Genomic DNA, 115343 nt, shown 5'->3' with positions numbered 1-115343 from the left:
CGCGAAGACCGCCTGGTCGCCTTAGTACGCCAGCGCCTGGGGATCCCCGGCGGCTGCTGCAACTTTGATCTGCCGACGCTCTATCTGTGGCTGAGCCAAGATCAGGCCACGCGCGATCGTCAGATCGACGTCTGGATAGCCTCGTTGGCACCGCTGACGGACAGCCTGACGCTGGTGCTGGATCTGCTGCGAAAGGCCGCCGCCTTTAAGCCGATGACCAGCCTACACGGCTTCTATCAAGATAATGCCGACGGCGCCGACATGCTGCGTATTCAGCTGGCGCTGGAGTTGCAAATCTATCCGCAGGTTTCCGGCCATAAAAGCCGCTTTGCCATTCGCTTTCTGCCGTTGGACAGCGAGCAGGGCGTGGTGCCGGATCGCCTGTCGTTCAATCTGGCCTGCTGCTAAGCGGCGGCCTTAGGGAGTTAGCAATGGAAAACGAGATCATCACCGTCGCCTGCCCAACCTGCGGCAGCGCGGTTATCTGGGGAGAGCGGAGTCCTTACCGTCCGTTCTGCAGCAAACGCTGCCAGCTTATCGATCTGGGCGAATGGGCCAACGAAGAGAAGCGCATCGCCAGCGACGCGGCCCACTCCGACAGCGAAGAGTGGAGTGAGGGCGACGAGCGCTGAGGCTTCGGCCCCTCGCCCATCGCAAAAAAGGCGCCTGAGAGGCGCCTTTTTTGTACGCTATCCCTGCGCGCGCAGGGCGTCGATAATAGCCCGGTTCGGCGCCGGAAAATCGTCGGCGCACAGCGAGGCTACCGCGGCCCAGCGGGTCTCCTGCCCTTCTCGGCCACAGGGATCCCCCTGCCAGGCGCTGACCAAAAAGAAGTGCAGCACCACCCGCCGATCGCTGAAGGTATGCTCGATACGCCGCAGCAGCTGCGCTGACGCCGGTGCTACCGCGATCCCCACCTCCTCTTGCAGCTCACGCGCCAGCGCCTGCTGGGCGTGCTCTCCCGGCTCAATTTTACCGCCGGGAAACTCCCACAGACCGGCCAGGTGGCTGCCGGACTGACGCCGGGCAATAAAGATCTCCCGCCGCGCGTTGCGAATAATCCCGACGGCAATCTGCAGCGTCGGCACCGACTGGGTCATATCTACCTCTCCTTGGGCGCGGGATACCCATAAGATAAAAAAACAGGGAGGCGCACTGCGCTTCCCTGTCGATGATTACCTGATGCTCAAGCTATCAGGCGTTGAGGCGGCCATGGCACTGCTTATACTTCTTGCCGGAGCCGCACGGGCAGGGATCGTTGCGCCCGATCTTGCGTTCGCCGGTCTGAGACGCCATCTCCTGCGCCGCCGCACTCTGATCGTCCAAATGGCTCAGCTGCTGCTGACGGGCCAGACGCTCGGCGTCCTCGCGGCGCTGGCGCTCCAGCGCCTCGACCTCTTCCGGCATCCGCACCTGCACCTTGCTCAGCACGCTGATCACCTCATACTTAAGGGACTCCAGCATCGCCGCAAACATGGCAAAGGACTCGCGCTTGTACTCCTGCTTGGGATCCTTCTGCGCATAGCCACGCAGGTGGATACCCTGACGCAGGTAGTCCATCGCCGCCAGATGCTCTTTCCACAGGGAGTCCAGGGTCTGCAGCATGATGCCTTTTTCAAAGCTGCGCATCATTTCGCTGCCGACCACCTCTTCCTTGCTCTGATAGCGCTCTATCGCCATCGTCAGGATACGCTCGCGCAGCGTCTCCTCATGCAGCTCCGGCTCTTTATCCAGCCACTCCGTAATCGGCAGCTCCAGATCGAAATCGTTACGCAGACGCTCTTCCAACCCAGCGACGTCCCACATTTCCTCCAGGGACTGCGGCGGGATATAGCTGTCGATCACCACCTTAAAGACATCCTCACGGATGCTGTTGATGGTATCCAGCACATCGCCGCCGTCCAGCAGTTCGTTACGCTGAGCATAGATGGCGCGACGCTGATCGTTGGCAACGTCATCGTACTCCAGCAGCTGTTTACGGATATCGAAGTTACGGCTCTCCACTTTACGCTGCGCATTGGCGATCGCCTTGGTCACCCACGGGTGCTCAATGGCCTCGCCCGGCTTCATCCCCAGCTTACGCATCATGTTGGCCACGCGGTCAGAGGCGAAGATACGCATCAGGGAGTCTTCCAGCGACAGATAGAAACGGGAAGAGCCCGCATCGCCCTGACGACCGGAGCGGCCGCGCAGCTGGTTATCGATACGGCGCGACTCATGGCGCTCGGTGCCGATAATGTGCAGGCCGCCGGCGGCCAGCACCGCGTCGTGACGCGTTTGCCACTCCGCTTTAATCGCCTCGATCTGCGCTGGGGTCGGTGACTCCAGCTGCGCGATCTCCGCCTGCCAGCTGCCGCCCAGCACGATATCGGTACCGCGGCCGGCCATGTTGGTGGCGATGGTGACCGCGCCCGGCTGACCGGCCTGAGCAACAATATCGGCCTCTTTGGCGTGGAACTTGGCATTCAGCACGCTGTGGGCGATACCGGCCTTCGTCAGCTCATGAGAGACCGTTTCAGATTTTTCGATGGAGACCGTACCCACCAGCACCGGCTGCCCTTTGGCCGTACGCTCGCGGATATCTTCAATGATCGCCGCGATCTTGTCCTGCTCGGTCATGTACACCAGATCCGGTAAATCCTTACGGATCATCGGACGGTTGGTCGGCACCACGATGGTATCCAGCTTATAGATCGAGCTGAATTCGAAGGCTTCGGTATCGGCGGTACCGGTCATCCCGGCCAGCTTCTCATACAGTCGGAAGTAGTTCTGGAAGGTAATAGAGGCCAGCGTCTGGTTTTCGTTCTGGATCTGAACCCCTTCCTTAGCCTCCACCGCCTGATGCAGACCGTCTGACCAGCGGCGCCCCTGCATGGTACGACCGGTGTGCTCATCGACGATGATGACCTCGCCCTCTTTCACGATGTAGTCCACATCGCGGGTAAACAGCGCGTGGGCGCGCAGCGCCGCGGTCACGTGGTGCATCAGCATGATGTTGGCCGGGGAGTACAGGGATTCGCCCTCATCCATAATGCCGGCGCCGGCCAGCAGCTCTTCAATCAGCACCAGGCCGCGCTCCGTCAGGTTAACCTGGCGGGTCTTTTCATCGAGGGAGTAGTGTCCATCGCCCTGGAACGTATCGGAATCCTCTTTCTCCTGACGCTTCAGGTGCGGGATCAGCTTGTCGACCTTGATGTACAGCTCAGAGCTATCCTCTGCCGGACCGGAGATGATCAGCGGCGTACGCGCCTCATCGATCAGGATGGAGTCCACCTCATCCACCAGCGCATAGTGCAGCTTACGCTGAACGCGCTCTTCCGGGCTGAACGCCATATTGTCGCGCAGGTAGTCAAAACCGTATTCGTTGTTGGTACCGTAGGTGATGTCGGCCGCATAGGCAGCGCGCTTCGCCGGCGCCGCCATGCCCGGCAGGTTGATGCCGACGCTCAGGCCGAGGAACTCAAACAGCGGGCGGTTGTTTTCGGCGTCACGCTGGGCCAAATAGTCGTTGACGGTCACCACGTGTACCCCTTTACCGGTCAGGGCATTCAGGTAGGCCGGCAGGGTCGCCGTCAGGGTTTTACCCTCACCGGTGCGCATCTCTGCGATGCAGCGCTCGTTCAGCACCATGCCGCCCAGCAGCTGCACGTCAAAGTGACGCATGCCAAACACGCGCTTGCTGGCCTCACGGACGGTGGCAAACGCCTCCGGCAGCAGGCTGTCCAACGCGGCGCCCTGCGCCAGGCGCTCACGAAACTCGACGGTCTTCGCCTTCAGCTGCTCATCGCTGAGCTGCTCCATCTCCGGCTCCATGCGGTTAATCTGCTCAACCACTTTACGCATGCGGCGCAGGGTACGATCGTTACGGCTGCCAAAAACCTTGGTCAATAATTTAATTAACATAGTTATACAATCTCTCATGGGTGGCCCAAACCACCCGGATCAAAACGCGGACAAAAAGGGAAACGGTAAACTCAGGCGGCGACAGCGGGACCGGCGCGGATCCCCTGAACCCGGGCCAGCCATAGCGCAGGGAGGTGGCCATGGGACGACGGCACGCAGCGCGACGGCCGCGAGTACAGCGGCGTAACATAGAGCGTAGGCTGACGCGTCAGCAGTGAACTGAGCGAGCTGAGCAGCACCAGATGCTGGCGCTGCTGCTCTGCAGATAGGCGATATTGGGCGTGCGACGGCGCCAGGTGGCTGCTCAGCTGACGGATAGCGATCCGCAGCGCGTACTGATGCCAGTAGTCCACCCCCTGTCCCCGGCGCTTGCCGGACAGCAGTTGCAGGGAGACATGGCTGTGATGTGCGGCGATCAGCCGCTGCAGGGTAATGGTCTGCGCAGAGGGGCGCGGCTGCTCAGCGTTGGCCAGCGACGGAACGCCAAGCGTCGCCGCCACCATCCCCCACAGGAGATGCGGCCAAAAATAACGTCTGCCAAACTGTCGCCAACGCTTTAGAATACCAATCACATGCCGTACCGAATCAATAGCCCTAATAGCCGCGGAGCCGTATTTATGCGTGATAGTCGCCCACAATCCCTGGATACCCTGCTGGATGACAACGCCGCCGTTGACGGCATTCTCAAAAACGTTCAGCAACGCGCAGTGGCATTACTCCGACTCGATCGGGCAGTACAGGCCCTGCTGCCAGCGCCGCTGAAACCGTTTTGCCGCGTCGCCAACTTTCGTCAGGGCATTCTGGTGCTGGAAGTCGCCAACGCCAGTTGGCTGATGCGCCTGCGCTATGAGCAGAGCAGTCTACTTTCCGCACTCAGGGGAGAGATTTTACCATCATTGTCATCGATCGACACCAGGATTAATCCCGCCCTGATGTCTCAGTGTGGGAAAAATGCGCAGTCGTTCGCACAGGCAAGGCAGGAAGAGGCGCAGGCGGAGACGGTAATGCGCACGCTGAGCGTAGAAAGCGCACAGCAGCTACGCTGGCTAGCCAGTCAAAGTCCGGAGGGATTACGCAAAAAACTAGAACGACTGGCTGCGCTGGCCGGAGAGAGTACCGACACAGCCAGTCGTGATAAGAAGCGACGCTCCTGAGCCCGTGGATTAGGCCAGAACGGTCGACGGTGCGCGGAATGCCAGCGGCATCTCCTCACCGTCTTCAAAGGTCACCAACTCCCACGCTTCCTGCTTCGCCAACACGGTCTGCAGCAGACGGTTGTTCAACGCATGGCCGGATTTGAACGCGGTAAAGGCGCCGATGATATTGTGCCCGCACATGAACAGGTCACCGATAGCATCCAGCATCTTGTGGCGCACAAACTCATCCTCAAAACGCAGGCCGTCTTCGTTCAGCACGCGGTAGTCATCCACGACAATGGCGCAGTCAAAGCTGCCGCCCAGGCACAGGCCACGGGACTGCAGGTACTCAATGTCGCGCATGAAGCCAAAGGTACGCGCACGGCTAATCTGACGTACGAACGCATCGGCAGAGAAGTCCAGGCTGTAGCGCTGCGTACTGGCGTCGATAGCCGGATGGTTGAAGTCGATGGTGAAGTCCAGGCTAAAGCCGTTATACGGCGCCAGCTCGGCCCACTTATCACCGTCCTCGACCCGTACGGCCTCTTTGAGGCGCAGGAATTTCTTGGCGCAGTTCAGCTCGTCGATTCCGGCATCCAGCAGCAGGAAGACAAACGGCGCGGCGCTGCCGTCCATGATCGGAATTTCAGCCGCGTCGACCTCGATAACCAGGTTATCGATCCCTAACCCCGCCAGGGCGGCGTTCAGGTGCTCTACGGTAGAAATACGCACATCATGCTCATTAACCAGGCAAGTACAGAGCATGGTGTCACGCACCGATTTGGCATCAGCCGGGAAATCGACCGGAGGATTCAAGTCAGTGCGACGATAGATGATCCCGGTGTTTGCCGCAGCCGGGCGCATGGTCAGCGTGACTTTCTTGCCGGTATGCAGCCCGACACCCGTCGCCTGAACGATACGTTTTATGGTCCGTTGTTTGATCATCGTGTTATCTCGCAGTGTTTATCCGTCCAACCACCTCTAAATGATAATTACTATACATTAAAGGCGGCAAGACAGTTTAGCACAAAGAGCGGAGATCCCCAATACTCAGTCGGCCTGCTTACGCAGGAAGGCCGGAATATCCAGGTAGTCGTCAGACTCTTTTCCGCTCGGCACGCTCTGATCGTTAACCACTTTGGCCACGGCCGGCTTGCTCTCCTGCGGCAGCGGCGACAGGCCGTGCTGCTGGTAGCGCTGGTCGATCACCGGCTGCTGCCCCTGCTTATTGGACACCAGGGTGATCTCCGGACGCTTGTCCATGCCAATGCCGGTGGCCACGACGGTTACGCGCAGCTCATCGTTCATATCCGGGTCGAGAGAGGTACCGATAACCACCGTCGCGTTGTCAGAGGCGAAGGCGCGAATGGTGTTACCGACGGTCTCAAACTCGTCCAGACGCAGGTCAAAGCCCGCGGTGATGTTAACCAGTACGCCGCGGGCGCCGGACAGATCGATGTCCTCCAGCAGCGGAGAAGAGATCGCCATTTCGGCCGCTTCTTCCGCGCGGTCTTCCCCGCTGGCCATGCCGGAGCCCATCATGGCGTAGCCCATTTCAGACATCACGGTACGTACGTCGGCAAAGTCGACGTTCATCAGGCCCGGACGGGTGATCAGTTCGGCAATACCCTGTACCGCCCCCTTCAACACGTCGTTGGCCGCGCCGAAGGCATCCAGCAGGGAGATACCGCGACCCAGCACCTTAAGCAGCTTATCGTTGGGGATGGTGATCAGCGAATCGACGTGCTTGGACAGCTCGGCGATCCCCTGCTCGGCAAACGCCATACGACGCTTACCTTCAAAGTTAAACGGCTTGGTGACCACGGCAACGGTTAGGATGCCCAGCTCTTTTGCCACTTCCGCCACGACCGGCGCCGCGCCGGTGCCGGTGCCACCGCCCATGCCGGCAGCGATAAAGACCATATCGGCGCCATCCAGCGCAGAGCGCAGCGCTTCGCGATCTTCTTCCGCCGCATTGCGTCCGACCTCCGGATTAGCGCCCGCGCCCAGCCCTTTAGTAATGCCGCTGCCGATCTGTATCGTCTGGCCAACGGCCGTCTTACGCAGGGCCTGTGCGTCGGTGTTCACCGCAAAAAACTCAACGCCTTCAATGCGTTCACGCACCATGTGCTCAACGGCGTTGCCGCCGCCGCCGCCGACGCCGATGACTTTAATCACCGCGTCATTGGTTAATTCCATTGGTTCAAACATAGTTTCTCTCCGTCTTGTGCCTGTCGCTACGGAATCATTAACGCGTAGAATGATCCCTTTTTTCAAACATTAAAACTCTTTTCTCAGCCAGCCATTGATTTTCTTAAACCAATTGCCAACTGAGGCACGTTTTTCGACTTCGGCCTCACCGCTCAGGTGTGACTCTTTGCCGTAATGCAACAGCCCAACCGCCGTGGAATAGTACGGCGCCTGGGCATAATCCGTCAGGCCGGTGATGTTCAGCGGCTGCCCGATGCGCACCTGGGTATGGAACACGCGCTGGGCGCAGGCGGCAAGCCCCTCGATCTGCGCCGCACCGCCGGTCAGGACAATGCCTGCCGCCAGGTGGTGCTTCACGCCCTGCTGACGCAGCTGCTCCTGCAGCTGCAGCAGCTCATCGTTGACCAGGTTCAGCAGCTCGGCGTAGCGCGGCTCGATCACCTCGGCCAGGGTTTGACGCTGCAGGCTGCGCGGCGGGCGTCCCCCCACGCTCGGCACCTCAACGCTTTCATCCTTGCTGACCAGCGAACCCAGCGCGCAGCCGTAGCGCACTTTAATCGCTTCGGCGTCCGTCGGCGGGGTGCCGAAGGCGTAGGCGATATCGCTGGTCACCACGTTGCCCGCGTAGGGGATCACCTTGGTATGACGCAGCGCACCGCCGGTATAGACAGCCATGTCCATGGTGCCGCCGCCGATATCCACCACGCAAACGCCCAGCTCACGCTCATCTTCCGTCAGCACCGCATAGCTGGAGGCCAGACCGGCAAAAATCAGCTGATCCACCTTCAGACCACAGCGCTCCACCGCCTTCACAATATTCTTCGCCATATCATTATGACAGGTGATCAGGTGAACCTTGGCCTGCATCCGCACGCCGGACAGTCCCACCGGATTTTTAATCCCTTCCTGATAATCAATGGCATATTCTTGAGGAATCACATGTAAAACCCGGTGCTCATCGCGAACGCGCACCGATTTTGCGGTATGCACCACATTTTCCACGTCTTCCTGGGTCACTTCTTCCTCCGAGATCGGCACCATCCCGATCTCGTTCTGGCAGCTGATATGCTTGCCGGACAGCGCCAGATACACGGACGATATCTGACAGTCCGCCATCAGCTCCGCCTGATCGATGGCGCGCTGCACGCATTTCACCACCGACTCCAAATCGTTAACGCCGCCCTTGTCCATGCCGCGCGACGGGCAGCTGCCCACGCCGATAATATTGACCATGCCATCGGGCAGAACCTCCCCTACCAGCGCAGCGACTTTTGCCGTACCGATCTCCAGCCCAACTACCAGTTTTCTGTCCGTCGACTTGATCATTGTTGTTTAGCCTGTGCCTGATTCTGTTGCTGATTCTGTTGCTGATTCGCGCCAGCCGGCGGCGTATCGATATACGCCGGCGCCCAGCCTACCGCAGCGCCACTGTCATAACGCAGATCCACATAACTAACACGCTGATGCGTGGCCTGGGCCTGCTGCTGTAGCGCAGGATAGAGTTCGTCAAAGCGGGCCAGCCGCCCGGCGACATCCTCGCGCCCCAGCTCCAGGCGGATATCGTTATCCAGCCCCAGCTGCCATGAGTGACGGGCACTCATTGAGACCATCTTCAGCGTAAAGTTATCCTTCGCCAGCGTCTTGCTCATCGCGCGATAACCTTCCAGGACATCCATTTCACTGCCCTCCGGCCCATACAGCAGCGGCAACGGCTGTTTGCCGGTTCTGTCGGCCGGAACGCTAAACGACTTGCCGTCGCTGTCTACCAAACGCAAATCGTTCCAGCGCGCCACGGGGACATACTCCACCACGTGGATCTTCAGCTCATTCGGCCACTGCTTACGCACGCTGGCCTGCTTAATCCACGGCAAACGCTCTATCTGCTGCTGGATCACATCCACATTCTGGGTCATAAAGGTCCCCGGCGGACCCAGCGCCAGGATCGCCTGGCGAATATCGTCGTTGCGCGTAAAGTGGCGCTCTCCGGTCACAACCAGCTTGGACATCGGCATCCGGCTGGCGTCCTTCATCCAGTTGACGACCACCCAGCCACCCCAGCCGATACCGGCCAGCACCAACAGCAGAAACAACATCCCTGCCAGACGCATCCCGTTGCTGCGCCGCAGACGGATGCGGCTACGGGGTGAACCGCTCGGTTCCCGCGAGTTCAGGGCTGCCTGAGACATATCAATCCGCTAACTCCAAAATCCGCACCACCAGCTGTGAAAAACGCATTCCGGCCTGACGGGCGGCCATCGGAACCAGGCTGTGGCTGGTCATCCCCGGCGCCGTGTTCACCTCCAGCAGGCAGAACTCACCGGCGGCATCCTGCATCACATCCACCCGCCCCCAGCCGCTGCATCCCAACGCCTTATAGGCTCGGCGTACCAGCGCCGCCAGCGCCTGCTCCTGCTCATCGCTCAGGCCGCTGGGGCAGAAGTACTCGGTCTTATCCGATAAGTACTTGGCCTCATAATCATAGAACGCGCCGGCCGCCTGGATACGGATCGACGGCAAAATTTCATCGCCGATAAAGGCCACGGTGTATTCTGGACCGGCGAGCCATTTCTCGATCAGGATCTCGTCATCATGGCGCAGCGCCTCAACCAGCGCCGGATCGAACTCGCACGGCTCGCTGACCTTACTCATGCCGACGCTGGAGCCCTCGCGGCTGGGCTTCACGATCAGCGGCAGGCCGAGATCGTTAATCTCGCGCAGCGTATCCATGGTCAACCCTTCGTCAAACTGCTCGCGACTGATGGCAACGTAGGGCGCCACCGGCAGCCCGGCGGCCTGCCACACCTGCTTGGAGCGCAACTTATCCATGGTCAGCGCCGATGCCATCACCCCGCTGCCGGTATAGGGCAGCTGCAGAAACTCCAGCACCCCCTGCAGGGTGCCATCCTCGCCGCCGCGACCGTGCAGGGCGATAAATACCCGCTCAAAGCCGGCTTCCCGTAATTGTGTTGCAGGAAACCGCATTGTATCAACCGGATAAGCATCGATACCGGCCTCTTTCAGACCATTCAGTACCGCCTGCCCCGACAGCAGGGAGACGTCGCGCTCGGCAGAGGTGCCGCCCAGCAATACCGCTACTTTTTCTGCCATCGTCGTTTACTCCGTTACCGCGGACGGCTGCAGGCGGCATTCCGCCAGCACCCGCGCCACTCGGCCAATATTACCGGCGCCCTGAGTCAGAATCAGGTCGCCCTCTTGCAGGAACTGCGCCAGCGTCTGCGCCAGCGTCGCCGGCTCCGACACCAGCACCGGATCCAGCTTGCCGCGCCCGCGAATGGTTCGGCACAGCGAGCGGCTGTCTGCGCCGGGGATCGGATGCTCGCCGGCAGGATACACATCCAACATCAGCAGTACATCCACCTGCGACAGCACATTGGCAAAGTCATCATACAGATCGCGGGTGCGGGTAAAGCGGTGCGGCTGGAAAACCATCACCAGGCGGCGATCCGGCCAGCCCGCGCGGGCGGCCTTAATGGTGGCATCCACCTCCGTCGGATGATGACCGTAGTCATCCACCAGCATCACCTTGCCCGGCTTATTGTTGACGTGCTGCAGGCTAAACTCGCCCAGGAAGTCAAAGCGACGCCCGGTGCCCTGAAACCCGCCCAGCGCGCGCAGAATAGCCTCATCGTCGATCCCCTCTTCGCTGGCTACCGCCGCAGCGGCGGCCGCATTCAGGGCATTGTGGCGCCCCGGCGCATTCAGGGTCACCGCCAGACGCGGACGATCCTGGCGGCACAGGAAGAAGGTCCCCTGGGCGCCGCACTGGCGGTACTCCTCAATGCGGACATCGGCATCCTGGCTAAAGCCATAGGTGGTCACCTGGCGCCCGACGCGCGGCAGCAGCTCGCGGATCACCGGATCGTCGATGCACAGCACCGCCCGACCATAGAACGGCAGGTTGTGCAGAAAGTTAATAAAGGTCTGCTTCAGGTTTTCGAAGTCGCCGTGATAGGTATCCATATGGTCGGCTTCGATATTGGTAACGATCGCCACCATCGGCTGCAGGTGCAGGAACGAGGCATCGCTCTCATCGGCCTCGGCGATCAGATAGCGACTGGAGCCTAGGCGAGCGTGCGTGCCGGCCGCCTTCACCAGACCACCGTTGACAAAGGTCGGGTCCAGCCCGGCCTCTGCATAAATACTGGAGACCATCGCCGTGGTGGTGGTCTTACCGTGGGTTCCAGCAATAGCGATACCGTGGCGGAAACGCATCAGCTCCGCCAGCATCTCCGCGCGGCGGATCACCGGAATCCGCGCCTCGCGGGCGGCGATAATCTCCGGATTATCGGCGGCGATCGCGGTGGAGACGACCACGACGCTGGCATCGCGCACGTTTTCCGGGCGATGGTTAAAATAGATCTGCGCGCCCAGCTCACTCAGCTGCTGGGTCACCGCGTTGGGTGCCAGATCGGAGCCGCTGATCTGATACCCCTCGTTGGCCAGCACCTCTGCAATACCGCCCATGCCAGCGCCGCCGATGCCGACAAAGTGAATGTGCCGGACACGGCGCATCTCCGGCACCATGGTACGCAGTTTAGCGAGCTGTTGAGTATTCACTGTCTTGTTCACTTTAATCCGTTTTCACTGTCCGGGTCGGTCGCCCCACCCGGGTTGATATTAACGCGCTACGTCGCAGATCGCCTCGGCGACCCGCTGGGTCGCATCGGTGATCGCCGCCGCCCGGGCCTTTTCCGCCATCAGTAGCAGCGTAGGGCGATCCCAACCCGCCAGCGTCTCTACCACCGCATCGACGCTAAAATCGGGCTGTTCAATAATTCTGGCGGCGCCGGTACGTGCCAGCGCCGCCGCGTTCCAGTACTGCTGACGATCCTTGTGCATAAAGGGCACAAACAGCGCCGGGAGACCGGCGGCGGCGATCTCGCTGACCGTCAATGCGCCGGATCGGCATACGACGACGTCGGCCCAGGCATAGGCCGCCGCCATATCGTCAATAAACTCGGTCACCCGATGCTCCGACAGCCCCAGGCGCTGATACTCCGCCTCGACCGACGACTGGGCCCCTTTCCCGGTCTGATGCCACAGGGTCACCCGCTCCCCGAGACGCGCCGCCACCGCGGGCAGCGTCTGGTTCAGGATCCGGGCGCCCTGGCTGCCGCCGACCACCAGCACCCGAACGGGGCCGGTGCGTCCGGCCATACGCTGCGCCGGCGCTGGCAGCGCCAGCACATCTTCACGCACCGGATTTCCCACTACCGGAGCATGGGGAAAGGCGCCGGGAAACGCCTGCAGTACCCGCTTAGCGATCTTGGACAGCCAGCGATTGGTCAAACCGGCGATCCCGTTCTGCTCGTGCAGTACCACCGGAACGCCGCACAGCCAGGCGGCCAGGCCGCCCGGACCGGAGACATAGCCCCCCATCCCCAGCACCGCATCGGGACGATAGGCCTTGATAATTCGCCGCGCCTGCAGCACCGCGCGCGCGATGCGGAACGGGGCGCCGAGCAGCGCCTTAAGCCCTTTGCCGCGCAGGCCCGAAATCTGAATAAAGTCGATCTCGATGCCGTGCTGTGGAACCAGCTGCGCCTCCATGCGATCCGCGGTACCCAACCAGCGGATCTGCCATCCCTGCGCCTGCAGATAGTGCGCCACCGCCAGCCCTGGGAACACGTGTCCCCCGGTGCCGCCGGCCATGACCATCAGCCGTTTGTTTCCTTGATGATTCGCCGCGCCGCTCATCGTGACCCCTTAACCACCGCCTGGGCGTTCGCCTGACGGGTTTCATAATCAATGCGCAGCAAAAATACCAGCGCCGTAGACATAATAATCAGGCTGGAGCCGCCGTAGCTTATCAGCGGCAGCGTCAGCCCTTTGGTCGGCAGCATGCCGGCCGCCGCGCCGACGTTAACCAACGCCTGAAAGCTGAACCAGACGCCGATGGCACAGGCCAGAAAACCGGAAAAACGCTGATCGGCCTCCAGCGCGCGCCGCCCGATAGACATCGCGCGAAAAGCGACGAAGAATACCATTAACAGCGTAAGAACCACACCGAAATAGCCCAGCTCTTCGCCGAGGATGGAGAAAATAAAGTCAGTGTGCGCCTCCGGCAAATACTCCAGCTTCTGAACCGAGTTTCCCAGCCCCTGCCCCCAAAACTCGCCGCGGCCAAACGCCATCAGCGACTGGGTCAGCTGGTAGCCGCTGCCGAACGGATCGGCCCACGGATTCCAGAACGACGTTACGCGTCGCATACGGTAGGGCTCGGCGATAATCAGCAGGATCACCGCGAAGATCCCCGACCCGATGATCGCCAGGAACTGCCACAGCTTCGCCCCCGCCAGGAACAGCAGCCCCAGCGTCGTCACAAACAGCACCACCACGGTTCCCAGATCCGGCTGCGCCAGCAGCAGCACCGCCAGCACCACCATCACCCCCATCGGCTTGCAGAAGCCCCAGAAGTTATTACGCACCTCATCGACCTTGCGCACCAGATAGCTGGCGAGATAGCAAAACAGCGACAGCTTAGAGAACTCCGCCGGCTGAATGCGCAGCGGTCCCAACGCGATCCAGCGCGAGGCGCCGTTAACCGAGCTGCCGACCACCAGCACCACGAGCAGCATCGCGACCGACAGCAGCAGCATCGCATTGCTCCAGCGCTGCCAAAACTCCATCGGAATGCGCAGGGTCACCATGGCGAGGCCGAAGGCCAGCGTCAGGTAAAGCGCGTCGCGCTTGGCAAACAGAAAGGGATCGTCCGCCAGACGCTGTCCAATAGGCATCGACGCCGAGGTCACCATGATAAAGCCCATCGCCGCGAGCCCAAAGGTCAGCCACAGCAGCGTCCGGTCATACAGAACCACCCCGGCGCTGTCGGCTTCGCCGGCGCCCATCACCCAGTCGCGCAGGCGCAGCGCGCCCCCCATCAGCGGCAGGGAAAAACGCGGCAGACGCAGGTGCGGCAGACGGGGGCGAGGCAGCGCGAGACGCAAACGCATCAGCCGAACTCCCGCGCCAGGCGGGCAAACTCATCACCGCGCTGTTCGAAGTTTTTAAACTGATCCAGGCTGGCGCAGGCCGGTGAAAGCAGCACCATATCTCCCCCACGCGTCAGCGGCGCCAGAGCGCGTATCGCCTGCTCCAGGGTATCAAAGCGTCGGGACACCTCCGGTCGCAGCCGCATCAGCGGCTCGGCGTCGCGGCCAAAGCAGTACAGGCGGATACGATCGCCCTGCAGATAAGGCAGCAGCGGCGTAAAGTCCGCATCCTTACCATCGCCGCCCAGCAGCAGGTGCAGCGTGCCATCCAGATGAAGCCCCTTCAGCGCCGCCTCGGTGCTGCCGACGTTGGTCGCCTTAGAATCGTTAATCCAGCGTACGCCGATGTGCTCCAGCACCAGCTGGAAACGGTGCGCCAAGCCGCGGAACGTCGTCAGCGCCCGCAGGCTGGACGCACGCGGCAGGCCGACGGCGTCCGCCAGCGCCAGCGCCGCCAGGGCATTGGTGTAATTATGCATGCCGGTAAGCTGCATCTCTTTGGTATTCAAAATCTTTTCACCGCGAACGCGCAGCCAGATCTCGCCCTGCTGGCGGTTGAGATGGTAATCGCCCACGTCGACGCCAAAGCTGACGCAGCGCGTATCGGCGCCGTGGATCGGCATGGTCAGCGCATCGTCCGCGTTGACCACGCAGGTCCGCGCGTTTTCATAGATGCGCAGCTTGGCCGCCCGATACTGCTGCAGCCCCAGCGGGTAGCGGTTCATGTGATCTTCGCTGACGTTCAGGATGGTCGCTGCCGCCGCCCTTAGGCTCGACGTGGTCTCCAGCTGAAAGCTGGAGAGCTCCAGGACATACAGGCGGCACTCATGCTTCAGCAGCGACAGGGCGGGCACCCCGATATTACCGCCGACCCCGACCTGCCAGCCTGCGGCACGGGCCATCTCGCCAACCAGCGTCGTCACGGTGCTTTTACCGTTAGAGCCGGTGATCGCCACGATCGGCGCCTGCGCCTCGCGGCAAAACAGCTCGATATCGCCGACGATCTCCACACCCGCCTGCGCCGCCCGATCCAGCGCCGGCGACGAGAGGGGGATCCCTGGGCTGGCGACGATCAGATCGGCGTCCATCAGCCATGACTGCTCAATGCTGCCCAGATGACACTCGACGCTCGCCGGCAGCTTATCCAGCCCCGGCGGCGTTGCGCGGGTATCAATCACCCGCGGTACCACGCCGCGATCTATAAAGAAATCGACGCAGGAGAGGCCCGTCAGCCCCAGCCCGATGATTACGACCCTCTTCCCCTGATAGTCAGCCATATTAACGTACCTTCAAGGTTGCCAGTCCGATAAGCACCAGCATCAACGAAATGATCCAGAAGCGCACGATCACCCGCGGCTCCGGCCAGCCCTTCAGCTCGTAGTGGTGATGGATGGGCGCCATGCGGAAAATGCGCTGACCGCGCAGCTTAAAGCTCCCCACCTGCAGGATCACCGACAGGGTCTCCATCACGAACACACCGCCCATGATCACCAGCAGGAACTCCTGGCGCAGCAGCACGGCGATAGTGCCCAGCGCGCCGCCCAGCGCCAGGGAACCGACGTCGCCCATAAAGACCTGCGCCGGATAGGTGTTAAACCACAGAAATCCCAACCCGGCGCCGACGATCGCGGTACAGACGATCACCAGCTCACCGGCGTGACGAATGTAGGGGATATGCAGGTAGGCGGCGAAGTTGACGTTACCGGTCGCCCAGGCCACCAGGCCCATTCCCGCGGCCACAAACACCGTGGGCATAATCGCCAGGCCATCCAGGCCGTCCGTCAGGTTGACGGCGTTGCTGGTGCCGACGATCACGAAATAGCTCAGCAGGATGTACAGCAGCCCCAGCTGCGGCATGATGTCCTTAAAGAACGGAACCACCAGCTGGGTAGCTGGCGTATCCTTACCGATGCTGTACATGGTGAACGCCACCACCAGCGCGATCACGGACTGCCAGAAGTATTTCCAGCGGGCGATCAGCCCATCGGTATTCTTGCGTACCACCTTACGGTAGTCATCGACAAAGCCCACGACGCCGTAGCCCAGCAGCACGAACAGCACGCACCAGACATAGGGGTTGGAGGGATAGGCCCACATCAGAACCGAAATGGTAATCGATGTCAGGATCATCAGACCGCCCATGGTCGGCGTGCCGCGCTTGCTAAAGTGCGACTCCGGCCCATCATTACGCACTACCTGGCCAATCTGCAGCTTCTGCAGCCAGGCGATCAGGTGCGGCCCCATCCACAGGGAGATAAACAGGGCGGTCAGCAAGCTGACGATGGCGCGAAACGTCAGATAGGAGAAGACGTTAAAGCCAGAAAAGTATTTGACCAAATGTTCGGCCAGCCAGACTAACATGATTGATTCTCCTGCATTTCCTGCACAGATACGCCTCGTACTACCTGCTCCATTGCGGCACTACGTGAGCCTTTTACTAGAATGGTGATCGCCGCATGTTCGCATAACAGGTGTTTCAGGCGCTCAATCAGCGCTGCTTTATCCATGAAATGTTCGCCACAACCACTGGCCTCGCCGATCAGTCGGCTTAGTCCGCCGACGCTCAGCACCTTATCGATCCCCGCCGCGCGGGCCGCCTGGCCGACGCGGCGATGGCACACCTCTGCCTCCGCGCCCAGCTCGGCCATGTCCCCGACCACCATCACCCGATAACCGGGCATATGGCCCAGCACCTCGGCGGCGGCGCTCATTGAGCCGACGTTGGCATTGTAGCTGTCATCCAGCAGCAGCTGGTGTTCACCCAGACGGATGGGAAACAGCCGTCCCGGTACCGCCTGTAGCCCGGCCAGCCCTTGCTGTACCTGCGTCAACGTGGCGCCAACCGACATGGTCAGCGCCGCGGCCGCCAGGGCATTGGCGATGTTATGGCGGCCTGGCAGCGGCAGCAGCACATCACACTGCCCCGCGGGGGTATGCAGGGTAAAGTGGGTTCCCGCCGCATCACTGCGCACGGCGCTGGCGTAGAAGTCTACCCCCGCGCCCGCCTGCGGGGAAAAACGCCACACGCGCTGCTCTGTCAGCGCATGTTGCCAGTTTTCCCAATCGTTACTATCGGCGTTCACGATCGCCGTTCCCTGCGGCGGCAGACCGGCAAAAATCTCGCCTTTGGCCTGGGCGACCCCGGACAATGAGCCGAACCCTTCGAGGTGCGCCGCCGCCAGATTATTGACCAGCGCGCTGTGCGGACGCGTCAGCGCTACGCTGTAGGCGATTTCGCCGACGTGATTGGCACCCAGCTCGATCACCGCAAAGTCATGCTGCGGCTCAAGGCGCAGCAGGGTCAGCGGCACGCCGATGTCGTTATTCAAGTTACCGGCGGTGTACAGCACGTTGCCACACAGGGCGAGGATCGCCGCGCTCATCTCTTTTACCGAGGTTTTGCCCGACGATCCGGTCAGCGCCACCACCCGGGCTGGAACCTGACGACGCACCCATGCGCCCAGCTGTCCCAGCGCCAAACGGGTGTCCGCCACCAACAGCTGCGGGACATCCAGCGCCAGACGGCGGTTAACCAGCAGCGCGCCGGCGCCCCCTTCCCGCGCCTGGGCAGCAAAGTCATGTCCGTCAAAGTTGTCGCCCTGCAGCGCGACAAACAGGCACCCCGGCGTTAGCTTACGGGTATCGGTTGTCACCGCCGTCACGGGGCTGTCTGCGCCGATCAGCGTCGCGCCGATGGCGTCGGCGAGGGTCTGCAGCGTCGTGGCGATCATGCTACCACCCCCAGCAGACGGGCTACCGTCACCCGATCGGAGTAGTCCAGACGGCGGTTGCCGACCAGCTGATAATCCTCATGCCCCTTGCCGGCCACCAGGATCACATCCTGCGGCGCCGCCTGCATCACGGCGGCGGTCACCGCCTCGGCACGCCCGGGGATAGCCATCGCCAGTCCCGGATCCAGCATACCGCTGAGAATTTCGTTGATGATCGCCCGCGGCTCTTCACTGCGCGGGTTATCGTCTGTCACCACCACCCGATCGGCATACTGTTCGGCAATCGCCCCCATCAGCGGACGTTTGCCCGTGTCGCGATCCCCGCCGCAGCCGAACAGGCACCACAGCTGCCCCTGGCAGTGCAGACGCGCAGCCAGCAGCGCTTTCTCCAGCGCGTCTGGGGTATGGGCATAGTCGACCACCACCGTAGGCTTACCGGGCGCCTGGAAGACCTCCATTCGCCCACAGACCGGCTGCAGCTGGCCAGACGCGGCGCACAGCGCCGCCAACGGATAGCCGAGCGCCAGCAGCGTCGCCAGCGCCACTAACAGGTTACTGACGTTAAATTCGCCCATTAGGCGACTGTTCAGCGTGCCCGCCCCCCAGCAGGAGTCGAACGCGATCGTCGCGCCGCCGTCGTGATACGCCACAGAGCGCGCGGCCAACCAGCGCCCCGCCCAACCTGCGGGCAGCGCGCCGCTGACGGTCACCGCCACCGCATCCGGTAGCTTATCCAGCCAGCGTCGCCCCGTTTCATCGTCAGCGTTGATGATCTTCTCACCGCTGTGATGGGTCGAGAACAGGCGCCATTTCGCCTGGGCGTAGTGCTCCATATCACCATGATAATCCAGGTGATCGCGGCTCAGGTTGGTAAAGGCCGACGCGGCAAACGGCAGCGCCAGCACGCGATTTTGCACCAGACCGTGCGAAGAGACCTCCATCGCGACCAGGGTTGCGCCGTCATCGGCCAGCGTGCGCAGCATGTGCTGTACGTCGACGGCCGAGCCGGTGGTGTTTTCGCTGGGATAGACATGCCCCAGCAGGCCGTTGCCGACGGTGCCCATCACGGCGCCGGTTTCGCCCAGCAGCTGAGCCCACTGCGCCAGCAGCTGGGTGGTCGTCGTTTTACCGTTGGTCCCGGTCACGCCCACCAGACGCAGATCGGCGCCCGGCTGACCGTAGAAACGCCCCGCCAGCGCGGAAAGACGCTCGTTGAGATGGCTGAGATACACGACCGGCACGCCGTGCAGCTCGCGTACGCTGCCGTCCTCGGCCTCGCCCTCGGCCTCAGCGATAACGGCGGCGACGCCCTGCGCAATGGCCTGCGGAATAAAACGGCGTCCGTCCGCCGCGTGGCCAACGACGGCCACGAACAGATCGCCTGCAGCCGCCACGCGGCTGTCCAATGTCATGTCCCGCAAAGCGCGCTCCGGGGCCTGTGCAACCCAAGGAGCCAAAAGCGCGCGCAAATTACGATCTGCCACCTGAACCCTCTTTTTTATTGTTCACCAATTCGCTCTTATCACCCGTGGGCAACGCATCCGGCTCAACGTTCATGGTGCGCAGTACGCCGCCCATGATGGCGCCAAAGACCGGTGCAGATACCGCACCACCGTAATATTTCCCCGCCTGTGGATCGTTAATCACCACAACCAGGGCAAATCGGGGATTGCTGGCCGGTGCAATACCGGCCGTGTAGGCGATGTATTTATTCACATAGCGCCCGTCGGGCCCAACTTTCTTGGCCGTACCGGTCTTAACGGCGACCCGGTAACCTTTTACTGCCGCTTTGACACCGCCGCCTCCGGGCAGCGCCACGCTTTCCATCATGTGTACCACGCTACGCACCAGCGCGACGGGGAATACCCGCTCGCCGGGCACCGGCGGATCCACCTTGGTAATCGACAGCGGGCGATAAATCCCCATGCTGCCGATGGTTGCATAGACACGCGCTAACTGTAACGGCGTTACCATTAGCCCATATCCGAAAGAGAAGGTGGCCCTCTCAATGTCGGACCACCGTTGTTTTTTTGGGTATATGCCACTGCTTTCCCCGACCAGCCCCAAATTGGTCGGTTTTCCGAACCCGAAGCCGGAGTAAGTCTCCACCAGCGCCGAGGACGGCATCGCCAACGCCAGCTTGGAAACGCCGACGTTACTCGACTTCTGTAAAATACCGGTAATGGACAGCTCGGCGTAGCGCGCCACGTCCTTAATCTCATGCCCGTTGACATAGTAAGGCAGCGTATTCAGCACGCTGTTTTCCCGCACGATACCGCGCTGCAGGGCGGTCATCACCACCATGGGCTTCACGGTCGATCCCGGCTCAAAGATATCGGTGATAGCGCGGTTACGCATCGCTTCCTGAGGCGTATCGGTCAGGTTGTTCGGGTTATAGGAGGGGCTATTGGCCATCGCCAGCACTTCACCGGTGTTAACGTCCACTAACACCGCGGTGCCTGATTCGGCCTTGTTGAACGCCACCGCATTGGTAAGCTCGCGATATACCAACGCCTGCAGGCGCTCATCGATGCTCAGCGACAGGTTGTGGGCCGCCAGGCTATCGATCGAGGAGATATCCTCGATGACCCGCCCAAAGCGATCCTTGCGCACGGTACGCTCGCCGGGTTGCCCGGTCAGCCAGCGATCGAAACTCTTTTCAACCCCTTCGATCCCCTGACCGTCGATATTGGTCACGCCGATGATGTGAGCGGTCACTTGCCCCGCAGGGTAGTAGCGCCGCGATTCCTGCTTCAGGTAGATCCCCGGCAGACGAAGCTTGTGAATGTACTCGCCCATCGCCGGATTCACCTGACGGGCCAGATAGACAAAGCGCCCGCGCGGGTTGGCGTTAATCCGCGCGGCCATTTTATCCAGCGGGGTTTCCAGCGCATCGGCCAGCGCCTGCCAGCGCGTGTCCAGCGTGATGCCACCGTGCTCGTTCACCTCTTTCGGGTCGGCCCAGATGGCATTCACCGGCACGCTGACCGCCAGCGGACGCCCGGCGCGATCCTTGATCATGCCGCGCGCGGTCGGGATCGCTTGCGTACGCAGGGAGCGGGCATCCCCCTCGCGCACCAGGTGTTCAGGACTGATCACCTGCAGGTAAGCGGCGCGCGCCAGCAGCCCAAGCAGCGCCAATAGGATACAGCCGCACAGCAACGCAAAACGCCAGCTGACAAAGCTGGCCTGTTCTTCTTGACGCCGTATCTTCCCCGATCGCACTGCTTTCATTGATTCCTTGATTACCTGCTCGTCATCGGTCAGTTATCTTACTGTTGGACCACAATATTTTCCTGAGAGGGATCCACGTGCTGCATCTGTAGCTTTTCCGTCGCGATGCGCTCAACGCGGCTGTGATCGCCCAGCGCATTCTCCTCTAGGATCAGGTTGCGCCACTCGATATCCAGCGCATCCCGCTCCAGAACCAGCTGTTCGCGCTCTGCGGTCAGCAGGCGCGTTTTATGGGTCGTCGTCACCACCGACAGCGCGGAGAGCAGCACGGCGATAAACAGCAGCACCGGCAATTTACCATGACGCAGCAGATCGCCACCGATGATGGAAATCAGCGAGTGGCGCTCATTGCCAATCATCTCGCAATCCTTTCCGCCACCCGCAGCACCGAGCTACGCGCCCGCGGGTTATCGGCCACTTCGCGCTCATCCGGCATCCGTTTCCCCAGCGCCTTCAGCTGCGGACCGCCCTGCGCCTGCAGCTGCGCCTCTGTCAGCGGCAGCCCTTTGGGTACCTGCGGCCCACGGCTGTACTGGCGCATAAAGCGTTTAACCAGGCGATCCTCCAGTGAGTGGAAGCTGATCACCGACAGGCGCCCCTGGGGCGCCAGCGCAACCAGCGCGCCCTCCAGCGCCCGCTCAATCTCGTCCAGTTCGCTGTTGATGTAAATGCGAATGGCCTGAAAACTGCGCGTTGCCGGATGCTTATGTTTCTCTTTAAACGGGCTGGCTTCGCTAATCAGCGCCGCCAGCTCACGGGTACGGGTCAGCGGCTCCGTGCGGTTTCGCTCCACGATGGCGCGGGCGATACGCTTGGCGAAGCGCTCCTCACCGAAGGTCTTCAACACCCAGGCGATATCCTCTTCTTCCGCCTGCATCAGCCACTGTGCCGCGGAGAGGCCGCGCGACGGATCCATCCGCATATCCAGCGGCCCATCGCGCATAAAGGAGAATCCCCGCTCGGGATCGTCGAGCTGGGGCGAGGAGACCCCCAGATCGAGCAGTATGCCGTCAATTCTGCCGCTCAGCCCCATCTCCTGCACGTAGTCTGCCAGCGCTGAAAACGGGCCGTGAACGATGGAGAAGCGCGGATCGTCAATCTGCGCAGCGGCGGCGATGGCCTGCGGATCGCGATCGATGGCAATAAGGCGTCCCTCCGCCCCCAGCTGGGAGAGAATGAGACGGGAATGACCACCGCGACCAAAGGTGCCATCAATGTAAATACCGTCACTGCGCAGATTAAGGCCTGCTACCGCCTCATCAAGCAACACGGTTTTGTGTTGAAAATTTTCCGACATGACTATAACGACAAATCCTGTAAGCGCTCGGAGAGGATCTCCGTTGCGGACTGTTCAGCCTCAATATCTTCCCTGACCTGTTGATACCAGGTCTCTTCATCCCACAGCTCAAACTTATTGAACTGGCCCACCAGCATCACTTGTTTGTGGAGTCCCGCATGCTGCCGCAGCGTCGCGGCAATCAGCAGGCGTCCGGCGCCGTCCATCTGACATTCGCTGGCGTGACCCAGCAGCAGACGCTGCACCCGACGCTCGGCAGGATTCATACTCGACAGACGGGATAATTTCTGTTCGATCACTTCCCACTGTGACAGAGGATAAAGCAGCAGACAGGGGTGATGGAGATCGATGGTGCATACCATGTGACCTTGCGCTTCCTCAATCAATAAGTCCCGGTAGCGGATAGGTACCGCCAGACGTCCCTTACTGTCGAGATTGATGGTTGTTGCGCCTCGAAACATGCTGGAGTGACTCCCTGATGCCCCATATCACCACTTTATCCCACAAATTCCCACGCTAAGAAGTTTACGGAGGGGAGGAAAACCTTGTCAAGCCAGAGCGGGCGCGGTTTGGCAATATTTTTATCAACGCGGGGTTTTAACAAAATAGGCAAGAAAATTCCGAGCACTAAAAACGGAAATTAACACCATGATAAATTAGAGGAAATTTAAATCCGTCATACCAAATAACAGAAAAAACTCCGACATAACCAAACGTTAAACTTTGCTCATTTTTTGCAATACAGCTCTCATTTTAACCAACGCGAACACAAATAAATCACCTGTAAACGGCTATAACAGCAGAACAATCTGACTAAAAACTCAGCGCAAGATAATTAAAAATTTTCACAAATTTCAATATGTTAATTTCTTATTATGGCTTGGCGATCTTATTGATGTACATTTTATCTTACTTTATACGGAATAATAATCGCTTTCTCGGTCAAATATTTTGCTGAATTTTTCAGGCCTCTTTTTCTCCGTTGATTAATAACATAACGTCGTGATATCGCCTTCGCTAGCGATACATTCCTCGTCTTGGCTTACACCGTTTTACTAAAAGCAGAATTTACCTAAAAAACGCATTAGCTCTACTTTTGAGCAAGAGTGCTACTTTTTAAGACTATTCCTGAAATATCCTGAAAAATAAGATAATCCTCGTTATCCGCACGGCGGCGCTTGGCGCTAAGAGGCGCGGATACCGGGCAAATCGCCTTAAGTTACCGCCAAATTCAACACCATAGAATAGCAGAAGCCAAGTGATATAGCCTATGATCGGCGAAAAATGCAGCAATAAAAACCACAACCAACATATAAAGCAGGTACTTTCACTACCAATGCAATGTTAAAACAATGCCTGATCCTTTACGCCAAGCCAGGCTACGCCACGTATCTAAAGATAAAAAAACCGGGTTTCCCCGGTTTTTTATCTTGTTTACTGACGGTTTAGACGCCCGCGCTGCAGCAAAATTCGCCGCATCCGACTTAACCCCGGCTTCGGCTTTCTCGGCTCATCCAGGCTGGCCAATACCAGCTCTAGCACCCGTTCGGCAATATCGCGATGTCGCTGACCGACGGACAATACCGGACAGTCCAAGAAATCCAGCAGCTCGTTATCGCCAAAGGTCGCAATGGCCAGATCGCTCGGCAGGTGGCCGTGCTTTTTCAGCGTGACATCCAGCACCCCCTGCAGCAGGGGGAACGAGGTGGTAAACAGCGCCTGCGGCATCTCATTATGCTGCAACCACTGACTAAACGCCGCCCCTGCCGCCTCTCGCTCATAGCTGTTCGTATACAGATAGTTCACCGGGCGCTCGTCACCCTGCCACGCCTTGCGGAATCCCTGCTCGCGCAGGAAGCTGACGGAGAGCTCCGGCAGCGCCCCCAGATACAGGACCGACTGGGCTGGAAAACGCCGCAGTTCGGCGGCCAGCATCTCGGCATCATCCATATCGGCGCCGACCACGCTGATAAAGTGCTCCGGATCGAGCGCGCGATCCAGCGCGATAATCGGCAGCGGATCGTTGGCCCAGCGCTGATAAAAAGGGTGCTCCGGCGGCAGTGCCGTCGACACGATAATCGCATCGACCTGACGCTGCAGCAGATGCTCGATACAGCGCATCTCGTTGTCCGGCTGATCCTCAGAACAAGCGATCAGCAGCTGATAGCCGCGCTGGCGCGCCTGGCGCTCCAGATAGTTAGCGATGCGGGTATAGCTGGTATTCTCCAGATCCGGGATCACCAGGCCAATGGAGCGGGTTCGCCCCGCGCGCAGCCCGGCGGCTACCGCGTTGGGATGGTAGTTGTGCTCGCGCACGACGGCCATCACTTTCTCAACCGTCTTATCGCTGACGCGGTACTGCTTGGCTTTACCGTTGATCACATAGCTGGCGGTAGTCCGCGAGACACCTGCAAGACGCGCGATTTCATCCAGTTTCACATTCTCCCCCTTACAGGCAATCGCCTTACGGTGACAACCAATGCGTCGACCTGGCTGTCCAGGCTGTATTGTGCGATCTAAGCGCATAAACGGCGATGGAGCAACCGATTTAGCTGAAAGGCGTCAGCAAAAACGGAAAAATAAGAGGCCCGACACATAGCCAGGCCCCAGCGCGGTCACGCCGCCTATGCTCAACGTCGGTCAGCGCATGATTTTATCGCCGCGGGCCACGCCGACCACCCCCGAGCGGGCGACTTCAACAATTTCAGCAACCTCGCGAACCGCCGCCAAAAAGGCGTCCAGCTTATCGCTGGTACCGGCCAGCTGCACCGTATACAGCGACGCCGTCACATCGACGATCTGGCCACGGAAAATGTCGGTGCTGCGCTTGACCTCCTCCCGCCCGTAGCCGCTGGCGCGCAGCTTGACCAGCATGATCTCACGCTCCACATGCGCCCCCGGCACCAGCTCGCTGACGCGTAGGACATCCACCAGCTTGTGCAGCTGCTTCTCTATCTGCTCCAGCACCTTGGCATCGCCCTTGGTCTGGATCGTCATCCGCGATAGCGTGGCGTCCTCCGTCGGCGCCACCGTCAAACTTTCAATATTGTAACCACGCTGGGAAAACAGCCCGACGACCCGCGACAGCGCGCCGGATTCATTTTCCAGTAACACCGATAAAATCCGCCGCATGATCAGCTCCTCTGGGTTTTACTCAGCCACATTTCATTCATTGCCCCGCCGCGGATCTGCATCGGGTACACGTGCTCCGTCTCATCTACCGTCACGTCGACAAACACCAGCCGGTCACGGATGCTCAACGCCTCGCGCAGCTTCGTCTCCAGCTCATCGACGCTGCGAATCGCGATACCGACGTGACCGTACGCCTCGGCCAGCCGCACAAAATCCGGCAGGGACTGCATATAGGACTGAGAGTGACGCCCGGCATAGATAATGTCCTGCCACTGCTTCACCATGCCCAAAAACCGGTTGTTCAGATTGACCACTACGATGGGCAGATCGTACTGCAGCGCCGTCGACAGCTCCTGGATATTCATCTGAATGCTGCCGTCGCCGGTGATGCACAGCACCGTGGCCTGCGGCAGCGCCAGGCGTACACCGAGCGCCGCCGGCAAGCCAAAGCCCATGGTGCCGAGCCCGCCGGAGTTGATCCAGCGGCGCGGTTGGTCGAAGCCGTAATACAGCGCGGCGAACATCTGATGCTGACCGACGTCGGAGGCCACATAGGCCTCGCCCGCCGTCAGGCGGTGCAGGGTTTCAATCACCTGCTGTGGCTTGATCCGCTGACCGTCGCTGACGTAGCGCAGACACTGGCGATCGCGCCAGACCTCAATACGCTGCCACCAGTCGCGCAGGCTATCGAAATCCTGCCGACAGTCGCCCTGCGCCAGCAGGGTGAGCAGCGCCCCCAAGACGTCGCCGGCGTCGCCGACGATGGGGACATCCGCCGTGACGGTCTTGGAGATCGAGCTGGGATCGATATCGATATGCACCACCGTCGCATCGGGGCAGTACTTGGCCAGATTGTTGGTGGTGCGATCGTCAAAGCGGACGCCGACGGCAAAAATGACATCGGCATGGTGCATCGCCAGATTGGCTTCGTAGGTGCCGTGCATCCCCAGCATCCCCAGGCTCTGCGGGTGTGACGCCGGAAAGGCGCCCAGCCCCATCAGCGAGGTGGTCACCGGCAGATTAAGCTGCTGCGCCAGCGCGCGCAGCGCCTCGTGGCAGCCGGCGCCGATCACCCCGCCCCCGGCATAGATCACCGGGCGCCGGGCGGCCAGCAGCACCTGCAGGCCACGTTTAATCTGCCCCCGGTGCCCCTGACAGGTCGGATTATAAGAGCGCATGCTCACCTGCTGCGGATAGGCGTAGGGGTATTTCTGCGCGGGGTTAAGGATATCCTTGGGCAGATCGACCACCACGGGGCCGGGACGCCCGCTGCTGGCCAGATAAAATGCCTTCTTCAGCACCGCGGGGATCTCTTCGCTCTGCTTCACCAGGAAGCTGTGCTTGACCACCGGACGGGAGATCCCCACCATGTCGCACTCCTGAAAGGCATCATTGCCAATCAGCGAGGTGGGGACCTGGCCCGACAGCACCACCAGCGGGACGGAGTCCATATAGGCCGTTGCGATACCGGTAATGGCGTTGGTCGCCCCCGGCCCGGAGGTCACCAGAACGACGCCCACCTGCCCGGTGGCCCGCGCATAGCCGTCGGCCATGTGCACCGCCCCCTGCTCATGACGAACCAGAATGTGCTCAATCCCCCCTACCGTATGCAGGGCGTCATAAATATCCAGCACGGTACCGCCCGGATAGCCAAAAAGGTGTTTGACGCCCTGATCGATCAGCGATCGCACCACCATCTCGGCGCCTGATAACATCTCCATAGCCTTTGTCTCCCTCATACGTGGCTCAACCAAGGCGGCGCCAGGGCCGCGCGGAACGGCAGGAGATCGTCCCGCCGTCTGGTTACATTAACGTCACTTTTCCTATGGAGCAAACCGCCGGCGAGGAGAGAAAAGCGCTGCGGTGGAGAGAAAACTGCGGCTGACAATATCCGGCGGATAAAAAACTGAAAGCTGGCCTAAGTATCGCCAGCTTATGATTGGAAGCAGGAAAAATTCAGAGGTTAATCATGAGCGCGGCGCCCGCGGGATCAGGCGCGCGCAGCGCGGTACGTGAAACCACGGCGCTGCGCGACGACGTCGGCCCTAGCGATCCAGATACATGGACTCGATCTCCTGATGATAGCGGCTCAGGATAATCTTACGGCGCAGCTTCAGCGTCGGCGTCAGCTCGCCCAGCTCCATCGAAAACGCCTGCGGCAGCAGAGTAAACCGCTTGACCTGCTCAAACTTGGCCAGCTCCTTTTGCATCTCCATCAAACGCTGCTCAAACAGCGCAACGATATGGCTATGGCGCAGCAGATCCAGTCGATCGTGATACTTGAGGTTGATAGAGCGCGCATACTCCTCCAGCGAGTCGAAGCAGGGAACGATCAGCGCAGAAACAAACTTACGCGCATCGGCAATCACCGCCACCTGCTCGATAAAGCGATCGCGCGCCAGCGTCCCCTCCACCAGCTGAGGGGCAATGTACTTGCCGTTGGAGGTCTTCATCAGATCCTTCAGCCGCTCGGTAATAAACAGGTGGCCCTGCGCATCCAGCGCACCGGCGTCACCGGTCTTCAGCCAGCCGTCGGCGGTAAAGGTCTGCGCCGTCTCCAGCGGCTTATTGAAATAGCCGCGCATCACGATAGGCCCGCGCACCTGGATCTCATTCTCTTCACCGATGCGCACCTCGACCCCGGGCAACGGACGGCCAATAGACCCAAAGCGGAAGTCCTGCTCTTCCCAGCAGGAGACCGTCGCGCAGGTTTCCGTCATGCCATAGCCATACTTGATATTCAGTCCCAGCGCCTGGAAAAACAGGATCACATGGTCATCCAGCTTGGCACCGGCCGCCGGTAAAAAGCGCACCCGACCGCCTAAAATCGCGCGCAGCTTCGCCAGCACCAGCCGATCGGCCAAACGGTGCATCGCCGTCATCAAGCGCCCCTGGGGACGCGCCGCGCGTTCGCGTAAAAAGCGCTGCTCGCCGCACCACACCGCCCAGCGAAACAGCTGACGACGCAGCCACGGTGCCTGGGCGACCTTGGCCTGCACCGCGCTGAAAATCTTTTCATAAAAGCGAGGAACCGCACACATCATGGTGGGACGCACCGCCTGCATCGCCTCTCGCACCAGGTTTGTGTCGTGCAGATAGACGTTTTGCGCACCGCTGTGCATCACATAAAAGCTCCAGGCGCGCTCAAAAACATGAGAGAGCGGCAGGAAGCACAGAGAGACATCCTGCTCACCGACGTTCAGACGGGCATCGTGCAGATACAGCTGAGCGGCCAGACTCCGGTAGTCCAGCATCACCCCTTTCGGCTCACCGGTGGTGCCAGAGGTGTAGATGAGCGTAAACAGATCGTCGAGAGAGGCCGCGTCGATACGCTGCGCCAGCCGTGCGAGGCTGGCGCTATCGCCGCCAGGCGCGAACGCGTGCAGATGACAGGCGATCGCGCAGCCGCGCAGATCGATGCCATCCGACAGCGCAATGATACGGGTCAGCTGCGGACAGCACTCGCGCAGAGCCAACGCGGCGTCATACTGGGCCTGACCGTCGACAAACAGGATACGAACGCTGGCATCATTGAGAATATAGGCCGCCTGCGCCGCCGTATTGGTCGCATAGACCGGCACCGTAACCGCCCGCAGATGCAGGATCGCCAGATCGGCCAGCGACCAGGCCACCGAGTTATGGGCAAAGATGGCCACCCGCTCCTGTACCTCTACGCCCAGCGCCAGCAGCGCGCAGGCCAGCCGGGAGACCTGCTCCCCGACTTCGCGCCAGCGGTAAGCGACGTCCGCCGTCGGCGACCAGTCACGCAGCGCTACGCGGTTGGGTGAATTGGCAATCTGTCCCTGAATACGAGCTACCAGATGATAATTATCTAACGCTTTGATCATTCGTCCATTCATCGCAAGAACGCGGTATCTGCCGCGACATTTGCCCACCCGTACACCCATTTTCAGCGTACAGCTGTGCACTGATTTTCGCGCGCAGTCTACCGTTTCCTGTGCATGAATCAACCGTTATTGAGGGTAAAAGTGTGCGCTACCGTAGATTTTCGCGATATTCTCGTTCGCCACCCCGATGAGCAGGCCGCCAAGCGGATGAAATAATCCACTGCATAATCAGAAAACGGCAGCGATAGCTGCCGCCTCGCCTTAACGCCCCTGCTGGGCAAACTCGCTCAGCAGCTTACGTAGCCATACGTGGGCGCTATCGCGCTCAGAAGCCCGATGCCAGTTGAAAAAACAGGTACGCTGACTCTCCAGATCCAGCAGCGTCACGGCTCGCAGCTGCAGGTAGTCGGCATATTGCTCCACCATCCAGCGCGGCGCGATGGCGACCATCTCGGTTTTCGACACCATGCTTAATACGCTGCTTAAGTCCGTTCCCTGATAGGCTATTTGGCGGATCAGATCCGAGTGGGAATAAAAAAAGCGGCTGACGCTGGAGAACTGATTAATACTGACCACCGCATGGGACTCCAGCAATAGTCCGCGCAGTGAACACGTCTCGCCGATACGCGGATGCTGTCCCGCGACCGCCAGAACAAACTCATCGTCAAACAGCGCTTCGCAACAAAACTCATCGCCGCTGAGATCTTGATAGTCGATGAGAAAATCGCTCTCCTGATAGCGCAATTTCCGCGTTATCTGTTCATTGACCAGCGAGTCGAAGCTCACCTGAACATGCAGCGCATACGACTTTATCCGCTGCAGCAGCTTCGCCGTCAGCAATATATCCAGCGGGCTGGTAATCGCAATATTAAACACGCGCTCGCTGCTTTCCGGTTTAAAGCGGGCGCCGGGCAGCTCATTGCGCACAATCTGCAGCGCCTGGCGTACCGGCCCAAACAGCTGATAGGCGCGATTGGTCGGGCGAATACCGCGCCCATAGCGCATAAACAGCTCGTCGTTAAACATCAGCTTTAAACGCGCCACCGCATTGCTCACCGCTGGCTGCGTCATATTCAGCGAACGCGCCGCGCGGGTAATACTCTGCACCTGCATGACGGCATCAAAGACCGTCAGCAGGTTAAGATCGACGTTACGCAGGCTATTTTCCGCACTGCTTTGGGGCTCCGCCGGTATCATCGGATGTTCATGCCGCTCTGTCATTATAACCTCCCTGCGTGTTTAGCCTGATCCTGTCAGCGTTGACAGTCGGTAAATACATTCTCTGAAATCATCAAAAGTAAAACTTCATTATATGAATTTATAAATATAAACTTGTAACATAAAAGAAATAGCCATAATGCCTCATAATAAAAATATTTTACAGGTTAATAATGTAGCTGTACTTAATTTTTAAAGAAGTTAAATTAAATAATTAAGGGCAATAAGATGATATGCTTCCATTATTTTTAAATATTCTCATCAATGCATACCCCTTTATGAGTACATAATTGCATGTGGCGATGGATAATTCTAACTTTAACACCTTATTCAATATATACTTCCAAATTGCGGCGATGGGTATTACCACACCGCGCGTCATTACCTGTTGACAAGCTAAAAGCTATCCAGTATCACTTTATAACCAACGGTGATTATATGACGGATACTTCCATGATGTTCATGCGCCAGAACCTACTACTTATTATTCTCGCAGAGGCACTGCGCGGATGGCGTGTGGGCGGAGGTTACCGCTAGAATTCACCCACAGACTCCACAAGCCCGCGCAATAGCGCGGGCTTTTTTTTAGCAAAATACCGCGCAGCGCATCACACAGGGAACGACGCCGAGGAACGGAACGATGAGCCAACAGGTAATTATTTTCGATACGACGCTGCGCGACGGGGAGCAGGCCCTGCAGGCCAGCCTGAGCGTGAAGGAAAAACTGCAGATCGCCCTGGCGCTGGAGCGCATGGGCGTCGATGTAATGGAGGTGGGATTCCCTATCTCCTCCCCCGGCGACTTCGCCTCGGTGCGCGCCATCGCCCAACGGGTGAAACAGAGCCGGGTGTGTGCACTGGCCCGCTGCGTCGATGCCGATATCGACGCAGCGGCCGAGGCGCTGCGCGCGGCCGACGCCTTCCGCATTCACACCTTTCTGGCCACCTCTACGCTGCATCTGGAGTCCAAGCTGCGCCGCTCATTCGATGACGCTATCGCGATGGCCCGGCACGCGATTCTGCGCGCCCGTCGCTATACCGACGACGTCGAGTTCTCCTGCGAGGACGCCGGGCGCACCCCCATCGATAATCTGTGTCGCATCGTCGAAGCCGCCATCGACGCCGGCGCCAAGACCGTCAACATCCCGGATACGGTGGGCTATACCACCCCTTATCAGTTCGGCAGCATTATCCACACCCTGTTTGAGCGGGTACCCAATATCGACCAGGCCGTTATCTCCGTACACTGCCACGATGACCTGGGCATGGCCTGCGCCAACTCAATCAGCGCCGTCCAGGCTGGCGCCCGCCAGGTGGAGGGAACCCTGAACGGCATCGGCGAACGCGCCGGTAACTGCGCGCTGGAGGAGGTGATCATGGCAATCCGTACCCGGCAGGATCTGCTGCAGGTGCACACCGGCATTCGCCACCAGGAGATCTACCGCACCAGCCAGTTGGTCAGCCAGCTGTGCAATATGCCGATACCGGCCAATAAGGCGGTGGTCGGCGCCAATGCCTTTGCCCACTCGTCGGGGATTCACCAGGATGGCGTGCTGAAAAACCGCGAAAACTACGAAATCATGACGCCGGAGTCCATCGGCCTGCCGCAGACCCAGCTGAACCTGACCTCCCGCTCCGGGCGCGCCGCGGTGAAACACCGCATGGAGGAGATGGGCTACCGCGAGGGCAACGACTTTGATCTGGAGCGTCTGTACCAGGCCTTTTTACGCCTGGCAGATAAAAAAGGTCAGGTGTTTGACTACGACCTGGAGGCGCTGGCCTTTATCGATCGCCAGCAGGAAGAGGCGGACCATTTCCGTCTGGAGTACTTCAGCGTGCAGTCCGGCAGCAGCGTCATGGCCACCGCCTCCGTGCGGCTGATCTGCGGGGCTGAAACCCGCGCCGAGGCTGCGACCGGCAACGGCCCGGTCGACGCGGTCTATCAGGCCATCAACCGCATCACCGACATTTCGGTCGATATCGTGAAGTATCAGCTGTCGGCCAAAGGCCAGGGGCGCGATGCCCTGGGTCAGGTGGATATCGTCGCCGAGCACCAGGGCCGGCGTTTTCACGGCGTCGGGCTGACGACCGATATCGTCGAATCCTCCGCCCAGGCGCTGATCCATGTGCTGAACCATATCTGGCGCGCCCGTCAGGTCGAGCAGGAGCGCCAGCGGCTGCACTCGCCCGCCCCGTCAATCTCAACTTCGTCTACCCATTAAGGAAGCCCTGTTACGATGAGCCATTCCCATCACATTGCCGTACTGCCCGGCGACGGCATCGGCCCGGAAATCATGGCGCAGGCCAATAAGGTCATGGACGCCGTTCGCAGCCGCTTTGGGCTGCGTATCACCACCAGCGAATACGACATCGGCGGCATCGCCATCGATCGCCACGGCAACCCGCTGCCGGAGGCGACCCTGCGCGGCTGCGAGCAGGCCGACGCGATTCTGTTCGGCTCCGTCGGCGGGCCGCGCTGGGAGCACCTGCCGCCGGCCAACCAACCGGAGCGGGGTGCCCTGCTGCCGCTGCGTAAACACTTTAAGCTGTTCAGCAACCTGCGGCCGGCGCGCCTCTACCCGGGGCTGGAGTCCCTGTGCCCACTGCGCGCCGATATCGCCGCCCGCGGCTTCGACATTCTGTGCGTTCGCGAACTGACCGGCGGCATCTACTTCGGCCAGCCCAAAGGACGCGAGGGACAGGGCATGCATCAGCGCGCCTTCGACACCGAAGTCTACTACCGCTTTGAGATCGAGCGCATTGCCCGCCTGGCCTTCGAGGCGGCAGCCTCTCGCCGCGCGCGGGTGACCTCCATCGACAAGGCCAACGTATTGCAAAGTTCGCTGCTGTGGCGCGAGGTGGTCAACGAAATAGCGCAAGACTACCCCCAGGTGGCGCTGAACCATATGTATATCGACAACGCCACCATGCAGCTGATCAAGGATCCGGCGCAGTTTGATGTGCTGCTTTGCAGCAACCTCTTCGGCGATATTCTCTCCGACGAGTGCGCCATGCTGACCGGCTCCATGGGAATGCTGCCCTCCGCCAGCCTGAATGAACACGGCTTTGGCCTGTATGAACCGGCGGGCGGCTCCGCGCCGGACATCGCTGGGCAGAATCTGGCCAACCCGATAGCCCAGATCCTGTCGCTGGCGCTGCTGCTGCGCCACAGCCTGTCCGCCGAGGCGGCCGCCGCGGCGATTGAGCGCGCCGTCAACCAGGCGCTGACCCAAGGCGTTAAGACCGCGGATTTGGCCGCCGACGCGCAGGCGGTCTCCACCGACGAAATGGGTGATGCCATCGCCCGACTGATTACACAGGAGGCCTAAGCATGGGCAAGACACTGTACCAAAAGCTGTATGACGCCCATATCGTCCATCAGACGCCCGGCGAGACCCCGCTGCTGTATATCGATCGCCACCTGGTGCATGAGGTCACCTCACCGCAGGCCTTCGACGGGCTGCGCGCCCAGGGGCGTCGGGTGCGCCGGCCGGAGCATACCTTTGCCACCATGGATCATAATGTCTCCACCCAGAGCCGCGACATCCGCGCCTGCGGCGAGATGGCCCAAATTCAGATGGAAACCCTGATGGCTAACTGCCGTGAGTTCGGCGTCCAGCTGTACGATCTGCACCATCCTCACCAAGGGATAGTCCACGTCATCGGCCCAGAGCAAGGCATGACCCTGCCGGGAACCACCATCGTCTGCGGCGACTCCCATACCGCCACCCACGGCGCCTTCGGCGCGCTGGCCTTCGGCATCGGCACCTCCGAGGTGGAGCATGTGCTGGCAACCCAGACCCTGAAGCAGGATCGCGCCCGTACGATGCAGATAGCCATCCAGGGGAGATGCGCCGCGGGGATCAGCGCCAAGGACATCGTGCTGGCGGTCATCGGGCACCTCGGCCACGCCGGCGGCACCGGATATGTGGTGGAGTTTTGCGGCCCGGCGGTGCAGGCCCTGTCGATGGAGGGACGCATGACGCTGTGCAATATGGCTATCGAACTGGGCGCCAAGGCCGGCCTTGTCGCACCGGACGACACGACCTTTGCCTACCTTCAGGGGAGGCCGTTTGCCCCGCAGGGCGCACTGTGGCAGCAGGCCGTCGACCATTGGCGCACCCTGCGCTCTGATGCGGATGCGCAGTACGATCGCGTCGTGACCCTGCAGGCCGATGACATTGCCCCCCAGGTCACCTGGGGAACCAATCCCGGCCAGGTCATCGCCATCGATACGCCCATTCCCTCGCCGGCGTCGCTGGCCGACCCCATCGCCCGCGCCTCGGCCCACAAAGCGCTGGCCTATATGGATCTGCAGCCGGGGACGCGCATGAGCGACGTCGCCATCGATCGGGTCTTTATCGGCTCCTGTACCAACTCCCGCATTGAAGATCTGCGGGCCGCCGCCGCCATCGCCCGCGGACGCCGGGTCGCGCCGGGCGTGCAGGCCATGGTGGTCCCCGGCTCTGGGCCCGTCAAGGCGCAGGCCGAGGCCGAAGGGCTGGACAAAATCTTTACCGAGGCCGGTTTTGAATGGCGCCTGCCGGGCTGTTCCATGTGCCTGGCGATGAACAATGACCGCCTGGGCAGCGGTGAACGCTGCGCCTCAACCAGCAACCGCAATTTTGAAGGGCGCCAGGGGCGCGGCGGGCGGACTCATCTGGTCAGCCCGGCCATGGCCGCCGCCGCCGCCGTCTGCGGCCACTTTGCCGATATTCGCCAGCTTCAGGAGCATGACCATGACTGAGTTCACCCGCCATACCGGCATCGTCGTCCCGCTGGACGCCGCCAACGTGGATACCGATGCCATTATTCCCAAGCAGTTTCTGCAGAAGGTGACCCGCAGTGGCTTTGGACGCCACCTGTTTCACGACTGGCGCTTTCTGGACGCGGCGGGGGAGCAGCCCAACCCGGCGTTCGTGCTGAATCAGCCCCCGTTTCAGCAGGGCAGTATTCTGCTGGCGCGGGAAAACTTTGGCTGCGGATCATCGCGCGAGCACGCGCCCTGGGCGCTGACCGACTACGGGTTTCGCGTGGTTATCGCCCCCAGCTTTGCCGATATCTTTTACGGCAATGCGTTTAACAGCCAGCTGCTGCCCATCATCCTCGACGAGGCGCAGATAGCGACGCTGTTTGCCCTGGTCGGCGCATCGCCCGGCATCGCGTTTAGCGTGGACGTGGAGCAGCAAACGCTGCAGGCGGGCGACGCGTGCTATACCTTTACGCTGGACCCGTTCCGCCGCCATTGCCTGATCCACGGTCTGGACGGCATCGGCCTGACGCTGCGGCAGGCATCGGCCATCGCCGACTACGAAGCGCGTCGGCCCGCGTTTCTGCGTTAACGACCGCGGCGGCGCGGGTATCACCCGGCCGCCGTTAGGTTAGAAGTCGTAGCTGGCAGAAAGGATGAAGGTGCGCGGGTTGCCCTGCACCAGATAGTTACTGCCCGGATAACCGCCGACGGATGACCAGTAGCGCTTATCGCTCAGGTTCTCTACCCGCGCGCGCAGCGTCACGTCATGACCGTCGAGCTTCAGCGCATAGCGCGTCCCCAGATCGACCCGTACCCACGCCGGAATAGACAGGGTATTGGCGGCATCCGCATACTGAGAGGCGGTATAGACCGCGCGCCCCTCCAGCGCCAGCCCGTCGATAAACGGCGTCTCCCAGCCCAGATTCAGGTTTGCCTGAACGGCCGGCACGCCAATCGCCCGCTTCCCATCCTGACCGCCGAGCGAGCTCTTTTGCTGCCGGGCATCCAGCAGCGTTACCCCCCCTAGCATCGTGACGCGCTCATGGGGTTTACCAAACAGCGTCAGCTCAATCCCGCGGTTACGCTGCTCGCCGTTATCGGTATAGGTGGTACCGTCCAAGCGAAACTCTGGGCGGGTAATCTGGAACAGGCTGACCGATGCCCCCAACATGCCATTGTCATATTTGGCCCCCGCCTCGATCTGCCGGGCGCGGAACGGCGCAAAGACCTGGCCGGCATTGCTTACCGTTACGCCATTGCTGGTTGCCGGCGCCACCCCGCTGGGCAGCAGCGCCTCGGCGTAGTTGGCGAACAGCGCCACGTCCAGCGATGGCTGATACAGCGCACCGACGAACGGTGTCAGCGCGTTTTTCCCATAGCGACCGCTGAGGGCGCCGCTATCATAGTCATAAGAGCGGGTTTCCAGACGCTGCCAGCGGCCGCCGAGCGTCAGCTTGATCTTATCCTCCAGCAGGCCCAGGGTATCAGCCAGCGCCACGCTGTGGCTGCTGTTACGCTCCGTCTCCCGCGCATCGCTGAGCGACCCACCGAAGAAACTGGCCTCCGGGCGAGCCACCGAACTCATGTCATTCAGCGTCCCGAAGCCGCTGAACGTAGGCGACATGGCCCACCCATTCTTGGAGCGCAGCTGATACGCCGCCGCGGAGAGCACCAGCGTATGGTTGACGCGGCCGGTGGTCAGATCGTGACGTACGCCGACATCGGCAGACAATACGTTATCCTGCCTGACGTTTTCGAACAGGTAGGCCGAGAGCACCCCATCGCCATCGGCCGTGGGATTAGCCAACAGGTTATGCTCTTTACCCTGTCGCGCCCCCGCCCCCAGCCAGACACGGGTGCTGTCATTCAGTAAATACTCACCGCGCACGACGCCAAACAGCTGCTTCTCATCGGTATATGTCCAGTCCTGGGCATAGTTTTTATTGGCCGACGGCGCCGCGGGCAGCGTCGGCCCCCCCGGCGTGACGCTGGGGCGCGGCGCATCGATATGGTGATCCTGATAACCGATATCCGCCGACAGCTGCAGCCGGTCACGGCGGTGGTCGAAACCGACGGAGAGCGCACCGAGGCGCTGTTTCTCGCGAGCAACCGCGCTCTTGCCGTCCCGGCCGACCAGATTAACCCGAATACCGTTGGCCTCATCGTCACCAAAGCGTCGGGCCACATCCAACGCCGCGTAGCCCTGACCATCGCCCTGCACACCGCCGGTGACCCGCGTCAGCGGCGCATGCCCTGCCCGCTTCGGCACCAAGTTCACCATCCCCCCGACGGCGCTGCCGCCGGGCGCCGCGCCGTTCAGGAAGGTGTTGGCACCGCGCAGCACTTCAACCCGCTCCAGCATTTCGGCGGCGACAAACTGACGCGGTAAAATTCCGTAGACCCCGTTTAGGGTCATATCATCGGAGTACACCGGAAAACCGCGGATCATATACAGCTCTTGGAAGTTGCCGAATCCCTTGGCCACCCGCACGGTGGGATCGTTTTGCAACACATCGGCCACGCTGGCCGCCTGCTGCTGCTCAATCAGCGCCGAGGTGTAGCTGGTCAGGGTAAAGGGGGCATCCATAAAGTCACTGTTGCCCAGCATGCCCAGCCGCCCGGTGCGCGCGACCTGACCGCCCTCATAGCTGTCGCCCAGCGCGACCTGCGAGCCGCTGACCGTGATCTCATCCGCCGGGCGAGCGCTCTCCTCCGCCATCGCAACAGACGTGCAGCCTACCGAGATTGCGCCAAACAGCCCCACGCCCATGCGGGATAAACGCAGTGATGACATAATTTCCCTTATATAAATAAAACAAAAATAAAAATGATTTTTATAATCATTACGCAAAAACAACCCAAAACGCCGTACGCGCTGCGTGGCTCCGCGCCGCGGATCGTACCGCTACGCGACGCGCTGAAGACGGCGTCGCGTCAGGCGCCCAACGATCAGCAGCAGCAGGAAATAGGCGGCCCCGATGATAGCAACCAGCGTCCCGGCCGCCATCGCACGGGGGTACAGTAAGGCCTGCCCCAGCCAGTCTGCCCACAGCAGCGTCGCAGCCCCCAGCAACGCGGCCAGCCCCATCTGCGCCTTGGCCGTCCGCGCGCCCAGCATCTGTGCCAGGTGCGGCGCCATCAGGCCGACAAAGGCCACCGGACCAATCGCCGCCGTCGCAATGGCGCACAGCAGCGCCACCAGCACCAACAGCAGCGCCGCGGCCCTCGCGCTGTTCAATCCACGGGCCTGGGAAAAGGCGCGACCGATGGAAAGCAGCGTCAGGGCGCGCGCGACAGACAGCGCCAACAGCAGCAGCAGCGCCGTCAGCGCAGAGAGCAGCAGCGCCTGCGCGGCCGTCACCCGGTAGGTAGAGCCCGCCAGCCACTGCAAAATGCGGTAGCTGTCCTGGCTCCCCTGCGCCAGGCAAAACTGCACCAGCGCCTGCAGCAGCGCCGTCATCGCGATACCGGTCAGGATCACGCTGGCCGGGGCGTAACGCTGGCGACGCCCCAGCGCCATCAATGCCGCCAGTACCGCCAGACTGCCCGCCAGGCCGACGCCCCACTGCAACAAGGCCGTTAGCGTCTGGCCACACCACAGCATCGCCAAAACCAGCGTCAACGTGGCGCCGGAAGAGACGCCCAGCAGATCGGGGCTGGCCAACGGGTTATAAATCAGACGCTGTAACAGAACGCCCGCCAGCGCCAGCGCCACGCCGCAGCTCAACGCGGCCAGCGCCCGCGGCCAGCGCAGCGCCCACTGATACGCCTGTGGCCAGGCAAAGGGCCAGCCCGCCGCCTCCGGCTGGTAGGTCAGATAGCCGAGCAACGCCAACGCAAAAAGCGCCGCCAACGCCGCGCTGACCCACCTTGAAACCCGTCCGCGGGCCGATATCAGCGGTGCCCCCAGGCCATCCGGCGCGCTCAGGCGACGCCGGCTGAACAGGATCAGCGCCGGAGCACCGATAGCGGCGGCCACCACGCCGGTCGGCAAGAGCTGCCCCAGCCACAGCGACGCCCCCTGCGCCAGCGCATCGGTCAGCAGTAACAGCAGCGCTCCGCCCAGCAGACTGGCATACAGCTCGCCCCGCGGCGTCCGCACCCCCAGCGCCCGCACGATGTTGGGCGTCAGCAGGCCGATAAAACCGATCAGCCCGACGGCCGTCACCGCCGCAGAGACCAGCCAGATGGTCAACAGCATCAACGCAAAAAAGAGCGGAACCACCGCCACGCCGCGCGCCTGCGCCCCCTGGTGCCCCAGGCGCAGCAGCTGTAGCACCCGCGGGGCGAACAGTAGCAACAGGAGAGCCGGCGCCAAACGGGGTAATAACCAGCGCACCCACCCCCAGTCGCTTTGCGTCAAGTCGCCGCTGCCCCAGAGGAAAATGTTCTGCGCATAGGGGTGCTGTAGCAGCAGCACCGCCGACGCCAGCGCACCGAGCAGAATGTTAATCACCATGCCGGCGATGACCATCGGCAGGCCGGTCATGTTGTCCAGTCCAACGATCAGTACAATCAGGGCAAAGGCCAGCAAAGCCCCCCCCATCGCAGCAAGGGCCCCCCACTGCGCCTGCTGCGCAGGCCAGAATGCCGCCAACAGGACCAATGCCAGCCATGCTCCCGACGAGGTGCCCATCGTCAGCGGCGACATCAGCGCATTCTGGGTCAGCTGCTGCATCACGCTGCCGGCCAGACCCAGCGTAGCCCCCACCAACAGCGTGATCGCCAGACGCGGTAGCTGCGAATACAGCCACAGAATGTCGTCAAGGCTCTGCGCCTGCTGCGGGGCCAGCAGAAGCTGCCATTGCTGTAGCAGCGTCAGCGGCTGCGCCCACTGCAGCGATGCCACGGCCAGCGCCAGCAGCAGCAGCGGCGCCGCCAGCCTTACTCCGCCGCTCATTTCTGCGCCGCCAGCGCCATCAGGCTTTCCGCCATCGCCTCTGCGGCATACTGTAATGACATCGCGCCGCCATAGCTCCAGACCGGACGGACGGCGCTCACCCGCTGCCCGCGAACAAACGGCATCGCCTGCCATAGTCGCGTCGCGTCCAGGCGCGCAGCGTCATGAAAAGGCAGAAAGTAAAGCACGTAGCCTTGACCGACCCGCTGTAGCCCAGCGATCGGCTGCTGGACAATCCCCCAGCGCGCCGGCGGCGGCGCCAGAGCGGGCGTGATCCCCAGTTGGCGCAGGACATAGACCGGCATAGCGTTGGTGGTGTACAGGTAGGTTGAGGTCGTGCTGGCAAAGCGCATCACCGTGACGGCGGGGAGCTGGCCATGAAACGCCTCGCGCAGCGCCCGTGATAAATGCTGAAAGCGAGCCTGCATCGCGGCCAGCTTCTGTTCCGCAATCGCCTCACGACCAAACACCTGCGCCAGCTGGCGGAACTGCATTATCGCCACCGCGGCGTGATCGTCCGCGGCGGAAAAATTGGTGTAGTACAGCACCGGTGCAATCTGCGTCAGGCGCGGCAGCAGCGCCTGCTGCATTTCGCTCGCGAGGATCACATCGGGTTTCAGCGCCGCGATGCGCTCCAGATTCGGCTCTTCTCGGCTGCCGACGCTCTGCGTCTGCGCCGGGATCAGCGGCTGTGCCACCCATTCGCGGTAGCTGTCCAGATCGGTGGCGGCCAGCGGCGTCACCCCCAGCTCGATGGTCTGCTCCAGCAGATCCCAGTCCAGCACCACGGCCCGCGTCGGCACGGCCGGTAGCTGATGAGTACCGCGGCTGTCGCTGACCGTCAGCGCTTGCGCGCTGAACGAGAACAGGGAGATCAGCAGCGCCAATGGCGCAAAAAATCTAAAAATAAAATTAAACATCAAGCACATATGATAGCAACTTTATGAGGCGGCGCCCCGGGGGTAGGATGCGGGTGATCCGTCAGGCGGATCGGGGTTTGGTACAGATCGGACAGTCGCTGCTCGTCGGCCAACGCCGCCGCCGAGCCAGCAAAGGCCACGCGCCCCTGCTTCAGGGCGATCACGTGATCGGCATAGCGCAGCGCCAGATTCAGGTCGTGCAGAATGACCAAGACGCCGCGCGGCAGCGCCGATAGCAGCGCCATGAGTTGGTACTGGTGCTGGATATCCAGCGCCGAGGTCGGCTCATCGAGGATCAGCAACGGGGAGGCCTGCGCCAACAGCATGGCGACCCACGCCCGCTGGCGTTCCCCGCCGGACAGCGTATCCACCAGCGTATCGGCAAAGGGGGCCACCCCAGTCTCAGCCATCGCCGCGTCAATGAGCTGCCGATCTTCCCGGCGCCAGCGTCCCAGCATGCCACGCCAGGGAAAGCGGCCCAGGCGCACCAGCTCTCTCACGGTCAGCCCGGCGCTGGCGGGCAGCTTCTGCGGTAAAAATGCCACCCGCCGCGCCAGTGCGCCGGCGGAGAGGGATGACAGCGCCTGCCCATCCAGAGCGATCTGGCCGCCGTCGGGGCGCAGCTGACCGGCCAGCAGGCTGACCAGCGTCGATTTACCGGACCCGTTATGTCCCAGAATCACCGTCAGACGATCCGTTGGGATCGTCAAATGTTCGATAGCCAGGACCTCGCGTCCCCCGCGCACAACCTCTAGGTTGGTTAGCGAAAACATGGCATTCCCTTGTGATGAATTGATACCAATTGATAACCATTTTTATTATCATTTGCATTCTATATTCACCTTTTCCACTTGGCAACTCTGCGTGCCATCCAGGGTTTATCCATGTTTCATTGGTTCGAACGACTGACGGAGCCGTTTCCGTCACCGGATCCCCAAAAGCCGCCGGCGACGCTGTTCGGCTTCTGTCGCCACTACACCCGCGGTTTTGAACGTCCGCTCGGCGCCATGGCGCTGCTCAGCGCGGCCGTCGCCGTCTGCGAAGTCATGCTGTTACGCTACCTGGGCGAGCTGGTCGACCTGCTTAGTCACGCCGAACGCGCCACGTTCTGGACCGATCAACGCCCCAGCCTGATCGGCATGGCGATTCTGGTGCTGGCGGTCATGCCCTTACTGGCCTGGCTGCATTCGAACCTGCTGCACCAAAGTATTCTGGGAAACTACCCCATGGCCGTCCGTTGGCAGGTACACCGCTATCTCCTCGGCCAGAGCATCGCGTTTTTTCAGCGTGATTTCGCCGGGCGAGTGGCGACAAAAGTGATGCAAAGCGCCCAATCGGTGCGCGAAGTGGTCATGAAAATGGTCGACCTGCTGATCTATATTCTGGTGTATCTGATCTCGGTGCTGGTCATGATCGCCAGCGTCGATACGCTGCTGCTGATCCCCTTACTGCTGTGGCTGGCGACCTATATCCTGATTCAGATCCGTCTCCTGCCGCGTCTGCGGCGTATCGCCAGCGAGCAGGCCAACGCGCAGTCCGTGATGAGCGGCACCATCGTGGACACCTATACCCACATCACCACCGTCAAACTGTTTTCCCATGACCAGCGCGAAAGCGACTATGCCCGACACGCCATGCAGCGCTATCTGGCCACGGTATACCGTCAGATGCGTACCCTGACCGGGCTGCTGTTCAGCGTGGATGTCATCAACTATCTGCTGCTGTTCTCCCTGGCGGCGCTGTCTATCGCCCTGTGGCAGCAGCAGGCGGTCAGCGTCGGCGTCATCGCCGTCGGCATCAGTCTTGCCCTGCGTCTACAGGGCATGTCCAAGTGGATTATGTGGGAGGTGCGCGCGCTGTTTGAAAGCATCGGGCAGGTCATTGACAGCATCCATACCGTCGCCAACGACATCGACGTCGCCGATAAACCGGGGGCTGTACCGCTGCGCCTGACGCACGGCGAGATTCGTTTTAACGCCGTCGGCTTTGGTTACCCCGGCGGACGGACGCTGTTCGATAGGCTGGATCTGCACATCCGCCCCGGTGAAAAGGTCGCCATTGTCGGCCGCTCCGGAGCCGGAAAGTCCAGTTTGATGCATCTGCTGCTGCGCTTTTATGACCTGCAATCGGGCAGCATTACCCTTGATGCCCAGAACATCGCAGAGGTTACGCAGACCTCTTTGCGCCGACAGATAGGCATGATCACCCAGGATACCGCCCTGCTGCACCGCTCAATCCGCGAAAACCTGCTGTATGGCAATCCGCAGGCCAGCGAGGCGGAGATGATCGCGGCCTGCCGGCGGGCGGAGGCGCATGACTTTATTTGCCAACTGGCTGACGATACAGGCCAGCGCGGTTATGACACCCAGGTCGGCGAGCGCGGGGTCAAGCTGTCCGGTGGACAGCGCCAGCGTATCGCCATCGCCCGGGTCTTGCTCAAGGATGCGCCCATTCTCATCATGGACGAGGCGACCTCCGCGCTCGACTCTGAAGCCGAGGCCGCCATTCAGGACAATCTGGCGCAGATGATGGCCGGAAAAACGGTGATCGCCATCGCGCACCGCCTCTCGACCATCGCCGCCATGGATCGCCTTATCGTCATGGACCACGGGCGGATAGTCGCTCAGGGCAGCCATCGGGAGCTGCTGCGGCAAAACGGCATCTATGCCCGGCTGTGGGCTCACCAGACCGGCGGTTTTATCGGCAGCGACTAGTATGGCAACGCCGCCCGTCGCAGACCGGCGACGGCCACCGCGTCACCAATAGCCCAGCCAGTGCCACCACAGGCTGCCGACGCTGAGCCACAGCGCCAGGTTCACGGCGCTGAGGATAAACCCGGTCTTCCACCACTCCCCGAGCGTGACATAGCCGGAGCCAAAGATAATCGGCGCGGTGCCGGTGCCGTAGTGGGTCAGCGACATCATCAGCGAGGAGGAGAAGGCCAGCACCAGCGCAAACAGCGCCGGCGGCACGCCCAGCGCGAGGCCGGCGGCAAAGAAGGCGGCAAACATGGCGGTGATGTGTGCCGTGGTGCTGGCAAAGAAGTAGTGCGCGTAGACATACACCAGCGTCAGCAGCAGCATACCGCCGACCCAGTGCATCCCCATGCCATCGATCAGCGCGCTAACGCTCTGGGAAAGCCAGGCTATCAGCCCCAGCTTGCCGAGGAAGGTCGCCATCATCACCAGCGCGGCGAACCACATCACCGTATCCCACGCCCCTTTGCACTTCAGCAGGTCATCCCAGCTGAGCACCCCGCTGCACAGCAGAATAGCCAGGCCGATAAAGGCCGCCGTGGTGGCATTGACCGACCAGCCATCGCCCAATAGCCAGGCCGGAATATCCGCCCACAGCACTAACAACAGCAGGAATACCGCCAGCGTGATCTTCTCTGCCAGAGAAATCGGCCCCAGCGCCCGTAGGCGTTCGCGGGCAAAGCGCGGGGCATCCGGGGTATGGCGGATCTGCGGCGGATAAAGCCAGTAGACCACCAGCGGCATCAGCAGCAGTGAGAGTAGCGCTGGCAACAGCGCTGCCAGCGCCCAGGCACCCCAGGTCAGCTCAAACTCATGGCCGGTGCCTTTCGCGATAAGGTTGACAATCAATGGGTTGGGTGCCGTTGCCGTGATGAACATCGCCGAGGTGATCGGGTTGATGTTGTAGTTGACCAGCGACAGATAGCGGCCGATTTTCTCCGTTGATCCCGGCTGCGGATGCGAGCCAAAGCTATCGGCGATCGAGCGCATGATCGGGTGAATGATCCCGCCGCCGCGGGCGGTGTTGCTCGGCGTCACCGGCGCCAGCGAGGTCTCTGCCAGCGCCAGGCCATAGGCGATCCCCAGCGTGCGTTTGCCGCACAGCGCGATAAACCAGTAGCCGATCCGCTCCCCCAGCCCGGTTTTGTTCAGGCTTTGCGAGACCATGATTGAAATGCCGATAAGCCAGATCAGGGCGTTGGAAAAGCCGCTCAGGGCGTCGTTCAGCGCCGCCGCCGGTTTTCCGGGTGCGGTCACCCCGGTCAGGGCCACCAGCGCAATCGCCACCACCGAAACCGCGCCGATGGGCAGCGCTTTACCGATAATGGCGGCAATGGTGCCCACGAACAGCGCCAGAAGCTGCCAGGCATTGGCGCTCACGCCGGCCGGCGCCGGGATAATAAACCAGAGGGTCAGGGTAATCGCCAGCGCAATCAGGGCGGGCAGGGGCTTTAACGGCGTCAGTTTATCCATAGGGTGCCATCCTTTTCTTCTCTTACTCTGTGGGAATCCGCCCACGCCGCGTCGGCCCGGCGCAGGTCGCGCGCGCTGCGCGAACGCCGACGCCGTAGCCGAAGCACCGCGCTGGCGCTATCACATCAACGCCGCCACAGAGTACCCTGTTTTCCCACCGCAACCGACTGAAAACAGAAAAAAGCCAGCGATCGACGATCGCTGGCCGGTGAAAAGCACCTTTACTCAGAAACACTCTTCGATGTCGGAGAGATACCCTCTTTCATCTGCCGACAGTATCTGCGTAATATAGGGAAAGAAAAATAGATGCCTTTCAGACAAGAGATCCCCATTTATGGCTACCCCGCGCCTGCAGCATCAATTTATTCGCCTGTGGCAGCACTGTCAGGGCAACGGCTGTGATACCACGCTGGCCGAGTTGGCCGCGGCGCTAAACTGCTCACGTCGCCACGTTCGTACCCTGCTCAACGCCATGCAGCAGCAAGGCTGGCTGAGCTGGCAGGCCGTCAGCGGACGTGGAAAACGTTCGCGCCTCGCCTTTCTCTGTAGCGCCCTTGAGGTGCAGCAGCTGCGCGCCGAAGAGCTGATGGAGCAGGATCACTTTGAGCAGCTGGTGCAGCTGGTCGGCGATCGCGACAGCGCGCGCCAGATGCTGCTGGCGCAGCTGGGGCGTAGCTTCCGCCAGGGGCGCCATATCCTGCGAATCCTCTATTACCGCCCGCTGCTCGGGCTACAGCCCGCCTCGCCGCTACGCCGCTCGGAGACCCATCTGGCCCGACAGATCTTCAGCGGCCTCACCCGCATAAATGAGGAAAACGGGGAACTGGAATCGGATCTGGCCCACCACTGGCAGCCGCTGACCCCGCTGCACTGGCGTTTCTATCTGCGCCCGGCGATCCACTTTCACCACGGGCGCGAGCTGACGATGACCGACGTGATCGCCTCGCTGGAGCGCCTGCGCACGCTGCCGCTGTTCCGCCATATCGCGCAGGTCGCCTCCCCTACCCCGCACGTCATCGATATCCATCTGCTGGCGGAGGATGCCTGGCTCCCCTGGCTGCTCGGCAGCGTCCCGGCCATGATCCTGCCGCAGGAGTGGCAGGAGATGCGCGACTTTGCCCGTCTCCCCGTCGGCACCGGCCCCTATCAGGTCGTTCGCAATACGCAAAGCCAGCTGAAGATCCGCGCCTTTGACGGCTACTTTGGCTACCGGGCGCTGATCGATGAGGTCAATATCTGGGTACTGCCGGAAATCTCCGAGGCGCTGGTTCACGCCGGCGTGCAGCTGCAGGCCGACGGCAGCGGCGGTGACGAGCTGGAGAGTCGCCTGGAGGAGGGCTGCTATTTTATGCTGTTCGACCAGCGCAGCGCACAGATGCGCGATCCGGCGGTGCGCGCCTGGCTGTGTCAGACGATCAATCCCATCGCCCTATTGAACAACGCCAGCCACCTGCACCAGCGCTACTGGTCTCCCGCCTACGGCCTGCTGCCGCGCTGGCACCACAATAAGATGCTCAGCGATCGCCCTAAGCCCCCGCAGCTGACTCACCTGCGAATCACCTTCTACAGCGAGCATTCGGAGTTCCACGCCCTCTATCAGGCGCTACAGCCGCTGCTGGCGGCGCACGGCGTCACGCTGGAAATGCAGGAGATCGACTATACCCGCTGGCACGACGGCGCCGCCGAGAGCGATCTGTGGCTGGGCAGCGCCAACTTTTATCTACCGCTGGAGTTCTCCATTTTTGCCATGCTGTACGAACTGCCGCTGCTGAGCCATTGCACCGGGCTGGATCTGGCCAGCGAGGCCTGCCGCTGGCGTGAGCAGCGTCTGCCGGTGGCGGAGTGGAGTCAGCAGCTAGTGCAGCGACATCAGCTGCATCCGCTGTTTCACCACTGGCTCAAGCTGCACGGCCAGCACAGCATGCGCGGGGTGCGCATGAATACGCTGGGCTGGTTTGACTTCAAGTCGGCCTGGTTTGCCCCGCCGGAGCATCCTCCGGCCGCCTCCCGTTAACAAACGTCTTTCTAATCACGCACGCGCTCTTTACAATAAGCGCCGTCTCAACGGGGTGCCCGGCGGATCGTCGGGCTGAGAGCATACCCGTCGAACCTGATCCGGTTAATACCGGCGGAGGGATTTGAGAGAGCCCGCTGCTGCTCAAAGACCTTTGCCACCGCCACCAAGGGAGTGCAAAGTGTTAAAAAAACTGTTTTCGACTCTGGCCCTACTGACGGCCTCGCTGCTGGCGCAGGCGGCCGACAAGCCCGTTCTGACCGTCTACACCTATGACTCTTTCGCCGCCGACTGGGGACCCGGGCCCAAGATCAAGCAGGCCTTCGAACAATCCTGCCACTGTGAGCTCAAGCTGGTCCCGCTGGAGGACGGCGTCGCCATCCTTAACCGCCTGCGGATGGAGGGGAAAAACAGCCCGGCCGACGTCGTGCTGGGGCTGGATAACAACCTGCTGACCGCCGCCCGGCACAGCGGGCTATTCAGCCCCAGCCAGACGGACACCCGCGGACTGCAGATCCCCGGCGGCTGGCACGACGCCAACTTTGTCCCCTATGACTACGGTTATTTCGCCTTTGTCTATGACCGCCAGCGAGTTAACAATCCGCCGACCAGCCTGAAACAGCTGGTTGAGGGCCCGGAAAAGTGGCGCGTCATCTATCAGGACCCGCGCACCAGCACCCCGGGGCTTGGCCTGCTGCTATGGATGCAGAAGGTCTACGGGGATCAGGCGCCAGCCGCCTGGCAGAAGCTGGCGCAAAAGACCGTCACCGTCACCAAAGGGTGGAGCGAAGCCTATGGCCTGTTCCTCAAAGGCGAAGCGGACATGGTCCTCAGCTATACCACCTCGCCGGCCTACCACCAGATCGAAGAGCACAGCGATCGCTATGCCGCGGCGATGTTTGACGAAGGCCACTACCTGCAGGTCGAGGTCGCCGGCGTACTGAAGCACAGCCCCCAGCCGGCGCTGGCGCACCAGTTTATGCAGTTCATTACCACCCCGGCGTTCCAAAATGCCATCCCGACCGGCAACTGGATGTATCCGACGACAGCGGTGGCGCTACCGCCGGCCTTCGCCGCCCTGCCCAAGCCGCAGAAGACGCTCAGCTTTACCGCCGACGACGTCGCACAGCACCGAGCTGAGTGGATCCGCGCATGGCAAAGCGCCCTGAGCCGCTGATCCCCCGCTGGCTATGGCCGGGCGCGCTGGCCGCCTCGCTGCTGCTGGGGATCGCCCTGCTGGCGTTCGGCGCGCTGTGGTATAGCGCCCCCGCCGCCGCGCCAGCGGCGCTGTGGCGGGATGGCTATCTGTGGCATGTCGTTCGCTTCAGCTTCTGGCAGGCGCTGCTCTCGACGCTGCTGTCGCTGCTGCCGGCCATCGCGCTGGCCATCGCGCTGTTCCGCCGCCGCTTTCCCGGGCGGACGCTACTGCTGCGCCTGTGCGCCATGACCCTGGTGCTGCCAGTGCTGGTGGCCGTCTTCGGGCTGCTGAGCGTGTATGGTCGCCAGGGATGGCTGGCGCTACTGTGCCAGACGCTGGGCATTGACTACCGCTTCAGCCCCTACGGGCTGCAGGGGATCCTGCTGGCCCATGTGTTCTTCAACCTGCCGCTGGCCACCCGCCTGCTGCTGCAGGCGCTGGAGTCTATCCCGGTTGAACAGCGTCAGCTCGCCGCCCAGCTGGGCATGTCGCCCCGCCAGATCCTGCGCTTCGTCGAGTGGCCTTACCTGCGCCGCCAGCTGCCGCCCGCCGGGGCGCTGATCTTCATGCTGTGCTTCTCCAGCTTTGCCACGGTGCTCTCGCTGGGCGGCGGGCCCCAGGCCACCACCATCGAGCTGGCCATCTATCAGGCGCTCAGCTACGACTATGACCCGGCGCGCGCCGCTCAGCTAGCCCTGCTACAGCTGGGATGCTGCCTCGGCCTGGTGCTGCTCAGCCAGCGGCTTTCCGGCATCCTGCCGGTCGGACACACCCGGCGTATGCGGTGGCGCGATACGCGCGACTCGCTGCGGCTAAAGCTCAGCGATACGCTGACAATAGGCCTCGCCCTACTGCTGCTGCTGCCGCCGCTGCTGGCGGTGATCGTCGATGGACTCAACCAGGCGCTCGGCAGCGTCCTGCGACAGCCGGCCCTGTGGCAGGCTCTGGGAACCTCGCTGTATATCGCGCTGGGCGCCGGCGCGCTGGCGGTCACGCTGACCATGATGCTGCTGTGGAGCAGCCGCGAGCTGAGCCTGCGCGGCCAGCGCTGGCGTGCGCAGGGAATGGAGCTGTGCGGCATGCTGATCCTGGCCATGCCGGGAATCGTGCTGGCGACCGGTTTTTTCCTGCTGCTCAATGCCACGATCGGCCTGCCCACATCGCCAGGGCTATTAGTGATGGTGACCAACGCGCTGATGGCGATCCCCTACGCGATGAAGGTACTCGAATACCCCATGCGCGATCTGGCCGAACGCTATGATCCGCTGTGTCTGTCGCTGCGCATCGGCGGCCTCAATCGCCTGCGCTGGATTGAGCTGCGCGCGCTGCGTCGCCCGCTGGCGCAGGCGCTGGCCTTTGCCTGCGTCCTCTCGCTGGGTGATTTTGGCGTCGTCGCCCTGTTTGGTAGCGAACAGTTCCGCACCCTACCCTTTTACCTTTATCAACAGCTCGGCGCCTATCGCAGCGCCGACGGCGCAGTCACCGCCCTGCTGCTGCTGCTGTTTTGTCTGACCCTCTTCAGCCTGCTGGAGCGTCTGCCCGCCGGGAGAAAATCGCCATGATCCGCCTGGATAATCTGCTCTACCGCTATCAGCAACAGACCCTGAGCTTTAGCCTGCACGCCGCCGCCGGCGAACGCATCGCCATCCTGGGGCCAAGCGGCGCAGGGAAAAGTACCCTATTGAGCCTCATCGCTGGATTTTTGGCACCGAGCAGCGGCGATCTGTACCTCAACGGCATCGATTGCCGCTGCGCACCCCCGTCTCAGCGCCCGGTATCGATGCTGTTCCAGGAGCATAACCTGTTCGCCCACCTGACCATCGCCCAAAATCTGGGGCTGGGGCTGGATCCCGGACTGCGGCTTGACGACGACCAGCGCCGTCGGCTCGCGGATATCGCCGAACTGGTCGGTATTCACGACTACCTGCCGCGGCTCCCCGGCCAGCTCTCCGGCGGCCAACGTCAGCGGGCCGCGCTGGCGCGCTGCCTGCTGCGCCGTCAGCCGATTTTGCTGCTGGATGAGCCCTTCTCTGCCCTGGATCCCGCCCTGCGGGCCGAAATGCTCACGCTGCTGGATGATGTCTGCCGTCAGCGACAGCTGACCCTGCTGATGGTATCGCACAACCTGGACGATGCGGCGCGCATCGCACCGCATACCCTGGTGATTGACGATGGCCATATCGCATACGACGGCCCCACCGCCGCCCTGCTGACCGGGTCGGTCGCGGCGGCGCGTCTGCTGGGACGCAAGGTGCCAGAGCAGGCCGAATAGCTCGCCCGGCGTTGGACAGCGAACGCCATCCCCTGCACAATAACCCGACGGTGTGCGGCGCGTCGCGGAACGCCGCACGAATCGCGGCCTTACCACCGCCAGCCCTTTGCTCCGGGAGCCTGCCGAGTGAATATGCCCCACGCTGGTTTTATCCTTACCCGTCACTGGCGCGATACGCCGCAGGGCGTCTGCGTTACGCTGTGGCTGGCCACAGAGCACGGTCCCCGCTGCCTGACCCTACCGCCGGAGCCGGCGGTAGCCTTTATGGACGCCGCACAGCGTAATGCCGCGCTGCGCCTCCTGCGCGGTTTTCCCGACGTCGAGCTACGTCCGGTGGCGCTGCACGATTTCCACCACCGGCCGGTACTGGCGCTGTACTGCCGCGGCTACCGCCAGCTTCAGCAGATCGAAAGGCGCCTCGGGGAGCAGGGGATCCCACTGCTGGAGGCCGATATCAGGCCCGCGGATCGCTACCTGATGGAGCGCTTTATCAATGCGCCGCTGTGGTTCTGCGGCGACGCAGCGGGCACCGAAGCCCGGATTAAACCCCACCCCCACTACCGCCCAACGCTGCGTACGGTGTCGCTGGATATTGAAACCAGCCCCCAGGGAGAGATCTACTCGATCGGCCTGCACGGCTGCGATCAACGCATCGTCTATATGCTAGGCCCCGCCAACGGCGATGCGCAGGCGCTGGACTTCACGCTGGAGTACGTCGCCAGCCGCGCCGCGCTGCTCGACGCCCTCAATCGCTGGATAGCGCGCCACGATCCCGACGCCATCATCGGCTGGAATCTGGTGCAGTTCGATCTGCGGATCCTGCAGCGCCACGCCGAGCGCGAAGGCGTTCCCCTGCTGCTGGGGCGCGCGGCGACGCCGCTGGAGTGGCGAGAGCACGGCTTTCGCGCCGGCCATTTTTTTGCCAGCGCCCCCGGCCGGCTGATCATCGACGGTATCGAGGCGCTGAAAAGCGCCTTCTGGCACTTTCCCTCCTACAGCCTGGACAGCGTGGCGCAGACCCTGCTAGGCGAAGGCAAGGCGCTGGACGATCCCTACCGGCGGATGGCGGAGATCGCGCGGCGCTTTCGTCAGGATAAACCGGCGCTAGCGCACTATAACCTCAAGGACTGCGAGCTGGTGACGCGCATCTTCGCGCACACCGCCCTGATGCCGTTCCTGCTGGAGCGGGCCAGCGTTACCGGGCTGGCCCCCGATCGCAGCGGCGGCTCCGTCGCCGCATTCTGCCACCTGTACCTACCGCGCATGCACCGGCTGGGGTATGTCGCCCCCTCCCTCGGCGAGGTGGCGCCGCAGGCCAGCCCCGGCGGCTTTGTCATGGCCTCGCGCCCAGGGCTGTATGACTCCGTGTTGGTGTTGGACTACAAGAGTCTGTATCCGGCGATCATCCGCTCCTTTCTGATCGACCCCGTCGGACTGGCCGTCGGCGGAGAGCAGCCGGATGACACCCACAGCGTCCCCGGATTTCTCGGCGCCCGCTTCTCGCGCACCCGCCACGCCCTGCCGGAGATCGTGCGCCAGCTGTGGCAGGGACGCGAGGCGGCCAAACGTCAGGACAATGCGCCGCTGTCGCAGGCGCTGAAGATCCTGATGAACGCCTTCTACGGCGTACTGGGCACCAGCGCCTGTCGCTTCTTCGATCCCCGCCTGGCCTCCTCTATTACCCTGCGCGGCCATGAGATCATGCGCCAGACCCGTAGCCTGATCGAAGCGCAGGGCTATGCGGTGATCTACGGCGATACGGACTCTACCTTTGTCTGGCTGGGTAAGCCGCACGATGAGGCCCAGGCCGAAGCCATTGGCCAGGCGCTGGCCGAGCGGGTCAACGCCTGGTGGCGCGAGCATCTGTCACAGCAATATGGGCTCGAGAGCGCGCTGGAGCTGGAGTATGAGTGCCACTATCGCCGCTTTCTGATGCCCACCCTGCGCGGCGCCGATCTCGGCAGCAAAAAGCGCTATGCCGGGCTGTGCGGCGATCGGCTGGTGTTTAAAGGGCTGGAGACGGTGCGCAGCGACTGGACGCCGCTGGCGCAGCGGTTTCAACAGGAGCTCTATCGCCGGGTGTTTCTCGGCCAGAGCTACCGCGACGTGATTCGTCGCTACGCCGACGGCCTGCTCGCGGGGGAATTTGACGACCAACTGATCTACCGCAAGCGCCTGCGACGCCCGCTGGCCGAGTACCAGCGCAACGTCCCGCCGCACGTCCGCGCCGCGCGTCTGGCCGACGACTACAATCACCGTCTTGGACGCCCGCTGCAGTATCAAAACGGCGGCTGGATAAGCTATATCATCACCCGCAGCGGCCCACAGCCGCTGGAGTGTGTCGATGCGCCGGCGGACTATCAGCACTATCTGGAACGCCAGCTGCAACCGGTCGCCGACGCCATTCTGCCCTTTCTCGGCGATGACTTTGAGACTCTGCTAACCGGTCAACTGGGGCTGTTTTAACGCCGGGGGAATATAAGAATCTTCCCACTCAGGGGGTGACGAATGCATCGCCATCTATTACCATATCGCCCTTTCCCCCATACAACGCCGACTTCACTGCCGACAGGCCGTGATGCGGTTGATTTATGCCCAAATTATGCAGGCGTCCGCTGCGCGGCGGTCGTCACGGAACCTATCCCAATCGGCCAGGGCGACAACACCGCCCATTGAGATAGCCTCCAGATCACTATGTAAACAAGAACAAAGAGTTGAGTCGATAATCTATGCCTTTTACCTTAGGTCAACGCTGGATCAGCGATACGGAAAGCGAACTTGGATTGGGTACCGTGGTGGCGCTGGATGCGCGCATGGTGACGCTGCTGTTTCCCGCGACCGGCGAAAACCGTCTGTATGCCCGCAATGACTCCCCCATCACCCGCGTGATGTTTAACCCGGGAGACACCATCACCACCCACGAAGGGTGGCAGCTGTGCGTTGAAGAGGTACAGGAGCAGGAGGGGCTGCTGACCTATATCGGCAGCCGCAGCGACAGCGGCGAAAGCCCGGTGGCGGTGCGCGAGGTGCTGCTCGACAGCCGCCTGACCTTCAGTAAACCGCAGGATCGCCTGTTTGCCGGCCAGATCGATCGTATGGATCGCTTCGCCCTGCGCTATCGCGCGCGTAAATACCAGAGCGAGCAGTTCCGCCTGCCCTGCAGCGGGCTGCGCGGCATGCGCGCCAGCCTGATCCCGCACCAGCTGCATATCGCCCGCGACGTCGGCCAGCGCCATGCGCCGCGCGTCCTGTTGGCGGATGAGGTCGGCCTGGGTAAGACCATCGAAGCCGGCATGATCATTCATCAGCAGCTGCTCTCCGGCCGCGCCGAGCGCGTGCTGATCGTGGTACCGGAAACCCTGCAGCACCAGTGGCTGGTCGAAATGCTGCGCCGCTTTAACCTGCGCGTGGCGCTGTTCGACGATGAACGCTATGCAGAGGCCGCGCAGGACAGCAGCAACCCGTTTGAAACCGAACAGCTGGTTATCTGCTCCCTCGACTTCGTCCGCCGCAGCAGGCAGCGTCTGGAGCAGCTGGCCGACGCCAGCTGGGATCTGCTGGTGGTCGACGAGGCTCACCACCTGGCCTGGAGCGAACAGGCGCCCAGCCGTGAATACCAGGTCATCGAACAGCTGGCCGAACAGATCCCCGGGGTGCTGCTGCTGACCGCCACCCCCGAACAGCTGGGTCAGGAGAGCCACTTTGCCCGCCTGCGCCTGCTGGATCCCAACCGTTTTCACGACTACGCACAGTTCATCGCCGAGCAGCAGCGCTACCGCCCGGTGGCGGACGCCGTTACCCTGCTGCTGAACGACGGTCATCTGCAGCAGGATGAGCTCAACATGCTCAGCGAGATGGTCGCCGAACAGGATATCGAGCCGCTGCTGAAAGCCGCCAACGCCGGCGGTGAGGACAGCCAGCAGGCCCGCGCCGAGCTGGTGCGCATGCTGATGGATCGCCACGGCACCAGCCGCGTGCTGTTCCGCAATACCCGTCAGGGGGTTAAAGGCTTTCCGCAGCGCACCCTGCACCAGATCACTCTGCCGCTGCCGGCGCAGTACCAGACGGCAATCAAAGTCTCCGGCATCATGGGCAGCAAGAAGAGCGTCGAGGCGCAGGCCAACGATATGCTCTATCCGGAGCGGATCTACCAAGAGTTCGAAGGGGAAAATGCCACCTGGTGGAACTTTGACCCGCGCGCCGAGTGGCTGCTCGACTTCCTGCTGACCCAGCGGGACGAGAAGGTGCTGGTCATCTGTGCCCAGGCGGCCACCGCTATCCATCTGGAACAGCTGCTGCGCGAGCGTGAGGGGATCCGCGCCGCCGTCTTCCATGAGGGGATGTCGCTGATTGAGCGCGACCGCGCCGCGGCCTACTTTGCCTCGCAGGAAGAGGGCGCACAGGTGCTGCTGTGCTCGGAGATCGGCTCCGAAGGCCGTAACTTCCAGTTTGCCAACCGCCTGGTGATGTTCGATCTGCCGTTTAACCCGGATCTGCTGGAGCAGCGCATTGGCCGTCTGGACCGCATCGGCCAGGCGCGCGACATTCAGATCTACGTTCCCTGCCTCGAGGGCACCGCGCAATCCGTGCTGATCCGCTGGTACCATCAGGGGCTGGACGCCTTTGAACACACCTGCCCCACCGGCCGGACCATCTACGACCGCTACTATGACACCCTGCTGGAGTTCCTGGCCAAACCGACCCAGCTGGATGGCTTTGACGACTTCATCAAAACCTGCCGCGCCGATCACGATACGCTGAAAAGTCAGCTCGAGAAGGGGCGAGATCGTCTACTGGAGATGCACTCCAACGGCGGCGAGGCGGCTCTGGCGCTGGCCGAAAGCATCGCGGCGCAGGATAACGACGTCAATCTGGTCAACTTTGCGCTGAACCTGTTCGATATCGTCGGCATTAATCAGGAGGATCGCAGCGACAGCCTGATCGTGCTAACCCCGTCGGATCACATGCTGGTGCCTGACTTCCCGGGTCTGCCGCAGGATGGCTGCACCGTCACCTTCGATCGCGAACAGGCGCTGTCGCGCGAAGATGCCCAGTTCATCAGCTGGGAACACCCGCTGATGCGCAACGGCCTGGACCTGATCCTCTCCGGCGATACCGGCTCCAGCGCGGTATCTCTGCTGAAGAACAAAGCGCTGCCGGTCGGTACGCTGCTGCTGGAGGCGGTGTACGTGGTCGAGGCCCAGGCGCCGAAGCAGCTGCAGCTGACCCGCTTCCTGCCGCCGACGCCGGTGCGTATGCTGCTGGATGCCAAGGGGAACAACCTGGCGGCCCAGGTGGAGTTCGAAAGCTTCAACCGTCAGCTCAACGCCGTCAATCGCCATACCGCCAGCAAGCTGGTCAATGCGGTACAGCCCAACGTGCACGCCATGCTGCAGTCTGGAGAGGCGCTGATAGCAGATCAGGCGCAGGCGCTGATCGACGCCGCCAAGCGCGAGGCCGATGAGGCGCTGAGCGCCGAGCTGGCGCGTCTGGAGTCGCTCAAGGCGGTGAACCCCAATATCCGTGACGATGAGCTGGAGACCTTGGAGTTCACCCGTCGGAAGGTATTGGAGACGCTGGACCAGGCCGGCTGGCGTCTGGATGCCCTGCGTCTCATCGTGGTGTCGCACCAGTAATGGGACGGCGTACTCCCGCGGGCGGCGCGCTGCCGCCCAGCGCTACCCCGGCGCTGGAGCACTATGATCCGCCGCGTGAACCCTGGCTGCACGTGCTGTACCAGGATGCACACATCATAGTGGTAAATAAGCCCAGCGGGCTGCTGTCCGTTCCGGGCCGTTTGCCTGAGCACCAGGACAGCATCCTGACCCGAATTCAGGCGCAGTTTCCCGGCGCCGAATCGGTACACCGTCTGGATATGGCCACCAGCGGGGTGCTGGTGGTCGCGCTGACCAAGGACGCCGAGCGGGAGCTGAAACGCCAGTTTCGCGAGCGTGAGCCGAAAAAGAACTACGTCGCCCGGGTCTGGGGACACCCGCAGCAGGACGAGGGGGTGATCGACCTGCCGCTGATCTGCGACTGGCCCAACCGCCCCAAGCAGAAGGTCTGCTTTGAACAGGGCAAACCGGCGCAAACGGAATATCAGGTGCTGGCGCGCGACGCCGACGGTACCGCGCGAGTTCTGCTAACGCCGATCACCGGCCGTTCGCATCAGCTGCGCGTCCACCTGCTGGCCCTCGGCCATCCGATCCTCGGCGACGGCTTCTATGCGCCGCCGCAGGCGCTGGCGTTAGCCTCCCGCCTGCTGCTGCACGCCCAAGAGCTGCGCATCGTGCATCCGGCCTTCGCCACCCCGATGCACTTCCGCTGCGAGGCGGACTTTTAGCCGCGCACAAAACAATACGGCCCGCGTTCGCGGGCCGTATCATCGTGGGTAGACAGCAAGCGCGACGTCCTCTGCGCTACTTGAATCCCTTCTCTTTCTTAATCAGATCGTACGCGGCCTGGATCTCCTGCGCCTTCTGCTTGGCCAGCTCCATCATCTCCGGCGGCAGCCCTTTAGCCACCAGCTTATCGGGGTGGTGCTCGCTCATCAGCTTACGATACGCACGCTTGATCGTGGTCGCATCGGCGCTCGGCGCAACCCCCAGTACCTTACAGGCATCCTCCAGCGTCGGCCCCTGGGGCGGCGTATAGAATCCCCCCTGCTGGTAACCCCCTTGCTGTCCCCCCGCCTGATGATAGCCGCCGCCAAACTGGCGCCCGCCCTCCATCATGCCCAGAAACTGATCGAACTGCGCACGAGAAAAACCCAGCTCTTCGGCGATCACATACAGCACCGCCCGCTCATTCGGGTGCAGCTGCCCATCGGCGAACGCCGCCTGCAGCTGGATCTCCAAAAAGATACGGATCAGATCGATACGGCCAAAGCAGACGCTGCGCAGTTCGCGCAGACGCTCTCGCAGCGGGTAGCCGGGCTCCTTGCCTTCGCGGAAGGCCTGCTGCGCCATCAGCCGAGCATCGCCGTGCAGATTCAGGCGATCCATAAACATGGAGGCGACCTGAATATCGGCCTCCGTCACCCGCCCTTTCGACTTTGTCAGATGTCCCATGACCTGAAAGGTGGTGCGGAAAAACAGCCCCTGACGCTGCTGCTGATTGGCAAAATAGCCCTGACGCTTAATCGCGCGCGACTTATCAAACATATGGCCAATCAAAAAGCCCAGCACTACGCCCCAGAAACCGATCCCGGCCATCAGGCCCAGCAGCACCCCTACTAATTTACCCCAATAGCGCATATCGTCCTCAATTCATCATGTCGTGGGACATAATTTGCTTTATCATACCTGTCATTTATTCTGACACCTAATGGCAGCGACGCTGAGCCACAATTTAACACTAGCGCCACGCTGACGGGTAAGATAGTCTCTGACCGATTGCGGCAAGACGCCTCTGATGACGGAATCCCTGACACCGCGTATGAAAAAAAGTATACCCACGCTGATAGCCACCCTCGTCTGGTCAGCGCTTTACAGTCAGCATGCGCTGGCCTCCCTCGCCGAACAGTGCCTGATCGGCGTTCCCGTGTATGACAAACCGTTGGTTTCTGGCGATATCAATAGCCTTCCGGTACACATTACCGCCGATAAGAGCGAAGCCAACTACCCGAACAACGCCCTGTTCCACGGCAACGTCGATATTCAGCAGGGCAATAGCACCCTGACCGCCGACAAGGTTCAGCTGGATCAGAAAGCGATCCAGGGGCATCCCGATCCGCTGCGCACCGTGACCGCGATCGGCAATGTACACTACGCGGACAGTCAGATCCGCCTGCAGGGCCCCAGCGCCTGGTCCAACCTGAATAACAAAGATACCAACGTCTGGCGCGGCGACTACCAGTTCGTCGGTCGCCAGGGGCGCGGCGATGCCGATCTGATGAAGACCCGCGACGCCAACCGCTACACCATCCTGGATAACGGGACCTTTACCTCCTGTCTGCCGGGCGACAACAGCTGGAGCATCGCCGGCTCCGAGATCATTCAGGATCGCCAGGAGCAGGTGGCCGAGATCTGGAACGCCCGCTTCAAGATCGGGCCGGTTCCGGTCTTCTATAGCCCGTATCTGCAGTTTCCGACCGGCAGCACGCGCCGCTCCGGCTTTTTGATCCCCACCATAAACTACTCCAACGGCGATGGGATCGAGTTTACCCTGCCCTGGTACTGGAACATCGCCCCGCAGGCCGACGCCACCTTTACTCCGCACTACATGGAAAAACGCGGTCTGCAGCTGCAAAACGAATTCCGCTATCTGAGCGAATTCGGCATGGGTCTGGTCGAGTTTGACTGGCTGGGCAACGATCGGCAGTTCCAGCAGGATCGTCAAAATCAGGGCATTACTGGGCAGGCGCTGGACGACCTGAAGAACCGCGATCGCTGGCTGTTCTACTGGCGCCACTTTGGCGTGCTCGACCACTGGCGCTTCGGCGTCGATTACACCAAGGTCAGCGATCCCTACTACTTCACCGACCTGAACTCCGCCTACGGCTCCAGCACCAGCGGCTACGCTACGCAGAAATTTACCCTGGGCTATGCCGAGACCAACTGGAATGCGACGCTCTCGACCACCCAGTTCCAGGTGTTCGCCAACGCGGGGGACGTCAACGCCTACCGCACCGCACCGCAGCTGGATCTGAACTACTACAAAAACGATCTGGGGCCGTTCGACTTCACCCTGTACGGTCAGGCGGTCAAGTTCACCAACGACAACGTCTACCTGCCCGAGGCCGACCGCTACCACGTCGAGCCGGTCCTGTCGCTGCCGCTGTCCAACCGCTGGGGGAGTCTCAATACCGAAGCGAAGCTGATGGCGACCCACTATCAGCAGGATGTCCCCACCCAAGGCAACCTGACGCAGCTGAAGGACAACGTCAACCGCGTGATGCCGGAGTTTAAGATCGACGGCAAGATGGTCTTTGAGCGAGACGCCACGCTGCTAAACGGCTATACCCAGACGCTGGAGCCGCGCGCCCAGTATCTGTACATTCCGTACCGCAACCAGAGCGACATTTACTCTTACGACTCCACCCTGCTGCAGACCGATTATACCGGTCTGTTCCGCGACCGCAGCTACAGCGGTCTGGACCGCATCGCCTCGGCCAATCAGGTCACGACCGGCCTGACGACCCGCCTGTACGATGACGAGCAGAACGAACGCTTCAACGCCTCTATCGGGCAGATCTACTACTTCTCACCGTCGCGTACCGGCGATGAAACCACCAATATCGATCGCCACGATAACACCGGCAGCCTGGTATGGGCCGGGGACAGCTACCTTAAGCTGACCGATAACTGGGGTCTGCGCGGCGGTCTGCAGTATGATACCCGCCTGAACAGCGTGGCGCTGGGCAACGCGGTGATGGAGTATCGTAAGGACGCCGAGAGCGTACTGCAGCTCAGCTATCGCTACGCCAGCCCGGAGTACATCACCTCCATGCTGCCAAGCTACGCCAACAATGCCATCTACAACCAGGGCATCAGCCAGGCCGGGATCATCGGCAGCCTGCCGTTGGCCGATCGCTGGGCGATGGTCGCCGGCTACTACTATGACACCAAGGCGAAGCAGTCCGCCGATGCCATCGCCGGTCTGCAGTACAATACCTGCTGCTGGTCGGTGGGCGTCACCTATGAGCGTAAGATCAACAGCTGGGACAGCGCGACCCAGAACAGCAAGTATGACAACAAGTTCTCGTTCAAGTTTGCCCTGCGCGGGATGAACCAGAACTACAGCCTAGGCACGGCAGAGATGCTGCGCTCCGGCATTCTGCCTTATCAACGCGCTTTCTAACATTTGGCGCAATGCGTGGTCTAACGGTACAAAAATGCAGATAATACCGTTAGCCACAGGCTGTCGGCAGTCAGGTAAAACCTAAACCCGCCGTGGGCGGATTAATACAATGGGATAGTTATGAAGAACTGGAGAACGCTGATCCTCGGCGTGGCGCTGTGCGCCAATACCGCCTTTGCGGCCCCCCAAGTCGTCGATAAAGTCGTGGCTATCGTAGACAACGGCGTCGTGCTGGAAAGCGACGTCGACGGCATGATGAAGTCGGTAAAGCTCAACGCCCAACAGGCTGGTCAACAGCTGCCGGACAATGCCACTCTGCGCCATCAGATCCTCGAGCGACTGATCATGGACAACGTGCAGCTGCAGATGGCCAAGCGCATGGGGCTGGAGATCTCTGACAGCGAGCTGGATAACGCCATTAACGGCATCGCCCAGCAGAACCACATCAGCATGCAGCAGCTGCGCAGCCGCCTCGCGGCCGACGGTCTCGACTACAAGACCTACCGCGCCCAGATCCGCAAAGAGATGCTGATCAGCGAAGTCCGTAATAACGAGGTGCGCCGCCGCGTCACCATTCTGCCGCAGGAGGTCGATGCGCTGGCCAAGCAAATCGGCAGCCAGAACAGCGGCGAAACCGCCGTTAACCTGAGCCACATCCTGATCCCGCTGCCGGAGAATCCGACCCAGCAGCAGGTCAGCGAGGCCCAGCAGCAGGCAGAGTCGCTGATCCAGCAGCTGCACCAGGGCGCCAGCTTTGCCAAGCTGGCGGCGGCCTACTCCGCCGATCCTCAGGCGCTGAAAGGCGGCGAGATGGGCTGGGGGCGCCTGCAAGAGCTGCCGACCCTGTTCGCTGAGGCCCTGCAGAGCGCCAAGAAAGGGGATATCGTCGGGCCTATCCGCTCCGGCGTCGGTTTCCATATTCTGCGGGTCAACGATCTGCGCGGCGATCAGGCCAACGTCTCCGTCACCGAAGTGCACGCGCGTCATATTCTGCTGCGCACCTCGCCGGTCATGAGCGATGCCCAGGCGCGTGCCAAGCTAGAGGCGCTCTCCGCCCAGATCACGTCCGGCAAGATCACCTTTGAACAGGCGGCGAAAGAGTATTCACAGGATCCGGGCAGCGCGCAGAAAGGCGGTGATCTGGGATGGGCGGTACCGTCCATGTACGATCCGGCCTTCCGCGATGCACTGATGAAGCTGAACAAGGGTGAGATAAGTCAGCCGGTGCACTCCAACTTTGGCTGGCACCTGATCCAGCTGCTGGGGACCCGTCAGGTCGATCGCACCGATGAGGCCCAGAAAGAGCGCGCCTATCGCATGCTGTTTAACCGTAAATTTGCCGAAGAAGCACAGACCTGGCTGCAGGAGCAACGCGCGGCGGCCTATGTGAAGATCCTGGGCAACAACAGCGCAAACGGAGCCCAGTAATCCCATGGCACCGATTCGTCGCATTGTCATCACCCCCGGCGAGCCGGCCGGGGTAGGACCGGAGCTGATCGTCCAGCTGGCGCAGCGGCCCTGGCCTGCCGAGCTGGTGGTGTGCGCCGATCCGAGCCTGCTAGAGGCGCGTGCCCGCGCGCTGGGGCTACCGCTAACGCTGCGCCGCTACGATCCGGCGCTGCCGGCCCAGGCGCAGCAGGCGGCTACCCTGACGGTGTTGCCGATCCCGCTGGAGGCCGACGTTATCCCCGGCGAACTCAACGTCGCCAACGGAAACTATGTGGTCGCTACGCTGGCGCGCGCCTGCGACGGCTGCCTGAGCGGCGAGTTTGCCGCGCTGGTGACCGGCCCGGTGCACAAAGGGATCATTAACGATGCCGGCGTCCCCTTCACCGGGCATACCGAGTTCTTCGCCGATCGCAGCGGCTGCCCGCGCGTCGTGATGATGCTGGCCAGCGAGCACCTGCGCGTCGCACTGGCGACCACTCACTTACCGCTGCAGGAGGTTCCCGCAGCGATTACGCCGCAGACGCTGCGCGAGGTAATCACCATTCTGGACGCCGATCTGCGCCGCCGATTCGGTCTTCACCAGCCGCATATCTACGTCTGCGGACTCAACCCACACGCCGGTGAAGGCGGGCATATGGGGCGAGAGGAGCTGGATATTATCATCCCGACCCTCGATGCCCTGCGCGCCAGCGGTATTCGCCTTACCGGCCCGCTGCCCGCCGACACGCTGTTCCAGCCGAAATACCTGGACGACGCCGACGCGGTGCTGGCGATGTATCACGATCAGGGACTGCCGGTACTCAAATACCAGGGATTTGGCCACGCGGTCAACATTACGCTGGGGCTGCCGTTTATCCGCACCTCGGTAGATCACGGCACCGCGCTGGATCTGGCCGCCAGCGGTCAGGCGCAGCCCGGCAGCTTTATCACCGCATTAAATCTTGCCATAGAGATGACCAACCACAGCAATGAATAGTAGAGTGCACCAGGGGCATTTGGCCCGTAAACGCTTTGGACAGAACTTCCTGACCGATCAATTCGTGATCGACAGCATCGTGTCCGCCATCAATCCCCTGCCGGGTCAGGCCGTGGTCGAAATCGGCCCGGGCCTCGGCGCGCTGACCGAGCCGGTCGCCGACCGCATGGACAAAATGACCGTCATCGAGCTGGACAGGGATCTGGCCGAGCGTCTGTCTACCCATCCGTTTATCAGCCGTAAGCTGACCATTCGTCAGCAGGATGCCATGACCGTCGACTTCAGCGAGATGGCGCGTGAGGCGGGCCAGCCGCTGCGCGTGTTCGGCAACCTGCCGTATAACATCTCCACCCCGCTGATGTTTCATCTGTTCAGCTACGCATCCGCCATCGGCGATATGCATTTTATGCTGCAGAAAGAAGTTGTTAACCGCCTTGTCGCCGGACCGGACAGCAAAACCTATGGCCGTCTGAGCGTTATGGCGCAATACTACTGTCAGGTGATCCCGGTTCTGGAAGTGCCGCCCAGCGCTTTCCGCCCGGCACCTAAGGTGGATTCTGCCGTGGTTCGCCTGATCCCACACCGTGAGCTGCCCTATCCGGTCAGCGACGTGCGCGTGTTGAGCCGCATCACGACAGAAGCCTTTAACCAACGGCGCAAGACCGTCCGCAACAGTCTTGGCCATCTGTTCAGCGCCGACCAGCTCAGCGCGCTGGGAATCGATCCGGCACGCAGAGCAGAAACGCTGTCCGTGGCAGACTACTGCAGACTGGCCAACTGGCTGTGTGAACACCCACAGGCTCAGTAACCGTGCAAACAGGAGCCTTACGTTATGCTCGATGCACCCCGTATCATCGTTCAGGTACAGAGTGTTTATGCCGAGTCGCAGTCGCTGCCTGAAGAGGCGCGCTTCGTCTTTGCCTATACCGTCACTCTGCGTAATCTGGGCCGCTTTAACGTACAGCTCCTGCGTCGCTACTGGCTAATAACCAACGGCAACGGCCGCCAGACTGAAGTCCAGGGCGAAGGGGTCATCGGCGAACAGCCGCTGATCCTGCCCAGCGGCGAGTTTCAGTACACCAGCGGCGCCATCATCGAAACGCCCTGCGGTACCATGGAGGGGCACTACGAAATGGTTGACCATCAGGGACATACCTTTCGTATCGCCATTCCGGTCTTCCGCCTGGCCATTCCCAGCCTGATTAACTGATTCTATGTCGACACTGCTTATTGGCGACGTTCATGGCTGCTACCATGAACTGCGCGACCTGCTTTCTCTGGCGGGCTTCGATCCCGCCCGCGACACGCTGTGGCTGACCGGCGATCTGGTCGCCCGCGGCCCCGATTCTCTGGCGGTACTGCGCTATGTCAAATCCCTTGGCGACAGCGTACGTCTGGTGCTTGGTAACCATGACCTGCACCTGCTGGCCGTTTATGCCGGCATCAGTCGGAATAAGCCCAAGGATAAACTGACGCCGCTGCTGGAGGCGCCGGATGCGGACAGCCTGATCAACTGGCTGCGCCGCCAGCCGGTGCTGCAGGTCGATAGCGATCTGCACCTGGTGATGGCACACGCGGGCATCAGCCCACAGTGGGATCTGACCACCGCGCAGCGCTGCGCGCGCGAGGTCGAAGCCATGCTGGCCAGCGACAGCTACCCCTTCTTTCTCAATGCCATGTACGGCGATATGCCGAATAACTGGAGCGAGTCGCTCAGCGGTCTGGCGCGCCTGCGCTTTACCACCAATGCCCTGACCCGGATGCGCTACTGCTTTCCCGGCGGTGAGCTGGACATGATCTGTAAGGATGCCCCGGACGATGCGCCGGCGCCGCTGCGCCCCTGGTTCGATCTCGACAGCCCGGTGCGCGGGGCTGGCTACAGCATCGCCTTCGGTCACTGGGCCTCGCTGGAGGGGCGCGGCACGCCGCCGCAGGTCTACGCCCTGGATACCGGCTGCTGCTGGGGCGGCACCCTGACGGCCCTGCGCTGGGAGGATCGCCGCAGCTTCAGCGTGCCCTCTCGCCGCGCATCTCGCCACGCCAAAGCGGAATAGCCCAGCCCCCCTTCCCCGCCGCCGCGCGACGGCGTAGCGGCGCGCTGACGACGGGGAGCGCGAGCTAGGGGCACGATTCAGGCAGTATTTTCCCGCCGCAGCGGCCTCATCGCCCCCTATACCGCGGTAGGATTGCGTAGGGTTAAGACGCGATGACGGCGTGGTGGAAAGCGCGGAGAGCGTACAGAGAAAGGGCGCGGCGCCGGTTAACGGCGATCCAGGATCTCAAAACAGTAGGCGTGTGAATTGTCGCTATCGGCGTCATGAAACTCGCTGAAGCACGTCTGCCACTCATCCGGCGCATAGTCGGGAAAATAGGTGTCCCCGGCGACGTCAGCGTCCACATGGGTCAGATACAGTCGGCTCGCCTGCGGCAAAAACTGGCTGTAAATGCTGCCTCCGCCGATGATCATCACCTCTTGCGCCTCCGCTGCGGCCTCCAGCGCGGCCTGAGGCGTCGTCACCCAGGTGACGCGATCGTCGCAGCCCGCCCGGCGGCTGATCACGATGTTATGACGCCCCGGCAGCGGACGCCCGATGGACTCATAGGTTTTACGCCCCATGATCACCGGTTTTGCCAGAGTATTACGCTTAAACCACGCAAGATCGGCCGGCAAATGCCACGGCATCGCATTGTCTAAACCGATCACACGATCCGCGCTCAGTGCGGCGATCAGGCTGATAATCATGCTTGTCTGTCCTGTCTGGGAGAAAAAGTGCGCACACTATACGGAATGGCCGCGCAGGCGTCGATAGCCTGCGGCGGGTAAATCTATATGCAAAGTAAAATTCCGCAGTAAAGCTTAACAGCAGTCAATTAGACGCCGGGACGCTTACGATATAGCCATATTCCCGGTAATGACAGGCCGATGGAGAGGGCGCCCACGATAAACGAGGCCTTGAGAAAGTTGGTGACCATGCTGGCGAACAGCGGCTCGGAATAGCCACTGCGGGAGATCTCGACTACGGCGATCATCGCCCGATAGGCGTAGATGCCGGGAAACATCGGGATCACCGCCGCGACGGTAAACACCTTGGGGTGCGCCAGCAGCCAGCGCGACCACTGAATACCGATGATACCAATCAGGATCGCCGCCATCAGCGACGCCCACTCGATATTCAGCCCTAGCGTGATCAGCAGCAGACGGGAACCGTGGCCGATCGCCCCCAGCAGCGCGCAGTAGCGCAAGGCCCGGTTTGGCACGTTGAACACCATGGCAAACCCCAGCGCAGGGATGGCCGCCAGCAGCATATCCTGTAATAATTGTAAGAGTAGCGTCATCATGCCCATCCCTGTAGCCCCCACAGCGACAGCGCCATCACAACGCCGAGACAGGTAGCCAGCGTCAGCAGCGTCGCCATAGCCCAGCGGGCCAGTCCGGTGTTGACATGCCCTTTAAACATATCCGCCACCGCATTGATCAGCGGGAACCCCGGGACCAGCAGCAGAATGCTGGCCGCCATGGCAATCAGCGATGTCTCGGCAAACGCGCTCAGCTGCAGCAGGGCGCCGGAGACCGAGGTGGCAATAAAGGCCGTAATACAAAAGTTAATCAGCGGATTAAGCTGGCGATGCGTCATGAGCTGCCGGGCGTACATGGCCACCGCGCTGGCAAAAAAGGCCACCAGCGCACCGTCCCAGCCGCCGCCGTTCAGTTTGCAGAAGCAGGCGCAGGAGAGGCCGACCATCAGCACCACCAGCGCGCGCGGATAGCGCAGCGGGCGGATATGCTCCAACCGTCGGCGCACATCGCTCATGTCCAGCAGGCGGTGCTCCGCCATAATCACAATATGCTGCACCTCGGTCACCACGTGCATATTGATGCCGCGATCGACATTCTTACGCGTCGACGTCAGACAGCGGCCACCTTTAATGGTGGTCAACACCACCGCATTGGCGGAAATAGAGCTCTCTACGCTGTCTACGCCCAGCGCCAGCCCCAGCCGGGTAGAAAGCTGTTCGACCAACATGCTCTCGGCGCCGTGCTGCAGCAGAAAAAGGGCACAGTGAATACACAGGCGGGTTATCTCCCGCTGGCGATCAGACTCCACAATCGACTCCTGTCAGGGTGATCCCGTCATCCCGTCGCCGCGACTCCAGCGCCGATGGCAACGGTCCCGCGGCGCAGACCACCCGCACCGCGGTGATTTATTGTGCCACAACGCCGCACGTCGCGTAACCTGCCGCCCCCATCCCACGGCGGCAAGTTTCCGCACCGCCCAGCCGGCAACAAAAAGGCCCGGCGTCGCCGGGCCTTGCTCCACGCCGCGCCGTTACTTCAGGCGGGCATGCATCTCCTGTACCGAAATCACCTGCTCGGTCGGATCCGCGTTCAGCGCCATCGCCGTAGCAAAGCCGCCGTTCAAGGTGGTGTCATAGTGCACCTTGTAGCGCAGCGCGCTGCGACGGATCAGCTTAGAGTCCTCGATCGCCTGACGCCCGGCGGTGGTGTTCACAATATAGGTGTACTCGCCATTCTTGATGCGATCCTGAATGTGCGGGCGCCCCTCATGCACTTTGTTGACCAGACGCGGGTTGATACCGGCCTCCCCCAGCACCACCGCGGTGCCGTGGGTCGCATCCAGCTCAAAGCCCTGCTTGAGCAGCTTGGCCGCCAGATCCACCACCCGGTGCTTATCGCCCTCGCGGACTGACAGCAGGGCGCGGCCCGGGGTCTTCACCTGTGACTGACTGCCGAGCATCGCCTTGGCAAAGGCCTCGGCAAAGGTCCGGCCCACGCCCATCACCTCACCGGTAGAGCGCATCTCCGGCCCCAGAATCGGGTCGACGCCGGGGAACTTGGCAAACGGCAGCACCACCTCTTTGACGGAGTAATAGGGCGGGATCACCTCTTCCGTCATTCCCTGCTGCGCCAGCGTCTGCCCCACCATCACCCGGGCGGCCACCTTGGCCAAGGGGACGCCGGTCGCCTTGGAGACGAAGGGCACGGTACGGGCGGCGCGTGGGTTGACCTCAATTAGGTACACCTGGTTATCTTTGACGGCAAACTGCACGTTCATCAGACCCCGCACGCACAGCTCCATCGCCAGCTTCTCCGCCTGGCGGCGCAGCTCGTCCTGGATCTCCGCACTCAGGGTGTAGGCCGGCAGCGAACAGGCGGAGTCACCGGAGTGCACCCCCGCCTGCTCAATGTGCTCCATAATGCCGCCGATCAGCACGCGCTCACCGTCACAGATGGCATCGACGTCCACTTCGACCGCATCGTCCAGGAAGTGATCCAGCAGCACCGGCGCATCGTTGGAGACGCTGACCGCCGTCTGGAAGTAGCGCCGCAGATCGCTCTCGTCGTAGACGATCTCCATCGCTCGACCGCCGAGGACATAAGAGGGGCGCACCACCAGCGGATAGCCTATCTGAGCCCCCTTCTCCACCGCCTGCTCAATGGCCGTGACGGTGGCGTTGGCCGGCTGCTTCAGCCCCAGGCGATTCACCGCCTGCTGGAAGCGCTCGCGATCCTCGGCGCGGTCAATCGCGTCTGGGCTGGTGCCGATAACCGGCACGCCGGCGGCCTCTAATGCCCGGGCCAGCTTCAGCGGCGTCTGGCCGCCGTACTGTACGATCACCCCCTGCGGGCGCTCGACGGCGACGATCTCCAGCACATCCTCCAGCGTGACCGGCTCAAAGTAGAGGCGGTCAGAGGTATCATAATCCGTAGAGACCGTTTCGGGGTTACAGTTGACCATGATGGTTTCATAGCCATCCTCACGCAGCGCCAGCGACGCATGCACGCAGCAGTAGTCAAACTCAATCCCCTGGCCGATACGGTTCGGGCCACCGCCCAGCACCATGATCTTCGGGCGATCGTGCGTCGGGTTAGCCTCGCACTCCTCTTCATAGGTGGAGTAAAGGTAGGCCGTGTCGGTCGCGAATTCAGCCGCGCAGGTGTCCACGCGCTTATACACCGGATGCAGCCCCTGCTTATGGCGCAGCTTGCGAATCTCGCTCTCTGCCACGCCGGCCAAACGGGCCAGGCGTGCATCGGCAAACCCTTTACGCTTCAGCTGACGCAGGAAATCCGGCGTCAGGCCATTGATGCCCACGTCGGCAACCCGCTCCTCCAGGCGCACCAGCTCCTCGATCTGCACCAGGAACCAGCGATCGATGTTGGTCAGGTTAAATACCCCATCCACCGACAGGCCGGCGCGGAAGGCATCCGCGACATACCAGATACGCTCGGCGCCGGCATCTTTCAGCTCGCGACGGATCTTGGTCAACGCCTGCGGATCGTCTAAGTTCACCTTAGGATCGAAGCCGCTCACGCCGACCTCCAGCCCGCGCAGCGCCTTCTGCAGCGACTCCTGCTGGGTACGGCCAATCGCCATCACCTCACCCACCGACTTCATCTGCGTGGTCAGGCGATCGTTAGCACCGGCAAACTTTTCAAAGTTGAAGCGCGGGATCTTGGTCACCACGTAGTCGATAGAGGGCTCAAACGACGCCGGCGTACGCCCCCCGGTGATGTCGTTCATCAGCTCGTCCAGGGTGTAGCCCACCGCCAGCTTGGCCGCGACTTTGGCGATCGGGAAACCGGTCGCCTTAGAGGCCAGCGCAGAAGAACGCGATACGCGCGGGTTCATCTCGATAACGATCAGACGGCCGTTTTTCGGGTTAACCGCAAACTGTACGTTGGAGCCACCGGTCTCCACGCCTATCTCACGCAGTACCGCCATCGAGGCGTTACGCATGATTTGATACTCTTTATCGGTCAGGGTCTGCGCCGGCGCGACGGTAATCGAATCACCGGTGTGGATCCCCATCGGATCAATGTTTTCGATAGCGCAGACGATAATGCAGTTGTCGTTCTTATCGCGCACCACCTCCATCTCATACTCTTTCCAGCCGATCAGCGACTCATCGATCAGCAGCTCATTGGTCGGTGAAAGATCCAGACCGCGCGCGCAGATCTCTTCAAACTCTTCGCGGTTGTACGCGATACCGCCGCCGGTGCCGCCCATCGTAAACGACGGGCGGATAATGCAGGGGAAACCGACCTGCTCCGCCACCGCCAGCGACTCTTCCAGACTGTGAGCGATGCCAGAGCGCGCGGTATCCAGGCCGATCTTCTTCATCGCCTGGTCGAAGCGTCGACGATCCTCAGCCTTATCGATGGCGTCGGCCGTCGCGCCGATCATGGTCACGCCAAACTCGGCCAACACCCCCTGGCGCTCCAGCTCCAGGGCACAGTTCAGCGCCGTCTGGCCACCCATCGTCGGCAGCACCGCATCGGGACGCTCTTTTTCGATGATCTTCCGCACGACTTCCCAGTGAATCGGCTCAATATAGGTCGCGTCGGCCATCTCCGGGTCGGTCATAATAGTGGCCGGGTTGGAGTTAACCAGGATGACGCGGTAGCCCTCTTCGCGCAGTGCCTTACAGGCCTGAGCGCCGGAGTAGTCGAACTCGCACGCCTGGCCGATGACGATCGGCCCGGCGCCCAGGATCAGGATGCTTTTAATATCAGTACGTTTTGGCATAGTTGTTCAGGCTCCCTGATTACTTGGCGGTACGGCGGTAGTTTTCAATCAGCGTCATAAAATGGTCGAACAGCGGTGCAGCATCGTGTGGCCCGGGGCTGGCCTCTGGGTGCCCCTGGAAACTGAACGCCGGGCGATCGGTGCGATGAATGCCCTGCAGCGAACCGTCGAACAGCGACTTATGGGTCGCCCGCAGCGTCGCCGGCAGCGTCGCTTCATCCACGGCAAAGCCGTGGTTCTGTGCGGTGATCATCACTCGGTCATGATCCAAATCCTTCACCGGATGGTTGCCGCCGTGATGGCCAAACTTCATTTTTACCGTCTGCGCGCCGCTGGCCAGCGCCAGCAGCTGATGCCCCAGGCAGATACCAAACAGCGGGATCTCTCCGCGCAGGAAGGTCGCGATAGCCTCGATGGCATAGTCACAGGGGGCCGGATCGCCGGGACCGTTGGACAGGAAAATACCGTCCGGATTCAGCGCCAGCACATCCTGCGCGGACGTCTGGGCCGGCACCACCGTCAGACGGCAGCCGCGGTCCACCAGCATCCGCAGGATATTGCGCTTCACGCCGAAGTCATAGGCCACCACGTGGTAGGGCAGCGCCGCGTCCTCACTGGGCGCCGGCAGCCCATCCTTCAGCGTCCAGCTGCCCTGGCGCCACTCATAGGGTTCCTGGGTCGTCACCTCTTTCGCCAGATCCATCCCCTTCAGGCCGGGGAACGCGCGCGCCTTCTCCAGCGCCAGCGCGGCATCTGGCTCACACCCGCTCTCTGCGGTGATGATGCAGCCGTTCATCGCCCCTTTCTCGCGCAGCAGGCGGGTCAGTTTACGGGTATCGATATCGGCGATAGCGACCACGCGGTGACGGCGCAGATAGTCCGGCAGCGTCTCTTGGCAGCGAAAGTTGCTGGCGATCGGCGGCAGATCGCGCACGATCAGCCCCTGTGCATGTACGGCGGAAGATTCTTCATCGGCGGCGTTGGTACCGACATTGCCAATATGGGGATAGGTAAGCGTGACGATCTGACGGGAATAGGAGGGGTCGGTGAGAATTTCTTGGTAGCCGGTCATCGAGGTATTGAAGACCACTTCCCCCACGGCCGATCCATCTGCCCCGATCGACCTGCCGTGAAACTGGGTTCCGTCTTCCAGAACCAAAAGCGCTGACTTAATCAAAACACCCTCCAAAGGAATACTCAGTCACAATATATGCATATTAATTCAGATATTGCATCGTGAATCAATCGCAAAAACTGCCACTGCGGCGAATTTCTGACAAATTGCGCGCATTCTAATGATGCATCCGCTCATTGTCCAGATGAAAGGGGAGTTTTTTATGTTTTTTTACAAATCTTAGCGTGTTTTTGATGCCAAACGACTAAAAACACCAATTTTAGGAAAGGAGAAAACGGTTGCCGGGCACAGATATCAAAGGCAATGACGCTATAATGCGTTTTTTCCCTGAAAAAATCAAGACGCGGGCGGAGCGGCGGGGGTAAATAAACTGAAAACCGTAAAAATCACCATGCTGACAAACTTAAATTTAAATCTGCACCATAAATAAAAAATGTGATGAAAAACACATTGTTTTCATCACATTAAATAACAAAACAACCATACCATCTATCGGATAAATGGCCTTTTATAGGGTGTCGAGAGCCAAAACATCACACATATCGTACATCCCCGGCTGCTGCGCGCCGAGCCACAGCGCCGCTCGCATTGCGCCGCTGGCAAAGGTCATGCGGCTCGACGCCTTATGGGTAATCTCCAGACGCTCGCCAACATCGGCGAACAGGGCGGTATGCTCGCCCACGATATCGCCGGCGCGCAGCGTTGCGAAACCGATGCTGCCAGGAACCCGCTCCCCAGTGTGTCCCTGGCGAGTATAGACCGCACAGCTTTCCAGGCGGCGGCCCAACGCACCGGCGATCGCCTCGCCCATCGCCAGCGCCGTCCCCGATGGCGCATCGACTTTATGGCGATGATGCGCTTCAAGAATTTCAATATCGCAGTAGCTCCCCATCACCTGCGCCGCCTTTTCCAGCAGACGCAACATCACGTTCACCCCCACGCTGAAGTTGGCGGCCAAAACGATAGCGATATGCTGTGAAGCCGCCTCAATCGTCGCCTTTTCCTGCTCGCTGAAGCCGGTCGTCCCAATGACCATCGCTTTACCGTGCGCCTGACAAAAGGCCAGATGCGCCATCGTTCCCTCGGGACGGGTAAAGTCGATCAGGACATCAAACTGCCCCGCAACCCGCTCCAGCGATGACTCGACCGTCACACCGGTTATGCCACAGCCCGCCAGTTCGCCGGCGTCGCAGCCCAGCAGGCTGGAGCCCTCCCGCTCCAGCGCCGCCCCCAGCGTCACGCCGGGGATCGCCGCGGTCGCCGCAATCAGCTGACGCCCCATTCGACCGCCGGCACCGGCGATCGCGACCCGAATCTGTTCTGCCATCTTCCGTCTCCCTTATGATGCTTTCTTCGCTGTCCGTCGGCGTCGCGTAGCTCGCGGCGTACCGCACGGTTCTTCTGTTTGGTTGCTTTTCAGGTTAACGGCTGTCTCAGCCCTGAGCCAGAAAAAATCGGTAATAATGCAAAAATTCACCGACGATGGCCGTCCGCCGCGGCCGCCGCGACGCTAACTGCATGAATATGCAATTATCACGGCTATCGCCCCCACGATATGCCCTATCACTTTGAGAGAAAAACTATCAAAAATGCCCGTCATGCTCTCAAAGTGATATACAGCCAGTTTTTTCCTGTCTTATAGCGTCATAATTTCCTTGGGATATCTCGATCCGACTCACACTTATGAGGATATATCTCCTCCACTCTATGAGTGTGGCGCATATCTTGCTGCCTTAAGCTATCCCCCAGGCTTATTTCCCCACAGGAGAATACTATGTCTTTAGGATCGCCGCTGCGGCGGGTTGATGCCGAAGCCAAGGTCACCGGACAGGCGCGTTATACCGATGATATGATGATGCCCGGCATGCTCCATGCCTGCTACGTGCGCAGCCGTATCGCCCACGGTAACGTCACCGCCATCGATACCCGGGAAGCGGAGTCCATGCCCGGCGTAGAAGCCGTCTTCACCTTTCACGATGTCCCCTCAGCCCCCTTCCCTACCGCCGGCCATGCCTGGTCACTGGAGCCGGGCAAACGGGATATCGCCGATCGCCATCTGCTGACCGGCCACGTACGCCACTTTGGCGATGGCGTCGCCATCGTCGTCGCCCGCGATCTGCTCAGCGCCGAGCGCGCCGCGGCGCGGGTACAGGTCAGCTATGAGGCGTTGCCGGTGATCACCCGACCACTGGCGGCCCTGGCCGATAATGCGCCGGCCATTCACCCCGGCGGCAATTTACTGCGTCACAGCGAGATCGACGCCGGAGAGCCCGATGCTCGCATGGCCACCGCCGATCTGCAGCTGGAGGGACACTACGAGACGCCGGTGGTGCAGCACTGCCACATGGAGGGTGTGACCTGCTATGCCTATATGGAGCAGCCCGATCACATCGTCATTGTCTCCAGCACCCAAATTCCCCAGATTGTCCGCCGCACCGTCGCCCAGGCCCTCGGTCTCCCCTGGTCGCACGTCCGAGTGATCAAGCCCTACGTCGGCGGCGGATTCGGCAATAAGCAGGATGTGCTAGAAGAGCCCATGGCCGCCTTTTTAACCCAGCGCCTCGGCGGTAAACCGGTCAAGGTCAGCCTGAGCCGCGAGGAGTGCTTCGTCGCCACCCGCACTCGCCATGCCTTCAGCATCGATGCCCGGCTGGGCATGCGTCGGGATGGACAACTGGAGGGCTACCGGCTTACGGTGCTGTCCAACACCGGCGCCTATGCCTCTCACGGCCACTCGATCGCCGCCGCCGGCGCCAATAAAATCAGCTATCTCTATCCCCGCAGCGCCTTTGGCTACTGCGCCGATACGGTATATACCAACCTGCCCGCCGCCGGTGCGATGCGCGGCTACGGCGCGCCGCAGGTCGACTTTGCCCTGGAATGCCTGATGGACGACGCCGCAGCCCGTCTCGATCTCGACCCCCTCGAGGTTCGTCTGCGCAACGTCGCGCGTCAGGGGGACCGCAACCCGGTTAACGGCAAGACCATCTACAGCGCCGGGCTCACCGAATGCCTGGAAAAAGGCCGCCGCCTGTTTGAGTGGGATCAGCGCCGCGCCGAATGTCTGGCCCAGCCGGCCGATGCGCCGGTGCGGCGCGGCGTCGGCGTCGCCTGTTTCAGCTATGGCTCCAATACCTATCCGGTTGGGGTGGAGATCGCCGGCGCCCGCCTGCTGCTCAATCAGGACGGGACAGTCAACCTGCAGATTGGCGCCACCGAAATCGGCCAGGGATCCGACACCGTCTTTGCCCAGATGGCATCGGAGACGCTGGGGATCCCCTTTAAACAGATCCGGGTGATCTCAACTCAGGATACCGATATCACCGCCTTCGATCCCGGCGCCTTTGCCTCACGGCAAAGCTACGTCGCCGCCCCGGCGATCCGCCGAGCGGCGGAGATCATGCGCCAGAAGATCCTGGCGCACGCGGCGCTGATAAGCCACCAGCCGGAGTGGGGATTGACCCTGTGCGACGGTAACGTCGTGATGGCGATGCAGCCGGATCAGGTGCTGATGAGCGTCGCCGATGTCGCCATGCAGGCTTACTACCATCAGGAGATCGGCGCGCAGATCCTGGCCGAGGTCTCCCATAAAACCACCACCAATCCCCCGGCCTTCGGCTGCACCTTTGTCGATCTCAGCATTGATATCGCGCTGTGCCAAGTCACCATTAACCGCATCCTGAATCTGCATGACTCCGGGCGGATCCTCAACCCGCAGCTGGCGGAGGGGCAGGTGCACGGCGGCATGGGAATGGGGATCGGCTGGGCGCTGTTCGAAGAGATGATCATCGATGAGAAGAGCGGCGTGGTACGCAACCCGAATCTGCTCGACTACAAATTCCCCACCTGTGTCGATCTGCCGGATCTGGAGTGCGCCTTTGTCGAGACCGTGGAGCCGCAGTCGGCCTATGGCCACAAGGCGCTGGGTGAGCCGCCGATCATTTCGCCTGGACCGGCGATCCGCAACGCCATTCGCATGGCAACGGGGGTCGCGATCAATGCGCTGCCGATCACCCCCAAAACGCTGTATCGCGAATTTGTGCAGGCCGGACTGATCAGGGAGTAATGCGACATGTATGATATTAAACGCTATCTGCGCGCCACCAGCGCGCGTCATGCCAGCGAGCTGATGCTGGCCCACCCGGACAGCCGGCTGCTGGCGGGCGGTACCGACGTGCTGATCCAGCTGCACCACCATAACGCGCAGTACGCCCATATCGTGGATATCCACGGGCTGCCTGAGCTGTGCGGTATTACAACGTTAGACGATGGCACCCTACGCATCGGCTCCGGCACCACCTTTACTCAGATCATCGAGCACCCGCTGATCCAGACGCACCTGCCGATGCTGGCCGAAGCCGCCGCTACCATCGCCGGTCCGCAAATCCGCAACGTCGCCACCTACGGCGGTAACATCTGCAACGGCGCCACCAGCGCAGACTCCGCCGCCCCCAGCGTCGCGCTCAAGGCTCAGCTGGAGATCCTGACGCCCGACGGCGTGACGATCCGCCCGATCGACGGCTTTCATACCGGACCGGGCAAGGTTGCGCTGAGCCCCGGCGAGATCCTGCTGGCCTTCCGCTTTCACCCCGACGATCACCGCCGCGCCGGCAGCGCCTATATCAAGTATGCCATGCGCGGTGCGATGGATATCGCTACCATCGGCTGCGCGGCGCTGTGTCGCATTGAGTCTGGGCGCTTCAGCGAGCTGCGTCTGGCCTACGGTGTCGCGGCGCCGACGCCGATCCGCTGCCCGCAGGCCGAGGCCTGCGCCAACGGCCAGCCGCTGAGCCGCCAGACGCTGGCCGCCGTCGCCGCCGCCGTCGCCGGTGACGTTTCACCGCGCTCATCCTGGCGCGCAGAAAAGGAATTCCGTTTACACCTGATCCGCACCCTGGCGCAGCGAGCCATTACCCTGGCCGTGCAGCGTGCGGGAGGAGAGATACTATGAATGTCAAAGAGTGGGTTGAAATCTGCTGCCAGATCAATGGGAAAAACTATCAGTTTTGCGTATCGCCGGCGATGTCACTGCTGGAAATGCTGCGCGAGCACGGGCTAACCAGCGTGAAGCAGGGCTGCTGCGTCGGCGAATGCGGCGCCTGCAGCGTATTGATCGATGGCGTGGCAACCGACAGCTGCCTGTATCTGGCGCTGTGGGCCGACGGTAAGCAGATCGTCACGGCCGAAGGGCTGGGGCGAACCGACAGCCTTTCACCGATCCAGCAGGCCTATGTCGACGCCGGCGCCGTGCAGTGCGGCTTCTGTACCCCGGGACTGGTGGTCGCGACCCATGCCCTACTGGCGAAACCGCGCAGCCGCCCGCTGACGCACGAAGAGATCCGCCGCGGCCTCTCCGGTAACCTGTGCCGCTGCACCGGCTATCAGGCCATCGTACGCGCCGTCGATCTCTGCCAGCGCGAAGAAGAGCAGTAAGGGCACCGCAGCAGCGCGCGCCGGCGTAACTCGGTATTGCTGCGGTAATATCGGGTTACACCTATGGAGCCAATATTACATAACAACTTGAAAGTAATGAAAATATTCCAACATGACTGGCAATTTCTCCGCGGGGGACTATGATCAAACGCATTCACTGCGTTTCCACTCGCCTCCCTAGGAGATCATATTATGTTTACCAAGAAAGCACTCGCATGCCTGCTGGTTGCCGGGGGTCTTAGCCTCAGCGCCCAGGCCATGACGCTCAGCAGCCCAACGGTTGACAATGGTAAGTCGCTACAAAACGTGCAGATTTTTAATGGCTGGGGCTGTACCGGACAGAATAAATCACCGGCGCTGGCCTGGAGCGATGTGCCGGCCGGCACGAAGAGTTTTGCCGTCACCATGTATGATCCCGATGCACCGACGGGCAGCGGATGGTGGCACTGGATGATGATCGACATTCCCGCCTCGGTGCATAGCCTGGCGCAAAACGTCGGAGAGAAAGAGAGCCGCGATCTGCCCAAGGGCGCAATCCAGCTGCGCAATGACTTTGGCTATAACGGCTTTGGCGGCGCCTGCCCGCCTCCGGGCGCCAAGCCCCATAACTACCAAATCACCGTATATGCGCTGAATGTCGCGAAGTTAGATATTCCGGCCCACGCCTCCCCCGCCTACGCTGGCTACTTCATCTTGCAGCATAAGATCGGCGAAGCCCGCCTGACGGCGCCGACCAACATGCGCTGAGTCCCGCGTCCCCGGCTCGCCCGATGAAGACATAGGACCACGAAAAACGGGGCGCCCATCAGGCACCCCGTTTGTTTTACCTCTAGCCCCGCGACTCAGTCGGCCTGCTGTACCTCAATACGCAGCTCGCGCGGCACCTCGAACACAATATTCTCTTCCCGCCCCTGCATCTCCTGCGCCGCCGAACCGCCCAGCGCCTGCAGACGGTCGATGACCTCACGCACCAGTACGTCCGGCGCCGATGCCCCGGCCGTCACCCCCACGCAGCCCACGCCGCTCAGCCAGGCATCGTTGATGTCCGACGCGCTGTCGATAAGGTAAGCCGGCTTTCCTGCCCGACGCGCCAGCTCAGCGAGACGGTTAGAGTTGGAGGAGTTTTTCGAGCCGACCACCAGCACCACGTCCGCCTGCGCTGCCAGACTACGCACCGCCTCCTGGCGGTTGGTGGTGGCGTAGCAGATATCGTCTTTACGCGGCCCGACGATCGCCGGGAAGCGCGCCCGCAGGGCGTCTATCACCTCAGAGGTGTCATCGACCGACAGCGTCGTCTGGGTCATAAAGCAGAGGTTACGTTCGTCTTTCACCTGCAGCTGCCAGACATCCTGCGGCGACTCAACCAGGTACATGCCCCCCAGCGGATTGCTGTACTGCCCCATGGTGCCCTCCACCTCCGGGTGGCCGGCATGGCCGATCAGGATGGCCTCCGTCCCGCGACGACTGGCGCGCGCCACCTCCATATGGACCTTGGTCACCAGTGGACAGGTGGCATCGAACAGCATGGTAAGGTGACGCGCCTTCGCTTCTGCGCGCACCGCCTGGGACACCCCGTGCGCCGAGAAAATCAGAATCGCCCCGTCGGGGACTTCGCCGATCTCCTCGATAAACACCGCACCGCGCTCACGCAGATCGTTCACCACGAAACGGTTATGCACCACCTCATGACGTACGTAGATCGGCGCGCCATAGATAGCCAAGGCGCGATCGACGATGCTGATCGCCCTATCGACCCCGGCACAGAAACCGCGCGGATTAGCCAGCAGAATGCGCATGTTCATCTCCCTGCGGTGGATCGATCGCCAGCACCTCAAGGTCAAAGGTCACCGGCATCCCCGCCAACGGGTGGTTAAAATCGACCGTGACCGACTCACCGACGATCTCACGAACCAGCCCCGGCATCTGGGCGCCGTCGGCGGCGGTGAACAGAATCACCGCGCCGGCCTGTGGCTCCCCGCTGTCGCGAAACTGTCCCAGTGGGAAAAACTGCACCAGATCATCGCTGCGCTCGCCGAACGCATCGGCAGGCGCTAGGGTGAACGCCCGCCGATCGCCGCGCCTACAGCCCAGCAGCTGAGCCTCCAGCGCCGGAGAGAGGCTGCCGTCGCCTAGCCGAAACAGCGCCGGCTGACCGCGCTCGCGTGACGACTCCGCCAGGGAGCCGTCCTCCAGCGTCAGCGTAAAATGCACCAGCACCGCGCTTGTCGCCTGAGCCTGAGGCATTACATTTTCTCCTTGTCACGCTGCGGCAAAAAGCCCTCAAGCACCACCAGCGCGGCCCCGATACAGATAGCGGTATCCGCCAGGTTAAAGGTGGCGAAGTGCCAGCTACCGACGTAAAAGTCGATCATATCGACGACGAAGCCATGCCACAGACGATCGAACAGATTACCCAGCGCCCCACCGATGATCAGCGCATAGGCAATGTTGTTCAGACGCTGCGAAGCCGCGCTGCGGTACATCATGACCAGCAAGGCTACGCAAATGGCAATGGCAATGCCGGCAAAGAACCAGCGCTGCCAGCCGCCGCTGTCGGCCAGGAAGCTAAAGGCGGCGCCATAGTTCCGCGCGTAGTGCAGATTGAGCGATGGGAACAGCGGCAGGGTCTCCCCCAGCATAAAATGCTGGAGGATCAGCTGCTTGCTACCCAAATCAACAATCAGTACGGCGACGACGATCCACAGCCAGCGCAGTCCGGTTGAAAGAGGAGGCCTGCGCATCATGCAAACTTACGCTCTTCGCCCTGGCCGGCCACGTTCGTGACGCAGCGCGGACACAGCTGAGGATGCGCGGCATCCTGACCGATGGCGGTCGAGTAATGCCAGCAGCGCGGGCACTTGCTGCCGGCGGCCTTGCTCAAACCCACCTTCAGCCCGGCCAGTTCGCTGGCAACCGCATCAGCAGAGGCCTGGGCCAATGGCTGTACGCGCGCCGCCGAGGTGATCAGCACAAAGCGCAGCTCGTCCTGCAGGCTATCCAGCTGCGTCGCCAGCGCCTCATCCGCATACAGCGTGATGGCGGCCTCCAGCGAGCCCCCCACCTTCTTGTCGTTGCGCGCCTGCTCGATGACCTTGTTCACCTCGCCGCGCACCTTCAGCAGCTCAGCCCAGAAGGCATCGTTCATCGACTCCGCGGTATCCAGACCAAACAGTCCCTGGTACCACTCTTCGGTAAACACGAACTGTGCGCGCTCGCCCGGCAGATAGCCCCAGATCTCATCGGCCGTAAAGGAGAGGATCGGCGCCATCCAGCGCACCAGCGCCTCTGCGATATGGTACAGCGCGGTCTGGCAGCTGCGGTGAGCCACGGAGTCAGCCTTGGCGGTGTACTGGCGATCCTTGATGATATCCAGATAGAAAGAGCCCATCTCGACGGAGCAGAACTGCATCAGACGCTGTACGACTTCGTGGAAGTCATAGTTTTCGTAGGCGGCGATGATCTCATCCTGCGCCTGCTTGGCGCAGCCGACCGCCCAGCGATCCAGCACCACCATATCCTCCGGCTTCACCATATCCTTACGCGGATCGAAACCGTTCAGGTTAGCCAGCAGGAAGCGGGCCGTATTACGGATGCGGCGGTAGGCATCGGCAGAGCGCTTAAGGATCTCGTCCGACACCGCCATTTCACCGGTATAGTCGGTCGAGGCGACCCACAGGCGCAGAATGTCGCCGCCCAGCTTGTTCATCACCTGCTGCGGGCTGACGACGTTACCGACGGACTTGGACATCTTACGCCCCTGCCCATCCACGGTGAAACCATGGGTCAGCACCTGGCGATACGGCGCCTTGCCTTTCATGGCGACGGAGATCATCAGCGAGGACATAAACCAGCCGCGATGCTGATCGGAGCCTTCCAGATACATATCCGGGCTGTGGCCGCCGAACTCAGGACGGGCGTCCACCACCGAGTAGCTGGTAGAGCCAGAGTCAAACCACACGTCCAGCGTATCCGGCACCTTCTCATACTGATCGGCTTCGTCGCCCAGCAGATCGCGAATGTCCAGATCCCACCAGGCCTGAATGCCCGCCTGCTCTACGCGCTTGGCGACCGTCTCCATCAGCTCCGTGGTACGCGGATGCAGCGCCTGCGTCTCTTTATGGACCAGCATGGCCATCGGCACGCCCCAGGTACGCTGGCGAGAGATACACCAGTCCGGGCGGTTCGCGACCATCGACTCGATGCGCGCTTTGCCCCAGGACGGGATCCAGCCGCTGAGATTCTGCTCATCCAGCCCCTGCCGTTCAATGCGCTCGATTTCAGCCAGCGACTGACTGCGCAGCCCCTGACGATCCATGCTGATAAACCACTGCGGCGTCGCACGGAAAATAATCGGGGTCTTATGACGCCAGCAGCAGGGATAGCTGTGGGTCAGCTTCTCTACGTGCAGCAGCGCGCCGCTGCTCTTGAGCAGGTCGATGACGACATCGTTAGCCTTAAAGACAAACAGCCCGTCCAGCGCCGGATGGGTACCCGGCAGATAACAGCCGTTGCTGCCGACCGGGTTGGCGATCTCCAGGCCGTATTTCTGACCGACGACGTAGTCGTCCGGGCCGTGGCCCGGCGCGGTGTGCACCGCACCGGTACCCGCGTCCAGAGTAACGTGGTCGCCCATGATGATCGGCACGTCAAAGCTCATGAAAGGATGGCGGAAACGCAGCAGCTCCAGGTCTTCCCCTTTGCAGCTGCCCAGCACCTGCCAGTGGTCGATACCCGCGCGCTTCATCACGCTCTCGACCAGCTCGGCGGCCAGGATCAGGCATTCGCCCTCCACCTGCACCAGCTGGTACTCCAGCTCCGGATGCAGCGCCACGGCGCGGTTGGCCGGCAGCGTCCAAGGGGTGGTGGTCCAGATAACCACGTTCACATCGCCCTTCGCCTCGCTGACGCCGAATTTTGCCAGCACCTGCGCTTTATCGACGGCGGCAAAGCGAACGTCGATGGACGGCGAGACCTTGTCGTAATACTCCACTTCCGCTTCGGCGAGCGAAGAGCCGCAGTCCGGACACCAGTGCACCGGCTTGGCCCCTTTCATCAGGTGGCCGTTATCCACAATGCGCGCCAGCGCACGGATGATATTGGCCTCGGTACCATAGTCCATAGTCAGGTAGGGGTGTTCCCAGTCGCCCAGCACGCCAAGACGGATAAAGTCGGCTTTCTGCCCGGCGACCTGCTCAGCGGCATAGGCGCGGCACTGCTCACGGAATTCAGCCGCGCTGTACTTTTCGCCCGGTTTGCCGATCAGCTGCTCTACCTTCAGCTCAATCGGCAGGCCGTGGCAATCCCAGCCGGGGATATAGGGCGAATCGTAGCCGGAGAGCCCCTTGGACTTGATAATAATATCTTTCAGAATTTTGTTGACTGAGTGACCAATATGAATGCTGCCGTTCGCATACGGAGGGCCATCATGCAGAATGAAGCTTTTCTTGCCTTTCTTAGCATTACGGATAATCCCGTACAGATCCTGCTCATACCAGTGTTGCAGCATGCCAGGCTCGCGCTTGGCCAGATCGCCGCGCATCGGGAACCCTGTTTCCGGCAAATTCAGGGTATTCTTGTAGTCACTCATCTTCGATTTCGGTTCCGTTTTCGGCTATTGGGATTGAGCCATCAGGCTCTGGACCGGTGTTGTCAGCCCAAAAAATTCGCGGGCAGCCACCACATCTTGGGCGATTTGCCGCTTCAGTGCATCAAGCGAATCAAAACGCTGTTCATTGCGCAGTTTTGCGCGGAGCACCACATCAATATGGCGCCCATAGAGATCCATCGTCACATCAAGCAGATGGACCTCCAGCTGCTGGCGTATGCCAGCGACGGTCGGACGGGTACCGATATTAGCCACGCCCGGCAAAGGCGTGGGACCCAGTCCATAAACATCAACGGCATAAACGCCTTTTACCGGCGCTACCAGCCGTTTTAGCGGTAGATTGGCGGTGGGGAAACCGATGGTACGCCCCAGCGCATCGCCATGCACCACCCGCCCGGCAATGCGATAGGGGTGGCCCAGCAGGCTTTCCGCGAGCGCCAGGTCGTCGTGGCGCAGCGCGTGGCGCACCGCGGTACTGCTGACCCGCCGATCGCCGACGCAGAAGCTGAGGCTGTTGGTGACGGTAAACCCATAGGCTTTACCGGCGGCCTGCAGCATGTGGTAATCCCCCTCACGCTCGGCGCCAAAGCGAAAATCATCGCCAATCATCAAAAACTTCACCCCAAGGCGCTCGACCAGCAGGTGTTTCACAAAATCTTGAGCCGAATGGCTGGCGAACTGGCGGTCAAAACGCACGCACAGCACGGCATCCACCCCGGCGTCGGCCAGATAGCGGCACTTATCCCGCAGGCGCGTCAAGCGCGCGGGCGCATTCTGCGGCGCGAACATCTCCAGCGGCTGGGGTTCAAAGATCATCACCATCACCGGCAACCCAAGACGCTCGCCCTCCTGACGCAGACGCGCCAGCAGCGCCCGATGTCCCCGGTGCACGCCGTCAAAGTTGCCGATGGTCAGCACGCAGCCACGATGCCGCGCGCGTAGGTTATGAATGCCGCGAATTAGCTCCATATCAGGCTCAAAACAGTGGAAATCGACGGATTATACCTTGTACAGCGACTAAGGTTAACCGGCGATTGTCGGGTGTTTAACGGGATTGATTCACCATACCGGAGTTAAGCCTACGATTAAATACATGAATGAGGATTTCTCGCCCGCCCGGCGCGACATCGCCGCCGCCTGCGCGCCGGCGACGGCCATTTAGCCCCCGCTCACCATCGTCCAACGGACATGATGGGAAAAATCGCGTGAAACGCTGTATTCCACACAACAAAGCTGGTAAAATTCGGCGCCATTGAAACGCACGGGTGTCGCAACTACAAGCGGCGCTTATTTGCACAAATCCATTGACAAAAGAAGGCTGAAAGGGCATATTCCTCGGCCTTTGAATTGTCCTCTATAGAATATTTTGGGAGTTGGACCTTGGCTAATATCAAGTCAGCTAAGAAACGCGCCGTTCAGTCTGAAAAGCGTCGCAAGCACAATGCTAGCCGTCGTTCCATGATGCGTACTTTCATCAAGAAAGTATACGCAGCTATCGCTACTGGCGACAAAGCAGCTGCTCAGGCAGCGTACAACGACATGCAGCCGATCGTTGACCGTCAGGCAAACAAAGGCCTGATCCACAAGAATAAAGCTGCTCGTCATAAAGCAAATCTGACCGCTCAGATCAACGCAATGCAGTAATCTGCCTTACGTTGTAAGCTTTATAAAAAACCGGCCTCGGCCGGTTTTTTTGTCTCTATCGCGGCATGCCTAACGGCTGAACAGCGCTGAAAAATCCTTGTTGCATACCCGCTGCACCGCCGGATGCTGAATCATCCGCTCGGCAAAAATCACGTAATACTCTTCCTGCACATTGTCGATACGCCCCACCTCGCGGATATTGTCCTGCACGTTGGCGTACATATCCTGCGCATAAATCGACGGCGCAACAAAAATGGCATCGTGATACAGGCCAAATGCCTTCATCAGCGCGGCGTCATCAAACTCGCCGAGGATCTGCACCTGTAGCCCCTGGCTGTTAAACCAGTTCAGCAGCTTGCGCCCCAGCATAGAGCGCCGCCCTGGAATTAACAGATTACGCTGCTCCAGGCAGGTCGGGAACGGCATCTCAGGCAGCGGCTGACGGCAGAAGAAGCTGACGCCGCACTCGCCGAGCTTGACGGAAAACAGCCCCTCCTGCTGACTGGAGTCCACCGGGCAATCCGACAGGATCATATCCAGCTTATGCTGGCTCAGCTGCTCCAGCAGCAGCTCGTGAGTCGACTCAAAGCAGCGCAGGTGGATCTGCTCATGATCGGCTACCGCGGTCTCCAGCACCTGGCTCACCAGCCGTTTAGAGAGCGCATCGGCTACGCCGACGTCAAACAGCATGCTGGACTCTTTGCGATAATTCACAATATCCAGCATCTCTTGGCTGAGCATAAACATGCGATCGGCATAGCGGAACACCAGCTGCCCCAGCTCCGAAGGCACCAGGCCGCGTCCCTGGCGCTTAAACAGCTTGCCGCCTAAGCGCTCTTCCAGCGCCTTAATCTGCCCGGTAATGGTCTGCGGCGTCAGAAACAGCGCCTCTGCGGCCCCGACCACCGACCCCTCTTTACACACTTGCCAGAAGTAATAGAGATGATTGAAATTTATATGTGACAGACGCACTTATGCGCACTCCTAGTGAGTTACCGCCGCAGTCCCCTCAGACGAACCCCGTCTGACGGCAGCAAGGGAGCCTTAACTAAGTAATAAGATAGCAGTTAGACCGATAGATATCATGCCATCAATAGATCTGTAACGGCACGCCATCCCCCCCTATACGAGAGCGGGGTCGCAAAAGCGACCCCGCGGAGGACATGTACCGAATCACGCGACCGTTGTTACGCCGCCGCTTTCTGCGCCGGCAGCACCCGCCGTAGCAGCAGATAGCCCACGATTGCCGCCAGGGAGGAGCCCAGCAGTATCCCCAGCCGCGAGAAGACGGCCAGCGCCGGATCCGCATCGCCAAAGGCCAGCGAGGCGATGAAGATGGACATGGTAAAGCCGATGCCGCACAGCACGCCGATGGCAATAATCTCCTTGAAGGTGGTCCCCTGCGGCAGCGTGGCCAGCTTCAGCTTAACGGCCAGCCAGCAGAACAGGCTGATCCCCAGCGGCTTGCCAATAAACAGACCGGCAATCACCCCCAGCGGCAGCAGAGAGAACAAACCCGACAGCGTCACGCCATCCAGAGAGACCCCGGCGTTGGCAAAGGCAAACAGCGGCAGGATCATATAAGCCACCCACGGATGCAGCGCATGCTCCAGCGAACGCGCCGGCGATTTGCCATCCTGCTCTTTCAACGGAACGAAGAAGCCGATCACCACGCCCGCCAGCGTCGCATGGACGCCAGACTTCAGCACCGCGGTCCACAGCACCACGCCGACCAAAATATACAGCCCGACGCGACGCACGTTAAACAGATTCAACAGCGCCAGCGCCACGATCGCCGCACCGGCCACCGCCAGCGACAGGATCGACAGATCGCTGGTGTAAAACAGCGCGATGATGATGATAGCGCCCAGGTCGTCGATGATGGCCAGCGCCAGCAGGAACACCTTCAGCGCCAGCGGCACCCGGTTCCCCAGCAGCGCCAGTACTCCCAGGGCAAAGGCAATATCGGTCGCAGCCGGGATAGCCCAGCCGGTGCTGGCAACGGCATCCTGACCGTTAAACAGCAGATAGATCAGCGCCGGCACCACCATCCCACCCAGGGCGGCGATCACCGGGAAAGCCGCCTGACGGGCGCTGGCCAGCGAACCGCACACCAGTTCGCGCTTCACTTCCAGACCAATCATCAGGAAGAATATTGCCATCAGGGCATCGTTAACCCACAGCAGCATATTTTTATTGATGTGCAGGCTGCCTACGCGTACCTCAACCGGCGTGTTGAGGAAGGCCTGATAGATATGGCTAGTCCAGTCCGTATTGGCCAGGATCATGGCCAGCGCGGCGGCGATGATCAAAATCACGCCGCCAAAGGCATCACTGCCGACGAAACGCTGCAAACTCTTTATCATTGCACTCATCCAAGCTACTGAAACAAAGAAGATAGGAAACTCTTATTATCAGCATACTCCCTCTTATAGCTCGAAAAAAGTAATTTATTTTTCGTATATAATTCGGAAAAATAGAGCTATTTTTTATAAAACAGGCACCATTAACGAACTGAGCTCGGCACGCACAAAATTGAGCTCAGCGCGCGCAATAAAAAATCCCCGGGCAGCGCGCTGCCCGGGGATTGAATACGCAGAACGAACGGAGTATCAGCGCGTCAGATCATCAAAGAACTTCTTCACCCCGTCGAAGAAACGCTTGGAACGAGGACTGTTCTTATCGCTGGCGGGGCCGCCAAAGCTCTCCTCCAGCTCACGCAGCAGCTGTTTCTGCTTGTCATTCAGGTTCACCGGCGTCTCGACCACTACGCGGCACAGCAGGTCACCCTGCGCCCCACCGCGCACCGACTTCACGCCCCGGCCGCGCATACGGAACATCTTACCGGTCTGCGTCTCGGCCGGAATCTTCAGCTTAACCCGTCCATCCAGGGTCGGCACCTCAATCTCACCGCCCAGCGCCGCCATCGCAAAGTTGATCGGCACCTCGCAGAACAGGTTATTATCTTCCCGCTCAAAAATCGGGTGAGCCTTCACCTGCACCTGTACATACAGATCGCCGGCCGGCGCCCCGTTCTCCCCGGCCTCGCCCTCGCCCGCCAGGCGAATCCGATCGCCGGTATCGACCCCGGCAGGGATTTTCACCGACAGGGTTTTGGATTTTTCAATCCGACCGTGGCCGTGACACTTGTTGCACGGATCTTTAATGATGGTGCCGCGCCCGTGGCAGTGCGGACAAGGCTGCTGTACGGTGAAGAAGCCCTGGCGCATCTGCACCTGACCGGCGCCATGGCAGGTCGGACAGGTAATCGGCTCGCTGCCCTTCTTGGCGCCGCTGCCGTGGCAGACATCGCACTCAACCAGGGTCGGAATCCGGATCTCTTTGGTGACGCCGCGTACCGCCTCTTCCAGCGTCAGATCCATGTTGTAACGCAGATCCGCGCCGCGCGCCGCGCGCTGACGACGACCGCCGCCGAAGATATCGCCGAACACGTCACCGAAGATGTCACTGAAATCCGCACCGCCGCCGAAACCACCGGCGCCGCCACCGCCCATACCGCCCTGCTCAAACGCCGCATGACCGTACTGATCGTAGGCCGCACGCTTCTGCGCATCGGTCAGGATTTCATAGGCTTCTTTGATTTCCTTAAACTTGTCCTCAGCCTCTTTATCGCCCTGATTACGGTCAGGGTGATACTTCATGGCCAGGCGTTTATAGGCTTTTTTGATTTCGCGCTCATCCGCTTCACGGGATACGCCCAAAATCTCATAGTAGTCTTTCTTCGCCATTTCGGTTGCTTTGCCCCTAACATAGAGGCACGGGCGTTGAGTTGCCTCGACGCCCGTGCCGGTGAATAACGGCGGCTGATGCCGCCGTTACCATGCCCGCTTAAGGGCGATTATTTTTTATCTTTCACTTCTTCGAATTCGGCGTCAACCACGTCGTCATCTTTCTTCGCGCTGGTGTCCGCCTGCGCTTCACCGGCCTGGGCCTGCTGCTGCGCCAGCTCCTGCAGCTTGGCAGAAGACTGTACCAGCGCCTGGATTTTAGCTTCGATATCCGCCTTATCCTCACCCTTACTGGCCGCTTCCAGCGCCTTCACAGCGTCTTCGATCGCGCTCTTGTCGGTCGCCGGCAGTTTGTCGCCTGCTTCTTCCACCAGCTTGCGAGTACCGTGCACCAGCTGATCGGCCTGGTTACGCACCTGAACCAGCTCTTCGAACTTGCGATCCGCTTCGGCATTGGCCTCGGCGTCGCGCACCATCTGCTTGATCTCATCTTCGCTCAGACCCGAAGAGGCCTTGATGGTGATGTTCTGCTCGCGACCGCTGTTCTTATCCTTAGCGGAAACGTGCAGGATGCCGTCGGCGTCGATGTCGAAGGTGACTTCGATTTGCGGCATACCGCGCGGCGCCGGCTGAATGCCATCCAGGTTAAACTGACCCAGAGACTTGTTATCCGCCGCACGCTTACGCTCACCCTGCAGGACATGAATGGTCACGGCAGACTGGTTGTCTTCAGCGGTCGAGAACACCTGACTGTGCTTGGTCGGAATGGTGGTGTTCTTAGAGATCAGCGCCGTCATGACGCCACCCATGGTTTCGATACCCAGAGACAGCGGGGTAACGTCCAGCAGCAGTACGTCTTTCACATCGCCCGCCAGCACGCCGCCCTGAACGGCCGCGCCGATGGCCACCGCTTCATCCGGGTTAACGTCCTTACGCGGCTCTTTACCGAAGAAATCAGCAACCTGCTTCTGCACCATCGGCATACGAGTCTGACCGCCGACCAGGATCACGTCGTCGATGTCAGAGACGGACAGACCGGCATCCTTCAGGGCCACCTTCAGCGGCTCCATGGAGCGAGCAACCAGATCTTCAACCAGAGATTCCAGTTTAGCGCGGGTTACCTTGATGTTCATGTGCTTCGGACCGGTGGCATCTGCGGTGATATAGGGCAGATTCACGTCGGTCTGCTGAGCGGAAGAAAGCTCGATCTTCGCCTTTTCTGCGGCCTCTTTCAGGCGCTGCATCGCCAGCGGATCGTTGCGCAGGTCGATACCCTGCTCTTTCTTAAACTCATCAACCAGGTAGTTGATCAGACGGCTATCAAAGTCTTCCCCGCCCAGATGGGTATCACCATTGGTCGCCAGAACTTCGAAGGTCTTCTCGCCGTCGACATCATCGATTTCGATGATGGAGATATCGAAGGTACCGCCGCCCAGGTCGTAGACCGCGATAGTGCGGTTACCCACCCCTTTGTCCATGCCGTAGGCCAGCGCAGCCGCGGTCGGCTCGTTGATGATACGCTTCACATCCAGACCGGCGATACGGCCGGCGTCTTTGGTCGCCTGGCGCTGCGCGTCGTTAAAGTAAGCCGGAACGGTAATGACCGCCTCAGTCACCGGCTCACCCAGGAAATCTTCCGCCGTTTTCTTCATTTTCTTCAGAACTTCAGCCGAGATCTGCGGCGGTGCGATCTTCTGGCCTTTCACTTCTACCCATGCGTCGCCGTTATCGGCGGCCACGATCTGATAGGGCATGATGTCTTTATCGCGCTGTGCTTCGGCATCTTCAAAACGACGGCCGATCAAACGTTTGATCGCAAACAGCGTGTTTTGCGGGTTGGTGACCGCCTGGCGTTTTGCCGGCTGGCCGACCAGAACTTCGCCATCCTGTGTATAGGCGATGATGGAAGGCGTGGTGCGATCGCCCTCAGCATTCTCCAGCACGCGGGCCTTGCCGCCATCCATAACAGCTACACAAGAGTTAGTTGTACCCAGGTCGATACCAATGATTTTACCCATCGAACGTCTCCACTAAAAATTCGGTTTTCAAGCTCGTTGTTACCTTAGGTGGGGGCGAGTTTTCGCATTTCAACCACCGTTCTCACCACATTTGCCGAACAGGGTAACAACTTCGATGTTACTAAGATGGGGTCGTCCGCGCAGGCATCAAGGGGGAAGATGCAAAAAAAAACGGATTTTTTATTACCAGAGATTGTTTCTTGTGCGATGCCTCTTTATTATGCCGCGCGATCGGGAACAGCGGCCGTTGTGGCGGCCCGGCGCACGTACCTACGGGCCCAAGCCCGTTTCTACATTCTATTATTACAGAGGCTTTATGCACACCAACAAGTTGGCAAATCCCGGCCCCCTGGGTCTGATGGGTTTTGGGATGACTACCGTCTTGCTGAACCTGCACAACGCAGGGCTCTTTCCGCTGACTTCCGTTATTCTGGCGATGGGGATCTTCTTTGGCGGTATCGCCCAGATCCTGGCTGGACTGCTGGAGTATAAGAAGGGCAATACCTTTGGGCTGACCGCGTTTACCGCCTACGGCTCCTTCTGGCTGACCCTGGTGGCGCTGCTGACGCTGCCCAAGATGGGGCTGGCCGAGGCCACCGACGCCCTGTCGCTGGGTGCCTACCTGGCACTGTGGGGCATCTTTACCCTGTTTATGTTCTTTGGCACCCTGCGCAGCAACCGCGTCCTGCAGTTTGTCTTCGCCAGCCTGACCGTACTGTTCTTCCTGTTGGCTTATGGCAACATCACGGCGAATGCCGCCGTGCTGCACATCGCCGGCATTGAGGGGATTATCTGCGGCGCCAGCGCTATCTATCTGGCGATGGCCGAGGTGATTAACGAGCAGTATGGCCGCGACGTATTGCCGATCGGCGCTAAGCACGCCTAACCGCGCGCCATCACGCAAAAGGCTTCCTGCAGGAAGCCTTTTTTGTAGATGGTTTGGCACCACGCGTAGCAAAACGCGCACCGACTAACGCGACAGCCGCGCTTCCCCCTGCGCCGCCCGCAGCGGAGCGCGCTGAAAATAGAACCCCAGCGCCACGCCCAGCAGCGAGAGCGCCAGCACATACCCCCCCGCCGCCAGCGGCGTCAGGGTCAGCAGCAGGGTCACCGCGATCGGCGTCAGGCCACCGAAAACCGCATAGGCCAGATTGTAAGAAAAGGAGATCCCGCTGAAACGCACTTCGGCAGGAAACGCGCAGACCATCACAAAGGGCACCGCGCCGATGGTGCCGATGCTAAAGCCGGCCAGTCCATAGCGCCAGAACAGCTGGGCCGGTTCGATCTGCGGCGACAGGCTGCTGAAGAACTGCCAGGTACACAGCGCCAGCAGTAGGCCTCCGCCGATAAACAGTCTCCCCGCCCCCACGCGATCCACCAGCCCACCGGCCAATACACAGCCCAGACTCATCGTCACAATCGCCACGCTGTTAGCCTGCAGGGTCAGCGCCGCGGGCAGGCCATACTGCGTCTGCAGCAGGCTCGGCGTCATCAGGATCACCACGACGATGCAGGCCGACAGCAGCCAGGTCAATAGCATCGACACCGCCACCGCACGGCGGTGATCGCGCACCACCTGCTTCAGCGGCAGCTCCGCCGCCAGCGCCCGACGAGCCTGCATCGCCAAAAATACCGGCGTCTCATGCAGCCAGCGCCGCAGGTACATCGCCATCAGCCCAAACAGCCCGCCCAAGAAGAACGGGATACGCCAGCCGCCGGCCAATACCTCCTGCGGCGTAAGCCAGCTATTCAGCCAGGTTGCCACCAGCGAACCGAGCAGAATCCCGGAGGTCAGCCCAGAGGTCAGGATCCCGCAGGCAAAGCCGATGCGCTGCGGCGGGACATGCTCCGCCACAAAAACCCAGGCGCCCGGGACCTCACCGCCGATCGCGGCCCCCTGCAGCACCCGCATCAACAGCAGTAGCAGCGGCGCGGCGATACCGATGCTTTGGTAGGTCGGCAGCATCCCCATCACCAGCGTCGGCAGCGCCATTAACAGAATACTTAGCGAGAACATGCGCTTGCGGCCAACGCGATCGCCGAAGTGCGCCATGATAATTCCGCCGAGCGGACGCGCCAGATACCCCGCGGCGAAAATGCCGAAGGTCTGCACCAGGCGCAGCCACTCCGGCATGTCCGGCGGGAAAAACAGCGCACCGACCACGGCGGCGAAAAACACGAAGATGATGAAGTCATAAAACTCCAGCGCCCCGCCCAGAGCGGCCAGCGCCAGCGTTTTATAGTCCTGATGGTTCAGACGACGATGATTGTGCAATTCCATATGTCTTGACGGCCCTATTTTTGTGACACTTATTGTTCATGTTGTGTTGCAAAAATAGAAATATAACGTTAGTCACAGACATACCAGTCATTCTGAATCTTATCTTGCAATGGCGCTAACTTCAGTTGATTGTTTCGCGCTGGGCACTTTTTGGCCTAAATGCTGCTATTACCGCCGAATGGGTTTCCACATAGGGTCCCTCCAGCAGCTGAATACAGTACGGGACGCTGGCAAAAATCCCGTGTACCAGCGGCGCGCCGCTGGCATCCTTCAACCCCTCCAGCGTTTCACGGATCGACTTCGGCTGCCCCGGCAGATTGATGATCAGCGCCTGTTTGCGGATCACCCCCACCTGACGCGACAGGATCGCCGTCGGCACAAAGCGCAGGCTGATCTGACGCATCTGCTCGCCAAACCCCGGCATCTCACGATCGGCGACCGCCAGCGTGGCATCCGGCGTCACGTCGCGTCGCGCCGGGCCAGTGCCGCCGGTGGTCAGCACCAGATGGCAGCCGCGCTCATCCACCAGCTCACACAGGGTCTGTTCGATCAGCGGCTGTTCGTCCGGGATCAATCGGGTCTCCAGGGTATAAGGGGTGGCCAACGCGCTGGCCAGCCAGGCCTCCAGCGCCGGGATCCCCAAGTCCTGATAGACACCGCTGGATGCCCTGTCAGAGATCGAGACTAAACCGATGCGTAGTGTATTCATGCAATAACCTCAACGACGATGCCTTCCGGCTGTGGATGCAGGATGATACTACGCCAGCCGCCGATCACCACGTCCGCACGCTGTAAAGAGTGACGAGGCCGACGGTAGCTCAGGGCGATGACCGTCATTCCCGCGGCCTGAGCCGCACGGATACCGGCCTCATCGCTTTCGATAACCAGGCAGTCGCGGGGATCCAGTCCATAGTGGCTGGCGGCCAGCAGGTACGGTTCGGGATCGGGACGACCGCAGCTGACCTGCTCTGCGCCGATCACCAATGGCGGCGGGCACATGCCGCTGTGGGCAATCTGCTCTGCGGCGCGCGGCTGCCCGGCCTGCGTCACGACGCCCCAGGGCGTTTCACCCAGCATCGCCAGCCACGCGGCGGCGTCCTGGCGCAGACGGCTGCGCCGCTGACGCACCGCGGCCAGCAGCGCCTGCTCCAGACGCTGACACTCCGCATCATCGCTGTAGCGGGGGGCCAGCTGGCGCAGGGTCTCCTGTACCCGCTGGCTATAAATGCGCGGACGCAGCAGGGCGTGGTCTATCTGGCGCTGATGCGCCCACTGCTCCCACACCTGCTCCGCATGGTCGTCGCTGTCGAGCAGCGCGCCGTCCATATCCAGAAAGATGGCGGCGAAATGTTTTCTCCACATAACCCAATCTCCTCTGTCGGCAATCTACGATGTCGTAACGGATGCTCTGGAAAAACGTTAGCGCCATCGTCGCGAAGAGGCAAAACTTATCGAGCGGAAGGGGAGCAGGAAACGGCACAGAAAACTGCCAGCGAACGCTGGCGCGCCGCCGTGAACGGCGCGCCGCGCGTCTACAGACCGAGGCACAAATATTTAATTTCCAGATAGTCCTCAATGCCGTATTTGGCACCTTCTCGGCCCAGTCCAGAGGATTTTACCCCGCCAAACGGCGCCATCTCATTGGAGATAAGCCCACTGTTGATACCGACGATGCCATACTCCAGCGCCTCGGCGACGCGGAATACCCGCCCCACGTCGCGAGTATAGAAGTAGGAGGCCAGACCGAACTCCGTCGCATTGGCCCGGGCGATAACCTCATCTTCGTCACGGAAACGAAACAGCGGCGCCAGCGGACCAAACGTCTCCTCGCGCGCAACCTGCGCATCGGCGGGCACGTCCAGCAGAACGGTCGGACAAAAGAAGTTCTCACCGCGGGCGTCAGCCTGACCGCCGCAGGCGATACGGGCGCCGCGCGCCACCGCATCGGCAATATGCGCCTCCACTTTGGCCCGCGCCCGGCCATCGATCAGCGGACCGACCGTCACGCCGTCATCCAGCCCATTGCCCATCTTCAGCGCCTGTACCGCGCTGCACAGCTTCTCGGCAAAGCGCTCATAAATGCCCTCCTGTACATACAGGCGATTGGCGCACACGCAGGTTTGGCCAGCATTACGAAACTTACTGGCCATCGCCCCCGCCACCGCCTGATCCAGATCGGCATCATCAAAAACGATAAACGGCGCATTGCCGCCCAGCTCCAGAGAGACTTTCTTGATATCGTGCGCGCACTGCGCCATCAGCTGACGCCCGATCTCCGTCGATCCGGTGAAGCTCAGCTTGCGCACCAGCGGATTCGCGGTCAGCTCATTTCCCACCGCCCCGGCCGAACCGGTCACCACGCTAAAGACCCCCTGCGGAACCCCGGCACGCAGCGCTAGCTCCGCCAGCGCCAGCGCAGAGTAGGGCGTCTGGCTGGCGGGCTTCAGCACCATGGTACAGCCGGCGGCCAGCGCCGGCCCGGCCTTGCGGGTGATCATCGCCGCTGGAAAATTCCACGGCGTAATCGCCGCCGTTACGCCGATGGGCTGCTTGATCACCAGCAGACGCTTATCTCCCTGCGGAGCGGGGATAGTATCGCCGTAGACCCGCTTGGCCTCTTCGGCAAACCACTCAATAAACGACGCCGCATAGGCTATCTCACCGCGCGACTCCGCCAGCGGCTTCCCCTGCTCCAAGGTCATCAGCCGAGCCAGATCCTCTTGATGCGCCAGGATCAGATCAAACCAGCGGCGCAGGATCTGCGCCCGCGCCTTCCCCGTGCGGGCGCGCCAGCCCGGCAGCGCGTGGGCGGCAGCCTCGATCGCCCGTCGGGTCTCCGCCGCCCCCATCTTCGGTACGCTGCCCAGCGTATCCCCGCTTGCCGGGTTAATCACCGTCATGACGTCGCCGCTATCGGCATCGCACCACACCCCGTCAATCAGCGCCTGTTGACGAAACAGGCCCATATCATGGAGCTGCATCATGTTTCACCTCGCTTATCGGCGTCAGCGCATCGCTATCCGCCTTGAGCCTACCGCCGCGATGCGGCAGATAAAAAAAACACCCCGGGCGCACGCGCGGCCGGGGTGTTCGGGATATTCGGCAAAACGCGCTTACAGCAGCGCGCCGATCATGCTTTCCAGCTTACCCTGGTCAACGGCGAACTTGCGGATACCGTCCGCCAGTTTCTCTACCGCCATCGGATCCTGGTTATGCTGCCAGTAGAACTCAGCCTCGCTCATCCGCGCCGGGCGAGCCTTGACTTCGCCCTGGTAAGCCAGCTTACGCTCAACGCTACCGGTGCTTTCAGACAGCGTTTTCAGCAGCGATGGCGAGATGGTCAGGCGATCGCAGCCGGCCAGCTCCAGGATCTCGCCGACGTTGCGGAAGCTCGCGCCCATCACCACGGTTTCATAGCCGTGCTGTTTATAGTAGTTATAGATTTCAGTAACGGAAATCACGCCCGGATCTTCTGCCGGGGCGAACTCGCTCTTGTCTCCGTTAGCCTTATGCCAGTCCAGAATACGGCCGACAAACGGTGAAATCAGGAACACGCCGGCTTCGGCGCAGGCACGGGCCTGAGCAAAGGAGAACAGCAGGGTCAGGTTACAGTTGATGCCCTCTTTCTCCAGGCGCTCCGCGGCGCGGATGCCCTGCCAGGTTGAGGCCAGCTTGATCAGGATACGATCGTTGCTGATGCCGGCATCGTTATACAGCTTGATCAGGCGCTTCGCCTTCGCCACGCTGGCTTCGGTGTCATAGGAAAGACGGGCGTCCACTTCAGTGGAGATGCGGCCCGGGATCAGCTTGAGGATCTCCAGACCGATATTTACCGCCAGCTTGTCTGAGGCATCCACGATCTGCTGCGCGCGATCGCCGCTCTGGGCACGAGCCCAGGCAATGGCATCGTCGATCAGTTTACGGTATTCCGGAATTTGCGCGGCGTTGAGGATCAGAGAGGGGTTAGTCGTGGCATCCTGAGGCTGATACTGCTTCATCGCGGCGATATCGCCAGTATCAGCGACAACGGTGGTCAGTTGACGCAGGGAGGTCAGTTTATCGGTCATTTTAGCGTTCCCATTTTGGTGTATTAACCAGCTTGATACGCCAATTGTTATCTCCCCCGTCGCTTACGGCCAAATACCTCGCCGCTATCAGGGGTATCACCTTGCGCAAAGGCGAAAGCGCTAACAAATTGTGCATGAGCTTGTGACGTGCCTGCTCTGATGATAACACGCTGTTTGCGTTGCGCAATGGAGGAAACAGCGCGGGAAAATACGCCGTTTTTCCACATTCTGGCCGTAAATTGTCGGGCAACCGTTTACCCAGTGACAATGACTGCAGAGCAAGCGTTAACGCGAATATTCTGCCCTGCCTATTAAAAATCATGCTACATTCTTGCCGCCTTTATCGGCACGGTGTCGCGCCGCGTTGCGCAACGGGCGGCGGTGCGTACCGTATCATCAGGGAGATGACATAATAAAAGAGGAGCACGCATTGACGGATCTCATTAGTTTTATCAACAACATCTTATGGGGCTCGGTACTGATCTATCTGCTGATCGGCGCTGGCCTGTATTTCACGTTCCGCACCGGTTTTATTCAGTTTCGCCATTTTGGCCACATGTTTTCTGTTCTGAAGAACAGCAACAAGGCCGACAGCGGCGGTATCTCCTCCTTTCAGGCGCTGTGTACCAGCCTGGCCGCACGCGTCGGCACGGGTAACCTGACCGGCGTCGCTATCGCGCTGACCGCCGGTGGACCGGGCGCCATCTTCTGGATGTGGATCATCGCCCTGATCGGCATGGCCACCTCCTTTATTGAGAGCACCCTGGCACAGCTGTACAAGACCCGTGACGATCAGGGCAACTTCCGCGGCGGTCCAGCCTACTATATGGAAAAGGGGCTCGGCATGCGCTGGATGGGGATCCTGTTCTCCCTGTTTCTGCTGGTTGCCTTTGGGCTGGTCTTCAACGCGGTGCAGGCCAACTCCATCGCGCAGGCGACGGCCGTTGCTTTCCATATTCCGCCGCTGTACGTCGGCATCGCGCTGATGCTGATGTGCGGCGTCGTCATCTTTGGCGGCCTGCGCTCGATTGCCCGAACCGCCGAACTGGTGGTGCCGGTCATGGCGATTGCCTATCTGCTGCTGGCATTCTGGGTGATGGGACACAATCTGGCCCGAATGCCAGAGGTGCTGCTGCTGGTGATTAAAAGCGCCTTTGGCCTGCAGGAGGCCGCCGCCGGCGCCATCGGCTACGGCATCTCTCAGGCGATGACCCAAGGGATCCAGCGCGGGCTGTTCTCCAACGAGGCCGGCATGGGATCGGCGCCCAACGCCGCCGCCTCCGCCACCCCGTATCCGCCGCACCCCGCCTCACAGGGCTACGTGCAGATGCTGGGGGTCTTTATGGATACGCTGGTTATCTGCAGCGCGACCGCCGCCATTATTCTCTCCTCCGGCGTCCTGGACGCCGCGCCGGGCACCATCAGCGGCATTGAGCTGACCCAGCGGGCGCTCTCCTCCGCCGTCGGCGACTGGGGCGGCATCTTTATCGCCGTCGCTATTTTCTTCTTCGCCTTCACCTCGATCATCGCGAACTATGCCTATGCGGAGAGCAATCTGATCTTTCTGGAGCACAACCATCCGCACGGCCTGGTTTTCCTGCGCCTGTGTACGCTGGGCATGGTGATGTTCGGCGCGCTGGCGGAGCTGCCCCTCGTCTGGAAAATGGCCGATCTCTCCATGGCCCTGATGGCGATAACCAACCTGATCGCCATCCTGCTGCTGTCGGGCGTCGCCTTCAAGCTGGCGCGTGACTATAACCACCAGCGCCGTCTGGGGTTACTGCCGACGCTGGACCTCAGTAAGTATCCCGAGATCCAGCAGCAGGTTGAGCCCGGTATCTGGGAAAAACCACCGCGGCAGTAAGTGATCGCCAAGGGGGAGCGTCGCCTCCCCCTATCACAGCAATTCTCCCCGCCGCCGGCGCAGTTTGCTACAGTAGACGAGGTCACTCATCTTCTTTTGCAGGACGCCGCTATGCTGACGATTATCTCTCCGGCTAAAACGTTGGATTACACCTCTCCGCTGGCCACCCAGCGCTATACCCAGCCGCAGATGCTGGCGCAGGCCGAAACCCTGATGCAGACGGTGCGCACGCTGACGCCGGCGCAGCTGGGCTCGCTGATGAAAATCAGCGACAAGCTGGCCGGACTGAACGCCGCCCGCTTCACCGAGTGGCAGCCCCGCTTCACGCCGGAAAATGCCCGTCAGGCGATCCTGGCCTTCAAGGGAGACGTCTATACCGGACTCCAGGCGGAGACGTTCAGCGAGCAGGACTTTGACTTTGCCCAACGGCACCTGTGCATGCTGTCAGGCCTGTACGGCGTGCTGCGCCCGCTGGATCTGATGATGCCCTACCGGTTGGAGATGGGAACCCGTCTGCACACCCCGTACGGCAACGATCTGTACGCCTTCTGGGGCGACAGCATCACCCGGCAGCTCAACCAGCAGCTGCAGCAGCAGGGCGATCGGGTCGTCGTTAATCTGGCCTCAGACGAATACTTTAAGGCGGTCAGGCCGGCGGCGCTGGAGGGCGAGCTGATTAAGCCGATCTTTATGGATGAGAAGAATGGCAGCATGAAGGTCATCAGCTTCTACGCCAAGAAGGCGCGCGGGCTGATGAGCCGCTTTATTATCCAGGCGCGCCTGCGCGATCCGGAGCAGCTCAAGGCGTTCGATCTGGAGGGCTATGCCTTTGCCGGTGAAACGCAGGGACGCCAGGGGCGCGAGCTGCTGTTTACCCGTCGCCACTCGGCGATATCCCCCGCGCGCTGACCCATCGCCTTACGCCGCTCCGCCCTTCTCCCCCGCGCAGAGGCGGGGGCATGAGCGTTATGGGCGATCCAGCAGTGCCGCCCGCAGGCGGGAAAAGTCGGCGGGCAGCGTCTGTGACAGCAGCGGCAGTGCAGCCCGCGCCGCCAACGCCTGCGGTAGCGGGATGCTCCGCTGCAGGATCGTTTCAACAGACTCTTGGAACTTGGCCGGATGGGCGGTTCCCAGAAACAGGCCATACTCGCCGGGCTGCAGATCGTCACGCAGCGCTCGATAGGCGATAGCGGCATGGGGTTCGCTGACATACCCGAGCGCCGCCAGCTCACGCATCGCCGCCGCGGTCTGCGCATCGCTCAGCGCCCCGTAGCCCAGCGCGCCCAGCGACCACTCTCTACGCCGGAACAGCTCTTCCACCCGCGGCCAGTTGTTGGGACGGCTGACGTCCATGGCATTGGAGAGGGTCGCGACGGTCTCATGGGGCTGCCAGACGCCGCTGGATAAGAAACGCGGCACGGTATCATTGGCATTGGTCGCGGCGATAAAACGCTTCACCGGCAGCCCCAGCGACTGGGCCAGCAGCCCGGCGGTTAGATCGCCGAAGTTGCCGCTCGGTACCGAGATCACCAGCTGATTGCGCGCCGCCTGCGGCAGCTGGGCTACCGCCTCAAAGTAGTAGCAGATCTGCGCCAGCAGCCGGCTGATATTGATAGAGTTAGCCGAGTTTAGCCCCAGCTCACGGCACAGCGTCGGATCGTCAAACGCCTGTTTGACCAGCGCCTGGCAGGCATCGAAGTCGCCCTCGATCGCCAGCGTACGAATATTGCCGCCCAGGGTACAGAACAGCTTCTCCTGCAGCGGACTGACCTTGCCGCGCGGGTAGAGGATCACCACCTGGACGTTTTTCAGACCATAAAACGCATGGGCGACCGCGGCGCCGGTATCGCCGGAGGTGGCGGTCAGAATGGTCACCGGCCGATCCCCTGCGACCTGCTGCAGCATCTGCGCCATAAAGCGCCCGCCAAAGTCCTTGAACGCCAGCGTCGGCCCATGAAACAGCTCCAGCGCAGCGATATCATCGCTGACCGGCACCACAGGCGCAGGGAAGTCGAAGGCGGCCTGCACCCGATCGCGCAGCGTCTCAAAGGGGAACTCATCCCCCAGATACGCCGCCAGAATATGCGCGCTGCGGGTTACAAAATCCTGCTCCAGCAGGGCATCGATCTGCGCCCGCGCCAGGGCGGGCAGCGCATGGGGAAAGAACAGTCCCTGCTGGCGCCCCAGCCCCTGAACCAGCGCCTGCGCAAAGTTAACCTGCTCGTTGTGATCTTTTAAATTGTACAGTTTCATGGTTTATCCCAGTTGTCGTGCGCCCGCCGTGTCCAAACGGCAAATGTGAACAAAGCCCTGTTCATTCTGCAGATAGTGCTGCGTTAACCACTGCGCCACCGCCTGCGCCGCCGCCGGATCATCGCAGACGGCAAACAGCGTCGGGCCGGAGCCCGAGATCCCGCAGGCCAACGCGCCCAGCTCACCGGCGGCCCGGCGGGCATCGGCAAAGCCCGGCAGCAGGCCACAGCGGTAGGGTTCGGCGATCACATCCTGCATCAGCGCCGCGGCCAGCGACGGCTGGCGGGTATGGCAGGCATGAATGAACCCCGCCAAATGGCGGCCGTGGCGCACGCAGTCGCCGCGTGAGTAGTGCGGCGGTAGGATGGCGCGCGCCTCGGCGGTAGAGACCTTGATCCCGGGATACGCCATCACCCACAGCCAGTCGTCAAAGCAGGGCACGGGCTGGCTGATGATCCCCTGCGCCTCCAGCATCAGCTGCAGACCGCCCAGATAGCAGGGCGCGACGTTGTCATAGTGGACGCTGCCGGAAATACGCCCCTCCAGCTCTCCCATCAGCGTTAACAGCCGCTGGGCATCCAGCGGATCGCCGGCAAAACGGTTCAGCGCCGCCAGCGCCGCCACCACGGAGCAGGCGCTTGAGCCGAGGCCTGAACCTATCGGCATGTTCTTTTCCAACACCATCTCGACGGCGAGCTCGCGCCCCGTCACCTCACAGAAGCGCTGCCAGCACTGATAGACAATGTTCTCCTGAGCGGCTGCCGGCAGACTGTCGACGAAGCGTCCGCGGCAGTGCAGCGCAAAACGGTCGCTGGCCTCCACGCTGACGCAGTCGCCCAGCAGCGTGCCGTCCAGCGGCGTTACCGCGGCGCCCAGGACGTCAAAACCGACGCTGACGTTGCCGATGGAGGCCGGCGCATATATTTTCACCATGTTAAACTCCCAGCTTCCATGACAAGGTCCGCAGCAGATCGGCAAAGACGCCGGCGGCGGTGACATCGTTACCCGCGCCATAGCCGCGTAGCACCATCGGCAGCGGCTGATAGTAACGGCTGTAAAACGTCAGGGCGTTTTCGCCATTTTTAACCTTATACAGCGCATCATCGCTGTCTACCTCCGCAATGCGCACCGCGCAGCGCCCCTGATCGATCTCGCCGACGTAGCGCAGTACGCAGCCACGCGCTTGCGCAGCGGCGACCCTCGCGCTAAACGCGTCATCCGCCTGCGCCAGATTGGCGAGGAACGTATCGATGTCACCGCGGGCATCGAACGCCGCCGGCAGCACCGGCTCGACGCAGATATCGTCCAGCTCCAGGGCATATCCCGCCTCACGCGCCAGGATCAGCAGCTTGCGCGCCACGTCCATGCCGGAGAGATCATCACGCGGATCCGGTTCGGTATAGCCCAGCTGACGCGCTTCACGGGTTGCCTGTGAGAAGGTCGCCCCCTCCTCCAAGCGGCCAAAGATAAACGACAGCGAACCGGAGAGAATGCCGCAGAACCGCTGCAGCTCATCGCCGGCGCTCAGCAGATTTTGCAGGTTTTCGATCACCGGCAGCCCGGCCCCGACGTTGGTATCGTAGAGAAACTTGCGCTGACTGCCCGCCGCCTTCTGACGCAGCAGGCGGTAATAATCCAGGGAAGCCGTATTGGCCTTTTTATTCGGCGTCACCACGTGAAAACCGTTACCGAGGAAGTCAGCGTACTGATCGGCCAACGCCTGGCTGGAGGTACAGTCGACGATCACCGGATTCAGCAGGTGATACTCGTTCACCAGACGCATCAGGCGCCCCAGGTTAAACGGCTGCGAGGCCTGCTCCAGCGCCCCACGCCAGTTCGCCATATCGATACCGTGTACATGGGTCAGCAGCGCACGGGAGTTCGCGATGCCGCACACCCGCAGATCGATATGCTTACTTTTCAGCCAGGCCTGCTGACGCTCAATCTGCGCCAACAGCGCGCCCCCCACGCCGCCTACGCCGATAACAAACACCTCGATCACCTGATCGGTGTTGAATAGCATCTGGTGCGTCACACGCACGGCGGTCGTCGCCGCATCATTGTTCACCACGACGGAGATCGAGCGCTCAGAGGAGCCCTGCGCAATCGCGACAATGTTGATGTTCGCCCGCGCCAGAGCCGAGAAAAACTTGGCCGAAATGCCGCGCTGGGTCCGCATACCGTCGCCGACCACCGAGATGATCGCCAGATGCTCGATAACATCCAGCGGCTCCAGCAGGCCATCCTTCAGCTCCAGGAAGAACTCATCCTGCAGCGCCTGGCAGGCCCGCGCCAGCTCCCCCTGCGGCACGCAAAAGCTGATGCTGTATTCAGAGGAGGACTGGGTTATCAACACCACGGAAATACCGCTACGCGACATCACGGCGAAGACCCGCGCCGCCATGCCGACCATCCCTTTCATCCCCGGCCCAGAGACATTGAGCATCGCCATATGGTTCAGATGGGTGATCCCCTTCACCGGCAGCGCGTCATCACCGCGGCGCTGCGCGCCGATCAGGGTACCGGGCGCCTGCGGGTTGGCGGTATTTTTGATCAGGCAGGGAATTTGAAACTGCGCAATCGGTGAAATGGTGCGCGGGTGCAGCACCTTGGCGCCAAAGTAGGAGAGCTCCATCGCCTCTTGGTAGGACATCGACTCCAGTAGACGTGCGTCCGGAACCAGACGCGGATCGCAGGTATACACGCCGTCAACGTCCGTCCAGATCTCGCAGCACGCTGCGCGCAGGCAGGCGGCCAGCACCGCCGCCGAATAGTCTGAGCCGTTGCGTCCCAGTACCACCAGCTCGCCGCGCTCGTTACCGGCGGTGAACCCCGCCATCAGGATCAGGCTGTCGGCCGGGATCGCCTGGGCGGCGATACGGCGGGCGGACTCCGCGATATCGACGCTGGACTCCAGATAGCCGCCGCGGGCCAGCAGACTGCTGACCGGATCGATAACGGTAACCTGACGTCCGCGCGCGCGCAGCAGCGCCGCCATGATCGCGATGGAGAGCGCCTCTCCGCGGCAAATCAGCGCCGCATTAACGCTATCTGGACACTGTCCCAGCAGGGCGATGCCGTGCAGCACCTGGCGGATCTGGCCAAACTCCTGAGACACGCGCAGACGCAGCGGTGCGGCGTCGAAGCCCGGCTGCGCCTGGGCTAAGCCATCGATCAGATCGGTAAAAATCTTCTCGGCGTCGCCGAGTATCGGTTGGATATCTTGCCCTGCGATGGTGCGTTCAATCAGCGCCACCAGATGGTTGGTGATGCGGGCCGGGGCGGAAAGCACGGCGGCGACCTGTCCCTGTGCGGCGTTACTCTCCAAAATATCGGCAACGCTGAAGACCCGCTCCGCGTTGGCGACCGACGTGCCACCGAATTTTAATACTCTCATCTGACTCTCTCCGAATTTGGCCGAAAAAAAAGCCCGCACTGTGAGGTGCGGGCTTTTTCGTTTTCACTTTTCTGTATGCGTCAGCCCGCCCCGTTACCTGTGGTTCCGGTGGTGGTAATTGTTGTGGTGATATTCAGGCTGAAGTTACGCATCGTCTGTCCAATTAAATTCCTGTGTCTGCCCTATATTGGTTAAAGCAAAGCCAACGTGGAGTCAACCGTTTTCTATTTTGTGACACCAATCTCAGCCAATTTTATACAGCATGAATATCTGGATAATAGAAATTTAAAGAATAAAGCAATGGGGAACTGGCAGAACATCGCGATATAACAATAACAAATGGCCATAACTTCCCATTATTACCCTTTTTACATTTTCTTACCTGACGCGGACGTTTCCAGCGCGGATTCGATGTCATGCAGCAGACGATGCAGCATCGCGGTATCGCGCTGGGCCAACAGACCGATGCGCTGATCCAGCCAGTCGCTCAGCTTAGTATCCCCGTCGACGCCCAGCGTCGTCAGCAGACGATCGGTACGGGCACGCAGCGCGGCCAGCTGCTCCCCCTGCGCCGCAGGAGCCTGGGCCGCCTGTACCTGCATCAGCGAGGAGAGCTGATAGCAAAACACCATCACCGCCTGCCCCAGGTTGAGCGACGGATAATCTGCCGCCATCGGCACTCCGGTCAGCAAGTCCACCAGCGCCAGCTCATCGTTGGTCAGGCCGGAGTCCTCGCGGCCAAACACCAGTGCGCAGCTGGCCATCCAGCGCTGCTTTTCCTGCAATACCGCGCAGAGCTCCTGCGGCGTGCAGTAGTAGTGAAAGCGAGCGCGGCTGCGGGCCGTCGACGCGACGCTAAAGTCAACATCCGCCAACGCCTGCGCCAAGGTATCAAAGTGACGGGCACCGTCCAGAATGTCACCGGCGCCGTGCGCAACCCAGCGCGCTGCCGGTTCGCCGTCCGCCTTACTGTCCACGATGCGCAGCGAGGTAAACCCCATGGTTTTCATCGCGCGCGCCGCAGCCCCCACGTTCTCAGCTCTGGCCGGAGCGACCAGGACGATATGAATTTGCATGCTTAGAGCCCATTTTGTTACTTAGGCGCACACTCTACCCCGCGAGACATCATTTTTCCACGCCGCCTTTGGTTACACATTTTTAACAAAAAATAACGTTTCAGTTTGTTAAATAACGTTCTTCTTAAAAATTTCCAGCAATTGATGGCCAAACGTAAATTTCGCAGAAAACGCCGCAGCATTATCATTATATTCATACAGTTAATCTACAATAAAAATTAAAAATGGCCGCGAATATGCTATCGTCGCCGTGCGGGCGGCAAGGGGAGAAGATCTCCGGAAGATAGTCATTAAGCACGCAAACTTGTAAGTGTTTTTCACAAATCTGTTAACGTGCTACAATTGGACTTGATATATGTCAACAAAGGATAGTTTTGTTAGGTGGCATTTGACGCATGCGCTGTTATATTGCTGTTAATAGGGTTAGGATGTGCGCCGCTTTTGGCACCACCGGGGCTGTAGGGAGTGACACCCCCTGACCAACCTAGCGATGTTGTTGACGTTGATGGAAAGTGCATCAAGAACGAGTTTACGTACCGTAGTCACTAGAGCCCCGCGGTTAATCCGCCCATAATTTGGTGTTCTGGGTTCCCGGACTGCTGTACACCCCCTATTTTTCTATTTGTTGGCAATTTTAGGTAGCAAAACATGCAGACCCCGCACATTCTGATCGTCGAGGACGAACTCGTCACTCGTAATACGTTAAAAAGTATTTTCGAAGCGGAAGGTTATATCGTTCATGAAGCCAATGATGGTGCCGAGATGCATCAGATTCTGTCTGAGTTCGACATCAATCTGGTCATCATGGACATCAACCTGCCTGGGAAAAACGGCCTGTTACTGGCGCGCGAACTGCGTGAACAGGCAAATGTCGCGCTGATGTTCCTGACCGGTCGCGATAACGAAGTGGACAAAATCCTCGGTCTGGAAATCGGCGCCGACGACTACATCACCAAACCGTTTAACCCCCGTGAACTGACCATCCGTGCCCGTAACCTGCTCTCCCGCACCATGAACCTGGGCAGCGGAACCGAGGAGCGTAAAAGCGTTGAGCACTATCGCTTTAACGGTTGGGAGCTGGACATCAACAGCCGCTCGCTGGTCAGCCCCGACGGCGAGCAGTACAAGCTGCCGCGCAGCGAGTTCCGCGCCATGCTGCACTTCTGCGAGAACCCGGGCAAGATTCAGTCACGCGCCGAGCTGCTGAAGAAGATGACCGGCCGTGAGCTGAAGCCGCACGATCGTACGGTCGATGTCACGATCCGCCGCATTCGCAAGCACTTTGAATCCACGCCAGACACGCCGGAGATCATCGCCACTATCCACGGCGAAGGCTACCGCTTCTGCGGCGATCTGGAAGAGTAAGCGCCGCGGCGAATTATCGCTACCCAATAAAAAAGGCCGGAATATCCGGCCTTTTTTACGCGGGTCACGTCAATTAACGCGCATTCTGTCGCCACCATTCGGCCAACATAATCCCCGTAGCAACCGACACATTCAGGCTTTCAACGCTGCCGGTACCACCGATAGAGACGCTCAGATCGCCCTGCTGCAGCGTACCGTCAGACAGGCCATCGCCTTCATGCCCGACCACCAGCACGATTTTCGCCGGCAGCGTCGCACGGTGCAGCTGCGTCGTCCCCTTGTGGCTGGAGGTCGTCACAATGGTATAGCCGGCGCGACGGAAGGTATCCAGCGCCGCGGAAAAATCTTCCGCATCGATCGCCTGTACGTGCTCCGCGCCGCCTTCGGCGGTACGAACGGCGGCGCCAGACTCCAGCGCGGCGCTCTCCGGGGCGATGATCCCGCGGATGCCAAAGTGCGCACAGGTGCGCATAATGCCGCCCAGGTTATGGGGGTTGGCCACATTCTCCAACGCCAGCACGCAGTCCACCGCATCCTCTGCCTGATTGGCCAGATACTGCTGCGCATCAAGAGAGCGACGCTTTTTAATCAGAAAACACACGCCGCCGTGATGATCGGTTCCCGATGCCTTGGTCAGCTCGGCATCGTCCACCACATGGTAAGCCTTACGGTTAGCCGCCATCCAGCGCAGGGCCTCCCGGAAGCGCGGCGTTACGGCCTGCAGGAACCAGGCGCGAACGATGGCCTCCGGACGGCTCGCAAATAGCGCCTGGCAGGCATTCTCACCGTATACTCGCGTCTCTTCGGCACGCTGACGACGCAGTTGTTCCGGATCGATAAAGCTTTTGCCGCTGATACCACCGTGATCGCTTTCACCGCCTACGCCACCGTTATCGCCCAGAGAAACCGTGCGCCACGGTGAACGCTCACCGACGCCCTGCTCACTGCGCGCCGGACGGGCTGCGCGATCGCCGCGGTCACTGCGATCGCTACGGCTGCGGTCGCCGCGGTCATTACGATCGCTGCGGCTGCGGTCACCGCGGTCATTACGATCGCTGCGGCTGCGGTCGCCACGGTCATTACGATCGCTGCGGCTGCGGTCGCCGCGGTCATTACGATCGCTGCGGCTGCGGTCGCCACGCGCACCCGGACGACCCTTCGCGGGCGCACGCGACTGACGCTCATCGGCAGCGTCCGAGTCGCGGACATACATCACTTTTACTTTACCGTTTTTACCATTCAAAGAGTCGCTCATTACTTTCTCCACCTACGCGCAAGGCGCGAAGATTACCTGATGTGAGTACGCGTTGCCATATGCCAAGCATAAAAGCTGCTATCTATTATAGTCATTGGGTAAATCTGATTGTGGTCCCCATCATACAGCACAATAATGTTTAACCTAGCTGAAACGCCAGAGGATGTCCCGACTGTAGTTTCGCCGTTTTATGTCTGAGGATAATCATGAACACTGTCTGTCCCGCCTGTCATACCACCAACCGTATTCCCGACGATCGCCGCAGCGAGCAGGCAACGTGTGGCCGCTGCAGCCATGCCCTGTTTGACGGCGCCATCGTCAACGCCAGCGAAGAGACGCTGGATAAACTGCTACAGGATGACCTGCCGGTACTGATCGACTTCTGGGCGCCGTGGTGCGGTCCCTGTCAAGGATTCGCCCCCGTCTTCGCCGCCGTCGCCGCGGCACGGGCTGGCGAAGTACGCTGCATCAAGGTGAATACCGAGGATCAGCCGGCGCTGAGCAGCCGCTTCCGCATTCGCAGCATTCCAACCATCATGCTATACCGCAACGGCCAACGCGTAGATATGCTCAACGGCGCGATGCCCCAGGCACCGTTTGAAGCCTGGCTGGATGAGCAGTTGGCCAAGCAGGCCTGATCCCAATATCAACGGCCCATGCGCGCGGGGCCGTTTGACGCTGTACCCGGTGACGAGGCTTGTTTAAAATAGCGGTTTTGCTCACCCCTGAGAACACCATGTCCGCCAATGCCGTACTGCGCCTGCGCGCCGCGCGCCTGAGCCAGTCTACCCGTCCCTTTCACGCCCGCGGCTGCCGCGTACAGCGCTGCCAACGCTGCCTGCTGCCGCAGATCCACTGCCTGTGCGATACGCTGGCCAGCTACCCGGCCCATAGCCGCTTTTGCCTGATGATGTATGATACCGAGCCGCTGAAGCCCAGCAATACCGGGCGCCTGATCGCCGATGTGCTGCCGGATACCCTGGCCTACGGCTGGTCTCGAACGCAGCCGGATCCGCAGCTTCTGCAGCTGCTCGACGATCCCGCCTACCAGCCGTACGTGGTCTTTCCTGGGAGCTACGCGGAGCCTGAGCGCGTCGTCACCGAGGTGCGATGCGATGACCGTCGCCCACTGTTTATCATGCTCGACGGCACCTGGCCGGAGGCGCGCAAAATGTTCCGCAAAAGCCCCTACCTGGACAGATTCCCGGTCTTCTCCATCAATATGGCACAGGCGCCCGGCTATCTGCTGCGGGAGGCCCATCGCCCAGAGCAGTACTGCACCGCCGAAGTCGCCGCTGCGCTGCTGGCGCTGGCGGACGATCGGCAGGCATCGCAGGGACTGCTTCAGCACTTTCACCATTTCCGTCAGCAATATTTGCTAGGCAAATCGCACCCTCAGGTGCCCGTCGCTGCAGCCGTGGAATAAAGCCTCTAGAATCATGCCATCTCGCGCGTTTCGCCGCGATCAGCCGCAGGGCAAACCCGCACAGGAGGGTGGCATGAGCCAACGCAGTCTCGAATCCCTGTTACGCCCCAAATCCATCGCCGTCATCGGCGCCTCCAATCAGCCGAGCCGCAGCGGCCATCTGGTTATGTTAAATCTGCTAAACGGAGGATTCCCCGGCCCGATCATGCCGGTGACGCCGCGCTATCAGGCCGTCTGCGGCGTGCTGGCCTATCCGACGATCGCCGACTTACCCTGTGTCCCGGATTTGGCTATCCTGTGTACCAACGCCCAGCGAACCCCGGCCCTGATCGCCGAACTGGGCGCGAAAGGCTGTCGGGCCGCCATTGTCATCGCCGCGCCGGCCTCACAGGCCGACGCGCTGCGCAGCCTCGCCTTACGCCACGGCGTACGCCTGCTGGGGCCCAACAGCCTAGGCCTGCTAGCCCCCTGGCAAAAGCTTAACGCCAGCTTTTCCCCGGTACCGATCCTGCCGGGGCGCCTGGCCTTTATCTCTCAGTCAGCGGCGGTCTCCAACACCATTCTCGACTGGGCACGCCAGCGTGAGATCGGCTTCTCTCTATTTGTGGCGCTAGGGGATAGCCTGGACACCGACGTCGACGATCTGCTGGATTATCTGGCGCGGGATGCTAAAACCAGCGCGATCCTGCTCTATCTCGAACACCTGCACGATGCGCGGCGCTTCCTGTCGGCCGCGCGCAGCGCGGCGCGCAACAAGCCGATCCTGGTGATTAAAAGCGGGCGTAGCCCACAGGCGCGACGCGTGTTAGGCGAGGCGGCGGGACTCGATATCGCCTACGATGCCGCCATTCAGCGCGCCGGGCTGCTGCGGGTTCAAAATACTCACGAACTGTTTTCCGCGGTAGAAACCCTCAGCCATATGCATCCCCTGCGCGGAGAGCGGCTGCTGATCGTCGGCAACGGCGCCGCGCCGCTCGCCATGGCGCTGGATGAGCTGCAGCGCCGCGGCGGCCATCCCGCCCCGTGCGATGATGCGCTGCACAGCGTGCTGTGCACGGTGCTGCCCGCAGAGACCTACCTACAGGGACCTATCGATCTGCGCGATGATGCCACTCCGGCCCGCTACCAGGCTACGCTGCAGCACCTGCTCGACAGCCGTTGCTACGATGCGTTGCTGATCCAGCACGCGCCCAGCGCGACAGCGCCGGCAACGGAAACCGCCCGCGCCCTGATCGAAACGCTGAGCGCACACCCGCGAGCCCGCCATGTAACGCTGATGACCAACTGGAGCGGAGAGAACACCTCCCAAGAGGCCCGCCGCCTCTTCAGCGAAGCGGGAATTCCGACCTATCGCACCCCCGAAGGGGCGGTCACCGCCTTTATGCACATGGTTGAATACCGACGCAACCAGCGGCAGCTGATGGAGACCCCGGCCCTGCCGGCCAGTCTACCGGCCAACGCCGCGCTGGCCCATCGTCTGCTGGCACAGGCGCAGGCCGACGGCGTCACCCGCCTCGATACCCATGAGGTTCGCGATATTCTGGCCTGCTATGGCCTGGATACCCTGCCGAGCTGGATAGCCAACGACAGTACCGAAGCGGTGCATATCGCCGAGCGCATCGGTTATCCCGTCGCCCTGAAGCTGCGCTCCCCCGATATCGCCCATAACTCGGATGTTCAGGGCGTCATGCTCTATCTGCGCAACGCGCGTGAGGTCGAACAGGCCGCCAATGCGATCTTTGACCGGGCCCGTCAGGCCTACCCCCAGGCGCGGATCTTAGGGCTGCTGGTACAGAGCACGGCCAACCGTATCGGGGCACAGGAGCTGCGTATCTGCGTGGAGAACGACGCCGTCTTCGGCCCGCTGATTTTGCTGGGTGAGGGCGGCGCCGAATGGGATGCCCAGCGGGATGCCGCGGCGGCGCTTCCCCCGCTGAATATGAATCTGGCCCGTTACCTGATAGTCCAGGCGCAAAAACGCGGCCATATCCGCCGGCGTGCGCCGCTGGCCGATCTGGATATCGCCGGGCTCAGTCAGGTGCTGGTGCAGGTATCCCACCTGATCGTCGACTGTCCGACGATCCAGCGTCTGGAGATCCATCCGCTGCTGGCCTGCGGGAGCACCTTCACCCTACTGGATGTCTCACTGCAGCTGCTCGATCGGCACGCGGCGCCAACCCGGCTGGCCATCTGTCCCTATCCGCACCAGCTTAAGGAGTCCATCCGGCTAAAAAACGGCGGCGACGCGCTGCTGCGCCCGATCCTCCCGGAGGATGAGCCCCTGCTTCAACAGTTTATCCAGCGCGTGAGTAAAGAGGATCTCTACTATCGTTACTTCAGTGAGATCAATGAGTTTACCCATGAAGATCTCGCCAAGATGACCCAGATAGACTACGAGCGAGAGATGGCATTCGTCGCGGTACAGTCCACCCCGCAGGGCGAGGAGATCCTCGGCGTCACCCGCGCGCTGATCGACCCCGATAATACCGACGCAGAGTTCGCCGTGCTGGTGCGCAGCGATCGTCACGGCCTGGGCTTAGGCTCGATCCTGCTGGATAAACTGATCCGCTATGCGCGTCAGCGCCAGCTACGGCGTCTGCTGGGCATCACCATGCCCACCAACCGCGGCATGATCGCGCTGGCGCGTAAAATCGGCTTTCAGGTGGAAATTCTGCTGGAGGACGGGATAGTCAATCTTTCACTATCGCTGTCGGACAGCACGCTGCCAGACAGCGAAAAATGCTGAGACAATTTCGACAAATCGTGGCAAAACATACGCAACGGGATAAAACTAGTGTTATTATCGTCCGATTCCGTTGGTTAAACTGAGCGTGTGCAACCGCCCGCGCTGCACTACGACAAGAGAAGAAGCGCACTGTGATGTTGTCCAAATTTAAGCGAGCCAAACATCAACAACACCTTGCTCAACTGCCCAAACTCCCGCAACAGGTCGGTGAGGTAGAGACGCTGTTTTCGCCGGCGGCATTCCGTCAGGCGCTGCTGGAGGCCATCGGCCAGGCAACACAGCGGATCTACCTGGTAGCGCTGTACCTGGAAAATGACGATGGCGGCCGGGACGTGTTAAATGCGCTCTATCAGGCTAAACGGCAGCGTCCGCAGCTGGAAATTTTCGTTCTGGTCGATTGGCACCGGGCACAGCGCGGTCGCATCGGCGCAGAGGCCAGCAACACCAATGCCGACTGGTACTGCCGGATGGCCAGCGAATACCCAGATGTTATCGTGCCGATCTATGGCGTGCCGGTCAACACGCGCGAGGCGCTGGGAGTACTGCATCTAAAAGGTTTTATCATCGACGATCGGGTGATCTACAGCGGCGCCAGCCTGAACGATGTCTACCTGCACCGTCATGACAAGTACCGCTACGATCGCTACCACTTTATCCAGAATCCGCGCCTGGCCGGGGTTATGTGCCAATTTGTTCAGTCCACCTTGCTGAGCAACCCCGCGGTGCAGCGTCTGGACCGCTGCGATCGGCCCAAAAACCCGGAAATTCGTAATGAAACCCGCCAGTTCCGCCATGCGCTGCGCGATAGCGGCTATCAGGTGCCGGCAGAGGCGGGGAACGAAGAGCTGGCGGTGACGCCGCTGGCCGGTCTGGGTAAGCAAAATATCCTGAATAAGACTATTCACCACCTTATCTGCAGCACCGAGAGGACGCTCACGCTGTGTACTCCCTATTTCAACCTGCCAGCTCCGCTGGTACGCGATATCATCTTCCTGCTGCGCCAGGGAAAACAGGTTGAAATCATCGTCGGGGACAAGAAGGCCAATGACTTCTTTATTCCGGAAGAGGAGCCATTCAAGATCATCGGCGCACTGCCCTATCTGTATGAGATCAACCTGCGTCGCTTTATCAGTCGGCTCCAGCCCTACCTCGATAACGGGCAATTGACCGTGCGCCTGTGGCGCGACGATGACAATACCTATCATCTGAAAGGTATGTGGGTAGACGATCGCTGGCAGCTGATCACCGGCAACAATCTCAATCCGCGCGCCTGGCGCCTGGATTTGGAGAATGCGATTTTAATCCACGATCCGCGCGGCGAAATCCAGCATCAGCGTCAGCACGAGCTGGAGTGTATCCGCCGTCATACCCAGGTCGTGCGGAGCTATGAGGATCTGGAAACTCTTCAGCAATATCCGCTGAAAGTGCGCAAGCTGATCCGCCGCCTGCGGCGCATTCGGGTCGATCGCCTGATCAGCCGCATTCTGTAACGCCCCCGCGCATGGCCTCCGCTCCGGAGGCCTTTTTATCTCTCGCCACACGCTTTGCACAGGCTACGCTTATACTCAATAGCATCTGAACCTCACCGAGATAGATGCGATGGTTCGTCTTCTGCGCGTTATCCTACCGCTGTTGTCGCTACTGTGGAGCGCCGCCCTGAGCGCCGCCGAGCCGCGTCTGGCGCCGGACGAAGCTGAGCAGGCACGCACCGTCACCATCCTGCAGCAGCCGATCGTGATGCTGCAGGCCCACTTCGGTCTAGCGACGCCGGAGGAGCGGGTCAAACAGGCGGCGCAGGATCTGCAAAATATCGCGCCGGGCGATCTTCAGTCGCCGGTACAGATCACGCCGACTCAACGCTATGGTCAGCCGGTGCGCCTGTTCTCTATCAATGGAAAACCGCTGCTGCTGCTGGCCCAGCAGGATCTGGACGTTGGCGACGACCTGTCGTTGGATCAGGCGGCAGAGCGTATACAGCAGCGACTGGAAAACCTGCGCGGGGCATTGATAGAGCAGCATTCGACGCACTATCTGGCGCTCTCGGCGCTGCGATTCGCCGGCGGCACCGCGCTGCTATTCGCCCTGCTGTGGCTAGCGCGGCGAGTGCAAAAACGGATCCGTAGCCATTTCGATATCCTCATCATGCAGCATCGCGGCTGGGTCCCCTATCGCCTACGCAGCTACGTTGGCGGCCTTGAGCGCCGCATATCGGCGGTACTCCTGCTGCTGGGGTGCGCTATCGCTGGCTATATTTGGCTGGTATGGGCCTTAAAGCTGTTTCCCGCCACGCGCTACTGGGGCTACTCGCTGCATCGCTATAGCCTAGCCGCGGCGACGCAGCTGCTGCAGGATCTGATCGCCGCGCTGCCGGATCTGCTGAGTCTCGCCGCGATCGCCGCGGTCGCGCTGCTGATCCAGCGCCTCCTGCGCCTGCTGTTCCGCCAGGTGGAGAGTGGCCGCCTAAAGCTACCGGGACTCTACCCGGATACTATCAAGGCTACCCGCCGCCTACTCAGCGTCATCATCTGGATGTTCGCCCTGTCGATGGCCTATCCGTTCTTCCCCGGCGCCGATACCCTGGCGTTTAAGGGCGTCAGCGTCTTTTTTGGACTGATGATCACGCTGGGCTCGGCGGGTCTGGTCAGCCATGCCATGAGCGGCCTGGTCCTGATCTATTCACGCGCCCTGCACCAGGGGGACTATGTGCGCATAGGGGAGTATGACGGCTTTGTTGATGATATTGGGATACTGGCTACCAAGCTGAAAACCCGCGAAGGCTTTGACGTCACGATCCCCAACGCCGTCGTCGCCAGCGGTAAGATTGTCAATCTCAGTACCCACGCCGCTCACGGTGGGATCATTATCAGCACCGGAGTCACCATCGGCTATGATGTTCCCTGGCGTCAGGTTCACGCCATGCTACTGCTGGCGCTGCAGCAAACCGAGGGGATACAGCACGACCTCGAACCCACGATCCGTCAGAACGAATTGCAGGACTGGTATGTCAGCTATGAGCTACGGGCAGAGATTGTCGCGGGAGCCGCGCCGGCGCAGGTAAAAAGCGCGCTGCACGGCCACATTTTGGACGTATTTAACCGCTTTGGCGTCCAAATTATGTCGCCGCATTTTGTCATGCAGCCGAAGGAGGCGATATGGGTCAGCCAGGAGAAATGGTTTAGTCCTCCGGCACAGCCTCCCGCCCCTTCTGCAGCTGAAGAAAACCGCGGCGATAAGGCGGGCCCTTA

At 61.1% G+C, this 115343-nt stretch carries 91 protein-coding genes, 1 pseudogene, 1 riboswitch and 1 other annotated feature (1 of these 94 only partly in view); of the genes and pseudogenes, 35 read left to right on the top strand and 57 right to left on the bottom strand.

Annotated features, from left to right (window positions below):
- Positions 1-408 carry the 3' portion of a cell division protein ZapD gene (zapD, locus tag BRD58_RS03485; RefSeq protein ID WP_073381569.1) on the top strand. The gene continues 345 nt to the left of window position 1, outside the view, so 408 of the gene's 753 nt are visible here — the last part of the coding sequence; its start codon lies off the left edge, out of view; it ends in the stop codon at positions 406-408.
- A gap of 23 nt (positions 409-431) precedes the next feature.
- Positions 432-632: a DNA gyrase inhibitor YacG gene (yacG, locus tag BRD58_RS03480; protein WP_015460956.1), complete on the top strand. Its 201-nt coding sequence runs from the start codon at positions 432-434 to the stop codon at positions 630-632.
- 57 nt (positions 633-689) lie between these two features.
- Here yacG and mutT read toward each other — a convergent pair whose 3' ends face one another.
- The 3 genes from mutT to secM form a co-directional block, all read right to left on the bottom strand.
- The gene (gene mutT / locus BRD58_RS03475; RefSeq protein ID WP_012847518.1) at positions 690-1100 is read right to left on the bottom strand and encodes an 8-oxo-dGTP diphosphatase MutT; all 411 of its coding nucleotides are present in this window, start codon (positions 1098-1100) and stop codon (positions 690-692) included.
- 94 nt (positions 1101-1194) lie between these two features.
- Complete coding sequence (secA, locus tag BRD58_RS03470; protein ID WP_012847517.1) at positions 1195-3903, bottom strand: preprotein translocase subunit SecA; 2709 nt, start codon at positions 3901-3903, stop codon at positions 1195-1197.
- A 71-nt stretch (positions 3904-3974) separates the two neighbouring features.
- A complete protein-coding gene (secM, locus tag BRD58_RS03465; protein WP_071840950.1) occupies positions 3975-4475 on the bottom strand; it encodes a secA translation cis-regulator SecM in 501 nt (166 codons plus the stop codon).
- A gap of 45 nt (positions 4476-4520) precedes the next feature.
- On the opposite strand from secM, the gene BRD58_RS03460 reads away from it, so the two are divergent.
- Positions 4521-5057, top strand: coding sequence for a DUF721 domain-containing protein (locus BRD58_RS03460; RefSeq protein ID WP_012847515.1), 537 nt, complete (start codon positions 4521-4523; stop codon positions 5055-5057).
- Positions 5058-5066: 9 nt separating this feature from the next.
- Here BRD58_RS03460 and lpxC read toward each other — a convergent pair whose 3' ends face one another.
- The 21 genes from lpxC to leuO form a co-directional block, all read right to left on the bottom strand.
- Positions 5067-5984: a UDP-3-O-acyl-N-acetylglucosamine deacetylase gene (gene lpxC / locus BRD58_RS03455; RefSeq protein WP_012847514.1), complete on the bottom strand. Its 918-nt coding sequence runs from the start codon at positions 5982-5984 to the stop codon at positions 5067-5069.
- Positions 5985-6089: 105 nt separating this feature from the next.
- On the bottom strand, positions 6090-7250 hold the full coding sequence (ftsZ, locus tag BRD58_RS03450) for a cell division protein FtsZ (RefSeq protein ID WP_012847513.1): 1161 nt from the start codon (positions 7248-7250) through the stop codon (positions 6090-6092).
- Positions 7251-7319: 69 nt separating this feature from the next.
- The gene (gene ftsA, locus BRD58_RS03445; protein WP_012847512.1) at positions 7320-8576 is read right to left on the bottom strand and encodes a cell division protein FtsA; all 1257 of its coding nucleotides are present in this window, start codon (positions 8574-8576) and stop codon (positions 7320-7322) included.
- The gene (ftsQ, locus tag BRD58_RS03440; RefSeq protein ID WP_015460953.1) at positions 8573-9436 is read right to left on the bottom strand and encodes a cell division protein FtsQ; all 864 of its coding nucleotides are present in this window, start codon (positions 9434-9436) and stop codon (positions 8573-8575) included. The genes ftsA and ftsQ overlap by 4 nt, the downstream gene beginning before the upstream one ends.
- Position 9437: 1 nt before the next feature.
- Positions 9438-10358: a D-alanine--D-alanine ligase gene (locus tag BRD58_RS03435; RefSeq protein ID WP_012847510.1), complete on the bottom strand. Its 921-nt coding sequence runs from the start codon at positions 10356-10358 to the stop codon at positions 9438-9440.
- A gap of 6 nt (positions 10359-10364) precedes the next feature.
- The gene (gene murC / locus BRD58_RS03430) at positions 10365-11828 is read right to left on the bottom strand and encodes a UDP-N-acetylmuramate--L-alanine ligase (RefSeq protein WP_015460952.1); all 1464 of its coding nucleotides are present in this window, start codon (positions 11826-11828) and stop codon (positions 10365-10367) included.
- Between the two features lie 60 nt (positions 11829-11888).
- Positions 11889-12968: an undecaprenyldiphospho-muramoylpentapeptide beta-N-acetylglucosaminyltransferase gene (gene murG, locus BRD58_RS03425; RefSeq protein ID WP_012847508.1), complete on the bottom strand. Its 1080-nt coding sequence runs from the start codon at positions 12966-12968 to the stop codon at positions 11889-11891.
- Positions 12965-14152 (bottom strand): cell division protein FtsW, encoded by a 1188-nt coding sequence (ftsW, locus tag BRD58_RS03420; protein ID WP_034168165.1) that lies wholly within the window; start codon positions 14150-14152, stop codon positions 12965-12967. Before ftsW ends, murG begins: the two co-directional genes overlap by 4 nt.
- Positions 14153-14223: 71 nt before the next feature.
- Complete coding sequence (gene murD, locus BRD58_RS03415; RefSeq protein WP_073381567.1) at positions 14224-15540, bottom strand: UDP-N-acetylmuramoyl-L-alanine--D-glutamate ligase; 1317 nt, start codon at positions 15538-15540, stop codon at positions 14224-14226.
- 1 nt (position 15541) lies between these two features.
- On the bottom strand, positions 15542-16624 hold the full coding sequence (gene mraY, locus BRD58_RS03410) for a phospho-N-acetylmuramoyl-pentapeptide-transferase (RefSeq protein WP_012847505.1): 1083 nt from the start codon (positions 16622-16624) through the stop codon (positions 15542-15544).
- Entirely contained in the window at positions 16618-17994 is a 1377-nt protein-coding gene (gene murF, locus BRD58_RS03405; RefSeq protein WP_073381565.1) for a UDP-N-acetylmuramoyl-tripeptide--D-alanyl-D-alanine ligase, read from the bottom strand. The genes mraY and murF overlap by 7 nt, the downstream gene beginning before the upstream one ends.
- Positions 17991-19478: a UDP-N-acetylmuramoyl-L-alanyl-D-glutamate--2,6-diaminopimelate ligase gene (gene murE / locus BRD58_RS03400; protein ID WP_034168154.1), complete on the bottom strand. Its 1488-nt coding sequence runs from the start codon at positions 19476-19478 to the stop codon at positions 17991-17993. The genes murF and murE overlap by 4 nt, the downstream gene beginning before the upstream one ends.
- Positions 19465-21228, bottom strand: a complete 1764-nt coding sequence (locus tag BRD58_RS03395; protein ID WP_012847502.1) for a peptidoglycan glycosyltransferase FtsI — start codon at positions 21226-21228, stop codon at positions 19465-19467. Before BRD58_RS03395 ends, murE begins: the two co-directional genes overlap by 14 nt.
- 38 nt (positions 21229-21266) lie before the next feature.
- Positions 21267-21587: a cell division protein FtsL gene (gene ftsL, locus BRD58_RS03390; RefSeq protein ID WP_012847501.1), complete on the bottom strand. Its 321-nt coding sequence runs from the start codon at positions 21585-21587 to the stop codon at positions 21267-21269.
- Positions 21584-22525, bottom strand: coding sequence for a 16S rRNA (cytosine(1402)-N(4))-methyltransferase RsmH (gene rsmH / locus BRD58_RS03385; protein ID WP_015460948.1), 942 nt, complete (start codon positions 22523-22525; stop codon positions 21584-21586). Before rsmH ends, ftsL begins: the two co-directional genes overlap by 4 nt.
- A gap of 2 nt (positions 22526-22527) precedes the next feature.
- A complete protein-coding gene (gene mraZ, locus BRD58_RS03380) occupies positions 22528-22986 on the bottom strand; it encodes a division/cell wall cluster transcriptional repressor MraZ (RefSeq protein ID WP_015460947.1) in 459 nt (152 codons plus the stop codon).
- 973 nt (positions 22987-23959) lie between these two features.
- The gene (cra, locus tag BRD58_RS03375; protein ID WP_012847498.1) at positions 23960-24964 is read right to left on the bottom strand and encodes a catabolite repressor/activator; all 1005 of its coding nucleotides are present in this window, start codon (positions 24962-24964) and stop codon (positions 23960-23962) included.
- 201 nt (positions 24965-25165) lie between these two features.
- Complete coding sequence (gene ilvN / locus BRD58_RS03370; protein ID WP_012847497.1) at positions 25166-25657, bottom strand: acetolactate synthase small subunit; 492 nt, start codon at positions 25655-25657, stop codon at positions 25166-25168.
- A 2-nt stretch (positions 25658-25659) separates the two neighbouring features.
- Positions 25660-27378 (bottom strand): acetolactate synthase 3 large subunit, encoded by a 1719-nt coding sequence (gene ilvI / locus BRD58_RS03365; protein WP_012847496.1) that lies wholly within the window; start codon positions 27376-27378, stop codon positions 25660-25662.
- 324 nt (positions 27379-27702) lie between these two features.
- On the bottom strand, positions 27703-29505 hold the full coding sequence (locus BRD58_RS03360) for an AMP-dependent synthetase/ligase (RefSeq protein ID WP_073381562.1): 1803 nt from the start codon (positions 29503-29505) through the stop codon (positions 27703-27705).
- A gap of 261 nt (positions 29506-29766) precedes the next feature.
- Positions 29767-30726 carry a transcriptional regulator LeuO gene (gene leuO / locus BRD58_RS03355; protein ID WP_015683230.1) on the bottom strand — a complete coding sequence of 320 codons (960 nt, stop codon included), beginning with the start codon at positions 30724-30726 and terminating at the stop codon, positions 29767-29769.
- A 637-nt stretch (positions 30727-31363) separates the two neighbouring features.
- On the opposite strand from leuO, the gene leuA reads away from it, so the two are divergent.
- From leuA to leuD, 4 genes are read left to right on the top strand one after another with little or no spacing between them, the layout of a single operon-like run.
- Positions 31364-32944, top strand: coding sequence for a 2-isopropylmalate synthase (gene leuA / locus BRD58_RS03350; RefSeq protein WP_073381560.1), 1581 nt, complete (start codon positions 31364-31366; stop codon positions 32942-32944).
- A gap of 15 nt (positions 32945-32959) precedes the next feature.
- Entirely contained in the window at positions 32960-34051 is a 1092-nt protein-coding gene (gene leuB / locus BRD58_RS03345; RefSeq protein WP_073381558.1) for a 3-isopropylmalate dehydrogenase, read from the top strand.
- A gap of 2 nt (positions 34052-34053) precedes the next feature.
- Positions 34054-35469: a 3-isopropylmalate dehydratase large subunit gene (gene leuC / locus BRD58_RS03340; protein WP_015460945.1), complete on the top strand. Its 1416-nt coding sequence runs from the start codon at positions 34054-34056 to the stop codon at positions 35467-35469.
- Complete coding sequence (gene leuD / locus BRD58_RS03335) at positions 35462-36064, top strand: 3-isopropylmalate dehydratase small subunit (protein ID WP_069578208.1); 603 nt, start codon at positions 35462-35464, stop codon at positions 36062-36064. Before leuC ends, leuD begins: the two co-directional genes overlap by 8 nt.
- A 39-nt stretch (positions 36065-36103) precedes the next feature.
- On the opposite strand, the gene BRD58_RS03330 is transcribed toward leuD, so the two are convergent.
- From BRD58_RS03330 to BRD58_RS03315, 4 genes are all read right to left on the bottom strand, one after another.
- On the bottom strand, positions 36104-38269 hold the full coding sequence (locus BRD58_RS03330; RefSeq protein ID WP_073383842.1) for a TonB-dependent receptor: 2166 nt from the start codon (positions 38267-38269) through the stop codon (positions 36104-36106).
- A gap of 111 nt (positions 38270-38380) precedes the next feature.
- The gene (gene fhuB, locus BRD58_RS03325) at positions 38381-40375 is read right to left on the bottom strand and encodes a Fe(3+)-hydroxamate ABC transporter permease FhuB (RefSeq protein ID WP_073381556.1); all 1995 of its coding nucleotides are present in this window, start codon (positions 40373-40375) and stop codon (positions 38381-38383) included.
- On the bottom strand, positions 40372-41295 hold the full coding sequence (locus BRD58_RS03320) for an ABC transporter substrate-binding protein (RefSeq protein WP_078057714.1): 924 nt from the start codon (positions 41293-41295) through the stop codon (positions 40372-40374). Before BRD58_RS03320 ends, fhuB begins: the two co-directional genes overlap by 4 nt.
- On the bottom strand, positions 41295-42068 hold the full coding sequence (locus BRD58_RS03315; RefSeq protein WP_012847485.1) for an ABC transporter ATP-binding protein: 774 nt from the start codon (positions 42066-42068) through the stop codon (positions 41295-41297). The genes BRD58_RS03320 and BRD58_RS03315 overlap by 1 nt, the downstream gene beginning before the upstream one ends.
- 111 nt (positions 42069-42179) lie before the next feature.
- Here BRD58_RS03315 and BRD58_RS03310 point away from each other — a divergent pair, with 111 nt between their 5' ends.
- Positions 42180-44009, top strand: a complete 1830-nt coding sequence (locus BRD58_RS03310; RefSeq protein ID WP_073381554.1) for an ABC transporter ATP-binding protein — start codon at positions 42180-42182, stop codon at positions 44007-44009.
- Positions 44010-44051: 42 nt separating this feature from the next.
- Here the strand turns inward: BRD58_RS03310 and BRD58_RS03305 are convergent, their stop codons facing one another.
- Entirely contained in the window at positions 44052-45524 is a 1473-nt protein-coding gene (locus BRD58_RS03305) for a DASS family sodium-coupled anion symporter (protein ID WP_012847483.1), read from the bottom strand.
- Positions 45525-45858: 334 nt separating this feature from the next.
- Between BRD58_RS03305 and sgrR the strand changes: the two genes are divergently transcribed.
- From sgrR to rluA, 7 genes are all read left to right on the top strand, one after another.
- On the top strand, positions 45859-47538 hold the full coding sequence (gene sgrR / locus BRD58_RS03300; protein ID WP_069578205.1) for an HTH-type transcriptional regulator SgrR: 1680 nt from the start codon (positions 45859-45861) through the stop codon (positions 47536-47538).
- A 41-nt stretch (positions 47539-47579) separates the two neighbouring features.
- Positions 47580-47679, top strand: a riboswitch (TPP riboswitch).
- 40 nt (positions 47680-47719) lie between these two features.
- Positions 47720-48715 (top strand): thiamine ABC transporter substrate binding subunit, encoded by a 996-nt coding sequence (gene thiB, locus BRD58_RS03295; RefSeq protein ID WP_012847481.1) that lies wholly within the window; start codon positions 47720-47722, stop codon positions 48713-48715.
- On the top strand, positions 48691-50298 hold the full coding sequence (gene thiP / locus BRD58_RS03290; protein ID WP_015460940.1) for a thiamine/thiamine pyrophosphate ABC transporter permease ThiP: 1608 nt from the start codon (positions 48691-48693) through the stop codon (positions 50296-50298). The genes thiB and thiP overlap by 25 nt, the downstream gene beginning before the upstream one ends.
- Entirely contained in the window at positions 50295-51008 is a 714-nt protein-coding gene (gene thiQ, locus BRD58_RS03285) for a thiamine ABC transporter ATP-binding protein ThiQ (protein ID WP_073381552.1), read from the top strand. The genes thiP and thiQ overlap by 4 nt, the downstream gene beginning before the upstream one ends.
- A gap of 126 nt (positions 51009-51134) precedes the next feature.
- Positions 51135-53474 carry a DNA polymerase II gene (locus tag BRD58_RS03280; protein ID WP_073381551.1) on the top strand — a complete coding sequence of 780 codons (2340 nt, stop codon included), beginning with the start codon at positions 51135-51137 and terminating at the stop codon, positions 53472-53474.
- Between the two features lie 263 nt (positions 53475-53737).
- Positions 53738-56644, top strand: coding sequence for an RNA polymerase-associated protein RapA (gene rapA, locus BRD58_RS03275; protein ID WP_012847477.1), 2907 nt, complete (start codon positions 53738-53740; stop codon positions 56642-56644).
- Positions 56644-57351: a bifunctional tRNA pseudouridine(32) synthase/23S rRNA pseudouridine(746) synthase RluA gene (gene rluA / locus BRD58_RS03270; protein ID WP_012847476.1), complete on the top strand. Its 708-nt coding sequence runs from the start codon at positions 56644-56646 to the stop codon at positions 57349-57351. Before rapA ends, rluA begins: the two co-directional genes overlap by 1 nt.
- Positions 57352-57427: 76 nt before the next feature.
- Here the strand turns inward: rluA and djlA are convergent, their stop codons facing one another.
- Positions 57428-58264: a co-chaperone DjlA gene (djlA, locus tag BRD58_RS03265; protein ID WP_012847475.1), complete on the bottom strand. Its 837-nt coding sequence runs from the start codon at positions 58262-58264 to the stop codon at positions 57428-57430.
- Between the two features lie 157 nt (positions 58265-58421).
- Here djlA and lptD point away from each other — a divergent pair, with 157 nt between their 5' ends.
- The 6 genes from lptD (at position 58422) to apaH (ending at position 65288) form a co-directional block, all read left to right on the top strand.
- Positions 58422-60809 carry an LPS assembly protein LptD gene (lptD, locus tag BRD58_RS03260; RefSeq protein WP_069578200.1) on the top strand — a complete coding sequence of 796 codons (2388 nt, stop codon included), beginning with the start codon at positions 58422-58424 and terminating at the stop codon, positions 60807-60809.
- A gap of 120 nt (positions 60810-60929) precedes the next feature.
- On the top strand, positions 60930-62237 hold the full coding sequence (gene surA / locus BRD58_RS03255; RefSeq protein WP_015460936.1) for a peptidylprolyl isomerase SurA: 1308 nt from the start codon (positions 60930-60932) through the stop codon (positions 62235-62237).
- Positions 62238-62241: 4 nt separating this feature from the next.
- Complete coding sequence (gene pdxA, locus BRD58_RS03250) at positions 62242-63234, top strand: 4-hydroxythreonine-4-phosphate dehydrogenase PdxA (RefSeq protein ID WP_069578198.1); 993 nt, start codon at positions 62242-62244, stop codon at positions 63232-63234.
- A complete protein-coding gene (gene rsmA, locus BRD58_RS03245; RefSeq protein ID WP_015460934.1) occupies positions 63227-64042 on the top strand; it encodes a 16S rRNA (adenine(1518)-N(6)/adenine(1519)-N(6))-dimethyltransferase RsmA in 816 nt (271 codons plus the stop codon). Before pdxA ends, rsmA begins: the two co-directional genes overlap by 8 nt.
- A gap of 24 nt (positions 64043-64066) precedes the next feature.
- Complete coding sequence (apaG, locus tag BRD58_RS03240) at positions 64067-64444, top strand: Co2+/Mg2+ efflux protein ApaG (RefSeq protein WP_012847470.1); 378 nt, start codon at positions 64067-64069, stop codon at positions 64442-64444.
- Between the two features lie 4 nt (positions 64445-64448).
- Positions 64449-65288, top strand: a complete 840-nt coding sequence (gene apaH / locus BRD58_RS03235; RefSeq protein ID WP_015460933.1) for a bis(5'-nucleosyl)-tetraphosphatase (symmetrical) ApaH — start codon at positions 64449-64451, stop codon at positions 65286-65288.
- A 206-nt stretch (positions 65289-65494) separates the two neighbouring features.
- On the opposite strand, the gene folA is transcribed toward apaH, so the two are convergent.
- The 6 genes from folA to dapB all read right to left on the bottom strand — a co-directional run bounded on the left by folA (position 65495) and on the right by dapB (position 73246).
- The gene (gene folA / locus BRD58_RS03230) at positions 65495-65977 is read right to left on the bottom strand and encodes a type 3 dihydrofolate reductase (protein ID WP_012847468.1); all 483 of its coding nucleotides are present in this window, start codon (positions 65975-65977) and stop codon (positions 65495-65497) included.
- A 128-nt stretch (positions 65978-66105) separates the two neighbouring features.
- Positions 66106-66570 (bottom strand): threonine/serine exporter, encoded by a 465-nt coding sequence (locus BRD58_RS03225; RefSeq protein ID WP_034168342.1) that lies wholly within the window; start codon positions 66568-66570, stop codon positions 66106-66108.
- Positions 66570-67340: a threonine/serine exporter family protein gene (locus BRD58_RS03220; protein ID WP_012847466.1), complete on the bottom strand. Its 771-nt coding sequence runs from the start codon at positions 67338-67340 to the stop codon at positions 66570-66572. Before BRD58_RS03220 ends, BRD58_RS03225 begins: the two co-directional genes overlap by 1 nt.
- Before the next feature lie 222 nt (positions 67341-67562).
- Complete coding sequence (gene carB / locus BRD58_RS03215) at positions 67563-70784, bottom strand: carbamoyl-phosphate synthase large subunit (protein WP_069578196.1); 3222 nt, start codon at positions 70782-70784, stop codon at positions 67563-67565.
- A 19-nt stretch (positions 70785-70803) separates the two neighbouring features.
- Complete coding sequence (gene carA, locus BRD58_RS03210) at positions 70804-71961, bottom strand: glutamine-hydrolyzing carbamoyl-phosphate synthase small subunit (RefSeq protein WP_034168344.1); 1158 nt, start codon at positions 71959-71961, stop codon at positions 70804-70806.
- Between the two features lie 466 nt (positions 71962-72427).
- Positions 72428-73246: a 4-hydroxy-tetrahydrodipicolinate reductase gene (gene dapB / locus BRD58_RS03205; RefSeq protein ID WP_012847462.1), complete on the bottom strand. Its 819-nt coding sequence runs from the start codon at positions 73244-73246 to the stop codon at positions 72428-72430.
- A gap of 447 nt (positions 73247-73693) precedes the next feature.
- On the opposite strand from dapB, the gene xdhA reads away from it, so the two are divergent.
- The 4 genes from xdhA to BRD58_RS03185 all read left to right on the top strand — a co-directional run bounded on the left by xdhA (position 73694) and on the right by BRD58_RS03185 (position 78099).
- Positions 73694-75985: a xanthine dehydrogenase molybdenum-binding subunit XdhA gene (gene xdhA / locus BRD58_RS03200; RefSeq protein WP_069578194.1), complete on the top strand. Its 2292-nt coding sequence runs from the start codon at positions 73694-73696 to the stop codon at positions 75983-75985.
- 6 nt (positions 75986-75991) lie between these two features.
- Positions 75992-76870, top strand: coding sequence for a xanthine dehydrogenase FAD-binding subunit XdhB (gene xdhB / locus BRD58_RS03195; protein ID WP_012847459.1), 879 nt, complete (start codon positions 75992-75994; stop codon positions 76868-76870).
- Positions 76867-77352, top strand: coding sequence for a xanthine dehydrogenase iron sulfur-binding subunit XdhC (xdhC, locus tag BRD58_RS03190; protein ID WP_015460927.1), 486 nt, complete (start codon positions 76867-76869; stop codon positions 77350-77352). The genes xdhB and xdhC overlap by 4 nt, the downstream gene beginning before the upstream one ends.
- A 192-nt stretch (positions 77353-77544) precedes the next feature.
- Positions 77545-78099: a YbhB/YbcL family Raf kinase inhibitor-like protein gene (locus BRD58_RS03185; protein ID WP_012847457.1), complete on the top strand. Its 555-nt coding sequence runs from the start codon at positions 77545-77547 to the stop codon at positions 78097-78099.
- 95 nt (positions 78100-78194) lie between these two features.
- Here the strand turns inward: BRD58_RS03185 and ispH are convergent, their stop codons facing one another.
- From ispH to ribF, 5 genes are read right to left on the bottom strand one after another with little or no spacing between them, the layout of a single operon-like run.
- Positions 78195-79148: a 4-hydroxy-3-methylbut-2-enyl diphosphate reductase gene (gene ispH / locus BRD58_RS03180; protein ID WP_012847456.1), complete on the bottom strand. Its 954-nt coding sequence runs from the start codon at positions 79146-79148 to the stop codon at positions 78195-78197.
- A complete protein-coding gene (gene fkpB, locus BRD58_RS03175) occupies positions 79129-79596 on the bottom strand; it encodes an FKBP-type peptidyl-prolyl cis-trans isomerase (RefSeq protein WP_012847455.1) in 468 nt (155 codons plus the stop codon). Before fkpB ends, ispH begins: the two co-directional genes overlap by 20 nt.
- Complete coding sequence (gene lspA / locus BRD58_RS03170) at positions 79596-80093, bottom strand: signal peptidase II (protein ID WP_073383840.1); 498 nt, start codon at positions 80091-80093, stop codon at positions 79596-79598. Before lspA ends, fkpB begins: the two co-directional genes overlap by 1 nt.
- Positions 80093-82939, bottom strand: coding sequence for an isoleucine--tRNA ligase (ileS, locus tag BRD58_RS03165; RefSeq protein WP_073381548.1), 2847 nt, complete (start codon positions 82937-82939; stop codon positions 80093-80095). Before ileS ends, lspA begins: the two co-directional genes overlap by 1 nt.
- Before the next feature lie 24 nt (positions 82940-82963).
- On the bottom strand, positions 82964-83926 hold the full coding sequence (gene ribF / locus BRD58_RS03160; protein WP_015460923.1) for a bifunctional riboflavin kinase/FAD synthetase: 963 nt from the start codon (positions 83924-83926) through the stop codon (positions 82964-82966).
- 411 nt (positions 83927-84337) lie between these two features.
- Here ribF and rpsT point away from each other — a divergent pair, with 411 nt between their 5' ends.
- Positions 84338-84601, top strand: coding sequence for a 30S ribosomal protein S20 (gene rpsT, locus BRD58_RS03155; RefSeq protein WP_015460922.1), 264 nt, complete (start codon positions 84338-84340; stop codon positions 84599-84601).
- A gap of 69 nt (positions 84602-84670) precedes the next feature.
- Here the strand turns inward: rpsT and nhaR are convergent, their stop codons facing one another.
- The 4 genes from nhaR to dnaK all read right to left on the bottom strand — a co-directional run bounded on the left by nhaR (position 84671) and on the right by dnaK (position 90368).
- Entirely contained in the window at positions 84671-85573 is a 903-nt protein-coding gene (gene nhaR / locus BRD58_RS03150) for a transcriptional activator NhaR (RefSeq protein WP_073381546.1), read from the bottom strand.
- Between the two features lie 215 nt (positions 85574-85788).
- Positions 85789-86967 (bottom strand): Na+/H+ antiporter NhaA, encoded by a 1179-nt coding sequence (nhaA, locus tag BRD58_RS03145; RefSeq protein ID WP_012847449.1) that lies wholly within the window; start codon positions 86965-86967, stop codon positions 85789-85791.
- Between the two features lie 246 nt (positions 86968-87213).
- On the bottom strand, positions 87214-88350 hold the full coding sequence (dnaJ, locus tag BRD58_RS03140) for a molecular chaperone DnaJ (RefSeq protein ID WP_012847448.1): 1137 nt from the start codon (positions 88348-88350) through the stop codon (positions 87214-87216).
- Between the two features lie 110 nt (positions 88351-88460).
- Positions 88461-90368 carry a molecular chaperone DnaK gene (gene dnaK, locus BRD58_RS03135; RefSeq protein WP_012847447.1) on the bottom strand — a complete coding sequence of 636 codons (1908 nt, stop codon included), beginning with the start codon at positions 90366-90368 and terminating at the stop codon, positions 88461-88463.
- 316 nt (positions 90369-90684) lie between these two features.
- Between dnaK and satP the strand changes: the two genes are divergently transcribed.
- Positions 90685-91254, top strand: coding sequence for an acetate uptake transporter (gene satP / locus BRD58_RS03130; protein ID WP_034168347.1), 570 nt, complete (start codon positions 90685-90687; stop codon positions 91252-91254).
- Positions 91255-91338: 84 nt separating this feature from the next.
- Here satP and BRD58_RS03125 read toward each other — a convergent pair whose 3' ends face one another.
- From BRD58_RS03125 to tal, 5 genes are all read right to left on the bottom strand, one after another.
- Positions 91339-92649, bottom strand: a complete 1311-nt coding sequence (locus BRD58_RS03125; protein ID WP_012847445.1) for an MFS transporter — start codon at positions 92647-92649, stop codon at positions 91339-91341.
- Positions 92650-92770: 121 nt separating this feature from the next.
- Entirely contained in the window at positions 92771-93358 is a 588-nt protein-coding gene (gene mog / locus BRD58_RS03120; protein ID WP_012847444.1) for a molybdopterin adenylyltransferase, read from the bottom strand.
- On the bottom strand, positions 93355-94011 hold the full coding sequence (locus BRD58_RS03115; RefSeq protein ID WP_012847443.1) for an HAD family hydrolase: 657 nt from the start codon (positions 94009-94011) through the stop codon (positions 93355-93357). The genes mog and BRD58_RS03115 overlap by 4 nt, the downstream gene beginning before the upstream one ends.
- A 170-nt stretch (positions 94012-94181) precedes the next feature.
- The gene (gene gabD, locus BRD58_RS03110; RefSeq protein ID WP_073383837.1) at positions 94182-95630 is read right to left on the bottom strand and encodes an NADP-dependent succinate-semialdehyde dehydrogenase; all 1449 of its coding nucleotides are present in this window, start codon (positions 95628-95630) and stop codon (positions 94182-94184) included.
- A gap of 132 nt (positions 95631-95762) precedes the next feature.
- Positions 95763-96716, bottom strand: a complete 954-nt coding sequence (gene tal, locus BRD58_RS03105) for a transaldolase (RefSeq protein WP_015460919.1) — start codon at positions 96714-96716, stop codon at positions 95763-95765.
- Positions 96717-97146: 430 nt separating this feature from the next.
- On the opposite strand from tal, the gene BRD58_RS03100 reads away from it, so the two are divergent.
- Both BRD58_RS03100 and yaaA read left to right on the top strand, forming a co-directional pair.
- Entirely contained in the window at positions 97147-98580 is a 1434-nt protein-coding gene (locus tag BRD58_RS03100; RefSeq protein WP_012847440.1) for an alanine/glycine:cation symporter family protein, read from the top strand.
- 111 nt (positions 98581-98691) lie between these two features.
- Positions 98692-99489 (top strand): peroxide stress protein YaaA, encoded by a 798-nt coding sequence (yaaA, locus tag BRD58_RS03095; RefSeq protein WP_012847439.1) that lies wholly within the window; start codon positions 98692-98694, stop codon positions 99487-99489.
- Between the two features lie 57 nt (positions 99490-99546).
- Here the strand turns inward: yaaA and thrC are convergent, their stop codons facing one another.
- From thrC to yjjY, 6 genes and pseudogenes are all read right to left on the bottom strand, one after another.
- Positions 99547-100833 carry a threonine synthase gene (thrC, locus tag BRD58_RS03090; RefSeq protein WP_069578184.1) on the bottom strand — a complete coding sequence of 429 codons (1287 nt, stop codon included), beginning with the start codon at positions 100831-100833 and terminating at the stop codon, positions 99547-99549.
- Between the two features lie 3 nt (positions 100834-100836).
- The gene (gene thrB, locus BRD58_RS03085) at positions 100837-101766 is read right to left on the bottom strand and encodes a homoserine kinase (protein WP_015460917.1); all 930 of its coding nucleotides are present in this window, start codon (positions 101764-101766) and stop codon (positions 100837-100839) included.
- Between the two features lies 1 nt (position 101767).
- The gene (thrA, locus tag BRD58_RS03080; protein ID WP_069578182.1) at positions 101768-104230 is read right to left on the bottom strand and encodes a bifunctional aspartate kinase/homoserine dehydrogenase I; all 2463 of its coding nucleotides are present in this window, start codon (positions 104228-104230) and stop codon (positions 101768-101770) included.
- 22 nt (positions 104231-104252) lie between these two features.
- Positions 104253-104369: a sequence feature (Thr leader region), on the bottom strand.
- A complete protein-coding gene (gene thrL / locus BRD58_RS18350; protein WP_071818548.1) occupies positions 104311-104382 on the bottom strand; it encodes a thr operon leader peptide in 72 nt (23 codons plus the stop codon). It overlaps the preceding feature by 59 nt.
- Before the next feature lie 216 nt (positions 104383-104598).
- Positions 104599-105306: a tRNA/rRNA methyltransferase gene (locus BRD58_RS03070; protein WP_012847434.1), complete on the bottom strand. Its 708-nt coding sequence runs from the start codon at positions 105304-105306 to the stop codon at positions 104599-104601.
- Positions 105307-105709: 403 nt separating this feature from the next.
- Positions 105710-105852, bottom strand: a pseudogene (yjjY, locus tag BRD58_RS18155) (YjjY family protein).
- A 102-nt stretch (positions 105853-105954) separates the two neighbouring features.
- On the opposite strand from yjjY, the gene arcA reads away from it, so the two are divergent.
- The gene (gene arcA, locus BRD58_RS03065) at positions 105955-106671 is read left to right on the top strand and encodes a two-component system response regulator ArcA (protein ID WP_012847432.1); all 717 of its coding nucleotides are present in this window, start codon (positions 105955-105957) and stop codon (positions 106669-106671) included.
- Between the two features lie 73 nt (positions 106672-106744).
- On the opposite strand, the gene BRD58_RS03060 is transcribed toward arcA, so the two are convergent.
- Entirely contained in the window at positions 106745-107926 is a 1182-nt protein-coding gene (locus tag BRD58_RS03060) for a tRNA/rRNA methyltransferase (protein WP_012847431.1), read from the bottom strand.
- A gap of 206 nt (positions 107927-108132) precedes the next feature.
- Between BRD58_RS03060 and trxC the strand changes: the two genes are divergently transcribed.
- The 5 genes from trxC to BRD58_RS03035 all read left to right on the top strand — a co-directional run.
- A complete protein-coding gene (gene trxC / locus BRD58_RS03055; protein WP_012847430.1) occupies positions 108133-108564 on the top strand; it encodes a thioredoxin TrxC in 432 nt (143 codons plus the stop codon).
- Positions 108565-108662: 98 nt separating this feature from the next.
- Entirely contained in the window at positions 108663-109352 is a 690-nt protein-coding gene (locus BRD58_RS03050; RefSeq protein WP_015460915.1) for a tRNA-uridine aminocarboxypropyltransferase, read from the top strand.
- Positions 109353-109425: 73 nt separating this feature from the next.
- The gene (locus BRD58_RS03045; protein WP_069578181.1) at positions 109426-112098 is read left to right on the top strand and encodes a bifunctional acetate--CoA ligase family protein/GNAT family N-acetyltransferase; all 2673 of its coding nucleotides are present in this window, start codon (positions 109426-109428) and stop codon (positions 112096-112098) included.
- Between the two features lie 134 nt (positions 112099-112232).
- Positions 112233-113588 carry a CDP-diacylglycerol--serine O-phosphatidyltransferase gene (gene pssA, locus BRD58_RS03040; protein WP_012847427.1) on the top strand — a complete coding sequence of 452 codons (1356 nt, stop codon included), beginning with the start codon at positions 112233-112235 and terminating at the stop codon, positions 113586-113588.
- Positions 113589-113697: 109 nt separating this feature from the next.
- The coding region (locus BRD58_RS03035) for a mechanosensitive ion channel family protein (RefSeq protein WP_015460912.1) at positions 113698-115343 on the top strand (1646 nt) is incomplete at its 3' end.

It is taken from the genome of Edwardsiella piscicida, from assembly GCF_001896205.1.
Classification (GTDB): Bacteria; Pseudomonadota; Gammaproteobacteria; order Enterobacterales; family Enterobacteriaceae; genus Edwardsiella; species Edwardsiella piscicida.
This window is presented reverse-complemented; position numbering and strand designations above follow the sequence as displayed.

Excerpts from the sequence above, each read along its gene's own strand:
- leuO (WP_015683230.1), bottom strand. The coding sequence starts at position 30,726 with ATGACAGAGCGGCATGAACATCCGATGATACCGGCGGAGCCCCAAAGC.
- leuB (WP_073381558.1), top strand. The coding sequence starts at position 32,960 with ATGAGCCATTCCCATCACATTGCCGTACTGCCCGGCGACGGCATCGGC.
- mog (WP_012847444.1), bottom strand. The coding sequence starts at position 93,358 with ATGAATACACTACGCATCGGTTTAGTCTCGATCTCTGACAGGGCATCC.
- BRD58_RS03045 (WP_069578181.1), top strand. The coding sequence starts at position 109,426 with ATGAGCCAACGCAGTCTCGAATCCCTGTTACGCCCCAAATCCATCGCC.
- lspA (WP_073383840.1), bottom strand. The coding sequence starts at position 80,093 with ATGCGCAGGCCTCCTCTTTCAACCGGACTGCGCTGGCTGTGGATCGTC.
- djlA (WP_012847475.1), bottom strand. The coding sequence starts at position 58,264 with ATGCGCTATTGGGGTAAATTAGTAGGGGTGCTGCTGGGCCTGATGGCC.
- thrA (WP_069578182.1), bottom strand. The coding sequence starts at position 104,230 with ATGAGAGTATTAAAATTCGGTGGCACGTCGGTCGCCAACGCGGAGCGG.
- BRD58_RS03460 (WP_012847515.1), top strand. The coding sequence starts at position 4,521 with ATGCGTGATAGTCGCCCACAATCCCTGGATACCCTGCTGGATGACAAC.
- mutT (WP_012847518.1), bottom strand. The coding sequence starts at position 1,100 with ATGACCCAGTCGGTGCCGACGCTGCAGATTGCCGTCGGGATTATTCGC.
- leuC (WP_015460945.1), top strand. The coding sequence starts at position 34,054 with ATGGGCAAGACACTGTACCAAAAGCTGTATGACGCCCATATCGTCCAT.
- ftsZ (WP_012847513.1), bottom strand. The coding sequence starts at position 7,250 with ATGTTTGAACCAATGGAATTAACCAATGACGCGGTGATTAAAGTCATC.
- BRD58_RS03320 (WP_078057714.1), bottom strand. The coding sequence starts at position 41,295 with ATGTTTAATTTTATTTTTAGATTTTTTGCGCCATTGGCGCTGCTGATC.
- fkpB (WP_012847455.1), bottom strand. The coding sequence starts at position 79,596 with ATGCCTCAGGCTCAGGCGACAAGCGCGGTGCTGGTGCATTTTACGCTG.
- ribF (WP_015460923.1), bottom strand. The coding sequence starts at position 83,926 with ATGGAGCTAATTCGCGGCATTCATAACCTACGCGCGCGGCATCGTGGC.
- secA (WP_012847517.1), bottom strand. The coding sequence starts at position 3,903 with ATGTTAATTAAATTATTGACCAAGGTTTTTGGCAGCCGTAACGATCGT.
- yaaA (WP_012847439.1), top strand. The coding sequence starts at position 98,692 with ATGCTGACGATTATCTCTCCGGCTAAAACGTTGGATTACACCTCTCCG.
- ileS (WP_073381548.1), bottom strand. The coding sequence starts at position 82,939 with ATGAGTGACTACAAGAATACCCTGAATTTGCCGGAAACAGGGTTCCCG.
- ftsQ (WP_015460953.1), bottom strand. The coding sequence starts at position 9,436 with ATGTCTCAGGCAGCCCTGAACTCGCGGGAACCGAGCGGTTCACCCCGT.
- fhuB (WP_073381556.1), bottom strand. The coding sequence starts at position 40,375 with ATGAGCGGCGGAGTAAGGCTGGCGGCGCCGCTGCTGCTGCTGGCGCTG.
- BRD58_RS03315 (WP_012847485.1), bottom strand. The coding sequence starts at position 42,068 with ATGTTTTCGCTAACCAACCTAGAGGTTGTGCGCGGGGGACGCGAGGTC.
- thrC (WP_069578184.1), bottom strand. The coding sequence starts at position 100,833 with ATGAAACTGTACAATTTAAAAGATCACAACGAGCAGGTTAACTTTGCG.
- leuD (WP_069578208.1), top strand. The coding sequence starts at position 35,462 with ATGACTGAGTTCACCCGCCATACCGGCATCGTCGTCCCGCTGGACGCC.
- ftsW (WP_034168165.1), bottom strand. The coding sequence starts at position 14,152 with ATGGGGGGCGCGCTGCGCCTGCGCGACTGGGTGATGGGCGCCGGCGAA.
- xdhB (WP_012847459.1), top strand. The coding sequence starts at position 75,992 with ATGTATGATATTAAACGCTATCTGCGCGCCACCAGCGCGCGTCATGCC.
- BRD58_RS03125 (WP_012847445.1), bottom strand. The coding sequence starts at position 92,649 with ATGGAATTGCACAATCATCGTCGTCTGAACCATCAGGACTATAAAACG.
- ispH (WP_012847456.1), bottom strand. The coding sequence starts at position 79,148 with ATGCGCATTCTGCTGGCTAATCCGCGCGGTTTCTGTGCCGGGGTCGAT.
- mraY (WP_012847505.1), bottom strand. The coding sequence starts at position 16,624 with ATGTTAGTCTGGCTGGCCGAACATTTGGTCAAATACTTTTCTGGCTTT.
- lpxC (WP_012847514.1), bottom strand. The coding sequence starts at position 5,984 with ATGATCAAACAACGGACCATAAAACGTATCGTTCAGGCGACGGGTGTC.
- rsmA (WP_015460934.1), top strand. The coding sequence starts at position 63,227 with ATGAATAGTAGAGTGCACCAGGGGCATTTGGCCCGTAAACGCTTTGGA.
- BRD58_RS03360 (WP_073381562.1), bottom strand. The coding sequence starts at position 29,505 with ATGATCAAAGCGTTAGATAATTATCATCTGGTAGCTCGTATTCAGGGA.
- folA (WP_012847468.1), bottom strand. The coding sequence starts at position 65,977 with ATGATTATCAGCCTGATCGCCGCACTGAGCGCGGATCGTGTGATCGGT.
- dnaJ (WP_012847448.1), bottom strand. The coding sequence starts at position 88,350 with ATGGCGAAGAAAGACTACTATGAGATTTTGGGCGTATCCCGTGAAGCG.
- rluA (WP_012847476.1), top strand. The coding sequence starts at position 56,644 with ATGGGACGGCGTACTCCCGCGGGCGGCGCGCTGCCGCCCAGCGCTACC.
- dnaK (WP_012847447.1), bottom strand. The coding sequence starts at position 90,368 with ATGGGTAAAATCATTGGTATCGACCTGGGTACAACTAACTCTTGTGTA.
- sgrR (WP_069578205.1), top strand. The coding sequence starts at position 45,859 with ATGGCTACCCCGCGCCTGCAGCATCAATTTATTCGCCTGTGGCAGCAC.
- trxC (WP_012847430.1), top strand. The coding sequence starts at position 108,133 with ATGAACACTGTCTGTCCCGCCTGTCATACCACCAACCGTATTCCCGAC.
- BRD58_RS03225 (WP_034168342.1), bottom strand. The coding sequence starts at position 66,570 with ATGACGCTACTCTTACAATTATTACAGGATATGCTGCTGGCGGCCATC.
- BRD58_RS03060 (WP_012847431.1), bottom strand. The coding sequence starts at position 107,926 with ATGAGCGACTCTTTGAATGGTAAAAACGGTAAAGTAAAAGTGATGTAT.
- BRD58_RS03435 (WP_012847510.1), bottom strand. The coding sequence starts at position 10,358 with ATGGCAGAAAAAGTAGCGGTATTGCTGGGCGGCACCTCTGCCGAGCGC.
- apaH (WP_015460933.1), top strand. The coding sequence starts at position 64,449 with ATGTCGACACTGCTTATTGGCGACGTTCATGGCTGCTACCATGAACTG.
- ftsA (WP_012847512.1), bottom strand. The coding sequence starts at position 8,576 with ATGATCAAGTCGACGGACAGAAAACTGGTAGTTGGGCTGGAGATCGGT.
- BRD58_RS03305 (WP_012847483.1), bottom strand. The coding sequence starts at position 45,524 with ATGGATAAACTGACGCCGTTAAAGCCCCTGCCCGCCCTGATTGCGCTG.
- thrB (WP_015460917.1), bottom strand. The coding sequence starts at position 101,766 with ATGGTGAAAATATATGCGCCGGCCTCCATCGGCAACGTCAGCGTCGGT.
- surA (WP_015460936.1), top strand. The coding sequence starts at position 60,930 with ATGAAGAACTGGAGAACGCTGATCCTCGGCGTGGCGCTGTGCGCCAAT.
- apaG (WP_012847470.1), top strand. The coding sequence starts at position 64,067 with ATGCTCGATGCACCCCGTATCATCGTTCAGGTACAGAGTGTTTATGCC.
- leuA (WP_073381560.1), top strand. The coding sequence starts at position 31,364 with ATGAGCCAACAGGTAATTATTTTCGATACGACGCTGCGCGACGGGGAG.
- carB (WP_069578196.1), bottom strand. The coding sequence starts at position 70,784 with ATGCCAAAACGTACTGATATTAAAAGCATCCTGATCCTGGGCGCCGGG.
- xdhA (WP_069578194.1), top strand. The coding sequence starts at position 73,694 with ATGTCTTTAGGATCGCCGCTGCGGCGGGTTGATGCCGAAGCCAAGGTC.
- BRD58_RS03050 (WP_015460915.1), top strand. The coding sequence starts at position 108,663 with ATGTCCGCCAATGCCGTACTGCGCCTGCGCGCCGCGCGCCTGAGCCAG.
- murD (WP_073381567.1), bottom strand. The coding sequence starts at position 15,540 with ATGGCTGACTATCAGGGGAAGAGGGTCGTAATCATCGGGCTGGGGCTG.
- pdxA (WP_069578198.1), top strand. The coding sequence starts at position 62,242 with ATGGCACCGATTCGTCGCATTGTCATCACCCCCGGCGAGCCGGCCGGG.
- BRD58_RS03185 (WP_012847457.1), top strand. The coding sequence starts at position 77,545 with ATGTTTACCAAGAAAGCACTCGCATGCCTGCTGGTTGCCGGGGGTCTT.
- lptD (WP_069578200.1), top strand. The coding sequence starts at position 58,422 with ATGACGGAATCCCTGACACCGCGTATGAAAAAAAGTATACCCACGCTG.
- ftsL (WP_012847501.1), bottom strand. The coding sequence starts at position 21,587 with ATGATTGGCAATGAGCGCCACTCGCTGATTTCCATCATCGGTGGCGAT.
- BRD58_RS03070 (WP_012847434.1), bottom strand. The coding sequence starts at position 105,306 with ATGCAAATTCATATCGTCCTGGTCGCTCCGGCCAGAGCTGAGAACGTG.
- xdhC (WP_015460927.1), top strand. The coding sequence starts at position 76,867 with ATGAATGTCAAAGAGTGGGTTGAAATCTGCTGCCAGATCAATGGGAAA.
- rsmH (WP_015460948.1), bottom strand. The coding sequence starts at position 22,525 with ATGTCGGAAAATTTTCAACACAAAACCGTGTTGCTTGATGAGGCGGTA.
- gabD (WP_073383837.1), bottom strand. The coding sequence starts at position 95,630 with ATGCAGCTCCATGATATGGGCCTGTTTCGTCAACAGGCGCTGATTGAC.
- BRD58_RS03395 (WP_012847502.1), bottom strand. The coding sequence starts at position 21,228 with ATGAAAGCAGTGCGATCGGGGAAGATACGGCGTCAAGAAGAACAGGCC.
- mraZ (WP_015460947.1), bottom strand. The coding sequence starts at position 22,986 with ATGTTTCGAGGCGCAACAACCATCAATCTCGACAGTAAGGGACGTCTG.
- BRD58_RS03115 (WP_012847443.1), bottom strand. The coding sequence starts at position 94,011 with ATGTGGAGAAAACATTTCGCCGCCATCTTTCTGGATATGGACGGCGCG.
- thiP (WP_015460940.1), top strand. The coding sequence starts at position 48,691 with ATGGCAAAGCGCCCTGAGCCGCTGATCCCCCGCTGGCTATGGCCGGGC.
- ilvI (WP_012847496.1), bottom strand. The coding sequence starts at position 27,378 with ATGGAGATGTTATCAGGCGCCGAGATGGTGGTGCGATCGCTGATCGAT.
- dapB (WP_012847462.1), bottom strand. The coding sequence starts at position 73,246 with ATGGCAGAACAGATTCGGGTCGCGATCGCCGGTGCCGGCGGTCGAATG.
- thiQ (WP_073381552.1), top strand. The coding sequence starts at position 50,295 with ATGATCCGCCTGGATAATCTGCTCTACCGCTATCAGCAACAGACCCTG.
- tal (WP_015460919.1), bottom strand. The coding sequence starts at position 96,716 with ATGACCGATAAACTGACCTCCCTGCGTCAACTGACCACCGTTGTCGCT.
- rapA (WP_012847477.1), top strand. The coding sequence starts at position 53,738 with ATGCCTTTTACCTTAGGTCAACGCTGGATCAGCGATACGGAAAGCGAA.
- satP (WP_034168347.1), top strand. The coding sequence starts at position 90,685 with ATGCACACCAACAAGTTGGCAAATCCCGGCCCCCTGGGTCTGATGGGT.
- ilvN (WP_012847497.1), bottom strand. The coding sequence starts at position 25,657 with ATGCGGCGGATTTTATCGGTGTTACTGGAAAATGAATCCGGCGCGCTG.
- murF (WP_073381565.1), bottom strand. The coding sequence starts at position 17,994 with ATGATCGCCACGACGCTGCAGACCCTCGCCGACGCCATCGGCGCGACG.
- BRD58_RS03310 (WP_073381554.1), top strand. The coding sequence starts at position 42,180 with ATGTTTCATTGGTTCGAACGACTGACGGAGCCGTTTCCGTCACCGGAT.
- nhaA (WP_012847449.1), bottom strand. The coding sequence starts at position 86,967 with ATGATAAAGAGTTTGCAGCGTTTCGTCGGCAGTGATGCCTTTGGCGGC.
- yacG (WP_015460956.1), top strand. The coding sequence starts at position 432 with ATGGAAAACGAGATCATCACCGTCGCCTGCCCAACCTGCGGCAGCGCG.
- BRD58_RS03330 (WP_073383842.1), bottom strand. The coding sequence starts at position 38,269 with ATGTCATCACTGCGTTTATCCCGCATGGGCGTGGGGCTGTTTGGCGCA.
- pssA (WP_012847427.1), top strand. The coding sequence starts at position 112,233 with ATGTTGTCCAAATTTAAGCGAGCCAAACATCAACAACACCTTGCTCAA.
- arcA (WP_012847432.1), top strand. The coding sequence starts at position 105,955 with ATGCAGACCCCGCACATTCTGATCGTCGAGGACGAACTCGTCACTCGT.
- murG (WP_012847508.1), bottom strand. The coding sequence starts at position 12,968 with ATGAGCGGCGCGGCGAATCATCAAGGAAACAAACGGCTGATGGTCATG.